Genomic DNA, 115,089 nt, shown 5'->3' with positions numbered 1-115,089 from the left:
CCCGCCGAGGGGCTTGATCCTCTCCGGGCGGGGTGGATTCGGGAGCGAGGGGACGTCGAGAAGTATGAGGGCAGGGAGCGCACCTTGCGTAGCGACGGCCGCGCGGCCGAGCGCCGCGGAGCCGCCTCCCTTGAGTGGAAAGGCCAGGTCCGCGAGCCGCTGCGCGCGAAGCCGGGTAAGCGCGTGACGCAGATGCACTACGCGCGCCGCGGCGAGATCACCCCCGAGATGGAGTTCGTGGCGCTGCGCGAGCACTGCGACCCGGAGTTCGTGCGCAGCGAGGTGGCGCGGGGCCGCGCGATCATCCCGAACAACATCAACCACCCCGAGTCGGAACCGATGATTATCGGGCGAAAGTTCCTGACCAAGATCAACGCGAACATCGGCAATTCGGCGGTGACCTCCTCGATTGAGGAGGAAGTGTCGAAGCTGCGCTGGGCCACGCGCTGGGGCGCGGACACGGTGATGGACCTGTCCACCGGCCAGGACATCACGACCACGCGCGAGTGGATCCTGCGCAACGCTCCGGTGCCCATCGGCACCGTGCCTATCTACCAGGCGCTCGAGAAGGTCGACGGCATCGCTGAGGAGCTCACCTGGGAAATTTTCCGAGACACGGTCATCGAGCAGTGCGAGCAGGGCGTGGACTACATGACCGTCCACGCCGGCGTTCTCCTCCCCTACGTGCCGCTGACCGCGGGCCGCGTGACGGGCATCGTCAGCCGCGGCGGGTCGATCATGGCCGCGTGGTGCCTTGCGCATCACAAGGAGAGCTTCCTGTACGAGAACTTCGACGAGCTCTGCGAGATCTTCGCCTCCTACGACGTTGCATTTTCGCTTGGCGACGGCCTCCGCCCCGGTTCCCTCGCCGATGCCAATGACACGGCGCAGTTCGCGGAGTTGAAGACGATCGGGAAGCTGACGCGCCAAGCGTGGGAGTACGACGTGCAAGTCATGGTCGAGGGCCCCGGCCACGTGCCGCTGAACATGGTCCAGGTGAACAACGAGCTTGAGCAGGACTGGGCGGGTGACGCGCCCTTCTACACGCTCGGTCCCTTGGTTACCGACATCGCGCCGGGTTACGACCACATCACCTCCGCCATCGGTGCCGCCCACATCGCGATGGGCGGCACCGCCATGCTCTGCTACGTCACCCCGAAGGAGCACCTGGGCCTGCCGAATCGCGACGACGTGAAGACCGGCGTGATCACCTACAAGATCGCCGCCCACGCCGCCGACGTGGCCAAGGGCCACCCCGGGGCCCGTGCCTGGGACGATGCGATGAGCAAGGCGCGCTTCGAGTTCCGGTGGAACGACCAGTTCGCCCTCTCCTTGGACCCGGACACCGCGCAGGCATACCACGACGAGACCCTACCCGCCGAGCCCGCCAAGACCGCCCACTTCTGCTCCATGTGCGGCCCGAAGTTCTGCTCCATGCGCATCAGCCAGGACATTCGCGACACGTTCCCGGAACAGTTGGGCATGCCCACTGTTCGCGACGCCCAGGCTGGCGAGGCCCTCATGGCCGCCGAGTTCCACGCGCGGGGTGGGGAGATTTACGTGCGGGAGTAGGGTGCGGGGCGTGCAGGTGACATCGTCGCCCCTAGACTCCGGCCGCATGGGAGTCACCCCCATGTTCGCATCGCTTTCCGACGCCACCGCCGCCCACCTCATCTGGTGCACCGGCTTCTGCCCCGTTCTGGTTCGACAAAGGGCGGTGGAGGGTGTCGTCCGACCCGAAAATGTTTCACGTGAAACATCGAGCTGGCGCGAGATCGCTATTCGCTACGGGAGAGGCTGCCCAATCGCGGCGTCAGGCACTTCCGCCATTGTGGTTGGGGCACTGCCAGCTGCCCAACGAGAACACCCACAACCGCCCCAGGAACAACCGTTGGCGGTGCGTATCGCGGCCATTGTGAGCGTGGCGTGTTTAGTGGCGGTGGTGCTTGGGCGGAAGCGAGATCGCCGCCCAGATTCGGCGCCTCAGTGAAGCTCCCCGATGCTTCACTGAACGGATCTGACCCTTCAGTGAACGAAAAATCGCCTCAGTGAAGCATTTGTAATGCAGCGTCAGCGCTCCTCCTCAGGAACCAGCTCCCGAAGAAGCCCGCGCACCCGCACATCAATGTCATCGCGAATCAGCCGCATCCGCTCCATGCCCTCGATGCCACGGAGGGACGGCTCGTCGGTGACCCAGCGCTCAAACGTGCCACGGGCATCGGAGGGCATAGTCAGCTGGGCGTTTGAACCAAGAATGACCACGCGGTCAACGCTTCGAAGCAGGTCTGGATCGACGGGCTTGGGATAGTCGCGGGTCATGTCGGCGCCTACCTCCGCCACAGCTGCGGCAGACTCCGCATTCATTCCAGAGCCCGGCCGAGTTCCCGCAGAATAAACGTCTAGCGAGCTACCGGCGTATTTAGTAGCCAGGGCCGCGGCCATGCGGGACTTTCCGCGATTACTTACGCAGACGAAGAGAACGGAGGGGGTGGCCATGGTTCAGCGCCTTTCGGGAAGAGTCGGGTCATTACGGAAGAGTCGGGGTCCGAGGGCCAGCATCGTGTAAACCAGCCCAACCAGCACAGGTATCTCAATCATCGGGCCGATAGTGCCGGCCAGCGCCTCACCCGAGGTCGCGCCAAACGTCCCGATGGCCACTGCAATGGCGAGTTCAAAGTTGTTACCGGCCGCCGTGAACGACACCGCGGCGGACTGGGCGTAGTTCATGCCCACCGCCTTCGATACCGCCAGGGACAGGGTAAACATGCCGACGAAGTAACACAGCAGGGGTGCTGCCATGCGAACGACAGCCCACGGCTGGGACGTGATCTGGTTTCCTTGCAGCGAAAACAGCAGCACCACCGTGTAAAGCAACCCGATCAGCGCCAAGGGCGAGATTCGGGGCAGGTAGACCGACTCGTACCAATCCCGACCGCGCAGCCTCTCCCCCACCACACGCGACAGCGCCCCGGCGACAAGCGGGATGCCCAAGAAAACCAGCACCGATGTCACAATCGCGCGGAGCGAGAAGCTAGCGGAAGCGGTAGGTAACCCCAGCCACGATGGGAGCACCTGCAGGTAAAACCACCCAAGCACCCCGAACATCAGAACTTGAAAAAGCGAGTTGATGGCCACGAGTACCGCGGTTGCTTCCCGGTCAGCGCAAGACATGTCCGTCCACACCAGCACCATGGCGATGCACCGCGCCAACCCAACGATGATGAGGCCTGTGCGCAGCTCGGGGGCGTCGGGAAGAAAAGCCCATGCCAATGCGAACATGACCGCCGGCCCGACTAGCCAGTTGAGCACGAGAGAAACGACCATCAGGCGTTTGTCTGCGACAATCTCGCGGGTTTTGTCGTAACGCACTTTGGCCAGCGGCGGGTACATCATGACCAGCAGGCCGAGCGCAATGGGCAGGGAGACGCTGCCCACTTTCATCGTGTCGAGGGCCGGGGCAAGGCCAGGTAGAGCGCGTCCGAGTAGGAGCCCCGCCACCATCGCGAGCAGGATCCACAGTGGCAGGAAGCGGACGAGGAATGACATGGCATCCTTTCATATCGATGTACGTCGATATAATAGGCGCATGCGCGCGCAATCGCTTCTCGACGCCCCCAGCTGCTGCTCCCTCAACACCGGCCCCCTGACCGACACCGACGCGGATCACTACGCCGCGCTGTTCAAGGTCCTCGCTCAACCCGTGCGCCTGCAGATCCTTTCCCACCTCGCGGCGGGCGGCTGCGGCCCCGTCACTGTCAACGAGCTGACCGATAAACTGGGCCTGAGCCAGCCCACGGTTTCCCACCACCTCAAAAAGCTCACCGAGGCCGGCCTGCTCACCCGCGAGCAACGCGGCCGCAGCGTCGTCCACACGGTACGGGTCGAGCCCTTCGCCGAGCTGCGAGGAATCCTGGAGATCGGCTAGATGCTTTACGACGCAACCGTCATCGGCGGCGGCCAGTCCGGCCTCGCCACGGCGTACTACCTGCGCAAATCCGGCGTGAACTACGTCGTCCTCGACGACCAGCCCGCGCCGGGCGGCGCCTGGCGCCACGCCTGGCCGTCCATGACTCTCTTCTCTACCTCCGGCTTCTCCAACCTCCCCGGCTGGCCCATGCCCTACCACGAGGGTTTCCCGCCCGCCCGGCACGTCGTGGAGTACCTCACGGCCTATGAGCAGCGCTACAACATCCCCGTCGAGCGCCCCGTGCACGTCGACTCCGTGATCCGCGACGACGGGGCCTTCCACGTGCGCGCCGGAGGCCGCACCTGGACCGCCCGAACCATCGTCGCAGCCACCGGCACGTGGTCCGCCCCCTTCGTCCCCTACTACCCCGGCACGTTCACGGGCCGGCAGTGGCACTCCGCTTACTACCCCGGCCCCGAGCCGTTTCGTGGGTCCACGGTCGCGGTCGTCGGCGGGGCCAACTCGGGCGCCCAGATCGCGGCGGAGCTCACCTCAGTTGCCGACGTCACCTGGTACACCCGCGGCGAACCCCGCTGGATGCCCGATGACGTCGACGGGCGCGTCCTCTTCCGCCGCAACCGTGACCGTGCGATCGCCGTCGCCCGCGGTGAGGCCGACCCGGGTACCGACTCCTCCCTCGGCGACATCGTCGCTCTCCCCACCGTGCGCGAGGCCCGAGACTCCGGTCGTCTGAAGGCCACCCCCATGTTCGCATCGCTTTCCAACGTCACCACCGCCCACCTCATCTGGTGCACCGGCTTTCGCCCCGCCCTGGGCCCTGTGCGTTCCGTGCTCCACGAGCCCGGGGTGTTTCTCGTCGGCTACGGAGACCGGGTGGGCCCCGGAGCTGCGACGATTACCGGTGTCGGGCCGTATGCGAAGCGGGCGGCGGAGGGGGTTGTTACCGCTACCCGTTGATCTGCCTGTCCAAGCACGCTGCTGGCGTCTACGTGCTCAACCCCCGGCATTGTCTCCCATGACTAGCCGGGAATTTCGAGAGGTCAGGGCGCCTAAAAAAATGAAGTATCGGCAAGTACGACAGGCCCCACTACAAAACGGTTTCGTGCAGTCATTCGATGAAGCCTGTGCACTGTCTGAATGCCACGGCATGATATGCAGTAGTTACTTCACTTGGAATAGGAAAAAGGTTCTTCATGGCGTCATCTACTTCGCTCTACCAGGCTGTTTGGCAGACGGCCGACACTTATCTACGCGGTGTCGTACCGCGCCAGGCATACGGCGACTACATCCTCCCATTCACCGTCTTGCGGAGACTGGAGTGCCTTCTTGAACCGACGAGGGCGGATGTCCTTCGCACGATCGGACACACCCAATTTCCCGAAGGAATGTGGAACGCTCTTATTCGCTCGGAACATGGCCTATCTTTCTACAACACGTCTGAGCTGTCCCTGGCAACCATTGGAGGCAGTGACGACCATGTTCGGCAGGGTATGCTCACGTACCTCGACGCTTTTTCCGCCAACGTGCGCGATGTTTGGGCCGCGTTCAAGTTCCCCGAATTGTTGATTAAGCTCGAGGAAAACAACGTTCTATGGGGCGTGGTAAAGCACTTCTCGGAGATCGATTTGTCCGACGCAGCGCTCGGGGAAAATGCCATGGCGGATCTCTTCGAGAACTTGATGTACCGCTCATTTTCCGAAAACGGCCAGGTTGCAGGTGAGTTCTACACTCCACGAGATGCCATCCGCCTCATGGTCGATGTTTTACTCTCCAGCGACGACGACGGTCTCTACGGTAAGGCCCCTGCCCGCACCGTCTATGACCCGGCCGCCGGCACCGGCGGCATGCTGCTCGTGGCCAAACGCGCCATGGAAGAACTCAACCCGAAAATCGAGGTCTCCGTCTACGGCCAGGAAATGATGGCCGAGTCCCTCGCCCTGGGCAAATCCGACCTCATCGTCTCCGGGGAATCCCCGGACGCCATCCGCGACGGCGACACCCTGGCCAACGACCGCTACGCCGGTGAGCAGTACGACTACGTGCTGTCCAACCCTCCCTACGGCACCGACTGGAAACGCTCCAAGGACGCCGTCGTTCGCGAATCCAAGGTCGAGGGTTCCCGATTCAGCCATGGGCTTCCCCCGGTTTCTGACGGGCAGATGCTGTTTCTCAGCCACGTCGTCCACAAGCTCAAGGACAAAAAACACGGCACTAACAAGGGTGGGCGAGCAGGCGTGGTCACCAACGGCTCACCGCTGTTTACCGGCGGGCCCCAGTCCGGCCCGGACCAGATCCGTAACTGGCTGATCAACGGCAACCTCATCGACGCGATCATCGCGCTTCCGACCGAGATGTTCTACAACACCGGCATCGCCACCTATGTGTGGATCCTGGACAAGAACAAGGAACCTAAGCGTGACGGAAAAATCCAGCTGGTCGACGCCACCGGCACCTGGTCCCCAATGCGCAAGAGCATGGGCAACAAACGCCGCGAATTCTCCGACGACGACCGCAAATTCATCCTGGATCTCTACAACGCCTTCGAGGAGGCCGACCCGGAGTACTCCAAGGTTGTCACCCCGGATGAGCTGGGTTTTACCGATGTGCCGATGTATCGGATTATGCGCTACTCCACCCTCATCACCGATGAGACCGTGGCCGCGGCCATGAGCCACAAGCAGGCTCTGACCGGCCATGAAGCCATCATCCGCTCCTGCGACGGTGTGGCCTGGAACGACCTTCCCGCACACCTGAAAAAGGCGGCGGCCTCCGCCGGGCTGAAGATGGGGTCCCCCCTGCTCGGCCACATCATGACCGCCGTAGCCGTCGAGGACAGCAACGCTCCGGAAGCCGTCGACCACAAAGGCAACAAAGTCATCGACAAAGCAACCCGGATCACCGAGCGCATCCCACTCACCGAAGACATCGACGAGCACATGGCACGGGAAGTCCTCCCCTTCGCGCCAGACCTCATGTGGGACATGGCCGAAGCCAAAGTCGGTTACGAAATTCCCATGACCCGGATGTTCTACAAGCCAGAGGAAATGCCGACGCTGGAAGAGCTCGACGCAGAAATCGAAACCGTCCTCGAATCCATCCGCGCACGCTCCCAGGAGGTTAAAGAGTGACCGTCCTCTGGCCACGCAAGCCATTCAAGTTAGTCATGCAGAAACGTTTTGCAGGGGAATGGGGGGGAGAAGAAGGGACATCTGAGCTGGATATTCCTTGCATCAGAGTGGCCGATTTCAACCGGTTGCAAAACGTCGTGACCGATAGAGTGCCCACCGTCCGGTCCGTTAATTTGAAGACCGCCCAGGCGAAACATCTGCAACCGCATGACATTTTGATCGAGAAATCCGGTGGAGGAGACAAAACTCCGGTGGGTACGCCGATCCTTTATCTCGGTTCAGAAAAGGCGATTTGTTCAAATTTTATTGAAGTCGTTCGCCTGCAGCCTGGCCATGATCCTAGATTTTGGACATACACCCTAATCTCAAGTTATGAGATGGGGAACACACGTCGGTTCATCAATCAGACGACTGGGATTCAAAATATTGACTCTCAGAGGTTCTACGATCAGGTTTTCCCTGTACCTCCTCTGAAAACCCAGCAGCGCATCGCTGATTACTTGGATCGGGAGACCGCCGAAATCGACGCCGTCGTAGCCGACCTGGACAGGTACGTGGAACTGTTGGAAAAGCGTCGTCTCGAAATGATTCGTTGCAAGACTCAGTTTGATGAGCGAGGAACTGAGTGGCGGAGATGCGCTACTCAGCTAGTTTTTCGATCTATTGGCAGCGGCACTACACCAAAGAAAGATTTGGGATACTACACGCCCAGTGGAAGCGAAAACGGGATTCCATGGATAACAACCTCAGAATTGAGGGAGGAAGTCGTGCATGAAACCAGAATGCAGGTATCCAGGAAAGCATTGGAGGAATTGGCGTCCCTCCAGATCCATCCGGCGGGGTCCGTAGCGATTGCAATGTACGGAGCCACGATCGGCCGATTAGGAATACTGGGTATCCCATCGACCACGAACCAGGCTTGCTGCGTGTTTTCAAGACCTGAAGGGATCGATCCTAAATTCTTTTTTTATTCACTTTGGGCAGATAGGGATATCCTCATTCGCCACTCCTCCGGAGGCGGACAACCAAACATCAGCCAAGGATTGATGCAAAGGTGGAAGACGCCGCTGCCGCCGCTTTCAACGCAGCACAAAATCGTGAAGACCCTCGACCGCGAGACTACCGAAATCGACTCTCTCATCGCCGATTCAACGAGTCTTCGTGATCTTCTTTTGAAGCGTCGCTCTGTTCTCATTTCTGAGGTCGTTACTGGCCGGAAGCAGGTGTAGTCATGGGTATTCAGTCCACGATGGAGAAGGCGTTCGAGGACACTATCGTCGGCCACCTCAGTAAATCCGGGTGGCTCCATGCCCCTGACACCACCAACCCCGGGTGGGATAAGGCGCGCGCGCTCTACGTCCCGGATGTGTTGCATTGGCTGGAGACCCAGTACCCGGAGGAGTTCGCCAAGGCCGTACCCGAGGGCTTGACCGGTGTGCAGCGCGAGGTCTACATCGCCAAGCTGCTCGACCGGTTGGCAGAGATGTTGAACAAGACCCCGATCCTCAACGCGCGGACGAAGAAAGTTCAGCACGGCCTGCTGGGCACTTTGCGAAGTGGCTTCTCCCACGCCCAGCGTGGCCAGATGAAGGCCACTTTTGCCAACATGGTGGCCTTCTACCCGGAAAACCTCCTCTACACCAGTGCTATTGCAGACGCGCAGAAGAACCGGTTGCGTGTGCTGCGGCAGGTGCCCTTCGACGTCACCGGCACTGACACGTTGGACCTGGTGCTCACCGTCAACGGTATTCCGGTGGCCACCCTGGAGCTCAAGACGGACAACACGCAGGCGGTGCGTGATGCCATCAAGCAGTACAAGGTGGATCGCAAACCGACCAAGAACAGGCCCCTTCTCAAGCCTGGTCGGGCACTGGTGCACTTCGCGGTTTCCAACCAGGAGGTCTACATGACCACCGCCCTGGATGGGCTGAAAACGTTCTTTCTGCCGTTCAACCAAGGCAACGACGGCCACGCCGGCAACCCGGTCAACCCGGACGGCTCCGACACCGCCTACCTGTGGCGGGAAGTATTCGAACCGGAGTTGTTCCTGCGTATTCTGCGGGACTACGCCCTGTGGGAGCCAGCCTCGAAGGGCAACTCAGGCCGGCTGGTGTTCCCCCGCTACCACCAGCTGCGGGCGACTGAGAAGGTCATCGGCGATATCGCCGCACGCGCCCGCACCACCGGCAGCGGCGCCGGCGGCCGGTATTTGATCCAGCACTCGGCCGGTTCAGGCAAAACCAAGACCATCGCGTGGCTGGCCCACCGGGCAGGCCGTTTCATTGACCCTGCCGGTAAGCCCGTGTTTGATTCGGTCATTGTGGTCACCGACCGTACCGTCCTCGACGACAACGTCAAAGAAGGCCTGGACCTGCTGCGAGCCTCCGAAGGCCTGGTGGTCAACGTTGACAACAAGCTGGGGTCGAAATCCAAGACCCTTGAAGCGGCGCTGTCCCAGGGCGGACACATCATCTCGTGCACCATCCAGACATTTCCCGCCCTGGCGAAAATGATGGAAATATCCCCCGCGCTGCAGGGGCGTAACTACTGCGTCATCATGGATGAGGCCCACTCCTCCCAGCATGGTGAGGCGGCGACCCGCCTGCGCGAGATCCTGGTCGATGTCGACACCCCGACACCCGGGGATGAAGACATCACGGCAGACGACGTGCTGCTGGCGATGGACAAGGCCGTGGCAAATGCCTCGAACTTGAGCTTTATCGCTCTTACTGCCACACCCAAGGCGAAAACTCTGGCGGCGTACGGTTCTGTGGACCCAGAGGATCCCAGCCGACGGGTGGCCTTCGACACTTACCAGATGGGCCAGGCCATCGAAGAAGGCTTCATCCTCGACGTGTTGGCCAACTACTCCACCTATGCCATGTTTGCCCGTATCCGTGACGAGCTGGGCCGGGAGGACACCGTCGACTTCGGTAAGGCTGTGACCGACATGGTGCGGTTTGTACGCATGCACCCCACCTCCATCGCCCAAAAGGTCGAGGTCACAGTCGAGCATTTCCGCCGCAACGTCATGCACCACCTGGGCGGCACCGCCAAAGCCATGGTGGTCACCGCCGACCGGATGTCGGCGGTGACCTGGTCGCTCAAGATGAACGAGTACATCGCCAAACGCGGATACAGCGACATGACGACCCTCGTGGCGTTCTCTGGTTCACTGATCTACGGAGAAGGCGACAATGCCATCGAGGTCACTGAGAGCTCAATGAACAGTGTGAGCGACACCGCCCTGCACTTCAGGGAGCACAACGAGGCCAAGGTACTTATCGTGGCGAATAAGTTCCAGACCGGTTTCGACGAGCCCCGCCTATGCGCGATGTATGTCGACCGCAAACTCTCCGGGGTACAAGCCGTCCAAACACTGTCGCGACTCAACCGGGTATTCCCCAACAAACCAAAGCCAATGGTCGTAGACTTCATCAACGAGCCCGTTGCCATCCTCAAGGCTTTCAAGCCCTACTACCAAGATGCCCACATCGAAGACGAAATCCCCGCGAATGCCTTGGCGGACCTAGGCGATGTGCTTGATGCGGCGGCGTTTTACACTCCGGAAGAACTGGACAACTTGGCCGATGCGTACATCGCTGGCGCGGACGCTGAAACGCTGCAGGGCTTGGTCTCTCCCATACGTGCGCGGTGGAACCAGCAAATGCGTGACGCTCGTCTGAGGAAAGACAAGGAAGCCTACAGCGAGGGAAAATCATTTAGGTCAAACTTGCTCAAATACGCCCATGCATGGGAGTTTCTGAGCCAGATCGTCGACTTTCAAGACGCTCTACTGCACAAACGGGCGATCGTTGCAGGCCTCTTATCCCAGAACCTCAACCTGGAGCGACAAGACGACGACGATGATTACACGGTAGGTATTGAACTAGTTGGTGTTGCTGTCGAACCCGTATCGGACCCCGCCGATCTCGAATTGGCTGCTCAGGAACTCAGCGGAGAGCTCGAACTACCTGGATTCGACGGCCGTCCGGTGGACGAGCATTCTCCGGTCCAAGAAGCCTTCGATGTCGCGGTGGACCAGGTCAACGCCCTTCTCGCAGCTCGGGGCATCGAGGGATCTACGGAAGCAGCCAGATCGGTGATTCGAGCGAGCTACGGGATTCTGGTTGAGGACGAAACCGTACAAGCGTTGGCCCTGGAAAATGACCCATCGCAAATCGCGGGCACCGAAACCTTCAAAAGTAAAGGCCTCGGTGCCATCATACAGGCGGCAAAGGAGTCGCAAGAGGTGTATCAGACCGTCACTTCAGACCCAGAGAATCTCGACAAATTCCTTGATGTGCTGTCGCACATGATCGTGGCGGCGAAAAATGCCGCCTAATGAATTTGGAGAGCTCTCGGCGAACGGGCGGGATCATGGAGACCCTTCAAACCCGGCCGATGGTGATCGGGCAAGTTTGGAGAGTTATCAACGAAGCAACGTTTTTGAGACACCGGAAAAACCATTTCTTGACACTCGTGGCGAATCGATTGAGGTCTCATTGGGGATGCCTTCTCTTGCTGCTGGGTTGGCCGATAGTTTGTACAGGACGACGATCCCAGAATTAACTCCAAACCCGCACTTGGTTCCTACTCTTTTTCTGCCAAATTTGCCGGTTGGCGAAGCAATTGCCGACATAACGAGCAGTCTTGGGTTCGAGTTGCGTGCAAACTTCATAGGCTCTTTCGATCTAGGACTGAAGGAGGCGGTTCGAGAGGCTTCAAAGGCTCAGCTTCCCTTGATTTCTCACTTCCAGGAACAGCTAGAGTTAATGGCTCGCGGGATCAACCGGGCGACCTTGCCTCCGAACCTTCGCGATCTGGTAGGAGAGGTGACAGCAGGGGAAGTGGATGAGTTCGTGCGGAAAGAGGCGATCCCGCTCTATTTGGTCCCACGTAGTAATACAGCACTCCGGCTTCTTCGTGCCCCTGGTCGCCCAGCGCGGAGGAAAATCCTTAATGACTGTTTCGACTCAATTATTGCTGATTGTGAGAGCGTCTTAGAAGAGTCGCAATCTGAAATTGTAGAAGAACAAACCTTTTTCGTACTCAAAGGCATCGAAGCCATGCGCGCAGGCTACGTCTTCCCGGCGCAGGCAATGTTCACCGTCATCCTCGACAGCCTTACTACGATACTTTTCCCGAGCCAGCACGACGCGAAACTCGTCAAAAATCATCCGAAAGATGCCAAGGCTCCGCGACAGTTTGATCAGATGACAATAATTGAGCCGCTAGTTTGGCTCCCGGTTTGGAATGCTCACGAGGAGTTTTGGCCGATCAAAGGAGACCCAGTACCGCACCAGTATTCACGCCACGCGAGTGTTCATGCGGTGACCCACCGCCAGTTCAATAAGCGTAACTGTGTCCAATCACTGATGCTGGTCACCAGTCTTGTGGGTTATGCGGATAATCGATGGTAATTACGCGCTCGACGAGTGTCATTGGACCAAAGAAAGGCCGTAAAACTCCTAATCCCGTGACCCGTAAGGAGGCGTTATGGCGGTACCGACGTGGGACCAATTTTTGGTCCCTTGCCTGAAGGTCCTTATGGACGGGAGCGTCCACCGCAGACGCGAGATTGTACTTTCGGCCGCCGATCTCATCGGGGTTCCTAGCGATGAGCGTAAGCTCACAGTCCAGTCCGGGGAGCCCAGATTCCTGAACCGTGGGAGCTGGGCAATAACGCACTTAAGTAAAGCCGGTGCAGTGTCGTCTCCTGGGCGGGGGCAATGGCAGATTACTGACGAGGGGTGCAGACTCCTCGAAAAGTACCCACTGGGCTTATCGGAACAAACTCTTCGCGCAGAATCTGGGGAGTCTTATGCCGATTTCACCACTTCCAGCCTGCCCTCGGTGCCCGAGGAACCAATTCAGGTAGACGAAGACAGCGTCCTTACCCCTCTTGAACAGGTAGAAGAGGGGCAACGTCGAAACGAAAAAATCGTGGCGGACGAGCTTCTACAGCGGCTGCATGAACACGAACCTACTTTCTTCGAGCAAGCGGTCTTGGATTTGTTAATGGCGATGGGTTACGGCGGTTCGTTCGGCAGAGCCACGCGCACCCAGCTGTCCAACGACGGCGGAATTGACGGGGTGATCGACCAGGACGCGCTCGGCTTATCGCGTATTTATGTTCAGGCCAAGCGCTACGAAATGAGCAAAACCATCGGCCGTCCGGATGTCCAGGGCTTTGTTGGCGCACTTCACGGTGCCCAGGCATCGCAAGGCGTCTTCCTGACAACAGGAGCGTTTAGCCAAGCCGCTATTAGCTACGCTCAGTCGGTTCCTACTCGTGTGGTGCTAATCGACGGCCGTCTCCTCGCCGACTTGATGATCCGATATGGCGTTGGCGTACAGGTCAAACGCAGCATTCAGATCGTGGAGATCGACGAGGACTATTTCGAGTGGATCGATAGCTGAAAAGTCACCCCCTAGATAAACAGGAACGCGCACAGCACCGATACGACGGTGGCGGCAAGCATCGGCACGATGGTCCGCCGGATGATCTCAACGGGGTTGGCATCCAGGGCACCTGCGACGATGAGGACCGCCGCGTTGACCGGTGAGGCTTGCCGCATCGTGTTGGATGTTGCCCAGATAGAGGTGAGCATCTGCGGGGCGTGGATGGAGGAGCTGGTTGCCAAGCCGGGGACCATCTCGGAGAACGCGAAGTACGGCGCCACTCCCGAACCGGTGAGCATAGCCATCAGGCCGGTGGCCACCACGAAGATCAGCACAATGATCGCGGCAGCGCCATGGGAATCGCCGGCGAGGTTGGTCAGCGCGTCGATGACACCCATCTGCGTAATGCCTTCAACCAGAATGGCCGCGGCCACGATGAGTGCGACCACTCCCCCGGCGCCTTCACCGAGGCCGCGGAAGAAGTGGTTGAGGTCGTCAATGGCGCTGTTGACGTTGCGGTGGCGGATGGACTCGATGACCATCGTCACCAAGAGGGAGACCACGGTGACGGGCAGGATGTCCGCCTCGAACGAGACCACGCCGAGGCGGTTCAGGAGTGCCGAGACAATGATCAAAACAAGAGGGAGCAGCGGCAGGACCGCGTAGTACCCGGGGAGGCCCTGGGCCCGGCGCATGGCATCTTCGACTCGGTCGTCGGAGGTTGCGGACTCGGGGGCGTCGATAAGCGATTGCTCTTGCTCGCGCCGAGCGTCTTTCTTATCGCACCGCCACTGCCACCACATGTGCACGAACGCGGTGACGATGAGCGCGGGGACCGTGGCTTTGGCGACGCTGCCGAAGGCGAACTCGGTGACGGACATGCCGGCGAGGTCGGCACCTTGGATGAGGCCGGCTTCCAGGGGCGTCGGCACGATTGTTGATGCCGTGACGATGATTGCGCCGACGGTCAGTGGTGTGAGACCTGCGGCGATGAGCGCGGGGAGCAGGGTTGCGACGAGGAGGAGGGAGAGTGCACTGGCCGAGGGGACGACGAGCGACAGGAGCGTGCCGACGAGGAAGCCGAGAGGGACGAGCCAGTAGGAACCGTGAAAGCGTTGGAGGGGGCGGGAGAGGGCGACGACGGTGCGTGCGTCGGCACCAATGTGGCGCATGTAGCCTACGAAGCCGAAGAGGACCATGATGGCCATGCCGGTGCCGGAGAAGCGGGACTTGAATAATTGCTCCACGACGAGAAGCTCGTCGTAGAAGGAGTTGTCGCTTGGTTCGATGTCGAGTGACGTGTGGTCGACGCGTCCGGTCGCCGCGGCGATCATAAGAAGAATGACGCCCACTGCGAAGATCGCCGATGCCGCGTGGACTCGTTTGTAGATGAAATAACCAACCGCGATGATCGCCAGCAAGGCGATGGCTATGTACAACATACATCCAGTTTATTTCCAGTTCAGAGCGGTGTGGCACGGTTTGGACGCTTGCCACTGCTTTGGTAGGACGCGTCCCGAGCTAGCCCAGAGAGCATGGATGAGGAGATGATCTCCCCGCCCTCTTCCCGTCGCCCAAGTACTATCACCAACGAAACGGTTCAAGAGTGAGGAGCACCCATGGGTTTCCAAACCCCGATGTACACCCTGGAGAAGTACCTGGAGCGGACAACGAGTGGCGCGATCCAGCTTCCGGATTTCCAGCGCGGTTACAAGTGGGATGAGGAACGCGTGCGTCAAATCCTGATCACTGTCCTGCGCGGTCATCCAATGGGTGTCGTCATGCTGCTGGAGACCGGCAATGACCAGGTGCGATTCAAACCGCGACCTGTGGAGGGAGCAGGGGTTCCTAACGGACTTGAGCCGAGCTTTCTGCTTCTCGACGGCCAGCAGCGCCTGACCTCGTTAACTCAAGCCTTCACTGGGGACGGGATCGTCCACACAAAAGACACGCGAGGCAAGCTTCTCGACCGCCGGTTCTTCATCGACATCAAGAGGGCTGTTGAGAATCCCGATGCCGTTGATGAAGCGGTGCTCTCTATTCCCGCGGACGGAGTCGTGCGCGAAAACTTCAACCGCGACATCAAGTTCGACGTGAGCACCGTTGAGCGTCAATATGAAAACAACTGCATTCCGGTGACTCTTCTTTACGACTCCAACAGGTGGATTAACTGGTTGATGAATTGCCCCGAACCAAAACTCGCGAGGGAATTCCACGAGAGGTTTGTCGTGCCTGCGAGCAACTACCAGATCCCCGCCATCGAGCTCGATAAGGAAACGGACAAGGCGGCTGTTGCGACGGTGTTCGAGAAGGTGAACATCGGCGGCCTTCCGCTGAACGTGTTTGAGCTACTGACCGCTGTCTTCGCAGGTGATGGCGACCACTATGCGAGAACTGGTCAGGACTTCCGGCTCAACGACGACTGGCTGGAGACGAAGCAGTTGTGGAAGGATTACCCGGTCCTTGAAGGGGTGGAGAACACCGACTTGCTTCAAGCCGTGACGATGCTAGCCAGCCTGAAGCGCCAGCAAGCTGGCGCCAGCGAAAGCCGGAAAGTTGCTGTCACCGCCAAGAGAGAAGATGTTCTAAAACTCACTCTCAACGACTATCTGGAGTGGAGGGACCCGCTCCGTGAGGCCTTTGTGTGGGCATCGTCTTTCCTCGCTGATCTGCACATCTTCACCGCGCGTGATATTCCGTACCCGAAGCAGCTGGTCCCGCTGGCTGCGATTCGTGTAGTTCTTGGTTCCGATACAGACCTCCACCCCGTCAGAGCAAAGATTGTTCGTTGGTACTGGTCTGGGGTGTTTGGTGAGCTGTACGGAAGCACCATCGAAACTCGGTTCACGCGGGACCTTGAAATGGTTCCGGAGTGGAGCCGGTCGGACGAGGCCCCAACACCACGTACGGTCCTAGACGCCAATTTTGTCGAATCTCGCTTGCACTCCCTACGTACTCGAAATTCGGCGGCGTACAAGGGGGCGATGGCGCTTCTCATGGCCAACGGCACTCGCGACTGGATGGAAGCGAAAGAGTTCGGTGCCTACCAGTACAAGGAGATGGATGTCGACATCCACCACATCTTCCCCAAGGCATGGTGTTTCCGGAACGGGATTGATGATGAGTACCGAGAGTCCATTGTCAACAAGACAATGCTCAGCGCGAAAACAAACCGCATCATTGGAGGAGTGGCGCCGTCACGCTACGTCGAAAAGATTGAGCAGCGGACCGAAATAGCTCCGGATACCCTCGACGAGGTGCTTACCCGCCACCTCGTAGATCCGGAATTTCTGCGCAAAGACGAATTTGATCGTTTTTTCGAGACACGCCGCGAGGAGCTATGCCAGCTCATCGAACGGGCCATCGGTAAGCCAGTGCCCCGCGATGTCTCCGCAGGGTTAAACGAGGAGGATTCCACGCACTTCGAGCCGGAGGAGCTTTGGGAGCCAAAGTAACTCAAACGCCGCCCCAACTTCCCAGCCAATTCTCCCTCTCCTCCCCTTCCCTAGACGTAATGTATCCGCCTAAGGATGTACGACGGAAAAGAGCCACGATGGCCGGGAAGTTCGAGGTTTACGCGGACAAGAGCGGCAAGTACCGCTTCCGCCTCAAGGCCGGCAACGGTGAGGTTGTTGCTACGGGCGAGGCGTACGAGAGCAAGTCGGCAGCTGTTAAGGGCACGCAGGCTGTGCAGCGTGCGGTTGAGGACGCGAAGCTTGTCGACCTGACGGAGAAGTCCGCAAGCTAGCGGTAGTCGTCGACGCCGAACTAGGTGGTGGCGCGGGAGCGGTTGGCCTCGGTAAGCGAGCTGTCGGGAACTGGTTCCGCGCCGTTGTCGCGCGCGGCGGTCTCGATGATGTTGCGTACCATCCAAACGTGGCGTGGGTCAGCAATATCGACGGCAATCGCCCGGGTGACCTCGTCTTCGTCGAGATCCAGGCGCGCCGCAATGTCGGCCGCCGTCAGGCCGGGGAGCTGCAGGTTCGTGGCCAGTTCGCGCCGGGTGGCGTCCAGCTGCGCGTTGTTGAGTGACATGGGTGCGAGGCTACCCCTGGTTCGGCCCGTTAATGACCTTGGCAACTAAACGGGCCCTCTAGTTTTCAAGCGGATTGAATTAACCCGGTAATGGAAAGAGGTGATGGAACCCGTGCTACATCAAGTTCTTACCGCTCCGAGCAGTCCCCAAATGGATCACCGTTTCGAGAACGAGATTGACCGCCAGATTAGAAAACGCAGTCTGTATGATTTTGCGAGTATGGGGTTCGAACGCCACTGGTATGTCCCGACGAGCGACGACGATCGTACTGTCGATATCACCCTGGAATCCGGCGGCGTGGTTACTTTAGTAGGACCGAACGGCGCTGGAAAGTCCTCGCTGATCTCGTGGATTATCAGTCAGACAATGGACGTCCCAGTTAGAAGACTGGCAGCACACCGCAGGATTTGGTTCAAGTCATCCGGTGTCGAACTCACAAGTTCGATGCGAAGCCAGTACGTCGAATTCATCTCCCGGCATGATCGAGACATAAATTCGCGGACGAACGGCGAATATGAAGAACAGAGGCTCAACGGAACCCTCTTTGATCTTTTGGGAAAAGAAGTTAATGCAAACGCGCAACTGGTTAGAAATTTCCGCGAGGGCGAATGCAGTGAATCCTTGGGTTCAACGCCGTTAGAGACGATTTCGAAAATCATGCAGAGCTGCGGTCTAAACCTTGGCTTCCAATTGAGTGACGGTATGGGCCTCGACGCTGTCCGTAATAATTCGAGATACCCCATCTCAAAAATGTCCGATGGCGAAAAATCCGCGTTACTGTTAGCAGCAGACGTGCTTTTGGCGCCACTAAATTCGATCCAATTGATTGATGAGCCAGAGCGTCACTTGCACCGCTCGATTTCACCGGGGTTAATCTCATCCTTGATCGAGGCTCGGCCCGATTGCGGTTTCGTGCTATCAACTCATGATGTCGAGCTCGTTGAGACAATCAATCCCGAAATCAACTCCGTTTATCTAGTAGACGGCATGCGTTGGTCGACCGACGGGGCCCCGCTGGGATGGCATATTGAGTCTCTAGCAACGAAAGAGCCAATTAACGAAAGATTGAAACGTGCCATTCTAGGTGGCCGAAGGCGCATCCTCTTCGTTGAGGGAGAACCATCGAGTCTCGACTGCGCTCTGCTCGGTACATTGTTTCCTGACTATCACATTTCTCCCTCGGGAAGCAGCGAAAACGTCCAAAAGGTAGTAACAGGCATACGAGAAACGGATGGTTTTCATTGGATCTCTGGTTGGGGAGTTGTAGACGGAGATAACCGCGATGTCGAGGAAAGTGAAAAACTTCGAGCAAAAGGAATCCTTGTTCTTCCCTGCAACGAAATCAAAAGTCTGCTGTACTTGCCCGATGTTATAGAGGCACTAGCAAAACAGCAGGGTGAAAACTTAGGGTCGGATGGGAACGCTATGTTCGAGGAGGCGAAGCGGAGTGCCTTGGCCACCTTAGATAGCGCCAAAGTTCAGGAGAACCTCGCGGCAACCAACGCAGTCAAAATACTGCGACGCCGTGTTCTCGGCTGTTTACCAAGCAAGGGAGAGCTCAAAGACAACGGAGAAAGCTTTTCGCTCAACTTGACTTCACCGTATCCGCAAGAATTGTCCAAATTGCGGGCCGCATTGAGTAGTCAGGATCTCGAAACTATCGTGAAAGAATTCTCGATCCGTGACACCGGATTACCCAAAGCAGTAGCCAACAGCTTGAGGTATAGGTCGAGCGAGGACTATGGCCGAGCCGTAGTCGCTACACTTAACCGGGATTCGGCGCTCGCTGCTCGCATAATTAGATTTCTCGGGTGGTCTAGCATGTCGGAAACACCAGAAAACGAACCGCAGATTTAAGTTTGAGTTCCGTTGCCGCAAACTCGTGTTTCCGCGTCGAAGGCTACTCCCCTACTCCTCCACCAAACTGGCAAAGAACGTCTCAGCGAACGTCGCCGGATCTGACAAGTCAATTTCGCACAGCTCCTGAATCTTTGCGATCCGGTTGCGCGCGGTGTGCCGGTGAATCCCCAGCGCGTCCGCGGTGTGTACGAGCTGGCCGCCATGGCGCAGGTAGACCGTCAAGGTGCGGGCGTAGTCGGTGCCGTCGCGGTCATCGAGATGCCTCAAACGGTCGAAGAGCTCGGCGTGTCGGGCGGACAGGGCTGTGACGACGGCGGGTTCGGTGAGCCAGGGCAGCGCGGTGGCGTCGGGAAGCGAATGCTCGCCCAGGGCTAGAAGGCCCGCGCGGGTGCGCAGGGCGCGTAGGTGGCTGAGCGTGAGGTCGGTGGCGGCGATGCGGCGGCCGACGGCGATGCGGACCTGGCGGGCGCTGGGGCCGAAGGAGGCGAGAAGGTCGGGAATCGGCTGGTCGCCGCGGACGAGGAGGAGGAAGCTCGCGGTGTCGAGGGGGGCGGTGTAGAGGAACTGGCCGGCGTGCTCGGCGGAGTCGTCAAGTGAGGCGCGGGCGCGGGTGAGCGCGCGGGCGTTGTCGGCGGCGACGATAACGGGCCTGGTCAGGCCGTCTGCATCGACGGGTGAGTCGAAGGCGGTGGGCAAAAGGTCGGTCTCGGTGCCCAGGCCCAGGCGGACGGAGAGGGCGAAGGAGTTGAGCTCGTTGCGGGCGGCGCGTAGTTCGAAGGGGCGGGCCAGGAGCATGTCGGCTAAGCCGGCAACGTGGCGGATCAGGGAGCGCGACGCGGGCGTGAGCTCGCGGGTGGAGCGGACTTCGATCTCGTGGTGGCGCTCGGAACCCGCGGTCATGCGGTAGGAGGTGCGGTGCGTGGTCGGACCTGTCTCGCCGCTGTCACCGACGCCCACGACGGTGCCCTGGGCGGTGCTGATGGTCACGCGGGCGTGCAGGGTTGCGGCGGCCTCGGTGAGGAGCGCGTCGAGGGAGCCGCGGGTTGCTGTTTTGGTGAGGCGTTCTTGAGCGTCGAAAAGCTGTTGCTGCTCAAGGTGAGCGAGGCGGCGTTGTTCCTGGTGGGCGGCGGTGACGATGGAGATGAAGGGGACGTGGCGGGGGACGTCGAAAAGACCGATGCCGCGGCGGGTGGCAGTGTCAATGACCGTGTGCGGCAGGGCGGGGAACGTCAGGCCAGTGCCGAAGCCGATGGCGACGGCGCCGGCGTCGGCGAGGTGGTCGATGTAGGGGCCGAGACTCGTCTCGCGGCCGTTGAAAGCGATGCCGACGGTGAGGACGAGGGAGTTGGGTTGGATGAACTCGGAGGCGTCCTCGAGCTCGCTGGTTTGGACGACGTCGAACTCGGCGGCGGTGGGTTCGACGACTTGGCGCAGAGCGAGGTCGCGGTTGTTGCGGAGCCACTCAAAGGTTAGTCCCATGTTCGCCCTTATGTATACGTGCATATGCGATTATCGCCCTATCGTACATGGCGCAGGCCACAGGGAAACGACAATACTAATCCGGAACACTCAAGTGAAGGAGCTAAACATGCAGGATCTGACCTACCACCTCCCCCAGGAGCGTCGCCTGAACGGTGCAAACTCGGTGAGCTCAGGAATTGAGCAGCGCCGCCAGGCCAACGTTGCGCGGGCCCTCTCCCCCAGCCTGCCGGGTTACGTCGTCGCGGCTGACGGCGGCGTGCTTGTCGACGCCGACAACAACTCCTACATCGACTTCGCCTCCGGCATCGCCGTGACCTCGGTGGGAGCGTCGAATGAGCGCGTGGCCCAGGCCGTGGCCGAGGCCGCTGCGAACTTCACCCACACCTGCTTCATGGTCTCCCCTTACGAGTCCTACGTGGCAGTCTGTGAAAAGCTCAACGAGCTCACCCCCGGCGACCACGAGAAGAAGTCGGCCCTGTTCAACTCGGGCGCCGAGGCCGTAGAGAACGCCGTTAAGGTGTCGCGCTCCTACACCGGGAAGATCGGTGTGGCGGTGCTCGACCGCGCCTACCACGGCCGCACCAACCTGACCATGGCCATGACCGCGAAGAACAAGCCGTACAAGACCAAGTTCGGCCCCTTCGCCTCCGATGTCTACCGCGTCTCCGGTTCCTACCCGCTGCACGACGGCCTGACCGGCGCAGAGGCCGCCGCCCGCTCCATCAAGGAGATGGAGCAGGAGATTGGCGTCGAGAACCTCGCGTGCGTGGTCATCGAGCCGATCCAGGGAGAGGGCGGTTTCGTCGTTCCCGCCGAGGGCTACCTGCCGGCGATCGCGCAGTGGTGCCGCGAGAACAACGTCGTCTTTGTTGCCGATGAAATCCAGGCCGGCTTCTGCCGCTCCGGCGAGTGGTTCTCCGTCGACCACGAGGGCGTGGTCCCCGATGTCGTGACCACCGCGAAGGGCATCGCTGGCGGCATGCCGCTGTCCGGTGTCACCGGCCGCGCCGAGATCATGGACGCCCCCATCCCGGGCGCGCTCGGTGGCACCTACGGCGGCAACCCCGTCGCCTGCGCCGCAGCTCTCGCCGCGATCGAGGAGATGGAGGCGCACAACCTGCCCGGCCGCGCCCGCGAGATCGAGGGCATCATCCGCACCCACCTCGAGCCGCTGGTCGAGCTCGACGGCGTGCGCGAGGTTCGTGGCCGCGGCGCGATGATCGCCATCGAGCTCGAATCGGGCGCTGCCACCGCCGAGATCGCCGCCGCCTGCAAGGCCCAGGGCGTCCTCATCCTCACCTGCGGCCTCGACGGCAACGTCATCCGCCTCCTGCCCGCCCTGACCATCCCCGAGCACCTCCTCGTCGAGGGCCTGGAGATCCTCACCTCCGAAATCCGCACCAAGGCCGCATAAATGATCCTTTCCGACATCCTCCCCGCAGACATCCCCACCGGCGAGGGCCCCTCGCTTTTCGACGTCCTCGATCCCGCCACCGAAGACATCATCGCCCGCGTGCAGGACACCACCGAGGCCGAGTGGGACGACGCGCTCGGCCGCGCCGTCGAGGCGCAGAAGGCCTGGTCCGCGTTCACACCCCGCCAGCGCGCCGAGGTGCTGCGCGCCGTCTTCGACGAGCTCATCCGCCGCACGGACGACTTCGCCCGCACCATGACCCTGGAAATGGGCAAGCCCCTCGCCGAGGCCCGTGGCGAACTCGCTTACGGCGCCGAGTACTTCCGGTGGTTCTCCGAGGAAGCCGTCCGCCTCCCGGGGCGCGTCTCCCCCGCCCCCGCCGGAAACGGCGACATCCTGGTCACCCGCGCCCCGGTCGGGCCGGTCCTGGCCATCACCCCGTGGAACTTCCCGCTGGCCATGGCCGCGCGCAAGATCGCCCCGGCGATGGCAGCTGGCTGCCCTGTGCTGGTCAAGCCCGCCGCGGAAACCCCGCTGACCATGCTGCTTACAGGCAAGGTCATCGCCGATATTGTCGAGCAGGCCGGCGGCCCGCGCGACCTCGTCCAGATCCTCCCCGCCACCGACGCCGCCGGCATGTCCTCCCACCTGATGGCGGACCCGCGGTTGCGCAAGGTCACCTTCACGGGTTCGACGGGCGTCGGCAAGCTCCTTGTGCGTCAAGCGGCCGACAACCTGCTGCGCACGTCGATGGAGCTTGGCGGCAACGCGCCCTTCGTGGTCAACGAGGACGCCGACCTTGACCTCGTGCTCACCTGCGCCATGCAGGCAAAGATGCGCAACGGCGGTGAGGCCTGCATTGCCGCGAACCGTTTCCTCGTCCACGAGGCAGTCGCCGAGGAGTTCACCCGTCGCCTCACCGAGCAGATGGCCGCGGTGCAGTTCGGCCACGGCCTCGAGGAGGGCATCACCCTCGGCCCCGTCATCACCGCCAAGCAGCGTGATCGCATCGCATCACTTGTCGACGACACCCGCGCCGCCGGTGCCACCGTCCACTGCGGCGGCGAGGTTCCGGAGCGCAAGGGGTACTTCTACCCCGCCACCGTGCTGTCCGACGTGCCCGCCGACTCCCGCATTCTGCGCGAGGAGATTTTTGGCCCCGTCGCCACCGTGACCACGTTCCGCACCCTTGACGAGGGCATTGCCCTAGCCAACGACACGGAATTCGGCCTCGCCGCCTACGGATTCAGCGAGAACGTGGGCGTGTGCCGGCGCTTCGCCACCGAGCTCCACGCCGGAATGGTGGGGATCAACCGGGGCGCTATCTCCGACGCCGCCGCGCCCTTCGGTGGCGTGAAGCAATCCGGCTTCGGCCGCGAAGGCGGGGTCGAGGGTATTGAGGAATACCTCGACGTGCGCTACGTGGCGTTGTAGTGGTTGTTGCGGCGTGGGGTTCTACCCCACGTCGAGGCGCGCGTGGTTTCGGCTCCTCGTAGGCGAGCTGAGGCGGCGTGATCGCAGGTGAGGACCGCATTTCAGCAGCGAAATGCTGTCCGCCATGGGGGGCAGGACCCCCGGCATATCCCGCTGCGGATCGCGACCCGTCGGAAACTAGCGGGAACGGTCCTCACGTTCGGCCAAGGCGACACCCTTTTGCTTCGGCGCAATGTGCGGCACGTGGGTCGGCTCCCACATGCGCAGGACCGTGTCCACAATGACCACGTTCGGCCCTGACTCTGGCCCAGCCGTCAGGCTGGCCCGGAGAGCGGATTCCAGCTCGTCGGTTGACACCCTCACGGCGGGAACGCCGAAGGCTTCGCTTAGAGCCCGGAAGTCCGGCCGAGACAACTCGGTGGCGGTCGCGCGGCCGAAGGCGTCGTTCATGTATTCGCGCAGGATTCCGTAACCGCCGTCGTCGACGATAAGCCACGTCACCGGGATATTGTGTTGCTTGGCGGAGGCAAGCTCCGCGATGGAATACATCGCCGATCCGTCTCCGGCCACCGCGAGGGTGCGCTCACCGGAGGCGACGGCTCCACCGAGCGCCGCCGGGAAACCGTAGCCGAGGCCACCGGCTCCCTGAGCTGAGGAGAACGCCCCAGCGCGAGCATCCCAGACGTTCCACGCCCAGTACGCGGCGATCGTCATATCCCAAAACGTGGCGGTTGTGTCCGGGACCGCCCGGCGCAGCGCATCCATGAAGGCACGCTCGTGGCCCAGCGGCTGGGCGTCGAGCCGTGCCTCGACGGCCTGCCTGATCTGCGCTGCTTTCTCCTCCGCGGTGACGTCCCCCCATCTTGAAGGGGAGGTCGACTGCGGTAACTCGCTCAGGATTGCCCGCACGCCCTCCGCGGCGTCGGCGCGAATACCCAGTGAGGCGTAGTTCGACTCCAACACAAGGGGCTCAGCATCAATCTGAATGATGTGGCCGGTCGGTGAGAAGGTGAAGTAGTTGGTGGTGACCTCCCCGAGTGCGGTTCCTACCGCGAGGAGGACGTCAGCCTCATTGAGTACCTCGGTGGTGTGCCAGTCTTCGATCCAATGGGCAAGAACCAAGGGATCGTCCGCAGGTACGGAGGACACTCCCCCAGGCGAACAGGCGACAAGTGCCCCAACGCGCTGGGCCAGTTCCATGATGAGCGGTCCGGCGCCGCTACGCACGGCGCCACCGCCGGAGAGAATAACTGGCCGCTCCGCCTTCTTCAGAAGTTCAGCCGCTTGCCGAATCCACGTGCCGTTTCCTTTCACCGGCGGGATGGAGCGCTCGATCCCGTCGACAAGCGGAATGCTCGTCTCGCCGAGCAGAACGTCCTCGGGGATCTCAACCCACACTGGACCTTGGGGCGCGGTCATCGCCGCCTCCCACGCGTCCTGAAGCATGGACGGAATTGAGGACGACGCGTGCGCGGTGAACTGAACCTTGGTCACATTTTCAACTGACCGCTTCTGCTCATCGAGCTGGTGCAGCAGGCCATTACGGCGTCCCCCAATCCCGCGGTCGGGCACCTGCGAGGACACGACGACGACGGGAACCCCCGACGCGTACGCTTCCTGCAACCCCGCCAGCGCGGTCAATGCTCCTGGGCCGGTGGAAAGGAAGAGCGCCGCCGGGCTTCCGGAGATGCGGGCGAACCCATCGGCGGCGAAAGCTGCGTTGTTCTCTACCCGCGAGGAGACGTATGTCAACCCGCTGCCGTTGAGCGCTTCGAACAATCCGAGGGCGTGTTGGCCCGGAATCCCGAAGACGTGGGTGATTCCCAGCGCCTCGAGGGTTTCGACGACAACATTTCCGCCGGTCCTGGAGTTAGCTCCCACCTCGACCCCCTACGCCCCGTGGTTCCCAGAACGGTTGTCGGCGATCAACGTGATGAGGTCATACGCAACGTGCGAGGCAGCGATCCCCGTCAGCTCCGCATGGTCGTACGACGGCGACACCTCGACGATATCCGCACCGACGACATTCAGGCCGCGCAGGCCGCGGATGATTTCCAACAGCTCACGGGACGTCATTCCCCCGGCTTCGGGCGTTCCTGTGCCCGGAGCATGTGCGGGGTCGAGCACATCGATGTCCACGGAAATGTAGAGGGGACGGTCCCCAACCCGATCGCGCAGAGACTTAACGACGCTCTCCACGCCCAGGCGGAAGATGTCGGCGGAAGTGACGATGCCGAAGCCCATCCTCTTGTCATCCTCTAGGTCGGAACGGCCGTACAGGGGACCGCGCGTGCCGACGTGGCAGATGGCGTCTCTATCGATGATGCCTTCCTCGCTCGCGCGCCGGAACGGCGTCCCGTGGGTGTAATCCGCACCAAAATAGGTATCCCAGGTGTCCAGGTGCGCGTCGAAGTGGAGCAGCGCGACCGGCTTTCCCGCCCGGGCGGAAGCAACCCTGAGCAGCGGCAGAGCAATGGTGTGGTCGCCCCCAATGGTGACCAGGGTCGCACCGTCATCGGTCAAAGTTGTTGCGTCGCTTTCGAGTGACGCGATTGCTTCCTCAATGTTGAACGGGTTCAGTGATACATCCCCGGCGTCGGCCACCTGAACCTGTGCGAACGGTGACGTGTCCGTAGCGGGGTTGTACGGGCGCAGCAGACGAGAAGACTGGCGCACATGAGAAGGCCCGAAGCGGGTGCCAGGCCGGTACGACACGCCTGAGTCGAAGGGTGCGCCGACAACTTTCACATCGGCGCGGCGCCCGTCGCGCTCGATTTCGTCGAGAGTCGGTAGCAGCGCGAACGTCGCGGGACCGCCGTAGCGTGGCACGAGGGCGGAGTTGACCGGGCCTGTATTTCCGTTTTCAACGATGCGGGGTTTGTCGAGCATGACGTGATCTCCTCTATTGTCCGGCGATGATCCATAGGACCACCGCCTCGTCGTCGGTGGGATTGAACCAGCTGTGCGGTTCGGTTCCCAGGAACGTTGCGGTATCTCCTGCAGCCAAATGAATTTCCTGGTCCGGAGTGATAAGGACGAACTCGCCTGCGAGTACATGCAGCGCTTCTACCACTGCGTCAACGGTGTACAAGTCGTCTTCGCCTTTGCCCCGGGGTGCCACCCGGGTGTGGATCAGCTGAAGCTTCGACTGCCCAGCAGGGGTGAGGAGTACCTCGCGGATTCCTTCACCCCCGAGGTTGACCGAGGGAGCGGAATCGAGAGACACAACTTGAGTTGGCATTGAGTCTAAGACGGAGCCCGCAGGGACCCCCAAGACTTGGCAGATGTTGAGCAAGGTCCCCACCGACGGGCTGGTCTGATCCCGTTCAATTCGAGACAGGAACCCCTTGGTCACCCCGGCGAAGCTGGCTACCTGATCAATTGTCAATCTTCGCTGTTCCCGCAGGGCACGCAACCGCTTGCCGATGGGTGGCGGCGCCTGAATTGGCTCGATTGGCAGTGATTTCACGGTGTCGATCCTACGGTTGACTCTGTCTGGCCCGGGTTGTCAATTCCCAGTAACAAACTTCGCTACGGAAAATTATCTGGCTGAGATGTTGTCTATACGGCAACTGCTGTTTATTGTTAGCAAACAAGAGAGTGGCGCGCAACAACCAAGGTACGGATTAGGGCGCGCATCACGTCCCTTCAATGCATAGAAAGAAGAAGTAGATGAACTGGTTAGACGCCGCTGTGGTCATCGCCTACTTGGTGGGCATGATCGCATTCGGATTCTGGGGAAGCAGGAGGGCCCAAGACTCCTCTGACTACCTCGTCGCGGGCCGACGACTCGGCCCGATGCTCTACACGGGCACGATGGTGGCCGTCGTGCTGGGCGGGGCTTCGGCGGTCGGTGGCGTCGGCCTCGGCTATAAGTACGGACTCTCCGGGTTCTGGCTGGTGGGCGCCATCGGTGTCGGAGTGTTAATCCTCTCCGCGGTCTTCGCTCCACGGCTCCAGCGGTTGAAGATCTACACGGTGGTTCAGATGCTCACGCTGCGCTACGGGTCGGAGTCGATCCAGGTTTCGTCGATAGTCATGCTCGCGTACACGCTGATGCTCACCGCGACATCCACGGGTGCGTACGCCTCGATCTTCGTTGTCCTCTTTGGAATCGACCGCTGGCTCGCCATTCTCATCGGTGGCTCGATCGTCATCATCTACTCGACGATGGGTGGAATGCTCTCCATCACCTACGCCGATTTCGTACAGTTCATCATCATGACTGTTGGCGTCTTCTTCCTCATGGTGCCGTTCGGTCTTTCGCACGCCGGCGGCTGGGGCGCCATGCACGACCGGCTCGGCGCTGAATTCTTCTCCCTGGACGGCATGGGATTCGAATCGATCATCACCTACTTCGTGATCTACACCCTGGGGCTGCTCATCGGGCAAGACGTCTGGCAGCGCATCTTTACAGCACGGACTCCGAAGGTCGCGCAGGTGGGAGGAATCGGGGCATCCGTGTACATCATCCTCTTCGGTATCGCTGGGGCGGTCGCGGGGATGACGGCTGCGGTTGTCCTCCCGGGCATCGAAGTTCGCGACGAGGTCTACGCCCGCATCGCCACCGAAATGCTCCCCGCGGGATTCGGCGGCATCGCGCTGGCTGCGGCGGTAGCCGCAATGATGTCGACGGCCTCCGGTGGTTTGATCGCCGCAGCAACCGTCGCCCGAACCGACGTGATGCCGCTGCTGCGCAAGGTCCTGTCCGGTGCGAAACCGCGGATACTCAACGCTGAGGAAGCCGCCGAACAGGCCCGCGACAATGCGGCGCGCGAAGAGGATGTCGAAAACGACATGAATCGTAACCGCATCTGGGTGCTGTGCCTCGGCATCGTGACGATGGTGCTCTCGCTCCTTGTCCCCGACGTCGTCGCCGCCCTGACCATCGCATACGACATCCTTGTGGGTGGCCTCCTCATCGCGATCATCGGCGGTTTGGTGTGGACCCGCGGAAACAGCGCAGGCGCAACGTGGTCGATGATCACCGGATCCCTCGTAACTCTGGCCGTGATGGCGTTCCTCGAAATCAACGCAGAGCAGCGTTTCGACGGTGTTTACGCGAACGAACCGATCTACGCGGGCCTGGCTGTCTCGGCGATTGTCTACATCGTCGTCTCTCTCATGACGAAACCCACCGCACCAGATGTCCTCGCCGCGTGGCAGGACCGGTCCGCCAACGGAGTCAGGGAAGACGAGGAAGTTGTAACACCCGCGTGATCCGCGTTTGGGTCACGCAAATTAGACGCGCTGGGGGGCGCGTGACGAAGTAGAGCAACGCGCGAAATAACCGGCCCGGAAATCTACTCCCGGGCGACAAAAAGTAGAGCAACGCGCAAAAACAGGCCTAAAACAAGCCTAGAAATACACGTTGCTCTACTTTCGGACAGAAACACGCCGCAAGCAACAGCGCGGAACTTACTTCGCCACGTAGTACAGCTGCTTATTCACGAACTCGTCCATGCCCAGGGGGCCGAGCTCGCGTCCGTAGCCGGAGCGCTTCACGCCGCCGAAGGGCAACTCGGCGCCTTCGCCGGCGGGGGTGTTCACATTGGCCATGCCGACCTGCAGCTGAGCAGCGAGTTTCTTGGCGCGGGCCTCGTCGGTGGAGAAGACGGCGCCGCCGAGCCCGTAATGAGAGTCGTTGGCCAGCTCGAGGGCTTCCTCGTCGCTGGAAACCTTGTATACCTCCGCGACGGGGCCGAAGAACTCCTGGTAGTAGGGCTCGCTGCCGCGGGGGATGTCGGTGATGACGGCGGGGGAGACGTAGGCGCCGGTGTCGGAAAGTTCACCGCCGGTGCGCAGGTTAGCACCGGCAGCGACGGCGTCGGAAAGCTGTGTGCGCAGGGTCTCTGCGGCGGAGCGCGAGGACAGGGGAGTGTAGGTGCCCTCGGTGTGCTTATCCCAGGTCGTGGGGGTCATGTTCTCGGCGAGTTTGACCAGTTCGGCGACGAAGTCGTCGTAAAGCGTGTCCATCACGATGAGGCGCTTGTTGGAGTTGCACGCCTGGCCTGTATTGGCCATGCGCACCTCCCAGGCCTGTTTCGCGGCGGCAGCGACATCGTCGGTGTCGAGGATGACGTAGGGGTCGGTGCCGCCGAGCTCGAGCACGCACTTCTTCAGGTTCTTCCCGGCCTGCGCGGCGACGATGGACCCGGCGCGCTCGGAACCGGTGAGGGAGACTCCCTGGACGCGGGGGTCGGAGATTATCTCGGCGATTTGGTCGTGGTTGGCAAAGACGTTCGTGTACACGCCCTCGGGAATCCCCGCTTCAAGCACCAGCTTTTCGACGGCCAAAGCACTGCGCGGGCAAATCTCCGCGTGCTTCAGGATGATCGTGTTGCCCAGCATGAGGTTCGGCCCGATGAAGCGCGCGACCTGGTAGTAGGGAAAGTTCCAGGGCATGATGCCCAGCAACGGGCCGATGGGCAGGCGCCGGACCACGGCGTCGCCGTCTGGGGTGGCGATGGGCTGGTCGGCCGCGAAGGTTTCGCCATTGTCCGCGTAGTACTGGATGATGTCGGCGGAGAACTCGACCTCCTCAACCATTTCCTGCAGGGGTTTGCCCATCTCGATGCAGGAGTGTTCGGCGAGCTCGTCCTTCTTGTCGCGGAAGAGTTGGGCGAGGCGGCGCAGCTTCTCACCGCGCTCGGCGAGGGTATGCGCAGACCAGGCGTCGTAAGCTGAGGTTGCTCCGGCGATCGCCTTGTCGATGTCCTCGTTGGAGGCGGTGGGGAAGGTCTCCACCACTTCGTCGCTGACAGGGTTTTGTACTCGGTACTCGAGGGACACGAATGAACTCCTTGTAATCGTTGTTTTCCCCGATGCTACGCATTTAGCTCAGCAACGGTGTCTGATGATCGGTGGATGACGTGTTGCGTGGCAGCGTCTCGCCGCGGAAGAACGCGGGGTGGGCAAAGCGGGTGAAGAGCATGGTCGCCACACCGATGCCGAGGATCCCCATACCTAGCACGAACACTGCGCCCACGCCGAGGATTGTCGAGCCGGAACCGTAGCTCGGGTCGAGGGAGTCGTAGGCCGTGATGCCGAACATGAGCAGCAGGAACCCTCCGCCAAGGGCGGGGAAGAGGAGACGGAACAAGATGTTCCGGGGGCTGGAGAGAAGGTCGCCGCGGAAGTACCAGATGCACGCCACGGCGGTAATCCCGTAGTAGAAGCAGATCATCAGGCCGAGGGCAGTGATGGTGTCCCACAGAGCGTTTTCGGAAAGCAGGCGAGTCACCGCGTAGAAAACACCCGCTGCCACGGCGGAGGCGATGGTCGCTGTGCTGGGGGTGAGGAAGCGCGGGGAGATCTTTGCAAAGGTTGGCGGCAGCGCGCGGTAGTGACCCATCGCCAGCAGGGTGCGCGCCGGGCTGACCATCGTCGACTGCAGGGAAGCGAATGAACTGGCCAGCACTGCCACATAGATAACAAAGGAGAGCGGGCCGAGCACGGGATACGACAGGGCAGCGAAGATGGATTCCTGGTTGTCCGGGTTACCCGCACCGAGCCCCGTGTCACCGGTGCCAGCCCAGACCACGATGGACACCGCGGTGAGGATGTAGAGGGCGATGATGATCAGCACGGTGATGGTGGCAGCACGTCCTGGCGTGCGCTCCGGGTCCTTCGTCTCCTCGTTCATGGTGAGGGTGACGTCCCATCCCCAGAACATGAAGATGGACAGGGAGATGCCGGCTGCGACCGTCGTGAAGTCGCCGATGTCAAGCGGGTTGAACCACGAGAAGGAGAAGGGCGTGAAGTCGAAGCCGTCCCCGCTGTAGGCACGGTAGAGAGCGGCGATGTCAAAAACGACGACGGCAAGGATCTGAAGGGCAACCAGCACGTACTGCAGGTTCTTCGTCGAATCCATGCCGCGATAGGAAATCCAGGCGGCGATGGCAAGGAAGACGATGGTGGTGGGGATGTTGATCCACAGGTTCGACGTCCAGTCCGCAATGCCAGGGCGCTGGAGGATTTGGGCGAGCAACAGGTAGAGGAAGTCCACGGCCACCGCGGCGAGGTTGGACAGGACAAGGATGGTGGCGGTGATCAGGCCCCAGCCTCCCATCCAGCCGACGTAGGGGCCGAACGCTTTGGTGGCCCAGGTGAAGCTTGTGCCGGAGTCAGGAACCGAGTTGTTGAGCTCCCGGTAGGCGAAGGCAACGAGCAGCATCGGGATGAAACCCAGAATGAGGATCGCCGGGACGTGCTGCCCGACGGCGGAAATTGTCGGCCCCAAACCCGAGGTCAAGGTGTACGTCGGGGCAATGCAACTGATGCCGATGACGACGGCGCCGATCAGGCCGACGCTGCCGGCGCGCAATCCTTTAGAAGCCGGGATGCCCTCCGAGGCGGCCGGGGGCGTGATGGTGTCGCTCATGAGAAGCTTCACCTCCTTGCGTGTGGTTTAGGAGTTATCCATGTATCCGTTAGGGATGACGATGGTCGGGACAGGGGTGTAGCGCAGGATCTGGGTCGCGGTAGTACCCAGGAAGAGCCGGCCCTCGGGCGCGATGCGGGATGAACCCACGTATGCGACGTCACCGGGGAGCCAGCTCAGGCCCGAGGTTGCAGTTTCGATGGAGGGCGCTTCGACGACCTCGGCGGTGGCCTGGTTGGCGTCGACAAGCGAGCGCGCCCTGTGTGCGAGCTCGGCGCTGGCCGTGCGTTCAATGCCCTCGAGCGCATCCGAACCCGCTGGCTGTTCGCCCGCGATATTGAGGGAGACGAAGCGGAGCGGGACGCCGAAGCGCGCGGCGCGGTCGAGCCCGACGGCGATGATGTCCGTCGCACCGGGGCGGGTGCCAAACAGGACCGTGATGCGCTGGATGGGGCCGGGGTAGTTGTACCCGCGCGGTGCGATCGCCAATGGGACCGGGCAGCTGTGCAGCAGGGTGTTGACCACGCTGCCCAGGGTGACGCGGCGGAAGAGCCCGCCGCCCTGCGACCCCACGACGACGATCTCGCTGCTGAGCCCGGTGGCCTGATCGATGATGATCTGCGGGATCGAGTCACCGACCGCGACGCGGGTGGTGACCTCGATGTCGCTGGGGACTTCAGCGCGGGCGTCGTCGAGCCAGCCCGCGATGTGCTGCTCCACGATCGTCTCGTAGCCGCGCACGCGCGGGTAGAGGCCCGGGGTGACCTCGTGGTTTGTCATCGCCATGACAATGTCGATGGCGGTGTCACGCTCTTTCGCCAGAGCGACGGCGAGGCGCAGCGCGTCGATGCCGCCGTCAGTGGCGATGTAGGCGACGAGGATTCGTCCGCCGGCCATGTCCTAGGCCTGCTTCCCGGACGCACGCTCCGCAATCTGCAGCGCGACCTTTTCACCCATGCGCACGGCGCCGTCGACGTGCTGGTAACCTTCGCCGGCGATGTCGGAGCAGGCGTAGTAGATCGCGCCGGTCGGCTGGTTCTGCAGGTGGCCCCAGCGGGACAGGCCGCCCAGGTCGTAGCTGGTGGCGTAGGCGCCGCGGGTCCACTCCTCGGCCGCCATGTCCGACAGGTAGAAGGCGATCGGCTCCTTGGTCTTCGGGCCCAGGTAGTCAGCCATGGCGTCGAGAATGGCCTCCTTGCGCGCCTCCGGTTCTAGAGCCCACATCTGCTCGGCGTAAACGTCGGAGACGAAGCCGACGAGGGTGCCGTACTGGTCCTCGCCCTCGGCGAAGTAATTGGTGTTGTCGTAGACCTCCTGCACGAGGCGGCCGCCGCCGAAGCCGGTGCCGGAGAGGCCCTCCTCGCGCCAGAACGGGGTCTCGTAGACGGCGTGCACCTTGATCACCAGGCCCATCGAGATGTGCTGGTGCGCGACGTGCTGCTCGCGCGGCAGCGGCGGGGTGTAACTGATCCGGCTGTACAGGTTCGGCGGCACCGCCAAGACGACGAAGCGCCCGTGCACCTCGAGGTCGTTGGTGTAGACGGTGACGTCCCCGGCCTCGCCGTTGTTGGGCACACCGTTGCGGACGTCGGCCTTGACATTGTTGAGAGCATCGCTTGTCGACGCGTCCGGTTCCGCCCAGTCAATCCTGCGGACGGGGTTGGAAAGAAACACGTCGTCACCCAGCTCCCGTGCCATGGCCAAAGAGACGGACTGCATGCCGCCGACGACGCGGCGGTCCAGGATGAAGTCTTCGTCCACGAGGTTGCTGAACGAGCCAGCGGACGAGGCCATGAGCAGGGCCTGCAGAGCGGAGAAGGTGTAGGACGGCTTGGTCAACATGCCGGACGCGACGTAGATGGAGACGTTGTCGATCGCCTCCGGGTCGTCCGACTGCTGCTCCAACCAGCCGCGGAAGGAGATGCGGTCGAGTTCCTTCGCGCGGGGGTGTTCCCACGGCTTGGCGGGGTCCATCTCGGCGGCCAGGGCGTCGAGCTGTTCGATCAGCTTGTCCATCTCGGCGATCGTCTTCTCCGTGGCGGGGAAGACGGTGCCCTCGTATTCGTGGCGCGTTCCGTCGGGGGAGACGTAGATGGACTTGCCCTCGCGGTAGCGCTGGAAGGTTTTCAGGCCGAGCTCGTCGACAAGCTGGGTGAGGCGGGTCTGGTCGGGGGAGATCCACTGGCCACCGAGTTCGATGAAGTGCTCGGTGCCCTTCTCGTCGGCGACCTTGCCGCTCCATGTGCGGCCGCCGACGCGGTCGCGTGCCTCGAGCACGGCGACCGAGAAGCCTTTCTTCTTCAGCGTTCGGGCGGCGGTAAGGCCGGCTGGTCCTGCGCCTACAATCACTACGTCGCGCTCGAGTCTTGCCACGGTGCGTCCTCCTCAGGAGTCATTTCGATATTAAAATGAACGCAATTCATTTTGCGTTGTGAGTCACATTACCCTCCCCGGTGTGGGATGAAAAGAGGTTAGCTGGGATGAACCGTCAACGATCCCGGGGTAGGCCGGTACGAGCTGTGCTCAACGGTCCGAAAATCGCTGCCGCGGCACTGCGCATTGCTACGGAAGAGGGTTATGAAAAGCTCACAATGGCCGCCGTCGCTAGGGCGCTCGACGTGGCACCTAGCGCCCTATACAACCACGTGGCAGGCAAAGAAGATCTGCTATTCCTCGTGGAGGATGCGGTTATGGCACAGGTTGACACCGAGGCGCTTCACGCATGTGCGGCGGGGAAAATCGGGGCGCGCAGAGCCGTCGAAAAGTGGGCGCATTCGTACCGCGAGGTGTGTGCCCTGCACACCCCGCTCATTCCTTATTTGGCCACGATGCCGATCTCGGGTGCACCAAAGACTGTCGAGATGTATGAGCTAGCCGTCCAGGTCATGGTCGTGGGCGGGGTCGGAGAGGCAAATGCGCTCAACGCTGTGGTCATGCTGGAGTCGTTCATTTATGGCTCCGCCTACGATGTTGCGGCCCCAGCCTCGATTTTCGACGTCCCCAACGCCACTGAAGCGCCAGGCCTGCGAAGGGCAATCGCAGCGCGTGCTGATAGCGGCGGCCTCTCCAACCCCTATGCCGACGCGCCTTTTGAACAGGGCCTTGCCAGCCTACTTAACGGGTTGGTGCTGTAGCTTTTGCCACGGAGGGCCTGGGCGCGTTCGCGGCGTGCCTCGACTGCCTCGATGAGCTTCCGGCCACCGGAGAGTTCCTGGGGGTCCATCTTGGGGTGTGTCGGTCACCTCGCATACGGCTCTCAACGAGCGAGGAGTGCATCCCGATCGGTCGCTCTTGCCGGGATGTCTCGGGGCCCTCCGAGCTGTCCGCGGGGGGCACTAAGATGGCCTGATACATCTGTACACAACGGCAAAGCAAGGTCCCATGTCTTCATCCCGCCAAAAGGGAAACGATTCACCGGCCCCCTACACACCAGAGCACCTCAGGCAGTCGCGCAAGGAGTTCCGCCTGGAAAACCTCACCGAGGCCGATGCGGATCAGATCCGCCTCAACCGCAGCGGCGACGCCCCCAACGGGACGTTTTTGTCTTGGGTGATCACGCTGTTTGGCACGGCGGTCGGAGCGGGCATCCTCTTCTTGCCCATCGATGCCGGCAGTTTTGGCTTCTGGCCGCTGGTCATCGCGACGGTATTCATTGGCCCGCTGGTGTTCTTCTCCCACCGCACCTACGCACGCATCGTCAGCGCCTCCCCCGAGAAGGGCCTCGACGTGCTCCAAGTGGTCACGGCTCTGACGGGCCGAAAGCGAGGCGTGTCCACGGCGGTGATCTATTGGCTGGCGATCTTCCCCACGGTGCTGATCTACGGCATCTCGATCACAAACACGATGGACAGCTTCATCGTCAACCAGCTCCACGGCCCACAGCTGCCCCGCGCGGTGCTAGCCACTTTGTGCATCGGGGCGCTCACCGGAGCCTTCGCGCTGGGCAAGAAGGCGACGCTGTGGTTCGCGAACATCCTCGTCTACCCGCTGATCGTGACCCTAGCGGCGGTCTCGCTCTACCTTGTGCCGAAGTGGGACCTCGCCGGTTTCCGGGCCTCCGAGCCGCAGACTCCGCTGTGGCAGTCGCTTCTGCTTATCCTGCCGGTGCTGGTGTTCTCCTTCAGCCACATGGCGGCCGTCTCGCAGTTTGCTCTCGACGTCCAGAAGGCGCGTCAAGGCGACGTCGCCGCCACGGAGAAGCAGGTGTCGAAGATCGAGCTGATAACGGCGACCCTGCTCGTCGTGTTCACGATGTTCTTCGTCTGGTCCTGCACCCTCACGCTCGGCGCCGACGGGCTCGAGGAGGCCCGAGCCCAGAATATTCCGGTGCTGAGCTACTTCGCCAACGTTACGAACACGCCATTCATGGCGATCATGACCCCGATCGTCGCGATCTGCGCCATCGCGTCCTCCTACTTCGGTCACATGCTCGGCGCGGAGGAGGGCACCGCCTACCTTATCCGCGTTCTCGTTCCCAAGACCGCGAAACGCCTCGGCGACCGCGTCCTCGACTACGCCGTATACCTCTTCGTCTTCGTCACCGGGGTCGTCGTGGCTGTGATCAACCCGTCCATTCTCGACCTCATCTCCGTGGTCGGCGGGCTGTTCATGACCTTCCTCACCTATCTCGTGCCTACGCTGCTATTCCGGAAAGCGACTGCTTTCAGGCACTACGCCAACCGGCCGGACACCCTTTTTGTCGGCGTGGCGGGCGTGGTCATCATGGCGGTCACTCTGTGGCAGATGACGTAGGCGGGATCTTATAGCGGGCCCGGAACCTTGCCGCGCGGGCTGGGTTGGGAGCAAGTAGGGAAATGTGGATGGCCACGCCGACGGCGATGGACATGAGCATGACAGTAAACCACAGCTCGCGGACAATGAGCATAGACAACGCCATCGACATCCACATCAACCCGATGATCCGCACCTTTCGGGTCCGATTGAGCTCGCCGGTGTAGTAGTCGGTGATGTACTTGCCGAAGACGGAGTGGTGCAGCAACCTGTGTTCCAGCCGGGGCGAGCTGCGGGTGAAGAAGAACAGCGCGGTCAAGAGGAACGGCGTGGCGGGGAGGAGGGGCAGAAAGGCACCGAGGGCACCGAAACCCGCTGCGAGAAGCCCGGCGGCGAGATAGAGGTAACGCATGGTGGGCTCAACGCTACACGTTCACGACAGTTTAGGTAAGGTTTGCCATATATCCCAAGTCCCTCTAGCTACCCCGCGCATGAGCACGCGCTAGGAGATCGACTCGACTAGCTGGGACTAGCTGGGACTAGCTGGGACTAGCTCAGACTAGCTGGCCTCGACGCCGTCGAGGCCAGCACCTGGGAGGCGTTCGCGGTGCGCTGGGAGCAGCCCACCCGTGGCTAGGCGCGCTCGCGGAAGGAGCGGGCGTAGCGGTCCGCAGCCCGGATCGCCTGCACGACATCGGTCGGGGTGTGCTCGCCCGGCATCTGCTTCAGCGTTTCATCAGCGGAGCAGGCAAGCTCGGCGATCTTGTACAGGTCATCGTCGGTGGCGTCGGCGAGGTGGATCTCCTCCAGTGTGGTAGGTAGGCCAACGGACTGAAGGAAGCCGAAGTATCGGTCCGCCTCCTCGCGCGTGGCGCCGGTGAGCATGAGCTGCACGCCGACGCCGAAAGCGACCTTCTCGCCGTGGGACATGTGGTGGATGTCGCCCTCGAGCGCGGTGAAGCCGTTGTGGATCGCGTGGACGGCGGCGAGCCCGCCGTTTTCGAAGCCCAACCCGGACAGCAGCGTGTTCGCCTCGCAGATGGCCTCGAGCGCAGGGGAGACGATGTGCTCCTCCGCGTCCTTCAGCGCCTGGTGGGCGTAGGCAAAGAGCGTCTCCTCGCACTTCTCGGCCAATGCCAGGCCGGCGAGGGTGGGCCGGGAGGAGTCGTCCATTCGGCGGCCGTTGGCGCGGTGCACGGCGCGGGCCTCCACGAGAGTTGCAAGGGCGTCGCCAAGCCCGGAGCGAAGCGTGCGCACGGGTGCGTTGGCGATGACGCGGGTATCCACCGCGACGAGGTCGGGGTTGCGGTCGTAGAAGAGGTAGGAGTCGAACACGCCCTCGTCGGTGTAGATCACCGAGACGCGGGCAGTCGGTGCGTCGGCGGAGACGGCGGTGGGGAAGATGGCGACGGGCAAGGAAAGCTTGTCGGCCACCGCTCGCGCGGTGTCGATGGTCTTACCCCCGCCGAGGCCGATGATGGTGTCGGTGTCACCGGCAGCGGCCTTTTCGGCAATACGGCCGATTTCGTTCATGGAGGCCTCCCCGCCGAAGACCTCGTGGGTGGCCTCCATGCCGTCGCCGCGTAGGCTGTCCTGGAGCTTCTGGCCCGCGATACCCCAAACCACCTCGTCAGCGATGATAAGTGGAGTTGAGCCGAGGGGCTTGAGGTAGTGTGCGGCACGGTCAATGAGATCGATGCCCTGCACGTAACGGGAGGGCCCAGTATACATCTTGTCTTGGGTGTAGGAGGCGGCCATCGTCTTTCCTTTCTCTCAGAGGATTTCTCAGATGCCACCATAGGCGCGCGAGACCTTACGTGAGAGTGGCACCGTTCACTATCCTGGCTGCATGTCCGATAATGCGCAGTCTTCACCATCCGTTCGCTCCTTCCGCAACAACCCACGCGATTTCTCGGCGGAGGCGATCGGGGGAACGGTCGCCGCCCACCCGGACGCCGAGTGGAACCCAGCGGGCTTCATTCACCTGTCATCCCCCGTCGTCACGGAAGATGGGGAGCCTGCCGTCGCTGTGGTCTCGGGCGGCGGTTCGGGCCACGAGCCCATGCACAGCGGCTTCATCGGGCGGGGCATGCTCGCTGCTGCCTGCCCTGGGTACCTGTTCACCTCGCCCAACGCGGTGCAGATCGCCGAGGCGACGAAGTGGGCCGACCAGGGCCGCGGGGTGCTCCACGTGGTGAAGAACTACACTGGCGACGTGATGAACTTCTCCGTCGCGCGGCGGATGAACCCGGACGTCGAGACGGCCACCGTGGTGGTCGGGGAGGACATCGCCACCGAGCGGGGCGACGAGGACGGGCCCGGCCGGCGCGGCACCGCGGCCACTATCCTCGTCGAAAAGGTTGCGGGGGCGGCGGCCCGTCGTGGCGACGGCCTGGAGCAGGTGCGTAAGAAGGCCCAGTGGGTCGCCGACAATTCGCGCAGCATGGCCGTGGCCCTGGCGCCGGGTTACCTTCCTACCTCGGGCCGGGACACCTTCGACCTAGACAGTGGCGAGATGGAGGTCGGCGTGGGCATCCACGGTGAACGGGGCGTGGCCCGCGAGAAGATCAAGCCAGCCCGCGACATCGTCGAGGCGATCCTGCCCGACATCGCCGAGGCGCTCGGGCTTGCCGAAGGCGACGAGGTCGTTTGCCTGACCAACGGCCTCGGCGGCACCACCCTGCTCGAGATTCACCTCGTTTTCGGGGAGGTGCTCACCTGGCTCGCCGAACGCGGAATCACGGTGCGCCGCAGCCTCAACGGCACCTTCGTCACCTCCGTCAACATGCATGGCGTGTCCGTGACGCTCGCACGCTGCAACGACGAAATCGCCGAACTTCTCGACGCCCCCACCGCCGCCCCGGCCTGGCCCGGCGCCATCGGCACTAAGGCCGAGTTCGCTCCCGCGAAGATGACCTTCGCCGACAAGCTGCCCGAGGCTGGGGAGAATAACGCCTGGCTGACGGGGTTCATCGAGCGCGCCCAGGCGGGGGTCGACGACCTCACCGAACTGGACCGCATCGCCGGCGACGGCGACTTCGGGGCCAACATTGACGCCGCCTTTGGGGACATCGAGCTTCCGCTGCGCGGCAGCGACGGCGACATCCTCGACGGCCTCGCCCACCGGTGCCTAGTCCGCTCGGGGGGTACCTCCGGTGCCGTGTTCGGTACGCTATTCACCGAGCTTGCCCACGCGGTGGAGGACCGCTTGACCGCGGAGACGCTTAAGGACGGCCTGAACAGTGCCTATGAGGCCATCCACGAGCTCGGTGGCGCCAAGTATGGCGACAAAACCGTGGTGGATGCCCTCTACCCAGCCGCCCGGGCGCTGGACAACGTCGCTCCCGACACCCCACTCGAGGATGTTATGGCCGTCGCTCGCGACGCCGCAGTCGAGGGGGTGAGGAACACCCGGGAGCTCTCGGCAAAGAAGGGACGCGCTTCCTACCTCGGCGAGTCCGCCAGGGACTTGCCGGACCCCGGCGCGATTGTCGTGACCTGGTTGCTCGGCGGTGAGGACAGGGTTGAGGACTTCCGCTAGGGACGTGCCCAAATCACCAGCCACTACACTGTGTACCCATGACTACCGCCAGCGAGGGACCGGCTTTCCGCTACACAGCGGGCCTAGCCAACGACATTGAGAAGAAGTGGCAAAGCTACTGGGTGGACAACGGGACGTTCAACGCTCCCAACCCGGTAGGCAGCCTCTCCACGGGCGCCCCCCTGCCCGAGGACAAGCTCAATGTCCAGGACATGTTCCCCTACCCTTCTGGCGCAGGCCTTCACGTCGGTCACCCGCTGGGGTACATCGCCACGGACGTGTTCGCGCGCTACAACCGCATGCTGGGTAAGAACGTCCTGCACACCCTGGGCTACGACGCGTTCGGCCTCCCCGCGGAGCAGTACGCGATCCAAACAGGCACGCACCCGCGCACGACGACCGAGGCCAACATCGCCAACATGACGCGCCAGCTCAATGCTCTGGGTCTGGGCCACGACCGGCGCCGCTCCGTGGCAACGACGGACCCGAAGTTCTACAAGTGGACACAGTGGATCTTCCTGCAGATCTACAATTCCTGGTTCGACGAGGATGAGCAGCGCGCCCGTCCGATCGAGGACCTCGTCCGCGACCTGATGACGGGCGCGCGAACAACGAAAGACGGACGTAACTTCCGGGACCTCAGCACCGCGGAAAAGCACGCAGCCTTGGACGAGTTCCGTCTCGTCTACCTCGCAGATTCCGTCGTGAACTGGTGCCCCGGCTTGGGCACCGTGCTTGCGAACGAGGAGGTCACCACGGACGGCCGTTCCGAGCGCGGCAACTACCCGGTCTTCCGCAAGCGCCTGCGCCAGTGGATGATGCGCATTACCGCCTACTCGGATCGCCTCCTCGATGACCTCGACCTTCTCGATTGGCCGGAGAAGGTCAAGTCCATGCAGCGCAACTGGATCGGCCGTTCCCGCGGCGCCCAGGTCGCCTTCACCTCCGAGGCCGGCCCCATCGAGGTCTTCACTACCCGCCCAGACACGCTTTTTGGAGCGCGCTACGTCGTCCTCGCGCCCGAGCACGAGCTTGTCGACGCCTTAACCGCCCCGGCCTATCCCGCCGACACCGACGAGCGCTGGACCTATGGCCGGTCCACCCCGGCTGAGGCCGTGGCTGCCTACCGCAGGTCGGTTTCCGCGAAGTCCGACGTGGAACGCCAGGAAAACAAGGACAAGACCGGTGTGTTCCTGGGCACGTACGCCACGAACCCCGTCAACGGGGATGAGGTGCCCATCTTCGTCGCCGACTACGTCCTCATGGGCTACGGCACGGGTGCGATCATGGCGGTGCCGGCCCACGACGAGCGCGACTACGAGTTCGCCACGGTCTTCGGTCTTCCTATCGTGCCGGTGCTCGACGGTGACGTCTCGGAAGCCGCGTTTACGGACGACGCGCCGCACATCAACTCCGCCAACACCGAAGGCTTGGACCTCAACGGCCTCTACTCGGCGGAGGCGATTGACCGGAGCATTGACTGGCTCGTCGAGAAGCACAAGGGCGAAGAGCGCATTCAGTACAAGTTGCGCGACTGGCTTTTTGCGCGGCAGCGCTACTGGGGCGAGCCCTTCCCCATCGTGTACGACGAGAACGGGCAGGCACACGGCCTGCCAGAGGACATGCTTCCCGTGGAGCTGCCCGAGGTGGCGGACTACAACCCGGTGTCCTTCGACCCCGAGGATGCAGACTCGCAGCCCTCTCCCCCGCTGGCCAAAGCCACGGATTGGGTCACCGTCACCCTGGACCTCGGGGACGGGGAGAAGACCTACACCCGCGACACCAACGTCATGCCGCAGTGGGCGGGTTCCTCCTGGTACCAGCTGCGCTACATCGACCCGGAGAACTCTGAGGAGTTCTGCAACATCGACAACGAGCGTTATTGGGCCGGCCCCCGTTCCGAGAACGACCCGGGCGGCGTCGACCTCTACGTCGGTGGCGTCGAGCACGCGGTGTTGCACCTGCTCTACTCCCGCTTCTGGCACAAAGTGCTCTACGACCTCGGCTTTGTCTCCTCGAAGGAGCCTTACCGGCGCCTCTACAACCAAGGCTACATTCAGGCCTACGCCTACACCGATGCGCGCGGCGTCTACGTGCCGGCCGCCGAGGTGGAGGAGAAGGACGGCCACTTCTTCCACAACGGGCAAGAGGTCAACCGCGAGTACGGCAAGATGGGCAAGTCCCTGAAAAACGCCGTCGCGCCCGACGACATCACCCGCGATTACGGGGCGGACACCCTGCGCGTATACGAGATGTCGATGGGCCCGCTGGACACCTCCCGTCCGTGGGCGACCAAGGACGTTGTCGGCTCCCACCGCTTCCTGCAGCGCCTCTGGCGTCTCGTGGTCAACGAGGAGACCGGTGAGCTGCGTGCCGAGGATCGCGCCTTGACGGACGAGGACGCCAAGCAGCTCCATCGCACCATTGCTGGCGTCCGCGAGGACTACGAGCACCTGCGTGACAACACCGTGGTGGCCAAGCTCATTGAGTACGTCAACTACTTAACTAAGACTTACTCAGGAGCCGTGCCCCGCGCTGCCGTCGAACCGCTCGTGCAGATGGTCTCCCCCCTCGCCCCCCACATCGCCGAGGAACTCTGGTCCAGGTTGGGCCACCAGGACACGGTCACGTTCGAGCCCTTCCCCACCTTCGAAGAGGCGCTTCTTATCGACGACACAGTCGAGGTGCCAGTCCAAATTAACGGGAAGGTCAAGGCACGCATTGATGTTGCCGTGGATGCGTCGAAAGAAGACACGGAAGCGGTAGCCCGCGCGGACGCCCGCATCGCCTCCCTGACCGAGGGGAGGAACGTGGTGAAGGTGGTCGTTGTGCCAGGGCGGATGGTCAATATCGTCGTTAAGTAAGTGCCGATCTGACCAGGGGTCAGTACCATCGCTGGGGTACGCCTTAAACGCCTATAAGGAGTTGTTGAGATGTCTACCCCCTACAACGGAGGTGCCGGATCCCCCAACGGGCGCGACTGGCATCCCGAGAACGAACCCACGATGCCGGCCCCCGGTGGGGCGGATGGTGCTTACGGCACTTATGGGGCTTACGGCGCGGGCTACGGGCAGCAGAGCTACGCCCCCGGTGCGTTCGATGTGAACGCTGCAGCCGCGGGCCGCGGCGCCCTGAGGCACCACGGCATCCAGCTTGTTGACGGCACCTACGGTGACGGTTTCACGCCACACCCGATCAACGACCCAGCGCACAACGGTTGGGCCCACGTGAAGGGCACCGGCAAGATGAACGCGATCGAGGCGTGGACCTTCGGTTTCCGCACCACCCTTTCGAACTGGAAGTTTTGGGTGCCGGCGGGCCTGATCATCATCGTTGTCGGCGCGCTTTCCGGAGTTGCCCCCGTCGCGTTGTCGTGGGTTGCTTCCCTGACAATGCTTCTGATTGCGCCCGTCGTGTACTCCGTGGCGCTGATGGGCACGCTGTCGCGTTCGCTTACCTTCAACGAGATCAAGGTCCCGGCGTACGGCAAGACCCTGGGAATGCTCCTGTTCCTAGGCATCATTATCACCCTGATCTTCAGCGCCGTGTCTTTCGTGGCGCTGATGGTCGGGGGCTCTCAATCCAGCGCGTTTGATGACCCCACGGTGTGGGCGTCCGATGAGGCGGCCCTGGAGGCGACCTTACCCGTCCTTTTGGGCGTCATCGCGGCAACCCTGCTGTTTGGTTTCCTGATCGGGCCGTTTTTCTCCTTCCAGGCGTTGTACGCCTCCGATAACGCTGGCTCGTTCGGAGACGCGTTGCGGGAGGGTTTCCGCGCGGGCGCCCGCAACTACCTACAGATCCTCGCGTTTTCGCTGCTCAGCTTCGTGGCGTTCCTCCTCGGAATGGTGCTCTTCGGGGTGGGCCTGCTCATCGTCATGCCCGCCTACCTCCTCGCCATAGCTTATGCCTACCGGCAGATCTCCGGCGGCCCCGTGCCCGTGACCACATAGCTTGTCGCCCTGGCACCGGCGAGCTCACCTCCGCACTTCCCCGAGCTCGCGGGGTGCGGCGAATGGGCTACACTTCAGCACCATGACGGGGCGCGACTGGTTTACACGCACGGTCTTCCCTGACGGGGACGAGCCAGATCCCCGTTTCACCCTGGCCAACGAGCGAACCTTCCTCGCTTGGACGCGCACGGCACTTGCGTTCCTCGCCGGGGGAATCGCGATGGAGGTGTTCGCGATTCCCGGGGTGCCGGCCGAGCTGCGCACGGTGGCGTCGGCAGTAGTGATTGTGCTGGCCATGGCCGTGTCCCTCGGCGCGGCGGTGCGTTGGGTGCGCCTTGAACGTGCGCTGCGTCACGGCGCGCCGCTTCCCGCCCCCGCCATCGTCCCCGTTATCTCCGTCGGCGGTTTCATCGCGGCGACCATCGTGCTCGTGGGCCTTTTCTAGATGTCTTCACCCCCGCCCATCCCCATCCCAGACACCGGCCTGCAGCCAGAACGGACCGCGCTAAGCTGGCAGCGCACTGCGTTGGCCATGATGGTGTGCTCCGTCACTTTGCTGCGGTGGGCTCGGGAGGCGCCCGGGTTCATCGCGGTGGGCGCTTTCATGCTGGCGTGCTTGGGCTTGGGGATCATGCTGACGGTCCGGCGCTCGTACCGGGCGCGAGCGCATGGTCTAAGCAGGGACCACACCCCACCAAACCTCGCCGGCGTGACGATCACTACTGCGATGCTGTGCCTCCTAGGTGGGATGGAGCTATTCCTCGTCCTCATTAATGCCTAGCATCCGCTCGACGAAAGCGGCCCCTCCCGGAGTGATGCACAAACCGCCGTCATCGACCTCGTCGAGCACCCCGATGGCCCTGAGCAGGGCGCGCGTCTTCTCGACGTCCCCAGGCAGCTCGTGCGGCCCGGAGGGGATGATGGCGTATTCGTCAGCAACCCACCTCACCACCACTCGCCACTCCCCGGCCCCTATGACGTGCTCGAACCCGGCGCGCAACTCCGCGTGCAGCCGCACGACCGCACGCTTATCGCTCAGCAGGGCCTCGCCCAGCGTGCCGACGCCCACCCACCCGCCAGCCTCCGTCAGCGCCCCCGATGCGGCGAGGACCCTACGCACCACCTGCAACTGAGGCAAGGACCGCTCGCGCGGGTGGGGGGCTGTCACGCCCAGGTTCATCTGGCGCGCCAGGTTGGCCACCATGCTGGGCGGCAGGTACCCACTGCTGGTCAGTTTCACGCGGTGGTCCGGCTGGTCCCATACCTCGCGTACGACGGCGGTGAGGGCGCGGTACACCTCGTCTTCTCCGTCTCCCACATAATCCTCTGTCCAGTTGAAAACGTCTGCTGCGCTGGTCGCGGTTTCAAACATGCCGGCTGCGTACGCTACGTCGGCCGCATTCAGCCCGTCCTGTTCGTTGAGCCTTTCTTCGAAAAACTCGGCCATCGCCGCGATAAGCGCCGGGTTGCGCTCCGGGTTCGGGTCGTTGTGAAGGATCTCCCGCAGATCGGGACGCGTTTCCAAGAACTCATCGAACTCCGCGGCGAACTGGGGTGCCCGCGGGTCGTCGTCGACGCGGCTCGTGGTGTCTAAGAAGAGGTCCTCGGCGACGAAGCTGACGCGTTCGCTGACCGTCACGGGATCTGCCTGGGTGAGGCGCTGCAGGAGGCGTTCCGGGGTCATCACGGGAAGGAAGCTCAGTAGCAGGGGCGCAACCTCCATGTCTGGGTCGAGACCCGCGGCGATGCGGCGGGCCTCGGAATGGAACCGGTGCATCAGCTCGGGCCCGTTGCAGGATTCGACGACATCGGGGCCGAGGACGTCGATAAGCATGGGCGTCGGGCCGTCAAGCCGCGACAGCCCGAGCACCTCGACGTGGATGTTCCAGTTCGCGCTGGGGTCGTAGACGTAGGTCATTGCTCCCATGCGTTCGACGGTGACGTCGTTTTCCGAGCCTTCCCCCGCCCCGGGGAAGCTGGTGTAGACAGCCCGCGGAGTCCCCCCTGCACCGCCCGCCGACGTGTACACGTGACTGGCGGCGCCAGAAAATCCGAAGGCAGCGTCGATGACGTGAGCGAGCTCGCGGAGGTTCATGGAATCGTCCACGTTGATCAGGCGGGCCATTGTGGGCTGGGATCCCTCAACCGTCATGAGCAGGGACACGATCATGACCACAAGGATACTGGCGGGCGCGATTCCTGCCTGGGAGCCGGATTGTGCCGGCGCGGCTGCTGGGGGTACACATGGTGCAGTGAACAAACTCTCTCCTGGATTGCTCGCCGTACTCGCGCTGCTTACCGCCGCCGGCCCGCTCGGCATCGACATGTACCTGCCGGGGCTTCCGGCGCTCCAGGAAGAGCTGTCTGCCACACCGGCGATGACGCAGCTGACGATCTCCGGGTTCATGGCCGGAATGGCCGTGGGCAATCTCCTCTTCGGCGCGATTTCTGACAGTACGGGCCGGCGCCGACCGATCCTCGTATCCTCCGCGTTTTTCCTCGTCGCGTCTGTCCTGTGCGCGCTCGCCCCCACCATCCAGGCCCTCATCGTGGCGCGGTTCATCCAGGGCCTCGCTGGCGGGGCATCGATGGTCGTTGCGCGCGCCACCATCCCCGACCTCGCTCGCGGCCGAGCCGCCGCCCGCGCGTTCTCGGCGCTCATGGCGATCACTGGCTTTGCGCCCGCCATCGCGCCCGCGCTCGGCAGTGTCATCCTGCCCGCCTTCGGATGGAGGGGAGTCTTTTGGACCCTTGCAGCCGTCAACGCCACTCAATTCGTCGTCGCATATTTTCTTATCGACGAAACCCTGCCCCTCACACACCGCTCCGACAACGCGTTGCGCGGCCTCTTCCCCCGCATCGCCCGCTGTCTTCGGCACCGTGAATTCGTCGGGTACCTCCTCGCGTCTGGGCTTGGGTTCGGGACGCTCTTTTCCTACATTTCCGCCTCTCCCCTGGTGTTGCAGACCCAGCTGGGTGCCTCGCCAACGACCTACGCCATGATCTTTGGGTCGATGGCGTTGCTCATTCCGCTTTCGAACGCTGCGAATATGCGGGCGATCGGCCGCTTTCACCCGCGCACCCTGTTGCGGGCGGCGCTCGTGACGGACATTGGAGTGGGCGTGGGGCTGCTCGTCGTCGCGAAGCTGGGGCCGACTTTGGAAGTGACGGTACCGATTCTCGCCGTGCTTTCGCTGATGGCGGGCTTCATCATGGCCAACGCGACGTCACTGGGCGTGGAGGCGGTGCGCGAGGTGGGGGCCGGTGCGGGCTCCGGCGCAATGGGGTTTTTCCAATTCGTCGTGGGAGGCGTAGTGCCGCCACTGGTTGCGCTGGGAGCGGACCACGCGCAGACGATGGCGATATCTGTGGTCACCTGCGCGGCTATCGCCTTGGTCGCAGTGAGCGCGTTGACCCCGCGCCCGGCCTAACGGGGCAACTCGTCGCCCGCGACCGGGTAGGAGCTTTGTGCCCCGTGGCGGGTGGCGGCGAAGGCACCGACCCGGGCCGCGAACGTGGCTGCCTCCACGAGCGAATCGCCCTCCGCTAGCCGGTGCGCGAGGGCCCCGACGAACGCGTCACCCGCACCGGTGGAGTCCACCGCCTCGACCGCGGGCGTAGGGATGGCGGTGAGACCGGAGCCATCGGCGACGACCGCGCCACGCGCGCCCCGCGTGAGCACTACCGAGGCGAACCCGCATGCGACCAGCTGACGGGCCATGTCTTCTTCGGACGCGGGGATATCACCCACCCCGAACTGGGCCAGAATGAGCCCGGCCTCGTGCTCGTTGGCAACGAGGGGGTCGGCGGTGAGCAGGTCGGGCCGGGGGACGTCGACAACAGGCGCGAGATTGACTATCACCCGGCCGGAGGCGAGTCGTACGGCCTGGCTGAACCCAGAGGCGGGGATTTCCCCTTGCAGCAAAACGATGTCGGCGCTGGTCACTGCCTCGCGGTGGGCCATGACGCGCTGCGCGTCCACCGCGGCATTCGCACCGGGGACCACGACGATCGTGTTCTCCCCGTCGTCCGAGACGGTAATAACGGCCAGGCCCGTGGTCCCCGGCACCGCGTCAACCGCGCCGAGATCAGCCCCCGAACTGCGCAAAAACTCCAGCGCCGGGGCGGCATAAGGGTCGGTCCCCACCGCTCCCACTAACCGCACTCGCGCGCCCATGTTGGCGGCAGCCACCGCCTGGTTCGCACCCTTCCCACCGGCTGTCACGGCCCCACCCTCGCCGAGGAGGGTCTCCCCGGGCAGCGGGTGGCGGGCGACGCGGACGACGAGGTCCGCGTTAATGGATCCGACAACGGTAATGCTCTTCACCCGACCAACGGTAGCAACCCCGCGGCGTTCAACGCGCCTAGATGATGCGCCGCTCGCGAGCCTTATCGACGGCCGCCGTCCGGTTGTCCACGCCCAGCTTTGTATAGATGTGGATCAGGTGCGTCTTCACTGTCGCCTCCGAGATGAACAACCGCGCGGCGATCTCTCGGTTCGACGCGCCGGTCTGCAGTGCCTGGAGGATCTCGATTTCGCGGGCGGACAGCGCCTCGTCCGGGCGCATGACGCGCTCGGCGAGCACGCCCGCGACCTGGGGAGAGAGGACGCGCTCGCGGCGGGAAGCGGATACGACGGCGTCGTGAAGCTCGCTCTCGGGCGCGTCTTTGAGCAGGTAGCCCATCGCCCCAGCCTCGACGGCGGCGACGACGTCGGCCTGCGTGTCGTAGGTGGTGAGGATGAGCACCGGCGGCCCGCCCGCGGCGACGAGGCGACGGGTGACCTCGATGCCGTCCGCGCCGGGCATCTGGATGTCGCTGACCACCACGTCCACGTCACCCGGCACCTCCGCGGTCCCGGAAGCACCCTCGGCGACGACCTCCATGTCACCGAAGGAGTCGAGCACGGCGCGCAGGCCGGCGCGGACGACGGGGTGGTCGTCGATGAGCATGACGTGGATCATCTAGCGCTCCTTCAGCGGGATCGTCGCGGCGAGCACGTTGCCCTCCACGGTGAGTTCGCCGCCGGCTTCCTCGACGCGCGCCCGCAGGCCTTTCAGGCCGAAGCCCTCGGGCCCGGTGATGCCGCGCCCGTTGTCGAAGACGTCGACGGTGACAACGTCGCCCAGCATATCCACGGTGACCACGGCTTCGGTGGCGTTCGCGTGCTGCACGACGTTGCTGAGGCCTTCGCGCACGACGCGCTCGCTTATCGACGCCCCCGGCTCCCCCACATCCGCCACGTTGACGCGCACGTGAAGCGGCGCCCCGAGGGCGCGCTGGCGTTCCTCCGCGGCGCGCGCCAGCCGCTCGATGCGCTGCGGCAGCGGTTCGCGCGGGCCCGCGTTGACGGCGACGAAGCGGCGCGCCTCCGCGAGGTTGTCCGCGGCGACCTGGCGGATGGTGTCCAGGGTGCGCCGCGCGGCGTCGTCCGTGATCTGCTTGTCCAGCGCGCGTCCGAGCAGCACGATCGAGCTCAGGCCCTGCGCCATCGTGTCGTGCACCTCGCGCGACAGGCGTGCGCGCTCCTGGTTCACGCCCGCCTCGTGTTCCGCGGCGGCGAGCTCCATCTGCGCGGCGTGGAGCTGGTGGGCGAGCTGTTTGTAGTGTTCGGCCTCGCCGCGCAGCGCCTTGTAGGACAGGACGATGAACACCGCCAGGATTGTGCCGATGCTCGGCCCGATCACCCCCGCGGGCCCGCTCATCGGGAAGGTGACCGAGACGGTGAACGCCAGGATCGCCAACGACAGCAGGAGGCCCGGGATGATGGGCAGCAGGTACACCGACAGGATGACCAGCGGGAACTCCAGCCACACGAAGGCCGGGGAGGCCAGCGCCAGCGCCACCCACAACACGCACACCACCCCCAGCCACGCCCAGGCGGCGGGCCTGGAGTACGGGCGGTTCTCGTTGTGCCACACCGTTCCCGCCAGGTACACCACCGAAAAGACACTGGCGATGACGAGCAGCCACGGAGTGCGCCAGGCCGAGGACAAGCCCACCACGAGTAGAACCGCGACGAGTACGTGCAGGCTCACGCGGAGGAAGACGAGGATGCGGCTGGTGTGGGTCATGGGTTTCCAACCTAGCCGGGTTGTGCCGCGAGGCGTGGGTGGCGCCTATCAAGATTCGCGATTTGTCAAGGATGAGAGCAAACTACTATCCCCTTAATGCGGTCATCCGCTTCAGTCGGGCTGGGTAAGTTTCAGTACGTGATGTCAAGCCCCGGGTTTTGTAGAGGGTTTTATTGTTGTTGTTTAGGCCGCTTGGGCTTTCGTGGTGGTGTATTCCTGATGGGCCTGGCGGGGTGGGCGGTATCCCAGTGCTGAGTGCAATCGGCGGTTGTTGTAACAGCCGACCCATGTTGAGGTTGCGATGAGAACATATCGTAGTGTCGGCCAGGTCCTACGGTCGATGAGTTCAGCTTTGAACACTGAGTTCAGTGCTTCCGCCATCGCGTTGTCGTAGGAGTCTCCCCGCGTGCCAACCGAAGCGACGACCTGCGACTCAGCCAGGGTCTGTCCGTAGACGACCGACCTGTACTGCACGCCCCTGTCTGAGTGATGGATCAGCCCGGAGATGTCTTCACCGGCGCGCAGCCGCGCTGACAGGGCCATGTCGAGTGCGTCTTTGGCCAGTGATGCGCGCATGTGGTTGGTGATCTGCCAGCCGACAATCTCGCGGGTGTATGCGTCGAGGACGAATGAGGCATACACCCATCCGACACGCGTGGGGATGTAGGTGATGTCCGCGACCCACAGTCGGTTCGGCGCATCGACGCAAAAGTTGCGTTTCACTAGATCGACTGGGCAGTTGTCGGGGTCAGCGCTGCGGGTGGAGGGCTTTTTCTTCCGTCGTCGGATGCCGTGGATGCCTTCGAGTGCCATGAGGCGCTCAACGGTGCATCGGGCGACGTGGCCGAAGTCGCCCTGGCGGTTGATCTCGGCCCATAGTTTGCGCGCACCGTAGCAGGAGTAGTTGTCGTCGTAGATGGCGCGCAAAGCTTTACGTAGTTGTCGGTCCCGGATACATCGGGATGATTCAGGCTGGGATGTGTAGGCGTAGTAGGTGCTCAGGGCGATTTTCACGTTGGTTGCCGCGAGGGCGCGAATAATCGGCTCGACCCCGAATTCTTCCCGGTTGTCGTCGATGAACCTGACAATTACTTGTATGGGCGCTCGCACTCCGCCGCGAAAAAAGCTGACGCTCTTTTCAAAATCTCGTTGGCGCGCTTCGCTTCAGTCAGTTTAGCTCGCAGTCTGCGGTTTTCTGCTGCCAGATCCACCGATTCTGCCGGGATTGTCGCGCCGGATTGTTTATGAGCGCGGACCCGGCCGCGCAGAGTTTCTTTACTCATTCCTAGCTCGCTGGCGATGCGGGTGATCGCACCGCGAGACGTGCGAGGGGCAGCTTGCGCGTGCAGCACCAATTCGATGGCGCGCTGCTTCAGCTCAGGGGTGTACTTCGAGGGCATGTGTAGGGTTCCTTTTCCAATTTCCTGCCCTCCATTAAACCCGGGGCTTACCACTTGCTGCTGCCGCTTCGGCGATGAGGGTTCGGAGATCATCGGGGACACGGAGGGTAATTGCCTGCATGAACCCAAGACTGCCCAAGCTGTATGACCGAATACAAATGTGCACACGGCGAATATGCGTATTCATTTTGCTGGGTCGCCTCACGTGCTGAAGGGGTGCACCCCACTCGCCGAATTCCCCTCGCTGTCCTGGCTCGCCCCCGATCGCCGGGAGGCGGAATCGGGGCTGCTTGATCTGGTTGCCGGGGTCGCCGAGGACATGGAGCGTTCCGGGAAAAATTCCCGTCTCACTCGGGGCGCACCTATTCCGGGCGATTCAATGTCCGAGTTTCCCCGCCGCTGCATCGTAGGCTGGTCATTGAGGCCAAAACTGAGGGAGTTTCCCTAATGCGCTGATCACCCAGAAGCTCGCTTCCGTTTAACACCCCAATCAACCGATCGGTTGATCCCAGGGTCAACCTCCCGCCCGATGTATCAAACCCCTGCTCAGGCCCACAATTGAGGCATGTTCGTAGGAATCAGGGAAATCAAGTCCGCCAAGGGGCGCTTCAGCCTCATTGTCGGCGTCGTCGGGCTCATCACGCTGCTCGTCGTCATGCTGACGGGCCTGACCGCCGGCCTTGGCAAGCAAAACACATCCGCACTCGAAGCACTCAACCCCGCCTCCGTGACCTTCCAAAACATGGACGAGCCGTCGTACACCACCTCGCGTATCGAGGCCACCGCCGGCGCCACCGCCCTCGGCACCGGGCAGACGCTCATGCAGAAGGCCGACGGCTCCGACGAGTCCGTCGCCGTCCTGGGCCTGCCCGAGGGCACCGTGCTACCCGACGGACAGACGCTCGGCAACGCCGCCATCGCCTCGCGCGGCCTCGGGCTCGCCGAAGGTGAGGAGGTGACGGTCGGTGGGGCGTCGATTAGCGTGGGCTCGCTTGCCGACGACCTCTACTACTCTCACTCCCCCGTCATCTGGGTCCCCACCGCGACGTGGCAGCAGGCGATGCACACCGACGCCGACGGCGCGGTGCTGCTCAACACCGATGATTCGGGCATGACACTGGCCCAGTCCTTCACCGCGTTGCCGGCCTACGGCTCCGAACAGGGCTCGCTGAAGATGATCCAGGGCTTCCTCTACGCCATCGCCGCGCTGGTCACCGTCGCCTTCCTCACCGTGTGGACCATCCAGAGGACCCGCGACCTGGCCATCCTCAAGGCTATCGGCGCCTCCAACTCCTACCTGCGCAGGGATGCCCTCGGCCAGGCCGGGCTGATCCTCGCCGTCGGTGTGATCGGCGGTGCGCTGGTCGCCCTCGGCCTCGGTCTTGCCGCGGCGAAGGTTGCCCCTTTCAGCCTGGGCGCGCTCTCCATCGTCGGACCGCCGCTGGCCCTCTGGGCCCTCGGCATGGCAGGCGCCTGGCTGGCCACCCGCTCCATCACCAAGATCGAACCGCAACTCGCACTCGGAGGTATCGCCTAAATGCTCACCATGAACAACGTCACCGTTACCTTCCAGGACGGTCACGAGCGCCTCACCGCGCTAGACAACATCTCTTTCCAGGCGGGTGCGGGCCACATCACCTTCGTGGTGGGCGAATCCGGCTCCGGCAAGTCGACCCTCCTCTCCGCGGCGGCCGGGCTACTCACCCCGGACTCCGGCGAGGTGCTCGTCGACGGCACCCCGGTCAGCGACAGGGTCCGCCTGAACAAGATCGGCATGATCTTCCAGCAGGCCAACCTCATCGGCTCGCTCAACGTGCGCGACCAGCTGCTAGTCACTGACCATATTCGCGGTATGAAACCCCGCCGTGAGCGCGCCGACGAGCTGCTCGAGACCGTCGGCCTTGGCGGGCTCGGCGACCGCAGGATGCAGCAGCTCTCCGGCGGCCAGCGTCAGCGTGTGGGTATCGCCCGCGCGCTCATGGGTGACCCTTCGCTCATTCTTGCCGACGAACCCACCGCCGCCCTCGACTCCGAGCGCAGTCACGAAATCGTGGCGCTGCTGCGCACCCTGGTCACCGAGCGCGGCATCGCAGCGGCGTTTGTGACCCACGACCGCGGGCTGATCTCTGGCACCGACGAGGTCGTCGAGGTGCGGGACGGTCGCGTCTCCGCGTTGGCGGCGGTGTAGCGGGGTTAAGCCCGGTCGCTATTCGACCCCAGCGCATCGGGTGCTGGGGTTTTCCGGCCACCGGTGGCTTGGCGTCGAATAGCGAGGCCCGGGGCCCCGACGGGCTACCGCAAAATCGGCCGCGACCACCACGTGAGAACGGCCGCCGCAGCCGCCGACAACGCCGCGGTGGCGGCGAGGGTCCCTGGTAGCAGTCCGGCATCGACAAACACAGCTCCCACTGCGGAGCCCGCGGCGATGCCCACCTGGAAAGTGACAACGTAAAGGGCGGAGGCGCGGTCGGGGGCATTGCGTCCCGCGAAGAGGAACAGCGTGGTCGCGGCCGTCGGCAGCGCACCAAGCCCGACGCCGAGGACGATGACGTATGCCCCGGTCAGGGCGACCGCCACCGTCCCCTCTGCACCGAGCGCGATGAGGCCCAGCGCAGCGGCGATAACGAGGAGCAGCGCGGGAACGACGTTGATCCTCAACAGGCGCGAGTCCGCGAAGCGCCCCGCCAGCGCGACCCCCGCGAAACCGAGGAGTCCGTACAGGGATAATCCGGGGGCGACGAGGGCGTGCCCTGAGGTGGTTTCAATTGTCAGCCCCAGGTAGGTATAGGCGCAGAACCCGGCGGTGACGGCCAGGGCCAAGAAGATGACCAGGGAAGGCAGCGGGGACCGGGCGTCGCTGTGTCTGGTGGCGCGCACCGCTTCGGACGCCGGAAGCGGAGGAAGCACCCACACGGCGACGGCGAGAGAGGCAACGACGAGTCCTCCGAGCATCCACGTCGCCACCCGCCATCCGGCGAACCCCCCGACGAACGTGCTGAGCGGGGAGCCAAGCACCAGCGCGACGGTGGACCCCAGCGACACCGCAGCGACGGCCTTGCCCGTGTGGCCGGGCGGAGAGATCCGGGCCGCCATGGGGTTGACCATCGACCAGAACACGCCGTGGGTCAGGGCGGCAGTGACGCGTCCAGCAGCAAGCCACCAGTAGTTGGGGGCGGTCGCCTGAAGGGCGACGCCGAGCAGGAGAAACAGCAGAGTAGCCAGGAATAACGGTTTGCGGTCGAGGTACTTCGTCCACTCCATAAGCGGGATGGTCACGGCCGCCACAATTCCCGCGTACACCGTCATGAGCAGACCAATGCGACCCTCGGTGACGCCGAGATCGGCGGCCATGGGGGAGATGAGGCCGACGGAAAACATCTCAAAGGTGACATACACGAAGGCCGCGAAGCTCATCGCGGCCAGAGCAACTACGGGGAACTTCTGGCGGGAATCAGGCACCGTGCCAATCTAGACCCCGCGTCAATTGGGCCGTGGCCGGGCGGACGTGGGCGGCAATCTCGCTTGCCGACGTCGGCGCCTCACCGTACTCCGTAGTTGCAGCCAGCTTCGCAGCTCGGGCGTGAACACAGACAGCCTGGACGAGGTCTTCGACCCCGAGAGCAGGGCCTTTGGCCGAGCGCCGTGCCATGAGTGCGCCGATGATTCCTGCTAAGACATCGCCGGAACCGGGAGTCGCCGCCCAGGAATTTCCCGCGTCGACAATGGAGCTCGGCCCGTCTTTGGGCGCACCCACTATCGACGCTCGCCCTTTGCGAACCACAAACACCCCAAGCATCTGGGCGAGCGAAAGCGTCTCGGAAAGACGATCCGCCTGCGCCACGCCACTCGCCTCACGTAGCCGGGTGAACTCCCCGTCGTGGGGAGTTAACACCGTGACGTGAGTTCGTGCTGCGAGGGCATTACGGAGATTTGAGCGTTGGGTAATGAGGGACAGCCCGTCGGCGTCGATAAGTAAAGGCTCCGCGCGCTGCACAAGCCATGCGAGCTCGTCCGCGGCGGCGTCATCGGTGCCGGCCCCGGGGCCGAAAACCCACGCCTGGACGCGGCCGGTGCGCGGCAAGGTGGCGGCGGCGACGACTTCCGGGTGCGCCCGGACAACCTCGAGGGCCTGGGGGCCGGTGTAGCGCACCATCGCGGGTGTGGCTGCGACCGCGCCCGCCGTGCAAAGAATGGCCGCGCCGGGGTAGGTCTCGCTACCTGCCCGGATCCCCACCACGCCACCGGAGTACTTGTCGTCCTGCGCGCCGGGTTCCAGGCTGGGCAGGGCCGCGAGTTCCTCACCGAGGTACGTGATGCTGTCGGGCCAGCTCAGGCGGGGCCCCGAGGCCCGGGCGACCTGAGCCGACTGTGCGCCAGATAACCTCGCGGATAGGGAATCCCCGCCAACGTGGATGTCGGCAAGCAGCTGGGTCCCGCATTCGGAGGACAGGGCGTGGGCGAGCCGCCACCCGCCGAACGTGATGGTCGCATCGGCGGTGATGTGAACGTCACCGCGCTCGCCCGTATCCGCATTGACCCCGCTTGGAACGTCAACCGCGAGTACGGGAAGCCCCCGCAGCGCGCGACACACGTCCTTGAGCTCCGCAGGCAGGCTACCGCGCCCACCGATGCCCACGATGCCGTCGACGGCGAGCTGGTAGCCTTCGACGCGGGCGGGTTGGGACTCCAGGACCACGCCACCCGCAGCGACGAACGAATCAAGTGCGGGGGAGTGAGCTGTGCCGAAGACGAGCCACGCCTCCACGCGGTGGCCAGCGCTGAGGAGCTCGGCTCCGGCGTAGAGCGCGTCGCCGCCGTTTCCGCCCGCGCCGACGAGCAGCAGGACCTCGGACTGCGCTCCTCCCAGCATGGACTGCGCGACCCGGAAGACTTCGTGGGCGGCGGCCTGCATCAGCTGGTCCGGAAATTCCTGAGCGTCCAGCAGCGGCTGCTCCGCGGCGCGGATTGCGTCGACCGTGTATGCGTACCCCTTCATGCGGCCCATGCTACGCACCTATTCGGGCTGGCAGACAGGACACCGAAAGAGGTTCCATCCCAAGCGGATCTGCCCCCACACGTCCCCGACGGGCTCGAAGCGAGCGAACCGATGAGGCGAAGGTGGATGTGAACGACGGCTGGCGTCGAAGCGCCCCTGCGGCGAGGTGACCTGCAGGGGAGCGGCCCGATAATGCTGGTTCAAATGGCGAGAGAGGCGGTGAATGGGGGCATGGCCTTCTGGCATGCCACTTACCGTCGAGCGCCTAGTGAGTGTCGATGGGCTCCGGGGTCACCACGATGCCGTCCGCGTCTGCGTAAAGGAAATGGCCAGGGTGAAATTCCACGCCGCCGATGGTGACGCGCGTGTTGAGGTCGCCCGCGCCATTCTTCGCGGACTTGCGGGGGTTCGTGCCCAGCGCCTTGCACCCGAAGGGCATCTCAGCGACAGCGGCGGAATCGCGGATTGCTCCGTTGATTACGACCCCGGCCCAACCGTTGTCCACACCCGCCTGGGCGATCATGTCGCCCATCAGCGCGGTGTGAACGCTGCCGTGGCCATCGACGACGAGGACGCGACCGTTGCCGGGGGAGTTCAGGGTCTTCTTCACCAGGCCGTTGTCCTGGAAGCACGTGATGGTGACGATCTCGCCACAGAAGGACGTCTTGCCACCGTAGTTAAAGAACTGGGTGTCGCAGCTGGACAGTTGCTCTTGGTCGCCGTAGAGATCGGCGATGTCGGCGGTGGCTATGCAGGAGGGCATGCAATTACTCCTCTCGGGTAATGAGGGGCTGGGTGGGTTGAGAAGACGAGAAGAGGGGAAACCCGCGGGCAGGCTTCCCCTCTCTCACGTGTCGTCCCGGCGGTGCTTAGAACTGGGACTCCTCGGTCGAGCCCTTCAGGGCCGCGGTGGAGGTGTTGGGGTCAACCGTCGTGGCGATGGTGTCGAAGTAACCGGCGCCGACCTCGCGCTGGTGCTTGACGGCGGTGAAGCCGCGCTCCTCGGCGGCCTGGAACTCGCGGTTCTGCAGGTCGACGAAGGCGGTCATACCCTCGCGTGCGTAACCGTGGGCCAGGTCGAACATGCCGTAGTTGAGGGAGTGGAAGCCAGCCAGGGTGATGAACTGGAAGGAGAAGCCCATCGCGCCGAGCTCCTTCTGGAACTTCGCAATCTCCTCCGGGGAGAGGTGCTTCGACCAGTTGAAGGACGGGGAGCAGTTGTAGGACAGCAGCTGGTCCGGGAACTCGGACTTGACGCCCTCGGCGAACTTCTTAGCCAGCTCGAGGTCCGGGGTGCCGGTCTCCATCCAGATCAAATCGGCGTACGGAGCGTAGGACTTCGCACGGGCGATGCACGGCTCGATGCCGTTCTTGACGTAGTAGTAACCCTCGGCGGACTTCTCACCGGTGAGGAACTGGCGGTCGCGCTCATCGACGTCGGAGGTGATGAGGGTTGCGGCCTCGGCATCGGTGCGGGCGATGACGACGGTCGGGGTGTTGGCAACGTCAGCGGCCAGACGGGCCGAGGTCAGCGTGCGGATGTGCTGCTGCGTCGGGACGAGGACCTTGCCACCCAGGTGACCGCACTTCTTCTCGGAGGCCAGCTGGTCCTCCCAGTGGGTGCCGGCGGCGCCGGCGGCGATCATGGCCTTTTGCAGCTCGTAGACGTTGAGGGCGCCACCGAAGCCGGCCTCACCGTCGGCGACGATCGGGACGACCCAGTTGTCGACGGAGGTGTCACCCTCGACGCGGGCGATTTCGTCGGCGCGCAGCAGGGCGTTGTTGATGCGTCGGACAACGTTCGGCACCGAGTTCGCGGGATAGAGGGACTGGTCCGGGTAGGTGTGGCCAGCGAGGTTGGCGTCGCCGGCAACCTGCCAGCCGGAGAGGTACACGGCCTTGAGGCCACCGCGCACCTGCTGAACAGCCTGGTTGCCGGTCAGCGCGCCGAGAGCGTGGATGTAGCTGCCGTCGCCCTTGGAGACGCCCTCCCAGAGGATCTCGGCGCCGCGCTTTGCCAGGGTGTGCTCCTCGACAACGGTGCCCTGCAGCTTCTCAACCTGCTCGGCGGTGTAGTCGCGGCGGATGCCCGCCCAGCGCGGGTTCTCGTCCCAGTCCTTTTGGATTTCTGCGGCGGTGCGAGCTTTGCCGGTGTTGGTGGTCATATGTGAACGTGCCCCTTTCGAAAAATTGCTGTGCCCGTGTGCACCCTTGCCCGAAGGTGTGAAGTGCGCCACGTTCACTTGGCGTTAGGCAACAGTATCCTTGCCACCTCTGAGTACGTCAACACCTCCCCAATTGTTAGTTTTCGCGCGGGGGGAGGCGGGTATTTTGCAAAGTTTGTTAATCCTCCTTCCGGCACTTACCGCTGGTGATGGGCGTGCTTGCAACACCAGCCCAGCTCACGGCCGACGCTGCGCTACGTGGAAGTGTCGAAGCGGGGGAGGGAAGGGGTAGGCGATTCGGGCAGGGGACAACGCCGTATCCGCGCAGGGCGGGGGTAGTGGGCGGGCGCGGTTGGTGAAATCGTTTACAGCGGTGACCAACGTCACTAACCTCGTGCAATAGAGCCCACCTAACAACTCCGGTCGCTTCCGGGGAGAAACCCATGAAAGGACGGCGTCTTTATGACTACACCCACGTTCGAGGACCACGCCGAGCGCGTCGAGGTGGCGGGTCTGCAGGTGGCCCGGCCCCTGTATGACTTCGTCACCGAGACCCTCTTGCCCGAGATCGGGGCGGACGCGGAGGACTTCTGGGAGGGGGCTGCGCGCTACTTCGCCGACCTCACACCGAAGAACCGGCAGCTCCTCGCCCGTCGCGACGAGCTCCAAGCCACACTCGACGAGTACTACCGTGCCAACCCGGGCCGCCCGGACCCAGAAGCGCACGCGCAGTTCCTGCGCGAGATCGGTTACCTGGTGGAGCAGCCCCGGGACGTGCAGATCCGCACTGAGAACGTCGACGATGAGTTCGCCGTGGTGGCAGGACCCCAGCTCGTCGTGCCCATCACGAACGCTCGCTTCGCCATCAACGCGGCGAACGCCCGCTACGGTTCGCTTTACGACGCCCTGTACGGGACCGACTCCATTTCGGAGGAGGGCGGCGCAGAGCCCGGCAAGGGGTACAACCCGGTTCGCGGAGACAAGGTCATCGCCTGGTCCCGTGTCTTCCTGGATAAGGCTGTCCCGCTTGCGGGGGTCAGCCACGCGGACGTCGAAAAGTATGCCGTGAGCGGCGGTGAGTTGAAGGCGACCGTGGGCGAGCAGGAATACACTCTCGAAGACCCCGAGGTGTACGTGGGGTACCAAGGCAGCGAAGACGCGCCTCAGGGCATCGTCCTGCGCCACAACGGGTTGCACATCATTATCCAGATCGACGCTGAGCACCCAGTGGGCACGACCGACAAAGCGCACGTCAAGGACGTTCTCCTGGAATCTGCGGTCACCGCGATTATGGACTTCGAAGATTCCTCCGCGGCGGTCGACGGTGCCGACAAAGCCGCTGCCTACGCCACGTGGTTCGGCCTGAACAGGGGTGACATCTCCGAGACCGTCTCAAAGGGGGAGAAGACCTTCGAGCGGACCCAGGCCGATGACCTGGAGTACACCTCGAAGAACGGCGGGACTGTTGCGCTACACGGCCGTGCAATGATGCTGTGCCGCAACGTTGGCCACTTAATGACCACCCCGGCAATCCTCGTCGACGGCGAGGAAGTCCCCGAGGGCCTGCTCGACGCTTTAATCACCGTCGCCTCGGCCATCCCGGGCCTGCGCGAGGACAACCCGCACCGCAACTCCCGCACCGGCTCGATGTACATCGTCAAACCCAAACAGCACGGGCCGGACGAGGTCGCTTTCACAAACGAAATCTTCGATCGCGTGGAGGACATCTTCGGGTTGCCCCGCCACACCGTCAAGGTTGGGGTGATGGACGAAGAGCGTCGTACCTCAGTCAACCTCGATGCATGCATCGCCGCCGCCGCAGACCGCCTGGTGTTCATTAACACTGGCTTCCTGGACCGCACCGGTGACGAAATCCACACTTCCATGCAGGCTGGTCCCTTCGTGCGCAAGGCCGATCTGCAGACCGCCCCGTGGAAGCAGGCCTACGAAAACAACAACGTCGACGCCGGCATCGAACACGGGCTGCCCGGTCGCGCTCAGATTGGCAAGGGCATGTGGGCGGAAACGGAACACATGGCCGCCATGCTGGAGAAGAAGATTGGCCAACCCCGCGAAGGCGCCAACACCGCGTGGGTCCCGTCCCCGACGGGTGCGACTTTGCACGCGACGCATTACCACCAGGTGGATGTCCCCGCGGTCCAGGAGGAGTTGCGCGCGGCCGGACGCCGCGAGAGCTTCACGGACTTGGTCACCGTCCCCGTCGCCGACGGTGACCGCTGGTCGGACGCGGAAAAGCAGGAAGAGGTGGACAACAACTGCCAGTCCATCTTGGGCTACGTGATCCGCTGGGTTGAGCAGGGCGTGGGGTGCTCCAAGGTGCCGGACATCCACAACGTCGACCTCATGGAGGACCGGGCCACCCTGCGCATTTCTTCCCAGCTCCTGGCAAACTGGATCACCCATGGCGTTGTTTCCAGCGAGCAGGTGTTGGACTCCCTCGAGCGCATGGCGAAGGTCGTCGATGAGCAGAACGCGGGGGATGACACCTACCTCCCCATGGCGCCGAACTACGACGCGTCGATCGGTTTCCAGGCGGCGAAGGACCTGATTCTTAAGGGCACGGAGTCCCCGTCCGGATACACCGAGCCGATCCTTCACGCGCGCCGGCGCGAATTTAAGGCGGCGCACGGCTTGTAAAAACACCATGTGAACTGCCCGGACGGCCATGGAGTAGGGCCGGCCTCACACGTGCGCGCTAGAATCTTGAAGTTGCCACGCGAAAGGAAAAGGCTGTGCCCTACACCATTGGATTCGACCGTGAGAAGTACATCGAGATGCAGTCGGAGCACATCAGCGCCCGACGCGACGAGATCGGTGGAAAGCTCTATCTAGAGATGGGGGGCAAGCTTTTCGACGATCACCATGCCTCCCGCGTTCTGCCAGGTTTCACCCCGGACAACAAGATCGCGATGCTCGAGCGAATCAAAGATGAAGTCGAGATCATGGTCTGCGTCAACGCAGGAGACATCCTCCGGCAGAAAGTCCGTGCCGACCTTGGCATCACCTACGAAGACGACGTGCTACGTCTTGTCGACGCCTTCCGCGATCTCGGCTTCCACGTCGAAAACGTGGTCGTCACTCAGGTTGAAGACGGAACGCCGCAGGTTGAAGCGTTCATTCAGCGCTTGAACCGGCTCGGCCTGAAAGTCTCGCGCCACCGCGTCATCCCGGGTTACCCCAACAACACCTCCCTGATCGTCTCTGACGAAGGGTTCGGCCGCAACGAGTACGCCGAGACGACGCGCGACCTCATCGTGATGACCGCGCCGGGGCCCGGTTCCGGCAAGCTCGCTACCTGCCTGAGCCAGATCTACCACGAGCACAAGCGTGGCATTAAGGCCGGCTATGCCAAGTTCGAGACCTTCCCCATCTGGAACCTGCCGCTGAGCCACCCCGTCAACTTGGCCTACGAAGCGGCCACTGCGGACCTCGACGACATCAACGTCATCGACCAGTACCACCTCGAGGCCTACGGCGAAAAGGTCTCCAGCTACAACCGCGACATTGAGGTCTTCCCCCTGTTGAAGTCCTTGCTCAAAGAGGTGACGGGGGAGGAACCCTACCAGTCACCGACCGACATGGGCGTCAACATGGCCGGCTACTGCATCTCCGACGACGCCGCCTGTCGCCACGCTGCGCGCCAGGAAATCATCCGCAGGTATTACAAGGAACTTGTCGACGAGCGCCGGTCCGACCGCGATTCCACCTTCTCCGACCGCATCTCCAACGTGATGCGGAAAGCGGAGTGCAGCGTGGAGGAGCGCGTCGTTGTGCGCCCGGCGCTCGAGGTCGCCGAGGCGACCGGCCAACCGGGCGCCGCGCTTGAGTTACCGGATGGTCGCATCGTGACGGGGAAGACGTCGGACCTGCTCGGACCCGCCGCGGCCGTGCTACTCAATGCTCTCAAGCTCTTGGCCGGTATTCCCGCTGATGTCCATCTCCTCTCACCCGAGTCGATCGAACCGATCCAGTCGCTGAAGACGAAGTACCTCGGTTCCCAGAACCCGCGCCTGCACACCGACGAAGTGCTCATCGCGTTGTCCGCTTCCGCGGCTACCAATCCCTCCGCGGCTCGCGCGCTGCAGGAACTTAACAGCCTGCGGGGATGCGACGCCCACACGACCACGATCCTCGGGTCGGTGGATGAGGGCATCTTCCGCAGTCTCGGCGTGCTCGTGACTTCGGAGGCCCGGTACTGGAAGAAGGCGCTCTACCACAAGAAGTAGTTTTAGCTTCCCTGACCAGGGAAAAGTGATCCCACGGCGGGGGCTCGTAGAATCAACGGGCATGACCGGAAAGATCCTCCTCTACTACAAGTTCCAGCCCATCGCAGATCCGGAGGCGGTGCGCCTCTGGCAGCGCGACCTCTGCGAGGGCCTGGGGCTGAACGGCAGGATCCTCGTCTCCCCGCACGGCATCAATGGCACCGTCGGCGGTGACATTGACGCCTGCAAGGCCTACGCCCGGAAGACGCGTGAGTATTTCCGCGGGATTGACTTCAAGTGGTCGGAAGGGGGCAAGGACGATTTCCCGAAGCTGAGCGTCAAGGCGCGCGAGGAGATCGTCTCCTTCGGCGCTCCGGGCGAGCTCGAGGTCGACGAGCACGGCGTCGTCGGTGGCGGTACCCGCCTCTCCCCAGAGCAGGTCAACGAGCTTGTCGACGCCAACCCCGACGTCGTCTTCTTCGACGGGCGCAACGCCAGGGAGGCCGAGATTGGCCGCTTTAAAAACGCCGTCGTACCCGACGTGGAGACCACCCACGACTTCATCGCGGAGCTGGACAGTGGCAAGTATGACTGGATGAAGGACAAGCCCGTCGTCTCCTACTGCACCGGTGGGATCCGCTGCGAGGTGCTGTCGAGCCTGATGAAGAACCGCGGTTTCAAAGAGGTCTACCAGTTGGACGGCGGCATTGTTCGCTACGGGGAGAAGTTCGGCAACTCCGGGCTGTGGGAGGGCTCGCTCTACGTCTTCGACGATCGGATGCACACGGAGTTTGGCCCAGCAGACGACCCGCACTACGTCCAGCTTGGCCACTGCGTTCACTGCGGGACCGCCACAAACCAGTTCTATAACTGCACGCGAGAGCCCGAGTGCCGGGAGCAATACCTCAGCTGCCCCGAGTGCAGAGAATCCAATCCTCTTTGCGAGCAGTGCTCACCGCGGGTGGCCTAGACGCTATCTGCCGCCAAGATCCCAATCGTCACAGTGAGCCACCACATGGTAAACGGGACGATAGGAAGCCAAAACACCCCCATCCACGGCATCCACCGCTCGTAGCGGTTGAGTTTGCGCACCATGATGACGGCGCACCCGAGAAGCATGACCACTGGCGGGACGGAGTTGATGAGCGCCCAAATTGTCCGCGCCCGCTGCGTGCAGAGCCAGGTGGCCGCGTCGGCGTCGCAAAGTGGGCCGCCCACCACTCGTGCCGCACCCGCCGTTACGAGCCCGACGAGGACAGTAATAAGGACGGTTGCAATCGCGTACACCACCGCCTGCTTGGTGGACCTCGAGTTCACCCGAGCAATTTCGGCCGGGTCAGGCTGATCCGCGAGCTCGTCGAAATCCACGGGCTCAGGGCGGGCGCGATTGGAGTAATCCGCCGCGGAATGCAGATCATTTTCCGGGTGGTCGTGCATGATCCCCAGCTTAACCCCTCCGTGGAGCGCGCCTACACTAGCGGACAGACGATCACGGGAGCCCGCGAGTGGCGGACAAGCTCCCGCACGCGGGGGTCGAAGACGCCACGACGGCGGGTTGGCTCCCTCCCGGCGGCGGTGAACACGAGATCGCCCCCGCACCAGGGGATGGAGTCGACGGCCTTGCGCCACCCTTTCCCGCTGGCCAGCCCGACCTCTACTTCGAAACCCTCCCCACCGGGTGTCCCCCCGGCTGCACTAACGGCTAAGTCCCGGGCGAGGTCGAGGCTGGCAAGGGAGCATTCGTACCAATCGTCGGCCGCGCGTTCATGCGCCGGGGCTTGTAGATTTGGTTTGAGGGCTGCGCGGGGGTTGATCGCTATGAGGCGTAGGGGCACGCCTATTCTGCCCGCCAGAGCTGCGGCGCGCGGCACCATCGGTGAGAAATGTGGTCTTCCGGACGAGGCAAAGACGCAGTTCAGACGGGTGATTCCCGCCGTGGATAACTCCACTCCCCGCGGCACGAACGCGAGCGGGGTGAGGGTCTCGGACAAAATGGTCTCTACCGCGACGGATGCAGCTAGGCGGGCAGGAAGATCCTTCGGGCTCGTTTCCCCAAGCTTGGTCGAACCGGTCCCTGGGCCGAGAATGATCATGTCCGCGCCGAGGCCGGTCACCGTATCAACGAGCCCAGCGGTAGCGCGCTGGGCTTCGACGAGATGGGTGAACGTGGTGTGTCGCTGATGTGGTGCGAGGAGGCCGTCGACAAGCTGGCTCACTTCGCTGGCTAACTCATCCCCCGCCGCCGAGAGCCACGTCGAACGTCTCTCGCCGGGTAGTCGTTTGGCCAACGTTGGTTTTGCAACAGCTGACACGCTGACGCTCACGGGGACGGACCGTCCGAGCCACGCCGCGAGCTTGAAAGGCTCCGCGTGCTTTCGATCCCACCCGATGTGGAGCCGGAGGGGGCGGCTTTCAGACAGCACCGCAATGGGAAGCGTGGAATTTAAGGTCATTCAGGGGAAGGGGATCGACTACACAAGTACCCCTCCATTATGACGCTTTACTGCCCCCGCTCCGAATGGCTGTTGTTCACGTAGAGCTCCGCGAGAAGGTTGATCGAATCGGTCAGGTGAGCTATTTTGGACAGCTCCTCCTCCGGCAGAGCGCTGATCATGTCGGCGAGGTAGTCAGTTCGTTCGTCCCCGACGCGCTTGAGCTCCGCGCGGCCCTTATCGGTTAGTTCGACGCTTACGCCGCGGCGGTCCGTTTCGTCGCGTACGCGCCGGACAAGGCCTCGCTTTTCCAACTGGTTAACGGTGTTCGACGCCGTCGGCATGCGAACGCCCTCGGCCTCCGCAATTTTGCTGATGCGGTGCGCCCCATCATCCTGGAGACGGGTCATGATGGATAACTGCGGGCCGGTGAGGTCGGACTGCTCCGCGATGCGGAAGTATGTCACGTACAAGCTGGTCATGGCAGGGCGAATACGGCGCGCGATTTCGTGCGGATTGGGCGCCTGCCGCGAGCTAGCGGAGTCGTTCGGTTCAGTCATGTTCTACCCTTACGTTTACCAAAGAGAAACTAAATGCTACCACCGGTAGCTGGGGATTCACTGGGGAGAAGCATTAGGATGGCTCGGGTGTTCGCCTACAGCCAAGAAGTCTCGCACGAGTGGCGCAGGCGCGCCACACTACGGGAATTTCGCGAAGGGCTCCTTCCTCTGGACGAGTTGTGTGATGCAGATTTCCTGCTCAAAGCGGCCGCGCGTTTCCACGGGGAGCCCTCGCCGCGCCCGTGCCCAATCTGCGGGAAAGAGCTACGCGTCGTGAAGTGGGTGTACGGGGACAGGCTGGGGCGACGCGCCGGCACCGCGCGGCAAGACGACGAAATCGAGCAGCTGGTGGCCGAGTTCGGGCCCATTTCAGTCCACTTCGTCGAGGTATGCCCTCACTGTTCGTGGAACCACCTCCTCAAAGAAGTCACAGCAACACCAGTAATGTGATTCCGCGACAGAAGAAGTAGGGTTGCTGCTAAGTAATCTCGGCAATATTCAGCGCTAACGCAGGGAAATCTCGTGACAAAAACAAAAAGCGGTGCACAGGACAACACGGGTGGAAAGGCACACAAGCCTGCGACTTCTCAGGGGTCTACTGCCCGCCGCTTTCGCGTCAGCCGAGACTCGCGCGCAGCGCAGTGGCTGCTCGCTGCGTTGCTTGGGGTTGCGCTCCTGATTCTCATACCGCTGGTGTGGTTCGGGTGGGAATACGCGCGCGCCGACGTGCCCCAGCCGGGAGACATTCAGGCGGCCCAGGTTTCCAGCATGTACTTCAATGACGGGACGACGGAATTGGCCCGGGTCGTGCCCGCGGAGGGAAACCGGGTGCAAATCCCGCTCAGCGAGGTTCCCGCTGACGTCCAAAGCGCCGTGCTCGCCGCCGAGGATCGCGATTTTTGGACGAACTCCGGTTTCTCCTTCACCGGGTTCGGCCGTGCAGTCGTGGGTCAGCTCACGGGTAACTCCTCGGCCGGCGGTGGGTCGACGATCACGCAGCAGTACGTTAAGAACGCGCTTGTCGGCAACGAGCACTCCTATCAGCGCAAAGCAAAGGAACTCGTCTACTCCATAAAGATGACCAACTCGTGGACGAAAGATGAAATTCTCAACGCCTACCTCAACACGGTGTACTTCGGCCGCAACGCGTACGGGGTCGAGGCTGCGGCTCACGCATACTTCGGCAAAGGCGCCAAAGACCTGACGGTGGAAGAAGGCGGTGTGCTTGCGGCGTCGATCCAGCTGCCCAGCCAGCTCGACCCGTGGACGAACCCGGATGGTGCCAGCGCGCGGTGGAATTACGTTATGGACGGGTTGGTGGACATGGGCGAGCTGACCGCCCAGGAGCGGCAGGGGTTGGTATACCCGCAGACGCGTGACCCCCAGACGTATTCCGCCTACACCGAGGCCACCGGACCGAACGGGCTGATCAAGAACCAGGTCATGACAGAGCTGCAGACCATCGGCATCACCGAGGACGACCTGACCAACCGCGGCCTGCAAATCACGACGACTATCGACGCCCGAACGCAGCAAAACGTCGAGGATTCTTCCAGGGAGCGGCTGGCCAGCTTGCAAGACGACGCGCGTTCTGCCGTGGTGGCCGTCGAACCTGGGTCGGGCGCGGTGCGTGCTTACTACGGGGGCGACGAGGCGAGCGGTTGGGATTATGCAAACGCGGGCCTGCAGACTGGCTCGACATTCAAGATTTTTGCTCTGGCCGCCGCGCTGCAGCAGGGCATCCCGCTTAGCGCCACGTTTGATTCTTCGCCAGTCACCCTCCCGGGAAATATCACCGTCACCAACTGGGACGGCGGTGGAAGCGGCAGGCTGACAATGACCGACGCCGTCCGGACCTCATCCAACACCGCGTTCATGCGTATTCAGGATGAATTGGACAATACGACCCAGGACACTGCTGACATGGCACACGCGCTCGGGATTGCCCGGTCGATCCCCGGGGTGCCCGAGACGCTCACTGAAAACGGCGGACAGCCCTACGAGGGAATTGTGCTGGGTCAGTACCAGTCTCGGGTGCTGGACATGGCCACTGCGATGGCGACGCTGACCAACCGTGGTGTATACAAGCCGACGCACTTCGTCGAACGGGTCGTTGACGCCAGTGGCGAGGTGCTGTACCAAAACGACCCGAGCTACCAAGAGCGCCGTGTGGCGCCGCAAGTGGCCGACAACGTCCTCCAGGCGATGCAAACCGTGGTGGGTTACTCTAACGCCACCCTCGCCGGCGGGCGTCCCGCCGCAGCCAAGACCGGAACGTCCCAGCTGGGTGACACGGGCAATAACAAGGACGCTTGGATGGTGGGATCAACCCCGCAGCTCGCCGTGGCCGTGTGGGTTGGCACCGCAGACAACACAAGTGCCATCTTCAACGAGTATGGCGCCAACATGTACGGCTCGAATACCCCTGCGCGCATCTGGAAAGACGTTCTCGATGAGACCCTTTCCGGGCAAGACTTTCTCGACTTCCCCACGGCCGTTCCGGTGTCCTGGGGTGTCGATCCCTACTCCGGAGGCGTTGGCCTAGGTGGGTCTTACAGCTCCGGTTACAGCTCCGGTTACAGCTCCGGTTACAGTTACGGGACGGGCACTGGGACGGGTACTGGAACAGGCACTGGGACGGGTACTGGAACAGGCACTGGGACGGGGGGAACTGGAACTGGCACGGGGTCGCGCACCGCGACGGGGAATGCGCAGGCATCGCAGCCTAGCGCAGCGACCCAGCCGGTTCCGGACGCCGCGACGCCCGAAGCGCCCGCGGCGCCCGCGGCCACGCCGCCCGGCGTCCAAGACGCGCTCGACGCCATCGGCGGCCTCCTCTCGCCGCAAGGGTAGGCCCGATGTCTACGTCTCGGGTTCAGCCCGCTTTGACAGAGCCAGTCGCTGCCGGGTGGGTCGAGTTCCTCGGCGGGCCGATGGGGCGGTTTTCCCGCCTCGGACGGGCGCGCTTCTGGACTCCGCTGCGCACGATTCTTGCTGTGGCATGGACGTTCCTCGCCTTTGGTGTGCTGTTTAAGTCGAACTGCGCGCAGGGAAAGCCCGACGGTAACGGGGTTCTGCAGCTGGATTGGTCCGGGAACCGCCAGTACACGTCGTTTTGCTACAACGACATCGTGCCGCTCTACAGCGGACGCGGACTCGACCACGCCGGATTCGTGTACGACTACTCCTGGGTTGAAAACGGGGTGACCCGCTACATGGAGTACCCCGTGTTGGCGGGAATGTTCCAAAACGTCGTCGCCGCCCTGGCGCGGCAAACGTACGGGGTGGCGCGCGACGTGCTCCCCGAGGTGGGGTGGTACTTCTACCTCACAGCCTTCATCATGGCGGTGATCTGGGTCGCGACAGTGCGCATGGTTGCGGAACTGGCTGGCAACCGGATCTGGGACACACTCCTCGTCGCTGGGAGCCCCCTTGTGCTTATGCACGCCTTCACCAACTGGGACATTCCCTCCGTTTTCTTTCTCGTCGCGGCGCTTCTCGCGGCTCGGAACCGACGCTTTGTTCTCGCCGGGGCCCTCATCGGGTTAGGGACGGCCTTCAAGCTATGGCCGTTATTCGCGCTCGGTGCGTACCTCACCCTGGCCATCCGGCGGAGGCAATGGCGCCCCTTCCTGCTCATGGCGGCGTCCGCGGCAGTGGCGTGGGCGGCGGTCAACCTTCCTGTGTGGCTGCGCAATCCCGCGGCGTGGGGCGAGTTTAACCGTCTCAACACCACGCGCTCGTGGGAGTGGACCACCATTTATGCCGTTTTCAGTCGGATGACGGGGTGGGCCGGTTTCGACGGGCAGGGGACCCCGGAAATTCTCAACTTTGTCACACTTGTTTTGTTCGCAGCTGGCTGCTTATTCACCCTGGTGCTGGGGGTTAAAGCTCCGCGTACCCCGCGCGTGGCCGAGTTGTTGTTCCTCATCGTCGCGTTCTTCCTCCTCTTTAATAAGGTGTGGAGCCCGCAGTACTCACTGTGGCTGGTGGTCCCCGCGGTGTTGGCTCTGCCACGCTGGCGGTTGCTGCTTTCGTGGATGACGGTAGACATGATGGTCTGGCCCATCCTGATGTGGCACCTTCTGGGCACGAACAACAAGGGCTTGCCCGGGGAGGCTGTGAACGTCATCGTGCTGGCTCGCGACGGGCTCATCGTAGCGATGATGGTTCTCGTGGTGCTGCAGATCCTGGGCAGGCGCCGAGACAAAGTACGAGAGGCGCATTCCGGGCAAGACCCCCTAGTGGGGCAGTGGCGATGACGGCCGCAACGCTCGTTGGGATTGGGTCGATCGTCGTGGGCTTTGTGCTCATCGGGGCGGCATTTCTCGCGGTGGCGCGGAAAGGGAACTACCTCGCGGGCGCGGCCTTTGGTATCGGCGCGTTTGTCTTCATCACGGTGATTCCGGTGTTCCTCGCTGTCTTCGTCGCGGCGCCGCACCCCACCGGTTCGTAGCAACCGTGACGGGGGCTGGCGTCGACAAGCATTTGGCCCCACCACCTGCGTGTTGTAGGCTTGCGGGGTTGCTTGACGCAACGACCCTCCTGCCACCGCAACCCGCGGTGGCCGAAACGTATACCCAAGACCATAGGAGGTGATGAGGTCCGTGCGTCACTATGAAGTAATGATCATCCTCGACCCGCAGCAGGATGAACGCACCGTTGCCCCGTCCCTGGACAAGTTCCTGGAGATCGTCCGCAAGGACAACGGCACCGTTGAGAAGGTTGACGTGTGGGGCAAGCGCCGTCTTGCCTACCCGATCAACAAAAAGGAAGAGGGCATCTACGCCGTCGTCGATCTCGACTGCACGTCCGAGACCGTCAACGAGCTCGACCGCGTTCTCAACCTCAACGACACCATCCTGCGCACCAAGGTTCTGCGCACCGATAAGTAAGAGCGGATAGGCTCGGTTCCACCGGTTCCACAGTTACCGAGGACCAGCGAGCTTAAGCAGGAAGGCGAAAAAACATGGCCCAGGGCGATACCCCGATCACCGTTGTCGGCAACCTTGTTGCGGATCCGGAGCTGCGCTTCACCCCAAGTGGGGCAGCGGTTGCCAACTTCCGCGTGGCGTCGACCCCCCGCACGTTCAACCGTGAGACGAACCAGTGGGAAGACGGCGAGGCTCTGTTTCTTACGTGCAACGTTTGGCGTCAGGCGGCCGAGAACGTCGCGGAGTCCCTGTCCAAGGGAGCTCGCGTCATTGTTCAGGGTCGGTTGAAGCAGCGTTCCTTCCAAACTCGCGAAGGTGAAAACCGCACGGTTTTCGAGGTCGATGTCGATGAGATCGGCCCCTCGCTGAAGTATGCCACGGCTTCCGTGAGCCGCACGCCGCGTGAGGGCGGCCAGGGTGGATACGGAAACCAGGGCGGAAACCGAGGCGCCAACTCTGGCCAAGGCCAGGGCGGAAACCCGGGTGGAAACCAGGGCGGTTTCGGTGGGCGATCCCAGTCCCAGCAGGGCGGGCAGCCTCAGAACGACCCGTGGAATTCTGCGCCTCCCGCCGGTGGCTTCGGTGGCATGGATGACGAGCCCCCGTTCTAAACGATTCACCAAGACAGCACAATTCAACTCAAGGAAGGTAAGGATTCATGAAACTGATCCTCACCGCTGCCGTTGATAACCTTGGCGAGCCCGGCGACATTGTCGAGGTCAAGGACGGCTACGGACGCAACCTTCTCCTCCCGCGTGGGCTGGCAATCCCCGCCACCCGTGGTGCAGAGAAGCAGATTAACGACATCAAGCGGGCGCAGGCCGAGCGCCAGGTCCGCGACCTGGAGCACGCTAAGGCGCTGCGTGATCAGCTCGACCAGCTGACCGGCGTCAAAGTCAAGGTTCGCGTCGCGAACAACGGCAAGCTCTTCGGCTCTGTCAAGGCCGCCGACATCGTCGACGCAGTCAAGGCTGCGGGCGGCCCCTCCCTGGACAAGCGTCGTGTCAACGTGCCCAAGGGCCTTGTCACGAAGACCGGGGGATACCAGGTCAAGGTCGGCCTCCACGACTCCGTGGATGGCAAGGTGAACTTCGAGGTCGTGGGCGCCTAAAGCCCCGCGGCAATCTAGCTAGCTAGATTCAACGACAACAGCTTTAGCGTGGGTCCTGCTTGTGAGGAGCAGGGCCCACGCTTCTTTATGCCCGCTTTACGACGTCTCAAGGAACCCGCCGGTATCCCGCGCGGTACATTGTGGGGCAGCGATTTTCAGTGAGGGGAGGAAGCGATGGCCGGCGATAATGTCGCGAGCTTTGACGATTACGGGGTGTACCCTCCGCCCCCGGAACCCCCGGAGGGCGGAGAGACCTACAGCGCCGGGGGGTCGACCCGGCAGGGCGGCGGCAACCGCGGGCGCGGCTCCGTCCCGACTGAATACCGCCAGCCGCCCCACGACGAGCGCGCGGAGCGCGGGGTGCTCGGCGCGATGTTGCTTAGCCCCGACACCGTCATCGAGGTCATCGAGACCCTCCACCCCGAGGATTTTTACTTCCCGTCCCATCAGCTGATCTACCGCGCGGTGCTCGATCTCTTCGCTACGGGAAGTGACGTGGATGTCCTCATCGTCGCGGCCAAGCTGGACCGGCAAAACGAACTGGAGCGCGTCGGCGGGGCACCGTACCTTCACACCCTCATCTCTGAAGTGCCCACCGCTGCCAACGCGAAGTACTACGCCGAGATCGTCGAGGAGAAGTCTCTCCTGCGCCAGCTGGTTAGCGCTGGGACCCGGGTGGTTCAGCTCGGTTACGACGGCGAGGAAGGCATGGAGATCGAGCAGCTCGTCGACCGCGCGCAGCAGGAAGTGTTCGCGATCGCCCGCAACCAGTCGGGAGAGGATTACAAGGTCCTCTCGGACCTGCTTAAACCAACTATCGACGAGCTGACCACCATTGAGCAGGGCGGAGGACTAGAGCAGGGAGTCCCCACCGGTTTTATCGACTTGGATCGGCTGACCAATGGTCTGCACTCGGGCCAGATGATCATCGTTGCTGCGCGACCAGGCGTGGGTAAGTCAACGCTTGCGCTCGACTTCATTCGCTCGTGTTCGATCACGCACCGAAAGACGTCGGTAATCTTCTCCCTCGAGATGAGCGCCTCTGAGATCATCATGCGCTTGTTGTCAGCAGAGACGGAAATCAAGTTATCCGCGATGCGCTCCGGTCAGATGATCGAGAGTGACTGGGAGAAACTGACCACCCGCTTGACGGAGATTCAGGACGCCCCGCTGTTCATCGATGACTCCCCCAACCTCACCATGATGGAGATCCGTTCGAAAGCCCGCCGCCTCAAACAGGCGCACGGCTTAGACTTGGTGGTTCTTGACTACCTGCAGCTCATGAGCTCCGGGCGACGAGTCGAATCCCGCCAGCAGGAAGTGTCTGAGTTCTCCCGCCAGCTCAAATTGCTGGCCAAGGAGCTCGAGGTGCCCGTCGTGGCCATCTCGCAGCTCAACCGCGGGCCCGAGTCTCGAACGGACAAGAAACCACAGCTCGCGGACCTGCGCGAGTCGGGCTCGCTGGAGCAGGACGCCGATATGGTGTTCTTGCTCTACCGACCCGACTCGCAAGACCGCGACGACGAGCGCGCCGGCGAGGCTGACATCATCGTCGCGAAACACCGCGGCGGCCCGATTGACACGATCCAAGTCGCGCACCAGTTGCACTACTCGCGTTTCGTGAACATGGCGCACGGCTAGGGGCTTCTAGCTTAGCGACGCCCCCCGCTTCTCCGGCAGTGCAAAAGCCGCGGCGCATGCGATCGCGAAAGCCGCTCCAAACACCGCAAATACCGCGGTGGTGCCCCCGAAGGCGAGCAGCGGCGGGACGATGAGGGGGGCGATTATGGACCCGATGCGACCAAAGGCGGCCCCGGCACCCGTACCGGTCGCGCGAACTTCGGTGGGGTAGAGCTCGGGGCCGATGGCGTAGAGAGCGCCCCAAGCACCGAGGTTGAAGAACGACAGGAAGCAGCCGGCCGCGATTATCTGCCAGGGCGAGTCGGCAGCGCCGTAGGCGACGGCCGATATCGCGGACCCAGCGAGGAAAACAGCTAGGGTACTCCGCCGCCCCCACACTTCGATAAGCCAGGCGGCCGCCGCGTAGCCCGGAAGCTGGGCGAGCGTGATAACCAGGGTGAATGTAAACGACGTCACCAGACTGAACCCTTGCGCGACGAGGAGCGAAGGGATCCAGATGAAGGCTCCGTAGTAGGCCAGAGAGACGCAGATCCACACGACCCAGAACGCCGCGGTGCGGCGCCTCAACGTCCGACCCCAGATTCCTCCCACGGGTCTCTCTTCGGCGTCGGCGACCGGTTCTGGCGCCCTGGTGCGGGTGCCTCCGGGGACAATCTCCGCGGCCCTCTCGAAGTCTCGGACGATCGCTTCCGCTTCCTCCTCTCTGCCTGCGCGCTCGAGGAAGCGAACCGATTCTGGCAGGCTGCGTCGAACGTACATGGCGTAAAGAGCGGGGACGGCGCCGATGACAAGCCCCCACCGCCAACCCTGCGCACCGCTGGAGACGACGAAGGTCCCGATAAGCGCGGCGAAAATCCATCCAACAGCCCAGAAGGCTTCCAGCAGGACGACCATCCGACCCCGCACCAACCGCGGGGAGAACTCACTGACCAGGGTCGATGCGACGGGCAGCTCACCTCCCAACCCGAGCCCGACGATGAATCGGAAGAGCAGAAGTACGGCCACGGATTCCGACAACGCCGACGCGCCGGTGGCAAGCCCGTAAACCAGCAGGGTCAGCGTGAACACCTGCTTGCGGCCCATTTTGTCCGCCAGTAGGCCACCCAGGGCTGCGCCCACCGTCATTCCGATGAAACCCACGGAGGCGATCCACGACGACGTCGCCGTGTCTAGATCCCAGTGAACCGCGAGGGCGGCGATGACAAACGAGATGAGACCGATGTCCATTGCGTCGAGCGCCCACCCGATCCCCGAGCCGACCAGAAGTCGGCGGTGGCGGGCGGTGACGGGGAGGGAGTCGAGGCGGGCAGAACGCGACAACGTTCCGGGTGGAAAACGGGTGGCTTGCTGGGACTGGGGCATGGAGGAATCGTATCGGTTAGGTGCCTCGCTCGGGCCCAAACCGCCCGAGGAGAGCTAGCTGAGCGTGTAACCAGCCTCATTGACAGCTTTGGATACTTCTTCCGCCGAGAACCCCTCGCCAGTGACCTCCACTTCACCTGTTTTGTGGTTGGCGGTCACCGCGGTCACTCCGTCGATTGCGGAAATTTCTTCTTGAACACTCGCCTCACAGTGCTCACAGGTCATTCCTTCAACGCGAAAACGGCGTGTCGCCATGGTGGCCTCGCTTTCTTCAGTGTGGTCGGCGCGGTGCATTCCCGCAGGTCTGCCTTCACGCTAGCACCGTCGGCCGGAGTTTGAGCTGGCGCAATGGGGGCCTGGAATGAGAGCCATATTGTTAGTGTTGAATACGAGCGGAACGACATACGACAGTACGACAGCAGTATTACGCAGCGCCCACCACGGGCCAAGAGAGGAAAGCAACGTGAGCACCATCAATGTGACCGAGGAGTCTTTCGAGTCGACCGTTACGGCCGATGGAATCGTCTTCGTAGATGCTTGGGCCGAATGGTGCGGCCCCTGCAAGGCGTTTGCACCAACCTACGAGAAGGCCTCGGAAACACACGCAGACGTGACTTTCGCAAAGCTGGATACAGAGGCTAACCAGCAACTCGCTGCTGCTCTCGAGATCCAGGCCATCCCGACGCTCATGGCCTTCCGCGACGGAATCATGGTTTACCGCAATGCCGGGGCCCTTCCCCCAGCGGCGTTTGATGACCTTGTCAACCAGGTCAAGGCGCTGGATATGGACGACGTTCGCCGCCAGGTGGAGGAGCAAAACCGCCAGCTCGACGCTGAGAACTAATCCACGTCGACGTCAAGCCGCCACCGGCTGCTGGGATGAGGCGCTCACCGCGAGGTGAGCGCCTTTTTTGGCTAAGCTCGGAATGGTTCACGCCGGATGAAAGGATATTCCCTCATGGCCAATCCCCTCTCCAAGGGCTGGAAGTACCTGATGCAGTCGTTCGATTCCAAGATCGACGAGAATGCGGACCCCAAGGTGCAGGTCCAGCAGGCAATCGCGGAGGCGAAGAAGAGACACCAGGAGATTTCTCAACACGCGGCCAACATCATCGGCAACCGCAACCAGCTGCAGATGAAGCTCGACCGTCTCGTCGGCTCCCAGCAGGATTTGCAGAACAAGGCGCGTACGGCGCTTCAGGCCGCGGACAATGCCTCGGCGGCGGGGGAAACGGAGAAGGCCCAGCAGCACAACAACACCGCTGAGGTCATCGCAAGCCAGCTCGTCTCCGTTGAGCAGGAGCTCGAGCAGACGAAGACAGCTTATGCCGCTGCGGAGCAGGCCGCCGACGAAGCTCAGCGCCAGCAAAAGCAGTCGGAAGCCAAGCTGCAGGAGCAGCTCAACGAGGTGTCCAAGCTGGAGAGCCAAATTGACCAGGCCAAGATGCAGGAGCAGACAGCCAAGTCGATGGACTCCGTGAATCAGTACAACGCCGATGATTCCGTGCCTACGCTCGAAGGCGTGCGTGAAAAGATCGAACGTCGCTACGCCAACGCCCTCGGCGCCCAGGAACTAGCGCAAGATTCCATGACGGGGCGGATCGCAGAAATCGAAGCCACGGGCACCGATGTCGCCGCGTCTAACCGTCTGGCGGAAATTCGGGCCAGCATGCAAAGCGGTGCCGGCAGAGAACTCGAGGCCGGGGACGCGGAAGCGAACCCGACGGAGGGCGCGGCGGAAGAGGCTCACCCTCGCGACCCGCAGGCCCCGGATGCTCAAACAGGAACCCAGAAGGGCGAGTAGCGAACTCGCCCGAGCCGGCTAGTTGGAGTGCCGGAGGTTGATCAGCACTCCGCGGATCCCGGAGTGGAAGCCGTCCCGCAAATTCACACGCTGAGTCTCGCTCAGCGTGTACTCGTGGAGAGTCTCGCAGGCGAACTGCAGCAGCGGCCTGTCAATCTCTGGCGGCAAGCCGCCCCCAGAGAGGAGGTGGGCGTTATCCCGCTCTTCGGAGGTCGCCGCATTTTCGTACCACCATGTCGCGTATTGTTGCCCCACATCGTAAGGGGTTTGGAACCCCGCTGAAGTCCACACTTCCTCGGGGAGGGGCACGTACCGGGAGCGAAGCTTGCGGCGGGGCGCCATCATCGACGGCTTGGGCGAGGGTTTTGGGCCCGGCTTTGGAACCCCCGGCCCCTCCTGGGGACGCGTCGCGGGGCTGATCGATTGCTGGTTGACTTCCGCTTCAACTTCGGTGGGCTCATCGTCTTCGTAGGGGACCAGGGAATCGTCCGCCTCCGGAGTCGAGACGGTGGTCTCGGGTTCGGGGGTGTCCTCCTGGGTCTCCCCTTCGATAGTCTTCTCGGGTTGAAGCGGGTTGCCGTAAGGAACGGGGGCGGGCCCTTCGTCCTCCTCGGGGTCGAAGGCGTCGTTAAGCGGCCGCTCCCTGATGGTCGGAGGGAGCGGGCCCTCGAGCACCTCCAGGCGCATCGAGTCGGCAAAGTCCGCCTTGGGGTCGAGGATGGTGGTGGTGTCGCATGCGTGGCGCAGTGCCGCAGACATCGAATTCCACCCAAATCCATACAGGTGCACGCGGGCGCCCAGTCGTGTCGCCTCTTCGACCCCGGGAATCATGTCGGCGTCGCCCGTGACTAGCACAAAATCGCTGAACTGCCCACGGGTGGCGTTGACTACCAAGTCGGCTACCAGGCGCGTGTCAACACCTTTTTGAGTCCGCCGGTCACCCCACTCGATGAGCTGCCCAGTTCGCAGCTGCACACCATCGCAGCCGAGGAGGGCGCGCTGGTACTTGTGCGGGCCGGACTCGGGAATGCCGTCGTACCAGTGTTGTCGGTGAATTGGCTGATGGAGTTGCTGGGTGATCATGGTGCCCAGGGTCGACACCACCTCAGGTAAGTCAATTTCTAGTTGGGCCCTCGCCCCGATCTCCCACGAGTTGTAGAAGCTCGCGAGCAGGTAGGAGGTGTCGACGAAGACAAGAGTGCGTTCAAGCATGGCTCCTAGGTTCCGTATCTGTTGATTCTAAATTTCGTTTGCATCTCCAGTGTGCCCGACAACCCCTCGCACGTCACGGACTGGGGTATCAGCGGCGCCTCGCCCAGCCCGCGGGGCAGCTCGCTTATCGACGGCCAAGCGCGCACTACAACAACATCGCAGAAAAGAGCGATGACCTGGTGATTTGTGTGTGTGGTGGGGGGTGTGTAACTTTGTGTGAGTCAGCGAGACTGACAGCGCCGCGCTTGGTTGTGTGACTGGGTGTGTCGGCGGTGTGGGAAAGTGTTCGCTGGTTTTTGTAGCGTGGCTGTGCCCCTGGCTCTGTGTGGGTTGGTGGTGGGGTGTGCGTGTGGTGTTTGAGAACTCGATAGTGTGCCAATGTACTTTTGTTTGTGGGTTGGTTGTGTGCTGTGTGTGTCTTGCTGTGCTGCTGCTTGGTTGTGGTGGTGTGGTGGGGTGTGTGCCGGCGTGCATGTGCTGCTGCTGCTTGGTTGTGGTGGTGGTGTGTGTGGTTGGTGGCATGGTGCGTGATTGATTCGCGTGGTGTGTTTTTTGTGGCTGGCCTTTTGTGCTGCACTGCTGTGTTTTGTGGTGTGGTGTGGGGGTTGGTTGTTTTTTTGTGCGTGGCTGTGTGCGCTCTGCTTTGGTGTGGGGTGTGTGTGGTTGCGTGTTTTGGTTGGGTTTGGGCTTTTCACGGCCTGTTTCTGCTGAAACGTTTTTGTGGAGAGTTTGATCCTGGCTCAGGATGAACGCTGGCGGCGTGCTTAACACATGCAAGTCGAACGGAAAGGCCCTGGCTTGCTGGGGTGCTCGAGTGGCGAACGGGTGAGTAACACGTGGGTGATCTGCCCTGTACTTCGGGATAAGCTTGGGAAACTGGGTCTAATACCGGATAGGAATCGCATGTTGGTGTGTGGTTGGAAAGCTTTTGCGGTATGGGATGAGCTTGCGGCCTATCAGCTTGTTGGTGGGGTAATGGCCTACCAAGGCGTCGACGGGTAGCCGGCCTGAGAGGGTGTACGGCCACATTGGGACTGAGATACGGCCCAGACTCCTACGGGAGGCAGCAGTGGGGAATATTGCACAATGGGCGCAAGCCTGATGCAGCGACGCCGCGTGGGGGATGACGGCCTTCGGGTTGTAAACTCCTTTCGCCAGGGACGAAGCTTTTGTGACGGTACCTGGATAAGAAGCACCGGCTAACTACGTGCCAGCAGCCGCGGTAATACGTAGGGTGCGAGCGTTGTCCGGAATTACTGGGCGTAAAGAGCTCGTAGGTGGTTTGTCGCGTCGTTTGTGTAAGTCCATGGCTTAACTGTGGGGTTGCAGGCGATACGGGCATAACTTGAGTGCTGTAGGGGTAACTGGAATTCCTGGTGTAGCGGTGAAATGCGCAGATATCAGGAGGAACACCGATGGCGAAGGCAGGTTACTGGGCAGTTACTGACGCTGAGGAGCGAAAGCATGGGTAGCGAACAGGATTAGATACCCTGGTAGTCCATGCCGTAAACGGTGGGCGCTAGGTGTGAGTCCCTTCCACGGGGTTTGTGCCGTAGCTAACGCATTAAGCGCCCCGCCTGGGGAGTACGGCCGCAAGGCTAAAACTCAAAGGAATTGACGGGGGCCCGCACAAGCGGCGGAGCATGTGGATTAATTCGATGCAACGCGAAGAACCTTACCTGGGCTTGACATGAACAGGATCGCCGCAGAGATGTGGTTTCCCTTGTGGTCTGTTTGCAGGTGGTGCATGGTTGTCGTCAGCTCGTGTCGTGAGATGTTGGGTTAAGTCCCGCAACGAGCGCAACCCTTGTCTTATGTTGCCAGCAATTCGGTTGGGGACTCATGAGAGACTGCCGGGGTTAACTCGGAGGAAGGTGGGGATGACGTCAAATCATCATGCCCCTTATGTCCAGGGCTTCACACATGCTACAATGGTCGGTACAGCGCGTGTGCGAGCTTGTGAGAGTGAGCTAATCGCTGAAAGCCGGTCGTAGTTCGGATTGGGGTCTGCAACTCGACCCCATGAAGTCGGAGTCGCTAGTAATCGCAGATCAGCAATGCTGCGGTGAATACGTTCCCGGGCCTTGTACACACCGCCCGTCACGTCATGAAAGTTGGTAACACCCGAAGCCGGTGGCCTAAACCCTGTGTGGGTGGGGAGCTGTCGAAGGTGGGATCGGCGATTGGGACGAAGTCGTAACAAGGTAGCCGTACCGGAAGGTGCGGCTGGATCACCTCCTTTCTAAGGAGTTTTTTGTGTGCCCCCTGCGCGCGTGGTCGTGTGGTGGGGGTGGTGGTTGATGTGTCCGTGTGTGGCACTGCCATCTTTTTTTTAAATCTGGCCGGGTGGTCGCGCACCCCCTGTTGTGTGGATGATGCTGGTGTGTTGTTCGTGTGATGGTGGGCGTATGTGGTCATGACCGTGTGTCCTGCAAACGGGTGGTTGGCATGCTGTTGGGTGTCTGGGGCACTTCGCGTGTGTGCGCATGACTGTTGTGGTTGTGTGTGTGCGTGGTGTTCGTGGGCGTGCCTGTCATGATTGTGCACGGTGTGTGTGGTTGTGGGGGGTGTGTGTGGTGTGTGAGAACTGTATAGTGGACGCGAGTATCTTTCTTTTTTGTGTGTTGTGTGCCTGATTGTGTGTGTTGGGTGTGTTGTGAAGGGCGTACGGTGGATGCCTTGGCATGCTGAGCCGATGAAGGACGTGGGAGGCTGCGTTATGCCTTGGGGAGTTGCCAACCGAGCGTTGATCCGAGGATGTCCGAATGGGGAAACCTGGCACCAGTTGTGTGGTGTGACCTGCAGGTGAATTCATAGCCTGTGTGGGGGTGTACGCGGGGAAGTGAAACATCTCAGTACCCGTAGGAAGAGAAAACAAGTGTGATTCCGTTAGTAGTGGCGAGCGAACGCGGATGAGGCTAAACCATGTGCGTGTGAGACCTGGCAGGGGTTGCGTGTGTGGGGTTGTGGGATGATGCGTGTGTTCGGGCTGCCACCTGGGCCATTGTGGTGTGCGCGTGAGCGGAAGCATCTGGGATGGTGCGCCGTAGTGGGTGATGAGTCCCGTACGTGGTTGCGTGTGTGCTGTGGTGTGCGTGTTGTCCCGAGTAGCAGTGGGCTCGTGGAATCTGCTGTGAATCTGCCGGGACCACCCGGTAAGCCTAAATACTCAGTGTGACCGATAGTGGATAGTACCGTGAGGGAATGGTGAAAAGTACCCCGGGAGGGGAGTGAAAGAGTTCCTGAAACCGTGCGCTTACAATCCGTCAGAGCACCGCTGGTGTGTGATGGCGTGCCTTTTGAAGAATGAGCCTGCGAGTCAGCGGCATGTCGCGAGGTTAACCCGGTTGTGGGGGAGTCGTAGCGAAAGCGAATCCGAAGAGGGTGTGTAGTGGCATGTCCTGGACCCGAAGCGGGGTGATCTACCCATGGCCAGTGTGAAGCAATTGTAAGAGGTTGTGGAGGCGCGAACCCACTTAGGTTGAAAACTGAGGGGATGAGCTGTGGGTAGGGGTGAAAGGCCAATCAAACTCCGTGATAGCTGGTTCTCCCCGAAATGCATTTAGGTGCAGCGTTATGTGAGCTTGCCGGAGGTAGAGCTACTGGTTGGTTGAGCGGGACTATCATCTTAGCAATGTCAGCCAAACTCCGAATGCCGGTTAAGTGGTGCATGGCAGTGAGACTGTGGGGGATAAGCTTCATAGTCGAGAGGGAAACAGCCCAGATCGCCGGTTAAGGCCCCTAAGGGTGTACTAAGTGGAAAAGGATGTGGGATCGCGATGACAGCCAGGAGGTTGGCTTAGAAGCAGCCACCCTTGAAAGAGTGCGTAATAGCTCACTGGTCGAGTGGTTCCGCGCCGACAATGTAGTGGGGCTCAAGTACACCGCCGAAACCGCGGCAATGATATCCCTGTGGGGTGTTGTTGGGTAGGGGAGCGTCGCGTGTGGGGTGAAGCAGGACCGTGAGGGGTTGTGGACTGCACGCGAGTGAGAATGCAGGCATGAGTAACGAGTGGTAAGTGAGAATCTTACCCGCCGGATGACTAAGGGTTCCTGGGTCAAGTTCGTCTTCCCAGGGTGAGTCGGGTCCTAAGGCGAGGCCGACAGGCGTAGTCGATGGTCAACGGGTTGATATTCCCGTACCCGTATGCACGCGCCCAAGACGTAACGGGTGATACTAACTTCCCGCATGCTCATTATTGTGCTGCCGTCCCCTTCGGGGGGTGGTGGTGTGGTGGGTGTGTGGTGGAGGGCCTGAACCTTAGTAGGTCAGTGATGGGGTGACGCAGGAAGGTAGCCACGCCGCGGAATGGATTGCGCGGTGTAAGCGTGTGGCACGGTGGGGTGTGAAATGCAGCCCGCTTTTGTGTGAGGCGTGATGCGTAGCCCCCTAGGGGGTGATGGTGGTGATCCTATGCTGTCGAGAAAAGCCTCTAGCGATGTGTGCGTACGGCCCGTACCCGAAACCGACACAGGTAGTCAGGTAGAGAATACTAAGGCGGTCGGGTGAACTGTGGTTAAGGAACTCGGCAAATTACCCCCGTAACTTCGGGAGAAGGGGGACCCTACGAGGTGATCACACTGTTCGTGTGTGAGCGTGGTGGGGTCGCAGAGAAGAGAGGGGAGCGACTGTTTACCAAAAACACAGGTCCGTGCGAAGACGTGATGTTGATGTATACGGACTGACGCCTGCCCGGTGCTGGAAGGTTACGAGGACCTGTTAGACCCCCCCTGTGGGGGTCGAAGCGGAGAATTTAAGCCCCAGTAAACGGCGGTGGTAACTATAACCATCCTAAGGTAGCGAAATTCCTTGTCGGGTAAGTTCCGACCTGCACGAATGGCGTAACGACTCCCCTGCTGTCTCAACCACAGGCCCGGTGAAATTGCAGTACGAGTAAAGATGCTCGTTTCGCGCGGCAGGACGAAAAGACCCCGGGACCTTCACTACAGCTTGGTATTGGTGTTCGGTGCGGTTTGTGTAGGATAGGTGGGAGACTATGACACCATCACGCTAGTGGTGGCCGAGTCGTTGGTGAAATACCACTCTGACCGTAGTGGATACCTTAACCTTGGCCCATGATCTGGGTTGGGGACAGTGCCTGGTGGGTAGTTTAACTGGGGCGGTTGCCTCCCAAAGAGTAACGGAGGCGCCCAAAGGTTCCCTCAGCCTGGTTGGCAATCAGGTGTTAAGAGTGTAAGTGCACAAGGGAGCTTGACTGTGAGACGGACATGTCGAGCAGGGACGAAAGTCGGGACTAGTGATCCGGCACCTACGAGTGGAAGTGGTGTCGCTCAACGGATAAAAGGTACCCCGGGGATAACAGGCTGATCTTCCCCAAGAGTCCATATCGACGGGATGGTTTGGCACCTCGATGTCGGCTCGTCGCATCCTGGGGCTGGAGTAGGTCCCAAGGGTTGGGCTGTTCGCCCATTAAAGCGGCACGCGAGCTGGGTTCAGAACGTCGTGAGACAGTTCGGTCTCTATCCGCCGCGCGCGTTGAAACTTGAAAAAAGCTGTCCCTAGTACGAGAGGACCGGGACGGACGTACCTCTAGTGTGCCAGTTGTTCCGCCAGGAGCACCGCTGGTTGGCTACGTACGGAAGGGATAACCGCTGAAAGCATCTAAGCGGGAAGCCTGTTTTAAGATGAGGTTTCATTCGAGGTTCCCCACAGACGATGGGGTTGATAGGCCAGAGTTGGACACACAGTAATGTGCACCAAGACGACTGGTACTAATACACCAAAACCACCCGCACACGAAACACACACCACAAAGGTGTCATACCCGCGTCCACTATGCAGTATCTGACACACCACACCCCCCGGCCACGGGGCGCCCAACAACAAAAAAATGTGTCGGTGGTCAATAGCGGCGGGGACACGCCCGGACCCATTCCGAACCCGGAAGCTAAGCCCGCCCGCGCTGATGGTACTGCCCCCGGGAGGGGGTGGGAGAGTAAGTTACCGCCGACCAACAACTCAACAACACAAAAAGGGGCGCCCCCACCAAGGCGCCCCTTTTTTACCATCCGACGCAGCGGAACACTCGAGAGGTGCCGCTAAGCGGGTCCTGGAAACTTAGCTCGACCGACGCCAACAGAAGGGGCCTGCCGAAGTCTTCGGCGGGCCTCGTGACAACCGGGTAGAGGGGGTCCCCGACTATCCCGGCTGCGTTGAGCGCCATGTGGGCCCGGAGCTGGTGGGTACGGCCGGTGAGGGGCTGGAGAAGGTAACGCGCCAGCGGGGTACCTGCATCATTGCCGCCGGGGACAGTGTTCGCATCTATTGGGCTGATTGAGAGCACGTCGGTCGCGCTGTTCGGTGGTTGCCCGGAATCGATCCTCGTGCGTAGCTCCCCTGGGACTTTGTCTAAATGGTGTTCCCAACGCGTAGGAGCGGGGATGCTCACCTCCGGGCCGATCGCTTCGTACAGTTTTTTCACCCGTCGCTGCGCGAAAAGTTCCTGATACGCGCCTCGAACTTCGCGGCGTTTGGTCAGAAGGAGCAAACCCGAGGTGAGACGGTCGAGCCGGTGCGCCGGCGTGAGCTCCTCGTTACTGGTGGCGCGGCGAAGGCGGACGGTGACGGACTCGGTGATGTGGGAGGCGCGGGGCATCGTCGCCAAGAAAGGCGGCTTCCGCACTACCATAAGATTCTCGTCCTCGAAGATGGTATCTATCTCGAAGGGGACGCGGCGCTCGGGTGCGGGGATACGGTAAAAGAAGATGTCCGTGCCTGGGGCTACGAGATCCTCTGGCCGGAGTGTGGTCCCGTCACGCAGAACGACCTCTCCCGCCGAAAACCGAGCGCGGAGCGCGTCTTCGTCATCCTCGGGGTGGCGGTGCCTTTGCTCGCGGATCACCTTTTCTAGAAAGTGAAAAGCGCTGATTGGCACGGGTCCCGGTAGGCGAACTCGGCTCGCGCCCAATCCGTCTCGGGGCGGAAGTGGACCGGATTGCGATTGCCTGCGTCTAGCCATTGTGTACTAAGTTTATCCGCATGGATTTCAACGTTATTCTCGACTCTTTGAACAACTTTTCCTCTACCAACCAGGGGAAAGTGCTGTCCGCCATTTTGAATGCGATCTTCTCGCTGCTCTACCCGGCGAACGCGCCGGCTGCCCACCCCATCGAGATCCCGAGGTAGACCCCGTACCCCCGTTCCGGGCATGGGCCCCTTGCTGCGCGGTAGAATTCGGGGTGTACGAGATGGTCCGGTACGGTTGCCGCGTCAATCGTGTGGGCGCGCGCTGGCCGGCCGCTGAGACGGAAAGGGGCCGATCATGGCTCAGCCAGATGGTGTCAACAGAGCTGATCAAATTATCGTCGCGGTCGACGGGAGTCCCGCATCCGAGAATGCGGTGAGGTGGGCTGCGAATACAGCCCTGAAGAGGGGAACCCAACTCCGTTTAGCAGCGAGCTACACAATGCCCCAGTTCCTCTACGCGGAGGGGATGGTTCCCCCGAAAGAGCTCTTCGACGACCTTGAGCGTGAGACCGTTGAAAAGATTGACCGCGCCCGCGATATTGCTCTGGAGGTGGCCCCGGACATCGAGATCGGGCATGTCATCGCGGAAGGATCGCCGATCGACATGCTCCTTGAGCTGTCGAAAGGGGCTGCCATGATCGTGATGGGTTCCCGCGGGCTCGGCGGATTGTCGGGGATGGTCCTCGGCTCCGTGTCCGGCGCTGTGGTCTCCCACGCGTCGTGCCCCGTCGTTGTGATCCGCGAGGACAGCAACGTCACCGATGAGAACAAGTACGGTCCTGTTGTCGTCGGGGTCGACGGGTCGGAGGTGTCCCGACGCGCCACAGAGGTCGCGTTCGAGGAGGCAGACGCCCGCGGTGCTGAACTGGTCGCGGTCCACACGTGGGTTGACACCCAGGTGCAGGGGCCGGGTGCCGGCTTCGCCGTGTCTGACGACTACTGGGAAGCCGTGCAGCGCGAGAAAAGCGACAAGCTCGACACGTACCTGTCCACACTGAAGACTCGGTACCCCAACGTGCCCCTGCGCAAAATCATTGCGCGGGACCGCCCGGTTCGTGCTTTGACTGAGGCGGCGGAGGGCGCCCAACTTCTGGTTACGGGATCACACGGGCGCGGTGGGTTCAAGGGAATGCTCCTCGGGTCAACGTCGCGTGCGCTTCTCCAGTCGGCGCCGTGCCCCATGATGGTTGTCCGACCGCAGGACTAAAACCCCCGGTTGTTGTTTACTTGTTACCTAATTACGCGCCTCCACAGTGGTAATCGGGTGCGACCTCGGGAATAATCGGCAGCAAGTTCGCCCACTATTTCGAAGGGATTATATAAATGACTCCTACACTCGGGTTTATCGGATGGATCGTTATCGGCGGCCTGGCTGGCTGGATCGCCTCCATGGTGATGAGCCGTGACGCTTCCATGGGAATCTTCGCCAACATCGCGGCGGGTATCGTTGGCGGTTTGCTCGGCGGGTTCCTGCTCAGCCTGTTCGGTGTTGATGTCGCCGGCGGTGGAATGATCTTCAGCTTCCTTACCTGCTTGCTTGGTGCTGTCATCCTGCTGTGGATCATCAACGCGGTGGCGGGGCGTAGGCGCTAGACACCCCGCACGAATCAACCCCGGCCATGAGGCCGGGGTTTTTGCATGCCTGCCCCAAGGTGGTGCGTACGTACCGGTTTGTCTATATTTGATTCGAGACGCAGGATAAAGCACGGAGGTAGGTGACCGGTGGCCCAAGCCAGTACGAGCAGGAAGAAGCCGAGTGCAGGCCGACGGAACCGTCCAAGCCCTCGGCAGCGGCTTCTCGACGCGGCCACGAAGCTGTTTACGGAAGAAGGGATCCGAGTTATTGGGATCGACCGCATCCTCCGCGAGGCCGACGTGGCAAAAGCCTCGCTCTACTCCTTGCTAGGTTCCAAGGACAACCTTGTGATCGCCTACCTCGAACGGCTCAGCGAGGAGTATCAGCAGCGCTGGGAGCAACGCACGGGCTCGCTCAGCAGTGTCGACGAGAAGATCCTCGCCTTTTTCGATATGGCGATTGATGAAGAACCCGACAAGGATTTCCGCGGATCGCCCTTCTTTAACGCGGCGAACGAATACCCGCGGCCCGAAACGGACTCGGAGGAACGGATTGTCGCGACGTGCCGCGCCCACAGGGCGTGGATGAGAAACACCATGGCACGGCTCCTGACCGAGAAAAACGGGTACAGATCCGACGACCAGGCCGATCAGCTGCTGATTTTCCTCGAAGGGGGCCTGGCCGGCGCCCGTTTCGTCCAAGACGTCAGCCCGCTGGTCACGGCGCGCTCGCTTGCGGACGGCATGTTAGGCGCGCCGCCCGCCGACTACTCCATCTGATCCTTTTCTTCGGCCCTCTTCTCCCGCGCCTGCTTCAGGCCCTCGCGACGCGCGACGGCGCGCTGGCGCGCAAGCTCACGTTTCTCCGCCCTCGCATCGATCTTGGCCTGTTTCGCTTCGCGCTTCTCCTCGAGCAACTCCCGGCGCACCCGAAAGAATGAGGTGGGGTGGATGAGGACGGAGGCGCGCCGCCGGCGCCGGCTGCGCTTCACCTCCCTGGCCGCGCGCCCCTGCTCGATGGCTTTGGTGCGTGAGGTGGCGATGTGGGCGACGGTGGCGTCGTCAAGCGGAAACGCCCTGACCACGAGCCACCACAGAAGGATTGTCTGGCCCAGGGTCCAGAGGTTGCCGGTGAACCAGTAGAGAAGGAGCGCGACCGGCACCACGCCCGTGAAACCGGCGATGAGGATGGTCAGCGGGACGAAGGGGACGAAGAGCCAAAATAGCTTGTACATGCGGCGGCTCAGGCCGTTGTCCCATTCCAGCGTGGAGCGGCTGCGTAACTGGGAGAGCACCGTGTTGAGGGTGGTGAAGAAGGTGGCCGCGACGATGAGGGGCAGCGCGACGTCCTCGAGCGCGGGGCGGGTTGTGCCTAGCTGGGCCAGCTGATCGACGGGCATTGCTAGGTAGGCAGTGAGGGGGACCCCGAAAAACGTTGCTGATTGGAAGGACTGCGTCTCGTGGGCCGTGAGCAGGCCGAGCGAGTGGCCCTGGGCTCGATCGGGGACCGCCATCCACAACAACAGGCGGTAAAGGCCCAAGAAGAAGGGCACCTGAAGCAGCCCGGGCACGCAGCCGGCGAAGGGATTGTACGAGTGCTCCTTGTGGACCTTGCGCCGCTCCTCCTGGTGGGCGAGCACGCCTTCAGGGGTTGTGTCGGTGGCATAGCGTTCTTCGATGGCGGCGAGCTTGGGCCGCATGACAACGAGGACGCGCCCGGACTTGTACACAACCCATATCAGAGGGGTAATCAACGCACGAATGGTGACAACGAGAAGGATTACCGAGGCCACCCACGCGTGAGAGCTGTCCACATGCATCGTCGAGGCCAGCAGCCAGTGCCAGAACTTCATCACTGCTGAGACCGGGTAGACAAAAGCTTGTATCACGGTCAAACCACCTGAACCGTCGCACTCTTCATTGCGTTAATGTTAGGCCATGCCTTCCGCCGTCCCCACCCGTGCCACAGCGAGCCAGGTGGTCGGCGAGGCACTCCTGACCGTCGGGGCGGTACTCCTTCTCTTTGCTTTTTACGAGGCGTTTTGGACCAACCTTCATTCGCAACGTCTCCAATCGGGAGCCCATGAGCAGCTCGAGGGCCAGTGGGTCAACCCGAGGGGCACGTCCGAGCCTCAGCTTGGCGACGCCTTCGCGTTGCTCCGCATCCCCGCCTTCGGAGCCGATTACGCGTTCGCGGTGGTAGAAGGGGTAGACGAGGCCTCGTTGCTCGTCGGTCCGGGTCACTATCCCGGCACGCAACTGCCAGGCCAGCCGGGTAACTTTGCCGTCGCCGGGCACCGCGTGGGCAAGGGGGCGCCGTTTAACGACCTCGGCCAGTTATCGGCGTGTGATGCGGTCGTCGTCGAGACCCAAACGCAGTGGGTCACCTACCGGGTCCTCCCCACCTCGACGGAGGCGGCCCAGCGAGCCGCGGAGGCGGCGCCGTGTTTGTCCGGGGCACTCGCGGAGCGCGTGGTGGGCGGTGACTACGCAGGCGTGGCGGGAAAAGTCATCACCACGCCGCGCGACACCAGCGTGATCGCCCCGCTCCCGGGGCGGGAGGGGGATAGCGTCGCGGGTCTTGCTGGCGTGCTCACCTTGACCACGTGTCACCCCCAGTTTTCGAACGCGGAGCGCATGATCATTCACGCGATCCAAACCGAAGTAGTCGAAAAATCCGACGGCGTGGTGCGGCCCCGAGCGCTGCAGGAGGAGAGTTAAGGAATGTACGCAGCATTGTGGCGCATGCTTCCCGGCGGCCCAATCACCAAAGCCCTCATCGCGGCCGTGCTGGTGGTTCTGGTCTTCCTGCTGCTCATGGAGGTCGTATTCCCCTGGGTTTCCTCGCACATGCCCTATAACGACGTGGCGGTTTAGGCGTCGAGGGCGCGGGCGACCGCTTCGGCCATGGCGCGCTGGCCGGCCGGGGTGGGGTGTGCCGGGTAGGAGCCGGTGGCTTTGCCCTCTGCGTCCACCCATCGCTCGCTGACCTCAGCGCACGTGGTGTGTCGCTCCACGCCGTCGGGGAGGACGTACAGGGCCCCGTTGGCCTCCGCGGTCTGTTTGACGATGTTGTTGATCACCGCGGTTAGCCACACGACCCATTCGACGGCGTCCGCCGACAAGCGGTCGGTGGCAGCGCACGATTGTTCAACGGAAACGAGGGGCGTGTACCCAGTGGCGACGATTGTCGCTCGAGGCGCGGCATCGTGGATTCGCGCGTACACCTCGTTAATTCGCCCCGGCAGTTCAGCGAGGGACACGGCGGTGGGGGCTGCGAATTCCTTTACGCAATCACGCTGTGCACCCCCGATCGCGTCTTGCACGCAGTGCGCGATCCCCGCGAAGTCCATGTCGTTGCCGCCAATGGAGAGGGTGATGAGGTCCGTGCGACGGTTGACGTAATCCAGTTGCGGGTGGAGGGGAGTGCTCAGCTCGTGGGAATCACGGGGCCCGGGGATGTTGGCGGTGGTCGAGCCTTGGCAGGTGGCGTCGACAAGCGTGATGGCGTGGTCGAAAAGCCCGGCCAGCTCGTGCGGGTAGTTGTCAGCGGAGCGCGCGCAAAAACTCGGGTCCGCGGCTTGTCCTACGGCTGACCCCATCGACGCGTAGGAGTCACCGAGGGCCACGTAGCGCTTGATCGACGACGGATCTTTCGTGGGCTCAGGTGTGGCCATGGCCGTCGCGGTTTCCACGTTCGGGTCCGTTGCGACGACGACTGGAGGCACGACAGAGGTGACCGTCCCGACGTCCTGGACGGGCTCCGCGTAGCACGCGGTCAGCGTGCACGTTGCCGTCGCTGCGACAACGGATAACAACTTTCGCATGGGGTCTCCTGGTCTTTCCCGCGGACAACGAACGAGAACAACCTTAAAACGACACGGGCGCCGTGTCCTGTCTAGAGGTTCAGGCTGGTGATCACCTGCTTCGTCACATTTTCGGCTTTGATGGACTCGGCTTGGTCTGTCCACACCGCCACCGCGAAGGGCCCTTTCGACACGGCGTAGACCGCCCCCGCCGCCCCGGGCACCCGTCCGGCGCCTGCCCGGCCGCCCTCCCAGCCGGAGGGAAGCGAGGCGGCGTCAGAATACCCAACCGGCGCCGCCCAGTCGACCACCGCGCGGGCGGTTTCGGTGGAGGCAGTGTGGCGCACGACGACGGTGAGCTGGGGCGCCTCCGCACCCGCCCAGAACAGGCAGGCTGGGGTATCGAATCGCGTATCGACACCCACACCGGAGACCCGCTGGCCGTTGGTTTCGGCAACCCACTGCGAATCGAGGTACGGGCACTCCACGCCCGCGCTCGGTTCGGCCACGGGCGCGGCGTCCGGCGGCAGTCCCGCGTCGTAAACCCGCTCATCGCCTTCGAAAGGTACAGGCGACGTGGGGGCGTCAGCCGCCTGCGGCGCGCACCCAGAGAGGGCGGCACCAGCAAAGACAGGCGCGACGATCGCAGCCAGGGCGGTAGGTATCGTAATGCGCATGAGTTCTAGGGTATCGGTGGCGGGCGACGGTCCCGACGCCATTCCAGACAACAAAGCGCTCGATACGGCGATTACCGTTCTTAGCGCCTCTCTCCTGGTGATTTCCCTGGTTGCTCTCGCCGGCATGGCGCTCAACTACGCGCTGCTGCACCTGCTCCTGGTGTCGTCGTTTGCGTTCTTGCTGTTCTACGGAATGGTGGAGATGCATCGCTGGGGTCGAGCCGGCCTATCGTTATGGCTCGTGGCGCTCTCCGTTGTGTGGGTAGCCGACATGCTCCTCACGACGGTCGCCGTGTACTGGGTGTTCATCCTTTTCTTCATCTACCTCCGCGCGTTTAATAACTGGGTTGGGTTGGTATGGGTCAGTGTGGGGTTGGGGGCCGCGGTAGGAATGCAAATTCCCGGCGGCCTCACCGTTGGGGGAATAATCGGCCCCGTACTGTCCGCACTCGTTGTCGTTGCGTCCAATTACGCGTTTACCACCATTGCAAGGGTGAGCAAAGAGAGGGAGCAACTTATCGGCGAGCTGCTCGACACCCGCAAGCAGCTCGCCGAAACGGAACGGGCGGCGGGAGTCGCGCAGGAGCGCGAACGACTCGCCCACGAAATTCATGACACGGTGGCCCAAGGCCTGTCTAGCATTCAGATGCTGCTTCACGCGGCGGAGCGCGACCTGGAATCCCTGGCCAAGGACGTGGGGCTGACGCAGTCGCAGGTCAGCGGCCCGCGTCGTCGAATGGAAGCGGCGCGCCGGGCGGCGTCGTCAAACTTGGCGGAAACCCGGGCGATGATTGCGGCGTTGACTCCGGCGGTGCTGACGGAGACGTCGTTAAGCGAGGCTCTCGAGAGGATCGCTGCGGATTTCAGCGCGGCGGGCAACATGCCCATCGAGGTGGAAAGCGACGGCGCCCCGCGGAAACTGCCGATGCGCTGTGAGGCGGGGCTGCTGCGCATTGCGCAGGGAGCGGTATCGAACGCCGTTCAACATTCGCGTGCAACGCGCGTGCGGGTGACGCTGACCTATAACCCGGAGGAGGTGCGGCTAGATGTCGTCGACAACGGGTGCGGCTTCGATGTCGAGGGGGTGCGGGAAAAACCAAACGGATTGGGGCACCTCGGCCTCGACGCGATGCGCACGCGCGCTGAAGAGCTGGGGGGAGAACTCGTCGTCGAGTCGGAGCAGGGCGGGCCGACCGCCCTTTCCGTCGCGGTGCCGGGTACCATCAACCGAAAGATGGAGGAGGACGAATGATCCGCGTTTTGCTCGCCGACGACCACGAGATAGTCCGTTTGGGGCTGCGTGCCGTACTGGAGGAAGCTGAGGACATCATCGTCGTCGGCGAAGTGGCGACCGCTGAAGGCGCCATTTCCACAGCCTGCGCGGGCGGCATCGACGTTGTGCTGATGGATCTACGCTTCCGAGCGGGTGCCGACGGTGCCCGCGTGACCACGGGAGCGGAGGCAACGGCGGTAATTCGCAGCTCCATGGAGCACCCACCGAAGGTGCTCGTGGTGACGAACTACGACACCGATGCGGATATCCTCGGCGCGATCGAGGCCGGCGCGGTGGGGTACCTCCTGAAAGACGCACCGCCGGAGGAGCTTCTCGCGGCGGTCCGCTCGGCGTCGAAAGGCGACCCGGCTCTCTCCCCTGTGGTGCGGGACAGGCTGCGCACCCGAGACGCGACCCCTCGCTCAGCGCTTACCCCGCGCGAGCTTGAGGTGCTACAGCTTGTCGCGGGCGGCGCGTCGAACCGGGAGATCGGGCAGGGCCTCATGCTGTCGGAGGCGACAGTGAAGTCCCACCTCGTTCACATTTACGACAAGCTAGGGGTCCGCTCCCGCACGTCAGCCGTTGCGTCAGCGCGGGAGCAGGGCGTGCTCTAACCCGCTGGGGGTCTACTCGGAACCGGCGGCGACCTTCTCCGCGATCTCCGCGGTAATGTCCTTGAGCTCTTTCTCGATCGAACCATGAGCCAGGCGCTGCTGCTCCGGGTTCATCTTCTCGGCGTTCGCCACCGCGCTGCTCAGCTCGTCGAGGCGGACGCGCAGATCCTTGGTAAAGCCCGAGCCCAGCGCGTCGTTGTGTGACGTGTTGTTTCGGATCGCGTCGATGCGGGCCTGCAGCTCGGCGCCGCGCCCCGAATAACGCGCCAGGTCCTGGGTGCTCAGCCCTAGGTTCTGGGCGCGGCCCTCAATGCGGCGCTGCTGGTAGGACGTCAGGGCCTTGTATGCCAGGGGGACAAGCACGGGCACCGCAATGCGGGCCGCGCCCACCCAGTTCTGGGCCTTCTTCTTCGTCAGGCCGGCTTGTTCCACCCGCTTAAGGTGGGCTTTCGCCAGCTGCTTCTCGTGCTTGCGCTTCCGCTTCAGACCCTTCTTCTCTTCCTGAAGCAAACGCCTTTCGGCTTTGTCCAGCAGCTCGGCGGTGCGACGGTCCGTCTTGGCCTGTTCCTTTGCCGCCTGCCGCGCTTTGGCCTGGGCTGCCTTTATCTCGGCTTTGGTTTTGGCGCGGGCCGCGCGGATCATCTTGAAGATGCCCATGAGTGGTTGTCTCCTACGTCTTTATAGGTGCTTTTCTCGTTTAACCTTACCCGGACGCAGGCGTTAGGCTTGGGGATGTCGTGAGCAATCCGCGTTCTGCACCCTTTTTTGTCCGCGCGTCCGACCTCGTCGGATGCCGCTTTCGGCTGCGCCAGCGCGTCACCCATCCGGGCGTTGAGCCGTCGCCGGGTGCGCAGTCGCGGGCGGAGCAGGTCGAGGCAGCTCGCACCGCCGTGTTCTCGCGGTTGCCCGTCAAGCGCGCCCTCGGTGACGGTTCCGCAAGACGTTTTGTCCGCGTCGACGTGCCCGGGCCGCATCCGTTCAGCTCGGACTCCGGTACCAGCGAGGAATCTACCGAGGAATCTACCGAGGAAGATACCGAGGAAGCCACGCGCGCGGCCATGGCCGAGGGTGCGAATCTCATCACCGGCGCACGGCTTACTGGGCGGGTCGCCGGGGTAGATGTCGAAGCGGAAATCGACGTGCTTGTGCGGGCGGACGATGGGCGCTACATGCCCGTTTTCGTGTCGAACCATCGAGTCGCGCGGGCAGTCCCAGGAGAACCGTCAGGCGACGTGGTGACGTTCATCCCAACGTCCAGGCTCGGCTTGGGCCGCCCGCTGGAGGTCGCGGCGCGGCCACGCCATCACACGGTTGACGGTTACCGTCTAGCGCTAGCTCACCTCGTGCTAGGTGAGCGTTCCGCCGGTGTGGGCGGGGTTATCGGACAAGACCGGACCCGAGCGTACCTCGCGACCCCGGAGAGGTTCATCGCCCCGCTTCTCGACGCCCTCGAGGCGCCGACTCCCCTCGAACCGCGCCGCCTGAAACAGTGCGCCAGCTGCCGCTTCTGGGAACTTTGTGAGCCACGGCTGCACCAGCTCGACGACATCTCCCTGGTCTTCCCAGGGGGAAACGCGGACCGGCTGCGGGAGGCCGGAATTACAACCGTGAACGGCGCCATTGCCGCGAACCTCGGAGAGAAGTCGCGCATTGCCCAGGCGTGGCGCGACGGTGTGCCGGTGTTGAAGCGTTCCACGCCCACGGGCGTCCGCCGCGCAGACGTGGAGGTCGACGTGGACATGGAGGCGTACCTCGATCAGGGTGCGTACCTCTGGGGGACGTTCGATGGCGAGGCCTATCGGCCGTTTGTGACGTGGGAAGAAGTCGGCGGTGAGGCCGAGGCGGAGAACTTCCGGCAATTCTGGACGTGGCTGATGGCCACGCGGGATGACGCGCACGCGGCGGGGCGGTCCTTTGCTGCCTACTGCTACGCAGCGGGCGGGGAAAACCACTGGCTGCTCGAGTCCGCGCGCCGCTTCGGCGGAGTCGCACCGGAGGAAGTGCGGGAGTTCATCGCGTCAGACGAGTGGGTTGACGTCTTTTCCGGCGTGCGCCGGCACCTCGTGGGCACCGACGGGCTGGGGTTGAAGGTCGTGGGGCCCGTGGCCGGTTTTAGGTGGGCCGACGAGGACGTTGATGGCCAGCAGTCGGTGGCGCTGCGGCGCGCGGCCCGGCTTGGGTCCACTGAAGCCCGAACCACCCTTTTGCGCTACAACGAGGGCGATTGCCGGGCGACCCGAGCGGTGCGCGAGTTCCTCAGCGCCGGAGCGCCGGGCGTGCCCGTCGTATAGACGCGTCACATTCTTTTTTCCACCGCCGCGAGGGCGGCCGCGACCGCGACGAGAACGCCGAGGATCGCACAGAGCGTGAGGACGAATCCCCACCACGGGAACGCTTCGAACGCGCGCCCGGTGGCCACCCCAAGGACGGACGCGCCGACATAGTAGAACAGGACGTAGAGGGAGGATGCCTCCGCGCGATCCCGGCTGGCAATGAGCCCTACCCATCCAGAGGCAACGGAGTGGAGCGCGAAGAAGCTTGCCGTGAAACCGAGGAGCCCGAGGAGTGCGATGGGAAGGGAGGAGCTGATGGCCACGGCCGCCCCGCCGAGCATAAGCACGGCCGAGCCCAACACCACCCGGCCCCGACCGAAGTGAGCGACGAGGGCCCCGGCGCGTGCCGACGACCACGTCCCAGACAAGTACATGAGGAAGATCAAGCCGGTCAAGGCAGGGGAGAGCCCGAACGTATCGACAGCCCGGAAGCCGAAGAAGTTGTACATGGACACAAAGGTGCCCATGGCGATAAAGGCGGTGGTGTAGAGGCCGAGAAGGCGCGGGCTGCGCAGGTGACGGCCCATGGCCCGCAGCTCGATGCTCGGGCGGAGCGAGTCCTTGGGTACGAAGTTGCGTTGACGGGGTAGGAGAAGGGCAAAGGCTAACGCCAGGGCGAGGGCGGTTGCGCTGGAGGCGAACAGGGCCCACCGCCAGGTAGCCACCTCCATGACGGCCGCTGGAATGAGCCTGCCGGTGAGCCCCCCGATTGTGTTCCCCGCGATGTAGAGGCCCATCGCGGAGGCGAGATCCCGCTCGTCTAACTCCTCGGCCAGCCAGGTCATGGCGACAGCCGGGGTCCCCGCGATCATCGCGCCTTGAACAGCCCGCAGCGCCGCGAACTGGGTCGCCGATTGGGCAAGAGGAAGGCAAAGCCCCAGCACGGTCGCCGCCAAAGCGGAGATGATGAGGATACGACCGCGGCCGTACTTCTCGGAAAGAATGGAGAAAGGAACGACGCACAGGGCCAAAGCCCCCGTGGCGGCTGACACGGTCCACGCCACGGTGGAGGGGGAAACCTGGAAGGCATCGGAGAGGGCGGGCAGGAGGGCCTGGGTGGAGTACAACGAGTTGAAAATCGCCAGGCCAACCACCAACATCGCGGCCGACGCTCTACGGTATTCAGGTGTTCCCTTCCTGATACCCACCGGGTTACAACCTCCTCAACGGTTACACAATTTTCCTAACCGGAGCCCTTGGCAGTATACGAGGCAGGGAGCGTCGAAAAGTTTTGCCCCCTGCCCCTTGCGCATTTAGGACAGCCTTACCTATAGTTAGAACGGGTTCTCCGCACGGAACTCGTCGTGAATCAGATGGCGCCGGCGCCCACCATGTGTCTCTTTCTCCTCTCGTGGTGGGTGCCGGCGTGTTTCTACCTAACCGGCAACGAGCTAAGCCCCGCCGGAGCGGGGCTTAGACCTGTGGTGCGACTTAGCGAGCAGCCGCGGCGAGACGTTCGTTGACGTCCTCCCAGTTAACGACGTTCCAGAACGCCTTGGCGTAGTCCGCCTTCACGTTCTTGTACTGCAGGTAGTACGCGTGCTCCCACATATCCAGCATGAGCAGCGGAGTGAAGTCAACGGAGACGTTACCCTGCTGGTCGGTGAGCTGCTGGATGATAAGGCGATCCGCAATGTGGTCGTACCCAAGCACGGCCCAGCCGGAGCCCTGGAGCGACGTTGCGACACCGGAGAAGTGAGCCTTGAACTTCTCAAAGGAGCCGAAGTCTCGGTCGATAGCCGCCGCGATCTCCCCGGTCGGAGCGCCGCCGCCGTTGGGGCTCAGGTTCTTCCAGAAGATCGAGTGGTTCGTGTGGCCACCCAGGTTGAACGCCAGGTTCTTGGACAGCGCGCGCAGCCGGTCGGGGTTGGCCTCCCCCTCGCGCTCGGCCTCGAGAGCCTCGAGCGCGGCGTTAGCACCGGCAACGTAGGTGGCGTGGTGCTTGGAGTGGTGCAACTCCATAATCTCGGCGGAGATATGCGGCTCCAGTGCGTCGTAGGCGTAGGGCAGCTCGGGCAACTCGTAGACGGCCATGATGAATCAAGTCCTTTCGAAGCGTTTAGTGTTTGCCCGGCCCATCATAGGCGGATAGGCGACATGTTCAAGGAATTACATTTCCGCCCGAAAATGTGCCGGAAATGGGAATGTCGACACGCGCTCAGGCGTTGAGAGAACCATGGGATTTCTCTTCGGCCGCACACCTGAGCTCGTCAGCCACGACCGCACACTGCCCGGACGGGCCGAGCCTGTCCTGGCGCACCCGCGCCCGCACGCCGTGCTGGGGACCCCGCTTACGGGGCCTTGGCGGGAGGGCCAGCGGCGTCTGCTCGTCGGCTTAGGCTGCTTCTGGGGAGTTGAGAAGATGTACTGGCAGATGGACGGGGTCGAATCCACCTCCGTCGGGTACGGCGGGGGAGAGACAAAAAACCCGACCTACCGGGAAGTATGCACCGGGATGACGAACCACGTCGAGCTCGTCGAGGTCGTCTACGACCCCGCCTCGATCACACTGAAGGACCTCGTCCGCGCCGGGTTGGAGGCACATGACCCGACGCAGGGCTTCCGGCAGGGCAACGACGTGGGCACTCAATACCGTTCCGCGTTCTACACCGATACTCAGCAGGAGGCTGACCAGATCCGGGGCTGGCTCGCCGAGTATGAAAAGCAACTAGCCGCGGCTGGTCTGGGCCCCATTACGACGGAAGTGCGCACCGGGGTGGACTACTACCTCGCGGAGGACGAACACCAGCAGTACCTGCACAAAGTGCCGGGAGGCTACTGCCCGCATCACTCCACCGGGATCGCCTGCGGCATCTAGCGGGTGCCACAAAAGCGCCTAGTAGTGGATGTTTTTCTTCCGTCCGCCCGCTGGGTGGCGGAGTTTTGTCGCATCGCGGTGGATCCACAGGCTGATCCGGTGCAGCGTCGCCTCGTCTACATCACTGCCCATCACCGCCGCCCAGTACTCCACCGTTTCGTCGTGGTAGTTGTGCCCGTGCGGGGAGCGGTAGCTTTGCGACGACAACTGGTCAATACCGACCTGCCAGAATGTGATGAAGGGGGCCCACCGCATCGTCTCGGGGACGTCGAGGTGCTGGGCCGCGGGGGCCGGAACGCCGCGGGAGCCCGCCTCCCTTAGCCAATCGGGTGCGCGCCACGCGAGATCCCAGTCCCACCACACCACCGGGTCGGAGGCGTGCTGGGCAAAGACAGCACGGGGGGTGTCCCATTCGCGCGCGTAGGGCTTGCCTTCGAAGTCGTGCTTGAGGTGATCGGGGTGGGAACAGAAGCGGATGTGACGGCCGCCGTTGATAAGCGGAAGGCGCTGCGGGCTGCCCTCGTCGCGGCCGCGGGTGAGTTCGGAATGGATCGCGGCGAAGCCGGGGACTCCGGTGAACACGCCTCCCGTAACGCCGTCGAGGAACCCGTCGACGTTATCGAAGGCGTCAGACACCCCGTACGCGCCGAGCGATTCCCCTCCCACGTAGAGGTGCGGGCGGGACTCCGCGGGCATCTCGCTCAGCCTTCCGGTGATGGCGCTAAGCAGCGCGCGGGCCGTGCGCACGGAGGATTCCCGGTCGGCGAGGTATGAATACGCCGAGGGCAGGTAGGAGTACTGCATCGCCACGATGGCGGTGTCGCCGCGGCCGATGAACTCAAAGCCCGAGGTGTGAAAGTCGTTGATCCACCCCGTTCCCGCGGCAGACATGACCGCGATATGGCGGCGGGACCACGCGCCGGTGCGGTCGAGCTCGGCGAGCGCCAGTTCCACCATCTTGTCGAGACTGTCCTTGCCGTTGAGCCCAATAAAGACCCGGATTGGTTCGCGGATCGGTGCTGTTCCGCCACGTGCACCAAGCAGTAGCTCGATGTCGCGCTTGCGCGGTCCACCCGCGACCACGGCTCGGCCCTGGCGGCCCAGCGTGTGCCAACGCTCGTAAGAGAAAGGCGAACCCGAGCGTTCCGGCTCACGCGGGCGGGGAGCTCCCCGGAGGAACTGGCGGTCCAGCTCCTCGGCGTTGCGGTAGACGCGGGACAGGGCGTTGCGCACGACGACGCGGTCGGTGACCAACGCGAAGACGGCGCCCGCCCCGGTTACCGCGAGAGGCCACGAGGTGACGGGAGGCAGCTTCTTGCCGAGGAACACATTCAGGACGTCGACAAGCGCCTGCAAGGCCTCGCCGACGACTAACAAGCCACCGTAGCCGAGGGTACCGAGGGTGACTCCGGTGAATGAGCTGGTGAGGCGTAACTTCTCGTCGCTTTCCACCATGTCGATCTGACGGATGTGTCGACGTCGCGCCAGTACGAAGGTGGTCAGGGTCACCCCGCTCATGGCCAGGTGAAACGCTGCGTTAGCGGTGTGGCGGGGGGACGAGGCGTCGGGGACCCCGGCAAGCACTCCCACTTGACGCAGAGCCCCGCCGATTCCGGCGCCCAACGCGTGGCCCACCCCTTGGCAAATTGCGACGTTGGACGCGATCATCCACCACTTGTGGGGAAGGAGCGAAGGGGAGATCGCACCCCACGTGGCTACCTCGGCACCGAGAACCCCAGCGCCGAAGTTGCGTGGCAAGCGACGCAGGCCTCCCATGCGGATGACCGGCGAAAGGTCCGCCAGCACCTCGACCGCCATGAGCGGCACGCTGAGCAGACCGTGCCGGCTAAATGGGTACCGTCCGCGTGCTTTTTTTACCGCCCGCCCGGCTTTGACTGCCGCCTTCAACGGGTTCGACAGGTGCGGCCCCGAGGGCCTTTTCCAACGCTGCACCGTGGCAATTACAGGCATGCCGGCTATTGTTCCAAAACCACATCTGCACTGCACGGAAGCGGCGACTTTTTTTCGTAGCGGTCGCGCGAAGTGCGAGGTGGTTGTAGGTTAAGCACACGTGACGACACTGCTGGGCAGCAACAGCGAGAAACCGAACACAGCCACTCCCTTCAACCCCAAGATCGTCGCTCACCGTGGGGCCTCGGGCCTCTACCCGGAGCTGACGTTCCAGGCATTCGACGCGGCGCTTCGAATGGATATCCACGGCATTGAGTGCGATGTTCGATTAACGCGGGACGGGCGTCTCGTCGTCTTCCACGACGCGCTGGTCAACCGCACCACGAACGGGCGCGGGCGCGTAGCCGCCATGGATTTCACGGATCTGCGGGCGCTCAACGTGGGCACGAAAGAAAACCCGCAGCGCATCATGCTTCTCGACGAACTCCTCGAACTGATGCAGGACTACCCCGAGAAGCATATTTACATCGAGACCAAACACCCCACGGTGTACGGCCCAGAGGTCGACGAGCAGACGCTGCGTCGCCTGACGTACGCGGGTATGCGCGACTCGGAGCGGGTGCACCTCATCTCTTTTTCTCACCGGGCGATGCGTTACTTCACGGAGTTCGCGCCCGAAATCGAGACGTTCTACCTCTTCCGATTGCGGGAGAAGAAGTGGAACAAGAAGAACTGCATGCTCTCGCGCCCGTATGGTGTCGGACCCGCGATCAGCCACCTCCAAGCACGCCGCGAGTTGCTCGGTTTCAAGGGGTTAAAGACGTACACGTGGACGGTGAATCTGCCGAAAGACATGCTCTGGTGCCGCGACCACGGCGTCGACGTCTTCGCCACCGATCTGCCCCACCTCGCCGTTGAAGTCCTCGCCAGCCGGCAACGGCCGCAGGTAGAGCTCCGGTAGCATTTCGGCCTATGGCCGAGAAAAACCGCACCAAGAACCAGGATTCAGCCCCGGTGCCCGAGGGCATGAGCCGCCGCCAAGCGAAGCTCGCCGCCCGCGCGGCGGAGCGCGAGGCGTTGAACAAGGATCCCCGCCCCTTCGGGGGCCTCGCGGCTGAGGCTGACCTGGTCGCCCTGCGCGAGTTCGTCCCATCCGCCGCGGCGACGCTCGACGTTCACGGCACCCCCGTCACTATCTGCACCGTCTTGCCCGGGGCCGGCGCGGGCGTGATTCGCTCCGAAGAGGAGGGAGGGGAGCGATTCGTCGCCCTGCAGGTCGCGTCCCACTCGCACAATCCGGGGCGGGATCTTGCTTACGCGCTGAACTGGGCGCTCACCGCCCAGCCGGGGGACACGTTGCAGTCCACGACAGCTGACGGAACGCAGCCGGAGCTTTCCTCTCTCATCGATACGGCCGCCTCCCTGTCCATCACCTCCTACCGTGATTTCTTTTGGTGGTTCCCCCCTGGCTCGGATGTCCCGGCGGATGTCCAGCAAGCCCTCGCCCGTGCGAACGCCGCTGTCGTCCCTTCCACCCAGGTGGCACCCGACCTCCCGGGGTCGATCTGGTGGGTCAACCCGGGCGGAGGCAAAGCGCACATCCGGTGGGTACGCTCCGAAGACAGTGAACCCCGCCTGCTCGCGGCACTCGCCCGCATCGCGGCACGGGGTGACCTACACCTGGGGGAAGGGACGAAATTCGCCGGGGCGTTTCGTGTCCACGGGGTAACCGTCCCGGTCTGGGACCTAGACCCGTCTATCGAGCCGGACGCATACGCTGCCGCACTCGAAGCCCTGAACGGTGCAATCGAAGCAGGGTACGCGGACGACTCCGCTTTGAGCCCCGCGGAGCGCCGGCAGTTGGACAACATCAAATCGCGCCAGGTGACTATCTAGTCCCGATATTCGCGTTTTATTCGCCGGGGTGAGGCCGGGTGGTCACCAAAAGTTCATTCGAGATCCTTAAGTTGTTCCCTCGTGGCTTCAGCGACTTCAGAGGTTCCAGCGGCTCCGGCGGCGCCCGACCGCACTGCGATTCCCGCGGTGCATTCGCGCCCGCAGCCGTCGACAAGTAAGACGGCTTGGTTTGTGTACCCGCCACGATTGCAACCGCTTCTGGTGGTATCTCGGGAGATATAACCGCAGCTACGTGTCACGGGGCAGGACGCGCACTGACCACTGCCGCAAGCTGTTAGGTGGACGTCGTGACCACTAAGTCTCAGAACTCTAAAGAGGGGGTCAGCTGGATCCTTTCTGTGATTCTCGCAGCAAATCTGTCTGTGGGCCTTGCACTATTTAGCGGTGATCACGTGCCTAACTGGGCTTACGGAGCTAAGTTCCTCGCGATTCTTTTCGCAGTGAGAGCACTCAATCAGCTTGCCTACGACCGCGGTGACACGAAGAAGATCAGTTGTTTGCCCTAGCTTCGGCGGTCTTCATCATTCTCTTTGTGGTCGCCTTCGCGTTGGCCTTAGCCGTACACCTTCTCGCCGGCGACCCACGTCTGCCACGTGATCGGCATGCCGGGGCGGTAAGCCAGGTTGATGGCGTTGGCGGCGTCGAGCACGTGCAGGTCGGCGGCCGCGCCGGGCACGAGGGTGCCCTTGGCGGGCCGGCCCTGCGGGTCTTTACCGGCGCCGACGTTGTGGCGTCGCAGAGCCGTGGCTCCGCCGGTGGTGGCGGCGGCGATGGCCTCGTCGAGGGTGAGGCGCTGCTGCAGCACCGCGGTGGTGACGCAGAAGTTCATCGAGCTGGTGAACGAGGTGCCGGGGTTGAGGTTGGAGGCGATGGCGACGGTGGCGCCGGCGTCGATAAGCTCGCGGCCTGGCGCGAGTGACTCGCGGGTTGAGAGGTCGCAGGCGGGCAGGAGAGTGGCCACGGTATCGGACTTGGCAAGCAGCTCGATGTCGGTGTCGGAGAGGTAGTTGACGTGGTCGACGCTCGCCGCACCCATCTCTACGGCTAGGCGCACGCCGGGGCCCTCCCCAAGCTGGTTCCCGTGCACGCGCACGCCAAGGCCGGCGTTCGTGCCAGCCTCGAGCACGCGGCGGGACTGCTCCTCGTTGAACGCGCCGCGCTCGCAGAAGACGTCGATCCACTGCACGTGTTCTTTCACGGCGTCGAGCATCGGGCCGACGACCTCGTTGACGTACTCCTCAGCGTCCGCGCCCGGAGGAACGAGATGCGCACCGAGGAAAGTCACCTCATCGACGTGCTCCGATGCCACCCGAGCGGCTTCGGCTTCGGACTCGACGTTGAGGCCGTAGCCGGTCTTCGTTTCGAAGGTGGTGGTTCCGCCGGCGCGGCCCGCGGCGACGCGTTCGGCCACGAGCTGGTGCAAGCGCTGCGTCCCCGCCGAGCGCGTGGCCTCCATGGTCACGGCAATGCCGCCGGCGGCGTAGGACTGACCCGCCATGCGCGCCTCGAACTCCTCCGCGCGGTTGCCGTCAAACACCATATGGGTGTGGGAATCAACCCACCCGGGCAACACGGCGCGACCACCGAGGTCGACGGTCTCATCGGCGGTAGGGGCGTCGGATGCCCAACCGACCCACTCGATGACGCCGTTGCTTATCAGGAGGGCAGCATTTTTGATCGTGCCGAGTTCAGAGACGGTCCGTAGTTCCGAGATGCCAGTGAGAAGAGTGCTCATGGTTGCCTTTCTACGTGGTGAGCAGATGGGAAACGCCCAACCGTGGGGGACGGTTGGGCGCCGATAAGCGAGGTGCTAGTCGCGTGCCCTGAACTCCATGGGGACCCGGACACCGCGCTCCCGGGCTACCTCGTACGCGCGGGTGTAGCCAGCATCGACGTGGCGAATGATGCCCATGCCCGGGTCATTAGTCAGCACAGCCTTGAGCTTCGCTTCTGCGAGCTCGGTACCGTCAGCCACGGTGACCTGGCCGGTGTGGATGGAGCGGCCCATGCCCACGCCGCCGCCGTGGTGGATGGACACCCAGGTCGCCCCTCCGGACACAGCGGTCATAGCGTTGAGCAGGGGCCAGTCGGCCACGGCATCGGTGCCGTCGAGCATGGACTCAGTCTCTCGGTAGGGCGAAGCGACGGAACCGGAGTCGAGGTGGTCGCGGCCGATCACGATTGGGGCCTTGACCTTCCCTTCTTTAACGAGGTTGTTAAAGATCACGCCTGCCTTGGCGCGCTCGCCGTAGCCGAGCCAGCAGATGCGCGCCGGCAGGCCCTCGAACTCGACGTATTCCTCGGCGGCATCGAGCCAGTCGTGCAGGTGCTGGTTATCCGGGAAAGCCTCCTTGATGGCCTGGTCGGTGACCTTGATGTCCTCCGGGTCACCGGACAGGGCGACCCAGCGGAAGGGGCCGAGTCCTTCGCAGAACAGGGGACGAATGTAGGCGGGAACGAAGCCGGGGAACTCGAAGGCGCGGGTGTAACCGGCCTTGCGCGCCTCGTCGCGGATCGAGTTGCCGTAGTCGAAGACCTCGGCGCCCTCGTCCTGGAACTCGACCATGGCTTGAACTTGTGCGGCCATGGACTCCCGCGCCTTCTTGGTGAAGGTGATCGGATCTGCGGCAGCCTCCGTGTGCCACTCCTCAACCGTAATCTCGGTGGGCAGGTAGCTCAAGGGGTCGTGGGCGGAGGTCTGGTCGGTGACAATGTCTACGGCTAACTCACCGGCGCGGTGGCGACGCAGCATTTCGGGGAAGACCTCGGCTGCGTTGCCCACGAGTCCGACCGAAAGCGGCTTCTTTTGCTCCTTGGCCTCGGTGACTAGGCGGATAGCCTCGTCGAGGTCGGCGGTCACCTCGTCGAGGTAGCGCTTCGCCTGGCGCCGCTTCAGACGTGACTCGTCGACATCGACGATCAGGCAGGCGCCACCGTTAAGGGTAACGGACAGCGGCTGGGCCCCGCCCATGCCGCCGCAGCCGCCGGTCAGGGTCAAGGTGCCTGCGAGGGTGCCGCCGAAGCGCTTCTTCGCCACGGCGTAGAAGGTCTCAAACGTGCCCTGCAGGATGCCCTGGGTGGCGATGTAGATCCAGGACCCGGCCGTCATCTGGCCGTACATCATGAGGCCCTCGTCCTCCAGCTTGCGGAAATGCTCCCAGTTGGCCCAGTCGCCGACGAGGTTGGAGTTGGCGATGAGAACGCGCGGTGCCCACTCGTTGGTTGTCCACACACCGACGGGCTTGCCGGACTGCACCAGCAGGGTCTCGTCGGCTTCGAGGTCCTTAAGCGTGTCGATGATCGCGTCGAAGGCCTCCCAGCTGCGGGCGGCGCGGCCGGTGCCGCCGTAGACCACGAGCTCGTCGGGGTGCTCGGCGACCTCGGGGTCGAGGTTGTTCTGCAGCATGCGCAGGGGTGCTTCTGTCTGCCAGGATTTGGCGCTCAGCTCGGTGCCGCGGGGCGCGCGGACCACGCGGGCACCCTCGGCCCAGTTCTTCTCGGTCATGGTTGGGTCTCTTTCCTTGTGCTCCTTGTAGTTGCACTCCCGCGCTTTGGGCCGGTGTCCCGGGGCTGTCCCCTCCGCGGCGGGATGTTCACGGCTGATGGTAACGGCCGCCACATTCGGCCCGGGACAAAAAAGAAGCCGAGCGTCTCGCATTCGAGACACCCGGCTAAAGGTGGCGCTTAACGCAGGTTTCCAACACGCTTTTCGACGGCTGAAACATACGCCCCGTCCTTCACCAGCGCCACGGAGTGCTCGATCTCCGGGGAGAGGAAGCGGTCCGTGCCCGGGCCCTCGACCACGCCGCGCAGGACGTCGATAACCGCCTGCGTGCCGGGTGCCGCGGCGAGTTCCCGCATGTCGATCGCGCGCGCCGCGGTGAGGATCTCGATGGCCAGCACGCGCTGCAGCCCGTCGACGCTGCGGCGCAGCTTGCGCGCCGCCGACCAGCCGAGCGAGACGTGGTCCTCCTGCATCGCCGAGGACGGGATCGAGTCCGCGGATGCCGGGTTGGCGTTGCGCTTCAGCTCGCTGACGATGCCCGCCTGCGTGTACTGCGCGATCATGTGTCCGGAGTCCACGCCGGGGTCGTCGGCAAGGAAGGCGTTGAGCCCGCGGTTGCGCGCGGTGTCGAGGAAGCGGTCGGTGCGACGCTCGCTCATCGACGCCACATCAGCCGTCACGATGGCGAGGAAGTCCAGCGCATAGGCCACGGGCGCGCCGTGGAAGTTGCCGTTGGAGGCCACCCGGCCGTCCGGGGCGACCACCGGGTTGTCCACCGCGGACGCGAGCTCGCGGTTCGCCACGAGCTCGGCGTGCGCAAGCGTGTCGCGGAAACCGCCGGAGACCTGTGGGGCGCAGCGCACCGAGTAGGCGTCCTGCACCTGCTTCTCCTTGAACTCCTCGGCGGCCGCCGCGAGAATTTCCGAACCCTCGGCGATGGCGCGCACGTTCGCCGCGGCGTCCGCCTGGCCCGGGTGGGGGCGCAGCTGCTGCAGGTCGTCGGCGAAGACGGTGAGCGTGCCGGTCAGGCCCTCGACCGTCATGGCGGTGGCGATGTCCGCCACCTTCGCGGCCTCGCGCAGGTCCGTAATCGCCAGGCAGAGCTGGCCGAGCATCCCGTCGGTGCCGTTGATCAGCGCCAGGCCCTCCTTCTCCTTGAGGGCGAGCGGCTCGATGCCGGCGGCGGCCAGCGCGTCGGCCGAGGGGATGATCTCGCCGCCGTTCACGCGGACCTCGCCCTCGCCGAGCAGGGCCAGGGCGCAGTGCGCCAGCGGAGCGAGGTCGCCCGAGCAGCCCAGCGAGCCGTACTCGCGCACGACCGGGGTGATGCGGGCGTTGAGCACGTCGGCGTAGGTCTTGGCGACCACCGGGCGCACGCCGGTGCGGCCGGTGCACAGGGTGGACAGGCGCAGCAGCATGAGCGCGCGGACGACCTCCTCCTCGACCTCCGGGCCGGAACCGGCCGCGTGGGAGCGGACCAGGGAAAGCTGCAGCTGGGCGCGCATTTCCTCGGGGATGTGGCGGCGGGCGAGGGCGCCGAAGCCAGTGGAGATGCCGTAGACGGGGGTCGGGTCGTTTGCCAGCTCCTCGACGCGCTGCCGGGTCGCGGCGACCTCCTCGAGCGCGGCCGGGTCGATCTCGACGGTTGCGCCGTGGCGGGCGACGGCGACGACCTCCTCGATGCTGAGCGCGCCGATGCCGACGGTGATGGTGGAGGGGTAGGTGGTGGTCATGGCTGTCCTTTCTGCGGGATGCATGGTGATCGGAGCCCTGCGAGGGCTCGGGTGATTACAACGCGCGACAGCCAGACGCGACGGGGGTAAGTGTAGCGGGTGAGTGGGGCGGGGCGCTACGGGGGTGGTGGGCACTTTCAACATGGCGTCTTGGCGGTGCGTAGGGACTTACTTGAGTGCGAGGCATTCGGAGGGATGGCCGGCATACCAGCTACGTCGACTAGAAGCTCTCCTGGGCTCTGGCACCACATAAGGCGCCACCCTTCCTGGTACTGTATGTGGTACTATCTGCCGCATGGGCAGTGGCATCGACGACATTGTGGCGAAAATGAGGAAAGCCCCTGCCAGCGTCAGGTTCTCCGAGCTGGAAAAAGTGTGCGACCACTATTTTGAGAGCCGTAGCTCAAAGAAGACATCTCACAAGACCTACAAGACACCCTGGCCCGGAAACCCCCGCGTTAACATTCAGAATGCCAACGGTAAGGCGAAGCCTTACCAGGTGAATCAGGTGCTGCAGGCAATCGACAAGTTGGCCAGCAACAATATGGAAAAGGAGGAGTAGGACACATGGACATTAACAAGTACACCTACCAGGTCTCCTGGTCCGAGGAGGACCAAGATTACGTTGCCACCGTGGCCGAATTTCCCTCGTTGTCTTGGCTGGCTCCCGATCGCCAGGAGGCGGAGGCGGGACTGCTTGAACTGGTCGCCGAGGTCGTCGAAGACATGGAGAGCTCAGGGGAGGAGATTCCCGAACCCCTCGGCGCGAGGTCCTATTCCGGGAGGTTTAATGTCCGGACCTCCCCGTCGCTGCACCGCAGGCTGGTTATTGCCGCTAAGACTGAGGGGGTTTCCCTCAATACGCTGATTAACCAGAAGCTCGCATCCGTCTAGGCCAGGTCTTGGTGAGCACTGTCTGGAACTGGTACGGGGACGCGGGTAATCTCCTCCTGCATCTAGCCACCCTTTAACGGTTCGCGGTGGGCCTACGCCGCCTCTGGCGGCAAAAGCTCCGAAGAACCGAACCCTGGTGTAAATATCTCGTGCCAGCGGTGTTCGGACAGCGGTGTCCGGCTACACTGAAACTTGCGTGGCTCGGCAGAAACACCTCACTTCCCTAGCAAAATTCCGGTTTCAGCGTGTCCACCACATGGGGGTCGGCTCCCTCGAAAAATTTTTGCAAGAGTTTAGGACAAACCAAGGAGTTTGGCGGACAAGCGGAGTCGAATAGCGCGCCTCAACGACCTACGCCCCACCAAAAAACCTCCCCGCTACCCGCCGCGCCGCCGTCGAAAGCCGCTCAATAACCTCCGCGCGCTGCCCCTCGTCCCTAGACCCCGCCGCAAACGTCGCCGCGAGTGCCGCGGCCGGGCGGTCCAAATGGTCAAGCACCGCCACCGCCACGGACTCCTGGCCGCGCGAGACCTCTTCGCGCTCGTCGTCCCATCCGCGCTCGCGTGCGAGATTGAGGCGGGATGTGATTACGCGGTAGGCGCGCTGCTCGCCAGAGGCGGAAAACACGGCCTTGACCTCCGCCTCGGGCAGGTGCGCCACCATGATCCTGCCCGAAGCGGTGGACAGGGCGGGCAGGCGTACGCCGACCTCGGTGACCAAGGAGACGGCCTTGGGGGCGCGGGCCTCGTGCAGGTAGACGATCTCTGAGCCCGCCATGCGCGACAGGTGGGTGGACCCGCCGACAAAAGCCGCGACTGCTTCCAAGTCCTTTGCAGCCAGGCGCACCAGCGGCTGCTGGGTGGTGTAGGCCGCGGACATCCGGTAGGCGGCAAGGCCAAGGCCGTAAGTGCCGGGGTTGGATAGGTGCACTACGAAACCGGAGGCCTCCAGCTCGCGCAGCAGGTGGTAGGTGGAGGAGCGGGGGAGTTCCAATTCACGTTGGATGCGGGCGGCGGACAAGGGGGCGTCGCTAAGTGAAAGCAGCGTGAGGATGCGCAGCGCGTTGCGGGCGGCGGGGACCTGGATCATGAAAAAAGTCTGGCATGCGAGACAGGGGAAAGAAAGGCGAATCACAGCGGGGAGAAAACGTGACCTACACTTCCCAGCCATGACGACGATTCACCCCGGTGGCGCTCCGGCCCACACCGAGGGACGCGGACTAACCAGCCGCCACCTCCACTTCATCGCGCTCGGCTCCGCCATTGGCACCGGGCTGTTCTACGGTTCCGCCGGCGCTATCCAGGCTGCCGGCCCGTCCGTGCTTCTCGTCTACCTCCTCGGTGGCGCCGTGATCTACTTCGTGCTCCGCGCCCTCGGCGAGATGGCCGTGCGCCACCCCGTTGCAGGCTCCTTTGCGGAGTACACACGCGCCCACTTGGGGGGTGCGTCCGGTTACCTTACCGGGTGGATGTTCGCCTTCGAGATGGTCATCGTGGCCCTCGCCGACCTCACAGCAATCGGCATCTACATGGGCTTTTGGTTCCCTGATGTGTCGCGCTGGGTGTGGATTGTCGTGGCGCTGTTGATTGTCGGGGCGGCGAATGTGGCGTCGACTAGAGCGTTTGGCGAGCTCGAGTTCTGGTTCACCCTGGTGAAAGTAGGCGCCGTCGTCGCGATGATCATTGCGGGGGCGGCAGTCTTGCTCTTCGGGCTCTCCTCGGCTGAGACAACCGGCCCTCAAAACCTGGTGAATAACGGGTTCTTCCCCCACGGTTTTGGTGGGATGGTCTCGTCGTTTATTCTCGTGCTCTTCGCGTTCGGCGGAACTGAAATCATCGGCGTAGCGGGCACGGAAGCCGAGGACCCGTCCCGGGCGATCCCGAAGGCGATCAACACTGTGCCTGCGCGCATCCTCATCTTCTACGTGCTGGCGATCCTAGTCATCCTCATGATCAACCCGTGGGACACCATCACCGGTGAGGAGTCGCCCTTCGTGCAAATTTTCTCCGCCCTCGGTGTCAACTGGGCCGCCGCGCTGCTCAACGTCGTGGTCATCACCGCTGCCTTGTCGGCGATCAACGCTGATCTCTTCGGAGCGGGACGCGTGCTCAACGGCCTAGCTAAACAGCGCCTCGCGCCCGCGGTGATGGCGAAAACGATGCGCGGCGTGCCCGTGATGACAACGGTCATCCTGCTCGGTGTGATGATCATCGGCGTGGTGCTCAACGCCGTCATCCCGGAAGGCGTGTTCGAGTTGATCGCCTCCCTGGCCACCTTCGCCACGATCTTCGTGTGGCTGATGATCCTTCTGGCGCACATCGCTTCCCGCCGCCGCATGACGGCGGAGGAGGTGGCGCGCCTAGACTACCGAGTCCCCTTCTGGCCCTACGGTCAGTACGCGGCGGTTATCTTCATCCTCTTCACTTTCGGCGTCATGGCATGGCAGCCCGATTTCCGCCCGGCGCTCGCCGTTGGCGTCATCTTCAGCATCGCGTGCGTGGGCCTTTACTTTGCGACGGGCCGCGCCAAGGTTGAGGGCGTCAACCACCCCGTTCCGGGCGGGTACGCCCCCGACGCGGTGTAAACGGTGGGTAATCTGACCGGCATGAGCCTCTACACTCCCGCCTCTGCCTGGACCGGACGCGACGACGGGCCTGGGCCCGAGCACGCCCGCTGGCACAGCGTGATCAACCCCGCGTCGCCACACACCCGCGATGCCGTGGCGTTGCTTGGCTTTTCCTCCGACGAAGGCGTGCGTCGAAATGGCGGGCGACAGGGAGCGGCCGACGGTCCCGAGGCCTTGCGCGCCGCGCTGGCGAGCCTCGCGGTCCACCACGACTACCCGCTCGTAGACGCCGGCACGGTGACCACACAGGGCGAAGACCTAGAGGGCGGGCAGAAGGAGCTGTCGAGCCGCGTTCGTGGTCTCGCCGAAGCTGGCAACCTCACCGTCGTTCTTGGCGGCGGGCACGAGACGTCGTTCGCCTCTCACCGCGGCGCCTTTGAAGCACTGGGGCCGATGAGCATCATCAACTTCGACGCCCACTTCGACCTGCGCCAGGCGGATCGGCCCACCTCGGGAACGCCCTTCCGGCAGATCGCCGACCTCGTGGGGGAGGACTTCTCCTACTCGGTCTTCGGAATCTCGGAGCCGAACAATACAAAGGCACTTTTCGACGCCGCCGCGTCCCTGGGAGTCACCACTGTCCTCGACACGGATGTGGCGGAACTGAGCGTGGGTGACGCCGCGCGACGGGCCGCCGCGGCCGTCGAAGGCGACACGCCTATCCACCTGAGCATCGACCTCGACGTCCTTCCTGCGTCAATCGCGCCGGGCGTGTCCGCGCCCGCGGGGTTCGGTGTGTCACTGGAGAAGCTCCGGGCCATGGTATGCGCCGTTGCGGCTACCAGGCGTGTCGCGGTTCTCGATGTGGTAGAACTCAACCCCGCCTACGATATAGATGCCCGTACCGCGCGGGCGGCCGCGCGGCTCATCCACGAGATCGTGAATGAGCACGTCGCGGCCGTGCGGAGAGGCTAGCTTAACGCGGTTCGAAGGTGAGGCAGTCGGCGGTGTCCGCGCCGCTGCCAACCAACACGGACGTTGCGTTACACGCCAGGCTGTCGTTGTGCGTGCAGTCGGTGCGCTGGCACGCGCCCACCTGCGCCGAGGCGACCGGCAGGCCGCCCTTGCGGGTGAGGGGGATGAACGTGGCGCACGAGGACGTGTTGTCGATGGTCACGGCGAAAGCGTGGCAACCGCTCTGGTTGAACGAGCAGGCATCGACGCTGCAGGTGCGGACGGGGGGCATCTGGGTGGTGGACATGGCGGTGATCCTTTCGAGGAAGTCCCAATCTGGGACGGCGGCGGGCTCCTACATGGGTCAGCGTAAAGCACCTCTGTCCACCTGTCACCCAAGGTTTGCCTTAGATAATCGCAGGTCAGGGTCTATTTTTAAAACCTTTTCGTTGCTAAATTCCCGGGGGCGCATACTCGGGGCGTCGAAAAAGTGCGCTGCCCGAGTGCCTGCGCAGAGACAGTTTGGGGCGGTAACGTACCGGCTACGAGGGGCGGCGTGGGCCGTAACTCGCGGTCTTTGCCCATCCCCAAGGAGGAGATATGGATAGCGTCTTATCCACGCTCAATGACCTCATCTGGTCCAACTGGCTTGTGTACCTCTGTCTGGGTGCCGGCGCGTATTTCACGCTGGCGACCGTGTTCCTCCAGATCCGGTGCATTCCGGACATGATCCGGCAGATCACCCAGGGTGAGAAATCGGAATCCGGCATCTCGTCATTCCAATCGCTGATGGTGTCTTTGGCAGGACGCGTTGGCGTCGGCAACATCGCCGGCGTGGCAACGGCGATCGCGTTCGGCGGCCCGGGCGCGGTGTTTTGGATGTGGGCGGTGGCCCTGCTTGGCTCTGCGACCTCCTTCATCGAGTGCACCCTGGCCCAGATCTACAAAGAAAAGGACCGGGACACCGGCGAGTACCGTGGCGGGCCCGCGTATTACATCGAGAAGGCCTACCGCCACACCAAGGCGCGCCCCTTTGCGTTGGTGTACGCGATTGCTTTCGCGCTGAGCATGCTGCTGGCCACCTCGTACTTCCTGCCGGGTATTCAGGCCAACGGCGTGGCTGCGGCGGTGGAGAACGCCTGGAGTGTGCCCACGTGGGTCTCCGCCCTGCTCATGGCCGTGTTGCTGGGTGTGATCATCATCGGTGGAGTGAAGCGTATTGCGACGTTCGCCTCCCTCGTCGTTCCGGTCATGGCGGTGGTCTACATCGTTGTGTCGATCCTCGTTCTGTTCGCTCACGCGTCACAAATCCCCGAGGTATTCGGGCTGATCTTCCGCTCCGCGTTCGACCACGAAGCGGCATTCTCCGGCATGCTGGGCGCGGCCATCCAATGGGGTGTGAAGCGTGGTATTTACTCCAACGAGGCGGGGCAGGGTACTGGCCCGCAGTCGGCGGCCGCTGCCGAGGTGTCCCACCCCGCCAAACAGGGCTTCGTCCAGGCGTTCGCGGTGTACGTCGACACCCTCTTCGTGTGTTCCGCGACCGCGTTCATCATCATCTCGACCGATATGTACAAGGTCTTCGAGGGGCAGTCTGAGGACGGCGCGGTTCGCTACGCCGGTTCGCTTCCCGACGGCGTTGCCGTCGGCCCCGGTTTCGTTCAGCAGGGCCTGGACACGTTCGCGTCTGGCATCGGCCCGTCGTTCGTCGCGTTGGCGATCATGTTCTTCGCGTTCACCACGGTGCTGGCGTACTACTACCTGGCCGAAGTTAACTTCGCCTACCTCAACCGCTGGGTCCACAACGAAACCGCCCGCCGGGTCATCATCTGGCTGCTGCGCCTCGTGATCGTTATCTCCGTGTACGTCGGTGCCACGAGCACGCCGGGTGATGCCTGGGCGCTCGGCGACATCGGCGTGGGCACAACCGCGTGGCTCAACATCCTGGCCATCCTTGTGCTGCAAGGCCCGGCGCTGAAGTGCCTGTGGGACTACCGGCGCCAGAAGAAGGCCGGGCTCGAGCCGAACTTTGACCCCGAAGCCCTGGGCATCAAGAACGCGGACTTCTGGGAGGAACGAAAGGCAGCCATGCTTGCCGACGGCACCTGGCCCGCCAGCGGTACCCCTCCAGGTTCAACCCGCGCGACTGTTTAACGCAGCGAGGCGAACAGGTCCTCAGCGGCAGCGTCATCCCAGAGGATGACGCTGCCGACGTCGGAGTCCTCGAAGCCACCGACGGGGACAGTGACGGTACTGACCCCGCCTCGCATGGCTAGGGCGATGCGCGCCAGGTTCCAGATGTGGTCGCCGCTACCCACGGTGAACAGGCTGGGGATCACCCACGCGAGGCGGAGCGTGCGGAAGGGGTTGAGCAGGACGGACGGGGACGTGACCTTGTCCACGATCGCGGCGAGGAACTCCCGCTGGCGCTGCACACGGTCGATGTCCCCCTGGGCGGTGGCGCGGGTACGCACGTACCCCAGACCCGTCGGCCCGTCCATTTTTTGGCACCCCGGCTGGAGGTTGATGTTGGCTAACGGGTCGTCGATGGCCTCGCGCACACACATCTCCACTCCGCCGATTGCGTCGACGACGCCGGATAGGCCTCCCATGCCGATCTCCGCGTAACGGTCCACCCGCAGGCCCGTCGCGTGCTCTACGGTTTCACTGAGCAACTGCGGGCCGCCGTAGGAAAACGCCGCGTTGATCTTGTCCATCCCGTAACCGGGGATAGACACGTACGAGTCGCGGGGAATGGACATTAGCGTCGCCGACCCCGTCAGCGGAAGGTGCAGCAGCATGATTGTGTCGGTGCGGGTACTGCCGATGTCCCCGCCCGTGCCTAAACGCGCTGCCTCGGCGTCGCTAAGTCCTTGCCGGGAATCTGAACCTACGAGGAGCCAGTTCGTCCCCGCGGTGTTAGCGATGTGCTGGTCGGGCAGGGCGTCAACGCGGGCCAGGCGTGCGTCGGTGATCAACGTCAACGCCAACAGCAGCGCCACAATGAGACCGAAGATGCCACTGCACCCGAGCCCAGGGCGCAAGCGCGGCACACGGGTCGAGCTCACCCTCGGTTTTTCCCTCCGGCGCGACCGAGAGATGCGCATGGGGACGGGTTCCACTCTGGCCTGCTGGGGTTGCACATGCTGCCGGGGCTGATTCTGGCGCGGGGCGATCTGCGGAACGCTGCGAGGCCTGTACTCCCCCGCCGCGCGCTGTGGCTGCCGTGGCTGCTGTGGTCGCACCGGTGGCGTCCCGGGACGCCGCAGGCGGACCGGGCGTCCGTACCTGTCGACGATGGGAGTGCCGTCCT

At 63.1% G+C, this 115,089-nt stretch carries 98 protein-coding genes, 3 rRNA genes, 2 pseudogenes and 1 other annotated feature (2 of these 104 running past the window's edge); of the genes and pseudogenes, 59 read left to right on the top strand and 44 right to left on the bottom strand.

Translation table 11 applies throughout. The features are described 5' to 3' along the window. Nucleotides 1-1,572: the 3' portion of a phosphomethylpyrimidine synthase ThiC gene (gene thiC, locus CAPI_RS09410; RefSeq protein ID WP_018017183.1), read on the top strand. Its footprint begins 159 nt before the window's first position; the window shows 1,572 of its 1,731 coding nt (coding positions 160-1,731); its start codon lies off the left edge, out of view; the stop codon is at nt 1,570-1,572. A 498-nt stretch (nt 1,573-2,070) separates the two neighbouring features. On the opposite strand, the gene CAPI_RS09405 is transcribed toward thiC, so the two are convergent. Together CAPI_RS09405 and arsB are read right to left on the bottom strand one after the other, a co-directional pair. Next, entirely contained in the window at nt 2,071-2,496 is a 426-nt protein-coding gene (locus CAPI_RS09405; RefSeq protein WP_026157073.1) for an arsenate-mycothiol transferase ArsC, read from the bottom strand. 3 nt (nt 2,497-2,499) lie between these two features. After that, a complete protein-coding gene (arsB, locus tag CAPI_RS09400; protein WP_018017181.1) occupies nt 2,500-3,546 on the bottom strand; it encodes an ACR3 family arsenite efflux transporter in 1,047 nt (348 codons plus the stop codon). Nucleotides 3,547-3,586: 40 nt separating this feature from the next. Between arsB and CAPI_RS09395 the strand changes: the two genes are divergently transcribed. The 8 genes and pseudogenes from CAPI_RS09395 (at nt 3,587) to CAPI_RS09360 (ending at nt 13,479) form a co-directional block, all read left to right on the top strand. Beyond that, on the top strand, nt 3,587-3,925 hold the full coding sequence (locus CAPI_RS09395; protein ID WP_018017180.1) for an ArsR/SmtB family transcription factor: 339 nt from the start codon (nt 3,587-3,589) through the stop codon (nt 3,923-3,925). Continuing rightward, entirely contained in the window at nt 3,926-4,885 is a 960-nt protein-coding gene (locus CAPI_RS09390) for an FAD-dependent oxidoreductase (RefSeq protein WP_018017179.1), read from the top strand. Between the two features lie 236 nt (nt 4,886-5,121). Continuing rightward, nucleotides 5,122-7,056 (top strand): type I restriction-modification system subunit M, encoded by a 1,935-nt coding sequence (locus CAPI_RS09385; protein ID WP_018017178.1) that lies wholly within the window; start codon nt 5,122-5,124, stop codon nt 7,054-7,056. Continuing rightward, nucleotides 7,053-8,285, top strand: a complete 1,233-nt coding sequence (locus tag CAPI_RS09380) for a restriction endonuclease subunit S (protein WP_083893906.1) — start codon at nt 7,053-7,055, stop codon at nt 8,283-8,285. The genes CAPI_RS09385 and CAPI_RS09380 overlap by 4 nt, the downstream gene beginning before the upstream one ends. A gap of 20 nt (nt 8,286-8,305) precedes the next feature. After that, nucleotides 8,306-11,401 carry a type I restriction endonuclease subunit R gene (locus tag CAPI_RS09375; RefSeq protein ID WP_040356702.1) on the top strand — a complete coding sequence of 1,032 codons (3,096 nt, stop codon included), beginning with the start codon at nt 8,306-8,308 and terminating at the stop codon, nt 11,399-11,401. Continuing rightward, entirely contained in the window at nt 11,391-12,479 is a 1,089-nt protein-coding gene (locus tag CAPI_RS09370) for a hypothetical protein (protein ID WP_156806804.1), read from the top strand. The genes CAPI_RS09375 and CAPI_RS09370 overlap by 11 nt, the downstream gene beginning before the upstream one ends. A gap of 76 nt (nt 12,480-12,555) precedes the next feature. After that, nucleotides 12,556-12,765 (top strand): annotated as a pseudogene (locus CAPI_RS09365) (winged helix-turn-helix domain-containing protein); the annotation flags it as partial. A 147-nt stretch (nt 12,766-12,912) separates the two neighbouring features. Continuing rightward, on the top strand, nt 12,913-13,479 hold the full coding sequence (locus CAPI_RS09360) for a restriction endonuclease (protein WP_245531637.1): 567 nt from the start codon (nt 12,913-12,915) through the stop codon (nt 13,477-13,479). A gap of 11 nt (nt 13,480-13,490) precedes the next feature. Here the strand turns inward: CAPI_RS09360 and dcuC are convergent, their stop codons facing one another. Continuing rightward, nucleotides 13,491-14,903, bottom strand: a complete 1,413-nt coding sequence (dcuC, locus tag CAPI_RS09355) for a C4-dicarboxylate transporter DcuC (RefSeq protein ID WP_018017173.1) — start codon at nt 14,901-14,903, stop codon at nt 13,491-13,493. 177 nt (nt 14,904-15,080) lie between these two features. On the opposite strand from dcuC, the gene CAPI_RS09350 reads away from it, so the two are divergent. Then, a complete protein-coding gene (locus tag CAPI_RS09350; protein WP_018017172.1) occupies nt 15,081-16,916 on the top strand; it encodes a GmrSD restriction endonuclease domain-containing protein in 1,836 nt (611 codons plus the stop codon). Between the two features lie 98 nt (nt 16,917-17,014). After that, complete coding sequence (locus CAPI_RS09345; protein WP_018017171.1) at nt 17,015-17,209, top strand: YegP family protein; 195 nt, start codon at nt 17,015-17,017, stop codon at nt 17,207-17,209. Nucleotides 17,210-17,229: 20 nt separating this feature from the next. On the opposite strand, the gene CAPI_RS09340 is transcribed toward CAPI_RS09345, so the two are convergent. Continuing rightward, nucleotides 17,230-17,496, bottom strand: a complete 267-nt coding sequence (locus CAPI_RS09340) for a DUF2316 family protein (RefSeq protein WP_018017170.1) — start codon at nt 17,494-17,496, stop codon at nt 17,230-17,232. Nucleotides 17,497-17,647: 151 nt separating this feature from the next. Here CAPI_RS09340 and CAPI_RS09335 point away from each other — a divergent pair, with 151 nt between their 5' ends. Further along, the gene (locus CAPI_RS09335) at nt 17,648-19,354 is read left to right on the top strand and encodes an AAA family ATPase (protein WP_169331506.1); all 1,707 of its coding nucleotides are present in this window, start codon (nt 17,648-17,650) and stop codon (nt 19,352-19,354) included. Nucleotides 19,355-19,405: 51 nt separating this feature from the next. Here CAPI_RS09335 and CAPI_RS09330 read toward each other — a convergent pair whose 3' ends face one another. Next, nucleotides 19,406-20,836 carry a PucR family transcriptional regulator gene (locus CAPI_RS09330; protein ID WP_018017169.1) on the bottom strand — a complete coding sequence of 477 codons (1,431 nt, stop codon included), beginning with the start codon at nt 20,834-20,836 and terminating at the stop codon, nt 19,406-19,408. A gap of 109 nt (nt 20,837-20,945) precedes the next feature. Here CAPI_RS09330 and gabT point away from each other — a divergent pair, with 109 nt between their 5' ends. Continuing rightward, nucleotides 20,946-22,253, top strand: a complete 1,308-nt coding sequence (gene gabT / locus CAPI_RS09325) for a 4-aminobutyrate--2-oxoglutarate transaminase (RefSeq protein WP_018017168.1) — start codon at nt 20,946-20,948, stop codon at nt 22,251-22,253. Beyond that, nucleotides 22,254-23,687, top strand: coding sequence for an NAD-dependent succinate-semialdehyde dehydrogenase (locus CAPI_RS09320; protein WP_018017167.1), 1,434 nt, complete (start codon nt 22,254-22,256; stop codon nt 23,685-23,687). Between the two features lie 177 nt (nt 23,688-23,864). On the opposite strand, the gene CAPI_RS09315 is transcribed toward CAPI_RS09320, so the two are convergent. From CAPI_RS09315 to CAPI_RS09305, 3 genes are read right to left on the bottom strand one after another with little or no spacing between them, the layout of a single operon-like run. Then, the gene (locus CAPI_RS09315; RefSeq protein WP_018017166.1) at nt 23,865-25,568 is read right to left on the bottom strand and encodes a thiamine pyrophosphate-binding protein; all 1,704 of its coding nucleotides are present in this window, start codon (nt 25,566-25,568) and stop codon (nt 23,865-23,867) included. A gap of 9 nt (nt 25,569-25,577) precedes the next feature. Further along, on the bottom strand, nt 25,578-26,576 hold the full coding sequence (gene speB, locus CAPI_RS09310) for an agmatinase (RefSeq protein ID WP_018017165.1): 999 nt from the start codon (nt 26,574-26,576) through the stop codon (nt 25,578-25,580). Between the two features lie 13 nt (nt 26,577-26,589). Beyond that, nucleotides 26,590-27,156, bottom strand: coding sequence for a helix-turn-helix domain-containing protein (locus CAPI_RS09305; protein ID WP_026157071.1), 567 nt, complete (start codon nt 27,154-27,156; stop codon nt 26,590-26,592). A gap of 203 nt (nt 27,157-27,359) precedes the next feature. Between CAPI_RS09305 and CAPI_RS09300 the strand changes: the two genes are divergently transcribed. Beyond that, the gene (locus CAPI_RS09300) at nt 27,360-28,907 is read left to right on the top strand and encodes a sodium:solute symporter family protein (protein ID WP_018017163.1); all 1,548 of its coding nucleotides are present in this window, start codon (nt 27,360-27,362) and stop codon (nt 28,905-28,907) included. A gap of 198 nt (nt 28,908-29,105) precedes the next feature. Here the strand turns inward: CAPI_RS09300 and CAPI_RS09295 are convergent, their stop codons facing one another. Genes CAPI_RS09295 through CAPI_RS09280 form a run of 4 tightly spaced genes read right to left on the bottom strand, consistent with a single transcriptional unit; the run spans nt 29,106 to nt 34,443 of the window. Next, complete coding sequence (locus CAPI_RS09295; protein WP_018017162.1) at nt 29,106-30,479, bottom strand: NAD-dependent succinate-semialdehyde dehydrogenase; 1,374 nt, start codon at nt 30,477-30,479, stop codon at nt 29,106-29,108. 43 nt (nt 30,480-30,522) lie between these two features. Beyond that, the gene (locus CAPI_RS09290) at nt 30,523-32,070 is read right to left on the bottom strand and encodes an APC family permease (RefSeq protein WP_018017161.1); all 1,548 of its coding nucleotides are present in this window, start codon (nt 32,068-32,070) and stop codon (nt 30,523-30,525) included. Nucleotides 32,071-32,097: 27 nt separating this feature from the next. Beyond that, nucleotides 32,098-32,967: a universal stress protein gene (locus CAPI_RS09285; protein ID WP_018017160.1), complete on the bottom strand. Its 870-nt coding sequence runs from the start codon at nt 32,965-32,967 to the stop codon at nt 32,098-32,100. 3 nt (nt 32,968-32,970) lie between these two features. Next, nucleotides 32,971-34,443 (bottom strand): flavin monoamine oxidase family protein, encoded by a 1,473-nt coding sequence (locus CAPI_RS09280; RefSeq protein ID WP_018017159.1) that lies wholly within the window; start codon nt 34,441-34,443, stop codon nt 32,971-32,973. A gap of 107 nt (nt 34,444-34,550) precedes the next feature. Between CAPI_RS09280 and CAPI_RS09275 the strand changes: the two genes are divergently transcribed. Both CAPI_RS09275 and CAPI_RS09270 read left to right on the top strand, forming a co-directional pair. Further along, nucleotides 34,551-35,204: a TetR/AcrR family transcriptional regulator gene (locus CAPI_RS09275; RefSeq protein ID WP_026157070.1), complete on the top strand. Its 654-nt coding sequence runs from the start codon at nt 34,551-34,553 to the stop codon at nt 35,202-35,204. Nucleotides 35,205-35,451: 247 nt separating this feature from the next. Next, nucleotides 35,452-36,822 carry an aromatic amino acid transport family protein gene (locus CAPI_RS09270; RefSeq protein WP_018017157.1) on the top strand — a complete coding sequence of 457 codons (1,371 nt, stop codon included), beginning with the start codon at nt 35,452-35,454 and terminating at the stop codon, nt 36,820-36,822. Here the strand turns inward: CAPI_RS09270 and CAPI_RS09265 are convergent. Both CAPI_RS09265 and CAPI_RS09260 read right to left on the bottom strand, forming a co-directional pair. Then, nucleotides 36,800-37,213 carry a YbaN family protein gene (locus tag CAPI_RS09265; protein ID WP_018017156.1) on the bottom strand — a complete coding sequence of 138 codons (414 nt, stop codon included), beginning with the start codon at nt 37,211-37,213 and terminating at the stop codon, nt 36,800-36,802. The two genes, CAPI_RS09270 and CAPI_RS09265, sit on opposite strands and share 23 nt — an antisense overlap. A gap of 221 nt (nt 37,214-37,434) precedes the next feature. Beyond that, nucleotides 37,435-38,559 (bottom strand): glycerol dehydrogenase, encoded by a 1,125-nt coding sequence (locus tag CAPI_RS09260; protein WP_018017155.1) that lies wholly within the window; start codon nt 38,557-38,559, stop codon nt 37,435-37,437. A 91-nt stretch (nt 38,560-38,650) separates the two neighbouring features. Between CAPI_RS09260 and CAPI_RS09255 the strand changes: the two genes are divergently transcribed. The 5 genes from CAPI_RS09255 to CAPI_RS09235 all read left to right on the top strand — a co-directional run bounded on the left by CAPI_RS09255 (nt 38,651) and on the right by CAPI_RS09235 (nt 45,076). Continuing rightward, the gene (locus tag CAPI_RS09255) at nt 38,651-40,342 is read left to right on the top strand and encodes a dihydroxyacetone kinase family protein (protein ID WP_018017154.1); all 1,692 of its coding nucleotides are present in this window, start codon (nt 38,651-38,653) and stop codon (nt 40,340-40,342) included. A gap of 38 nt (nt 40,343-40,380) precedes the next feature. Beyond that, complete coding sequence (gene leuS / locus CAPI_RS09250; RefSeq protein ID WP_018017153.1) at nt 40,381-43,206, top strand: leucine--tRNA ligase; 2,826 nt, start codon at nt 40,381-40,383, stop codon at nt 43,204-43,206. Nucleotides 43,207-43,275: 69 nt separating this feature from the next. Continuing rightward, nucleotides 43,276-44,295 (top strand): hypothetical protein, encoded by a 1,020-nt coding sequence (locus CAPI_RS09245; protein WP_018017152.1) that lies wholly within the window; start codon nt 43,276-43,278, stop codon nt 44,293-44,295. 82 nt (nt 44,296-44,377) lie between these two features. Next, entirely contained in the window at nt 44,378-44,740 is a 363-nt protein-coding gene (locus tag CAPI_RS09240) for a YidH family protein (protein ID WP_018017151.1), read from the top strand. Continuing rightward, nucleotides 44,741-45,076, top strand: coding sequence for a DUF202 domain-containing protein (locus tag CAPI_RS09235; protein WP_040356661.1), 336 nt, complete (start codon nt 44,741-44,743; stop codon nt 45,074-45,076). On the opposite strand, the gene CAPI_RS09230 is transcribed toward CAPI_RS09235, so the two are convergent. Continuing rightward, entirely contained in the window at nt 45,050-46,465 is a 1,416-nt protein-coding gene (locus CAPI_RS09230) for an IS1096 element passenger TnpR family protein (RefSeq protein ID WP_040356693.1), read from the bottom strand. The two genes, CAPI_RS09235 and CAPI_RS09230, sit on opposite strands and share 27 nt — an antisense overlap. 82 nt (nt 46,466-46,547) lie before the next feature. Between CAPI_RS09230 and CAPI_RS09225 the strand changes: the two genes are divergently transcribed. Further along, the gene (locus CAPI_RS09225) at nt 46,548-47,726 is read left to right on the top strand and encodes a multidrug effflux MFS transporter (RefSeq protein ID WP_018017148.1); all 1,179 of its coding nucleotides are present in this window, start codon (nt 46,548-46,550) and stop codon (nt 47,724-47,726) included. On the opposite strand, the gene CAPI_RS09220 is transcribed toward CAPI_RS09225, so the two are convergent. The 5 genes from CAPI_RS09220 to CAPI_RS09200 form a co-directional block, all read right to left on the bottom strand. Continuing rightward, nucleotides 47,723-48,622 (bottom strand): ribokinase, encoded by a 900-nt coding sequence (locus CAPI_RS09220; RefSeq protein WP_018017147.1) that lies wholly within the window; start codon nt 48,620-48,622, stop codon nt 47,723-47,725. The two genes, CAPI_RS09225 and CAPI_RS09220, sit on opposite strands and share 4 nt — an antisense overlap. Before the next feature lie 37 nt (nt 48,623-48,659). Beyond that, entirely contained in the window at nt 48,660-49,259 is a 600-nt protein-coding gene (locus CAPI_RS09215) for a response regulator (protein ID WP_018017146.1), read from the bottom strand. Beyond that, a complete protein-coding gene (locus CAPI_RS09210; RefSeq protein WP_018017145.1) occupies nt 49,260-50,369 on the bottom strand; it encodes a sensor histidine kinase in 1,110 nt (369 codons plus the stop codon). It lies immediately after the preceding gene. A gap of 183 nt (nt 50,370-50,552) precedes the next feature. Further along, on the bottom strand, nt 50,553-51,479 hold the full coding sequence (locus tag CAPI_RS09205) for an IS3 family transposase (RefSeq protein WP_018017144.1): 927 nt from the start codon (nt 51,477-51,479) through the stop codon (nt 50,553-50,555). Continuing rightward, nucleotides 51,369-51,497, bottom strand: a sequence feature (AL1L pseudoknot). Its footprint overlaps the gene before it by 111 nt. Continuing rightward, complete coding sequence (locus CAPI_RS09200) at nt 51,458-51,769, bottom strand: transposase (protein WP_018017143.1); 312 nt, start codon at nt 51,767-51,769, stop codon at nt 51,458-51,460. (Overlaps the previous feature by 40 nt.) The genes CAPI_RS09205 and CAPI_RS09200 overlap by 22 nt, the downstream gene beginning before the upstream one ends. Before the next feature lie 226 nt (nt 51,770-51,995). Between CAPI_RS09200 and CAPI_RS09655 the strand changes: the two are divergent. The 3 genes and pseudogenes from CAPI_RS09655 to CAPI_RS09185 all read left to right on the top strand — a co-directional run. Further along, a pseudogene (locus CAPI_RS09655) lies at nt 51,996-52,251 on the top strand (toxin-antitoxin system HicB family antitoxin); the annotation flags it as partial. An 83-nt stretch (nt 52,252-52,334) separates the two neighbouring features. After that, on the top strand, nt 52,335-53,306 hold the full coding sequence (locus CAPI_RS09190; RefSeq protein WP_018017142.1) for an ABC transporter permease: 972 nt from the start codon (nt 52,335-52,337) through the stop codon (nt 53,304-53,306). Further along, complete coding sequence (locus tag CAPI_RS09185) at nt 53,307-53,957, top strand: ABC transporter ATP-binding protein (RefSeq protein WP_018017141.1); 651 nt, start codon at nt 53,307-53,309, stop codon at nt 53,955-53,957. Nucleotides 53,958-54,061: 104 nt separating this feature from the next. Here CAPI_RS09185 and CAPI_RS09180 read toward each other — a convergent pair whose 3' ends face one another. From CAPI_RS09180 to aceA, 4 genes are all read right to left on the bottom strand, one after another. After that, nucleotides 54,062-55,183, bottom strand: a complete 1,122-nt coding sequence (locus CAPI_RS09180; RefSeq protein WP_051059712.1) for an MFS transporter — start codon at nt 55,181-55,183, stop codon at nt 54,062-54,064. Between the two features lie 37 nt (nt 55,184-55,220). Beyond that, a complete protein-coding gene (locus CAPI_RS09175; protein ID WP_040356689.1) occupies nt 55,221-56,765 on the bottom strand; it encodes a bifunctional ADP-dependent NAD(P)H-hydrate dehydratase/NAD(P)H-hydrate epimerase in 1,545 nt (514 codons plus the stop codon). Between the two features lie 265 nt (nt 56,766-57,030). Next, a complete protein-coding gene (rraA, locus tag CAPI_RS09165; protein ID WP_018017138.1) occupies nt 57,031-57,528 on the bottom strand; it encodes a ribonuclease E activity regulator RraA in 498 nt (165 codons plus the stop codon). A 106-nt stretch (nt 57,529-57,634) separates the two neighbouring features. Then, complete coding sequence (gene aceA, locus CAPI_RS09160; protein ID WP_018017137.1) at nt 57,635-58,930, bottom strand: isocitrate lyase; 1,296 nt, start codon at nt 58,928-58,930, stop codon at nt 57,635-57,637. Between the two features lie 462 nt (nt 58,931-59,392). Between aceA and glcB the strand changes: the two genes are divergently transcribed. The 3 genes from glcB (at nt 59,393) to trhO (ending at nt 64,126) form a co-directional block, all read left to right on the top strand. Next, on the top strand, nt 59,393-61,588 hold the full coding sequence (gene glcB, locus CAPI_RS09155; protein WP_018017136.1) for a malate synthase G: 2,196 nt from the start codon (nt 59,393-59,395) through the stop codon (nt 61,586-61,588). A gap of 137 nt (nt 61,589-61,725) precedes the next feature. Continuing rightward, nucleotides 61,726-63,177, top strand: coding sequence for a DUF1846 domain-containing protein (locus CAPI_RS09150; protein ID WP_425393253.1), 1,452 nt, complete (start codon nt 61,726-61,728; stop codon nt 63,175-63,177). 61 nt (nt 63,178-63,238) lie between these two features. Next, nucleotides 63,239-64,126, top strand: a complete 888-nt coding sequence (trhO, locus tag CAPI_RS09145; RefSeq protein ID WP_018017134.1) for an oxygen-dependent tRNA uridine(34) hydroxylase TrhO — start codon at nt 63,239-63,241, stop codon at nt 64,124-64,126. Here the strand turns inward: trhO and CAPI_RS09140 are convergent. The 3 genes from CAPI_RS09140 to CAPI_RS09130 are packed head-to-tail and all read right to left on the bottom strand — an operon-like array spanning nt 64,123 to nt 66,148. Beyond that, nucleotides 64,123-64,593, bottom strand: coding sequence for a hypothetical protein (locus CAPI_RS09140; RefSeq protein WP_018017133.1), 471 nt, complete (start codon nt 64,591-64,593; stop codon nt 64,123-64,125). The two genes, trhO and CAPI_RS09140, sit on opposite strands and share 4 nt — an antisense overlap. Before the next feature lie 32 nt (nt 64,594-64,625). Next, nucleotides 64,626-65,609, bottom strand: a complete 984-nt coding sequence (locus CAPI_RS09135; RefSeq protein WP_018017132.1) for a universal stress protein — start codon at nt 65,607-65,609, stop codon at nt 64,626-64,628. A 47-nt stretch (nt 65,610-65,656) separates the two neighbouring features. Further along, nucleotides 65,657-66,148 carry a MarR family winged helix-turn-helix transcriptional regulator gene (locus CAPI_RS09130; protein WP_018017131.1) on the bottom strand — a complete coding sequence of 164 codons (492 nt, stop codon included), beginning with the start codon at nt 66,146-66,148 and terminating at the stop codon, nt 65,657-65,659. A gap of 78 nt (nt 66,149-66,226) precedes the next feature. Here CAPI_RS09130 and CAPI_RS09125 point away from each other — a divergent pair, with 78 nt between their 5' ends. From CAPI_RS09125 to dnaB, 8 genes are all read left to right on the top strand, one after another. Next, complete coding sequence (locus CAPI_RS09125) at nt 66,227-66,598, top strand: DUF5318 family protein (protein ID WP_018017130.1); 372 nt, start codon at nt 66,227-66,229, stop codon at nt 66,596-66,598. A 72-nt stretch (nt 66,599-66,670) separates the two neighbouring features. Further along, complete coding sequence (locus CAPI_RS09120) at nt 66,671-69,001, top strand: transglycosylase domain-containing protein (RefSeq protein WP_018017129.1); 2,331 nt, start codon at nt 66,671-66,673, stop codon at nt 68,999-69,001. A 5-nt stretch (nt 69,002-69,006) separates the two neighbouring features. Then, complete coding sequence (locus CAPI_RS09115) at nt 69,007-70,410, top strand: glycosyltransferase family 87 protein (protein WP_018017128.1); 1,404 nt, start codon at nt 69,007-69,009, stop codon at nt 70,408-70,410. Continuing rightward, the gene (locus CAPI_RS09110) at nt 70,407-70,604 is read left to right on the top strand and encodes a hypothetical protein (RefSeq protein WP_040356659.1); all 198 of its coding nucleotides are present in this window, start codon (nt 70,407-70,409) and stop codon (nt 70,602-70,604) included. Before CAPI_RS09115 ends, CAPI_RS09110 begins: the two co-directional genes overlap by 4 nt. Nucleotides 70,605-70,746: 142 nt before the next feature. Beyond that, nucleotides 70,747-71,043: a 30S ribosomal protein S6 gene (rpsF, locus tag CAPI_RS09105; protein ID WP_040356658.1), complete on the top strand. Its 297-nt coding sequence runs from the start codon at nt 70,747-70,749 to the stop codon at nt 71,041-71,043. 74 nt (nt 71,044-71,117) lie between these two features. Next, nucleotides 71,118-71,693 carry a single-stranded DNA-binding protein gene (locus tag CAPI_RS09100; protein ID WP_018017125.1) on the top strand — a complete coding sequence of 192 codons (576 nt, stop codon included), beginning with the start codon at nt 71,118-71,120 and terminating at the stop codon, nt 71,691-71,693. Between the two features lie 47 nt (nt 71,694-71,740). Next, nucleotides 71,741-72,193 (top strand): 50S ribosomal protein L9, encoded by a 453-nt coding sequence (gene rplI, locus CAPI_RS09095; RefSeq protein ID WP_018017124.1) that lies wholly within the window; start codon nt 71,741-71,743, stop codon nt 72,191-72,193. Between the two features lie 174 nt (nt 72,194-72,367). After that, nucleotides 72,368-73,834, top strand: a complete 1,467-nt coding sequence (gene dnaB, locus CAPI_RS09090) for a replicative DNA helicase (RefSeq protein WP_018017123.1) — start codon at nt 72,368-72,370, stop codon at nt 73,832-73,834. A gap of 6 nt (nt 73,835-73,840) precedes the next feature. Here the strand turns inward: dnaB and CAPI_RS09085 are convergent, their stop codons facing one another. Then, nucleotides 73,841-75,196, bottom strand: a complete 1,356-nt coding sequence (locus CAPI_RS09085; protein ID WP_018017122.1) for an MFS transporter — start codon at nt 75,194-75,196, stop codon at nt 73,841-73,843. 54 nt (nt 75,197-75,250) lie between these two features. Next, nucleotides 75,251-75,490 carry a heavy-metal-associated domain-containing protein gene (locus CAPI_RS09080; RefSeq protein ID WP_018017121.1) on the bottom strand — a complete coding sequence of 80 codons (240 nt, stop codon included), beginning with the start codon at nt 75,488-75,490 and terminating at the stop codon, nt 75,251-75,253. Nucleotides 75,491-75,659: 169 nt separating this feature from the next. On the opposite strand from CAPI_RS09080, the gene trxA reads away from it, so the two are divergent. Both trxA and CAPI_RS09070 read left to right on the top strand, forming a co-directional pair. Then, the gene (gene trxA, locus CAPI_RS09075; RefSeq protein WP_018017120.1) at nt 75,660-76,040 is read left to right on the top strand and encodes a thioredoxin; all 381 of its coding nucleotides are present in this window, start codon (nt 75,660-75,662) and stop codon (nt 76,038-76,040) included. Between the two features lie 114 nt (nt 76,041-76,154). Beyond that, nucleotides 76,155-77,000, top strand: coding sequence for a PspA/IM30 family protein (locus CAPI_RS09070; RefSeq protein WP_018017119.1), 846 nt, complete (start codon nt 76,155-76,157; stop codon nt 76,998-77,000). 18 nt (nt 77,001-77,018) lie between these two features. Here the strand turns inward: CAPI_RS09070 and CAPI_RS09065 are convergent, their stop codons facing one another. Continuing rightward, entirely contained in the window at nt 77,019-78,212 is a 1,194-nt protein-coding gene (locus CAPI_RS09065) for an NYN domain-containing protein (protein WP_018017118.1), read from the bottom strand. 717 nt (nt 78,213-78,929) lie between these two features. Here CAPI_RS09065 and CAPI_RS09060 point away from each other — a divergent pair. The 3 genes from CAPI_RS09060 (at nt 78,930) to rrf (ending at nt 84,186) form a co-directional block, all read left to right on the top strand. Continuing rightward, nucleotides 78,930-80,454 (top strand): 16S ribosomal RNA (locus CAPI_RS09060). A gap of 405 nt (nt 80,455-80,859) precedes the next feature. Beyond that, nucleotides 80,860-83,967: ribosomal RNA gene (locus CAPI_RS09055) — 23S ribosomal RNA — on the top strand. A 101-nt stretch (nt 83,968-84,068) separates the two neighbouring features. Next, nucleotides 84,069-84,186, top strand: a 5S ribosomal RNA gene (rrf, locus tag CAPI_RS09050). Together the 16S, 23S and 5S rRNA genes form the textbook arrangement of a ribosomal RNA operon. A 49-nt stretch (nt 84,187-84,235) precedes the next feature. Here the strand turns inward: rrf and CAPI_RS09045 are convergent. Next, a complete protein-coding gene (locus CAPI_RS09045) occupies nt 84,236-85,108 on the bottom strand; it encodes a pseudouridine synthase (protein WP_018018329.1) in 873 nt (290 codons plus the stop codon). Between the two features lie 104 nt (nt 85,109-85,212). Here CAPI_RS09045 and CAPI_RS09040 point away from each other — a divergent pair, with 104 nt between their 5' ends. The 4 genes from CAPI_RS09040 (at nt 85,213) to CAPI_RS09025 (ending at nt 87,555) form a co-directional block, all read left to right on the top strand. Next, on the top strand, nt 85,213-85,359 hold the full coding sequence (locus CAPI_RS09040; RefSeq protein ID WP_018018328.1) for a hypothetical protein: 147 nt from the start codon (nt 85,213-85,215) through the stop codon (nt 85,357-85,359). A gap of 136 nt (nt 85,360-85,495) precedes the next feature. Next, complete coding sequence (locus CAPI_RS09035; protein ID WP_040356989.1) at nt 85,496-86,407, top strand: universal stress protein; 912 nt, start codon at nt 85,496-85,498, stop codon at nt 86,405-86,407. A gap of 116 nt (nt 86,408-86,523) precedes the next feature. Then, the gene (locus CAPI_RS09030) at nt 86,524-86,793 is read left to right on the top strand and encodes a GlsB/YeaQ/YmgE family stress response membrane protein (protein ID WP_018018326.1); all 270 of its coding nucleotides are present in this window, start codon (nt 86,524-86,526) and stop codon (nt 86,791-86,793) included. A 129-nt stretch (nt 86,794-86,922) separates the two neighbouring features. Next, complete coding sequence (locus CAPI_RS09025; RefSeq protein ID WP_018018325.1) at nt 86,923-87,555, top strand: TetR/AcrR family transcriptional regulator; 633 nt, start codon at nt 86,923-86,925, stop codon at nt 87,553-87,555. Here CAPI_RS09025 and yidC read toward each other — a convergent pair. Then, nucleotides 87,543-88,664 carry a membrane protein insertase YidC gene (gene yidC / locus CAPI_RS09020; protein WP_018018324.1) on the bottom strand — a complete coding sequence of 374 codons (1,122 nt, stop codon included), beginning with the start codon at nt 88,662-88,664 and terminating at the stop codon, nt 87,543-87,545. The two genes, CAPI_RS09025 and yidC, sit on opposite strands and share 13 nt — an antisense overlap. A 49-nt stretch (nt 88,665-88,713) precedes the next feature. Here yidC and CAPI_RS09015 point away from each other — a divergent pair, with 49 nt between their 5' ends. Together CAPI_RS09015 and CAPI_RS09010 are read left to right on the top strand one after the other, a co-directional pair. Next, nucleotides 88,714-89,496, top strand: a complete 783-nt coding sequence (locus CAPI_RS09015) for a class E sortase (RefSeq protein WP_018018323.1) — start codon at nt 88,714-88,716, stop codon at nt 89,494-89,496. A 3-nt stretch (nt 89,497-89,499) separates the two neighbouring features. After that, complete coding sequence (locus CAPI_RS09010; RefSeq protein WP_018018322.1) at nt 89,500-89,652, top strand: hypothetical protein; 153 nt, start codon at nt 89,500-89,502, stop codon at nt 89,650-89,652. On the opposite strand, the gene CAPI_RS09005 is transcribed toward CAPI_RS09010, so the two are convergent. After that, on the bottom strand, nt 89,649-90,602 hold the full coding sequence (locus CAPI_RS09005; RefSeq protein ID WP_018018321.1) for an SGNH/GDSL hydrolase family protein: 954 nt from the start codon (nt 90,600-90,602) through the stop codon (nt 89,649-89,651). The two genes, CAPI_RS09010 and CAPI_RS09005, sit on opposite strands and share 4 nt — an antisense overlap. Nucleotides 90,603-90,673: 71 nt before the next feature. Further along, nucleotides 90,674-91,258: a DUF2020 domain-containing protein gene (locus tag CAPI_RS09000; RefSeq protein ID WP_018018320.1), complete on the bottom strand. Its 585-nt coding sequence runs from the start codon at nt 91,256-91,258 to the stop codon at nt 90,674-90,676. On the opposite strand from CAPI_RS09000, the gene CAPI_RS08995 reads away from it, so the two are divergent. Both CAPI_RS08995 and CAPI_RS08990 read left to right on the top strand, forming a co-directional pair. Continuing rightward, nucleotides 91,257-92,510 carry a sensor histidine kinase gene (locus tag CAPI_RS08995; RefSeq protein ID WP_026157234.1) on the top strand — a complete coding sequence of 418 codons (1,254 nt, stop codon included), beginning with the start codon at nt 91,257-91,259 and terminating at the stop codon, nt 92,508-92,510. The genes CAPI_RS09000 and CAPI_RS08995 overlap by 2 nt on opposite strands. Continuing rightward, nucleotides 92,507-93,145, top strand: coding sequence for a response regulator transcription factor (locus CAPI_RS08990; RefSeq protein WP_018018318.1), 639 nt, complete (start codon nt 92,507-92,509; stop codon nt 93,143-93,145). The genes CAPI_RS08995 and CAPI_RS08990 overlap by 4 nt, the downstream gene beginning before the upstream one ends. A 12-nt stretch (nt 93,146-93,157) precedes the next feature. On the opposite strand, the gene CAPI_RS08985 is transcribed toward CAPI_RS08990, so the two are convergent. Further along, nucleotides 93,158-93,802: a DUF6474 family protein gene (locus tag CAPI_RS08985; protein WP_018018317.1), complete on the bottom strand. Its 645-nt coding sequence runs from the start codon at nt 93,800-93,802 to the stop codon at nt 93,158-93,160. An 80-nt stretch (nt 93,803-93,882) separates the two neighbouring features. Here CAPI_RS08985 and CAPI_RS08980 point away from each other — a divergent pair, with 80 nt between their 5' ends. Beyond that, nucleotides 93,883-95,436, top strand: coding sequence for a TM0106 family RecB-like putative nuclease (locus CAPI_RS08980; protein ID WP_018018316.1), 1,554 nt, complete (start codon nt 93,883-93,885; stop codon nt 95,434-95,436). 5 nt (nt 95,437-95,441) lie between these two features. Here CAPI_RS08980 and CAPI_RS08975 read toward each other — a convergent pair whose 3' ends face one another. Beyond that, complete coding sequence (locus tag CAPI_RS08975) at nt 95,442-96,578, bottom strand: MFS transporter (RefSeq protein WP_018018315.1); 1,137 nt, start codon at nt 96,576-96,578, stop codon at nt 95,442-95,444. A 331-nt stretch (nt 96,579-96,909) separates the two neighbouring features. Next, nucleotides 96,910-97,512, bottom strand: a complete 603-nt coding sequence (locus CAPI_RS08970; RefSeq protein WP_018018314.1) for a superoxide dismutase — start codon at nt 97,510-97,512, stop codon at nt 96,910-96,912. A gap of 142 nt (nt 97,513-97,654) precedes the next feature. Between CAPI_RS08970 and msrA the strand changes: the two genes are divergently transcribed. Next, nucleotides 97,655-98,296: a peptide-methionine (S)-S-oxide reductase MsrA gene (gene msrA, locus CAPI_RS08965; protein WP_018018313.1), complete on the top strand. Its 642-nt coding sequence runs from the start codon at nt 97,655-97,657 to the stop codon at nt 98,294-98,296. 18 nt (nt 98,297-98,314) lie between these two features. Here msrA and CAPI_RS08960 read toward each other — a convergent pair whose 3' ends face one another. Beyond that, a complete protein-coding gene (locus CAPI_RS08960) occupies nt 98,315-100,267 on the bottom strand; it encodes an alpha/beta-hydrolase family protein (RefSeq protein WP_051059752.1) in 1,953 nt (650 codons plus the stop codon). 100 nt (nt 100,268-100,367) lie between these two features. Here CAPI_RS08960 and CAPI_RS08955 point away from each other — a divergent pair, with 100 nt between their 5' ends. Both CAPI_RS08955 and CAPI_RS08950 read left to right on the top strand, forming a co-directional pair. Next, complete coding sequence (locus tag CAPI_RS08955) at nt 100,368-101,168, top strand: glycerophosphodiester phosphodiesterase family protein (RefSeq protein ID WP_018018311.1); 801 nt, start codon at nt 100,368-100,370, stop codon at nt 101,166-101,168. 11 nt (nt 101,169-101,179) lie between these two features. Next, nucleotides 101,180-102,103: a DUF5926 family protein gene (locus tag CAPI_RS08950; protein WP_018018310.1), complete on the top strand. Its 924-nt coding sequence runs from the start codon at nt 101,180-101,182 to the stop codon at nt 102,101-102,103. A gap of 574 nt (nt 102,104-102,677) precedes the next feature. Here CAPI_RS08950 and hutI read toward each other — a convergent pair. The 3 genes from hutI to hutH form a co-directional block, all read right to left on the bottom strand. Next, entirely contained in the window at nt 102,678-103,859 is a 1,182-nt protein-coding gene (hutI, locus tag CAPI_RS08945; protein ID WP_018018309.1) for an imidazolonepropionase, read from the bottom strand. Nucleotides 103,860-103,934: 75 nt separating this feature from the next. Continuing rightward, the gene (gene hutU, locus CAPI_RS08940) at nt 103,935-105,629 is read right to left on the bottom strand and encodes a urocanate hydratase (RefSeq protein WP_018018308.1); all 1,695 of its coding nucleotides are present in this window, start codon (nt 105,627-105,629) and stop codon (nt 103,935-103,937) included. 179 nt (nt 105,630-105,808) lie between these two features. Beyond that, complete coding sequence (hutH, locus tag CAPI_RS08935; protein ID WP_018018307.1) at nt 105,809-107,362, bottom strand: histidine ammonia-lyase; 1,554 nt, start codon at nt 107,360-107,362, stop codon at nt 105,809-105,811. Nucleotides 107,363-107,657: 295 nt separating this feature from the next. Here hutH and CAPI_RS08930 point away from each other — a divergent pair, with 295 nt between their 5' ends. Both CAPI_RS08930 and CAPI_RS08925 read left to right on the top strand, forming a co-directional pair. Then, nucleotides 107,658-107,924 carry a hypothetical protein gene (locus CAPI_RS08930; protein WP_018018306.1) on the top strand — a complete coding sequence of 89 codons (267 nt, stop codon included), beginning with the start codon at nt 107,658-107,660 and terminating at the stop codon, nt 107,922-107,924. A 5-nt stretch (nt 107,925-107,929) separates the two neighbouring features. Next, entirely contained in the window at nt 107,930-108,256 is a 327-nt protein-coding gene (locus CAPI_RS08925) for a type II toxin-antitoxin system HicB family antitoxin (RefSeq protein WP_018018305.1), read from the top strand. A gap of 351 nt (nt 108,257-108,607) precedes the next feature. Here the strand turns inward: CAPI_RS08925 and CAPI_RS08920 are convergent, their stop codons facing one another. Next, nucleotides 108,608-109,345: an IclR family transcriptional regulator gene (locus CAPI_RS08920; RefSeq protein WP_026157232.1), complete on the bottom strand. Its 738-nt coding sequence runs from the start codon at nt 109,343-109,345 to the stop codon at nt 108,608-108,610. Between the two features lie 79 nt (nt 109,346-109,424). Between CAPI_RS08920 and CAPI_RS08915 the strand changes: the two genes are divergently transcribed. Both CAPI_RS08915 and hutG read left to right on the top strand, forming a co-directional pair. Next, on the top strand, nt 109,425-110,840 hold the full coding sequence (locus tag CAPI_RS08915; RefSeq protein ID WP_018018303.1) for an amino acid permease: 1,416 nt from the start codon (nt 109,425-109,427) through the stop codon (nt 110,838-110,840). 21 nt (nt 110,841-110,861) lie between these two features. After that, complete coding sequence (gene hutG / locus CAPI_RS08910) at nt 110,862-111,797, top strand: formimidoylglutamase (protein ID WP_018018302.1); 936 nt, start codon at nt 110,862-110,864, stop codon at nt 111,795-111,797. A 1-nt stretch (nt 111,798) separates the two neighbouring features. Here hutG and CAPI_RS08905 read toward each other — a convergent pair whose 3' ends face one another. Further along, nucleotides 111,799-112,083 carry a DUF1540 domain-containing protein gene (locus CAPI_RS08905; RefSeq protein WP_018018301.1) on the bottom strand — a complete coding sequence of 95 codons (285 nt, stop codon included), beginning with the start codon at nt 112,081-112,083 and terminating at the stop codon, nt 111,799-111,801. Nucleotides 112,084-112,376: 293 nt separating this feature from the next. Between CAPI_RS08905 and CAPI_RS08900 the strand changes: the two genes are divergently transcribed. Continuing rightward, nucleotides 112,377-113,930: an alanine/glycine:cation symporter family protein gene (locus tag CAPI_RS08900; RefSeq protein WP_018018300.1), complete on the top strand. Its 1,554-nt coding sequence runs from the start codon at nt 112,377-112,379 to the stop codon at nt 113,928-113,930. On the opposite strand, the gene CAPI_RS08895 is transcribed toward CAPI_RS08900, so the two are convergent. Continuing rightward, nucleotides 113,927-115,089 carry the 3' portion of an LCP family protein gene (locus CAPI_RS08895; protein ID WP_026157231.1) on the bottom strand. 61 nt of this gene lie beyond the right edge of the window, so 1,163 of the gene's 1,224 nt are visible here — the last part of the coding sequence; its start codon lies beyond the right edge, outside the window; its stop codon occupies nt 113,927-113,929. The two genes, CAPI_RS08900 and CAPI_RS08895, sit on opposite strands and share 4 nt — an antisense overlap.

It is taken from the genome of Corynebacterium capitovis DSM 44611, assembly GCF_030440535.1.
Taxonomy (GTDB): domain Bacteria; phylum Actinomycetota; class Actinomycetes; order Mycobacteriales; family Mycobacteriaceae; genus Corynebacterium; species Corynebacterium capitovis.
Note: the sequence above shows the minus strand (reverse complement) of the source record. Positions and strands in the feature narration are given on the sequence as shown.

Excerpts from the sequence above, each read along its gene's own strand:
- CAPI_RS09405 (WP_026157073.1), bottom strand. The coding sequence starts at position 2,496 with ATGGCCACCCCCTCCGTTCTCTTCGTCTGCGTAAGTAATCGCGGAAAG.
- arsB (WP_018017181.1), bottom strand. The coding sequence starts at position 3,546 with ATGTCATTCCTCGTCCGCTTCCTGCCACTGTGGATCCTGCTCGCGATG.
- CAPI_RS09395 (WP_018017180.1), top strand. The coding sequence starts at position 3,587 with ATGCGCGCGCAATCGCTTCTCGACGCCCCCAGCTGCTGCTCCCTCAAC.
- CAPI_RS09390 (WP_018017179.1), top strand. The coding sequence starts at position 3,926 with ATGCTTTACGACGCAACCGTCATCGGCGGCGGCCAGTCCGGCCTCGCC.
- CAPI_RS09385 (WP_018017178.1), top strand. The coding sequence starts at position 5,122 with ATGGCGTCATCTACTTCGCTCTACCAGGCTGTTTGGCAGACGGCCGAC.
- CAPI_RS09375 (WP_040356702.1), top strand. The coding sequence starts at position 8,306 with ATGGAGAAGGCGTTCGAGGACACTATCGTCGGCCACCTCAGTAAATCC.
- CAPI_RS09370 (WP_156806804.1), top strand. The coding sequence starts at position 11,391 with ATGCCGCCTAATGAATTTGGAGAGCTCTCGGCGAACGGGCGGGATCAT.
- dcuC (WP_018017173.1), bottom strand. The coding sequence starts at position 14,903 with ATGTTGTACATAGCCATCGCCTTGCTGGCGATCATCGCGGTTGGTTAT.
- CAPI_RS09350 (WP_018017172.1), top strand. The coding sequence starts at position 15,081 with ATGGGTTTCCAAACCCCGATGTACACCCTGGAGAAGTACCTGGAGCGG.
- CAPI_RS09345 (WP_018017171.1), top strand. The coding sequence starts at position 17,015 with ATGGCCGGGAAGTTCGAGGTTTACGCGGACAAGAGCGGCAAGTACCGC.
- CAPI_RS09340 (WP_018017170.1), bottom strand. The coding sequence starts at position 17,496 with ATGTCACTCAACAACGCGCAGCTGGACGCCACCCGGCGCGAACTGGCC.
- CAPI_RS09335 (WP_169331506.1), top strand. The coding sequence starts at position 17,648 with ATGGATCACCGTTTCGAGAACGAGATTGACCGCCAGATTAGAAAACGC.
- CAPI_RS09330 (WP_018017169.1), bottom strand. The coding sequence starts at position 20,836 with ATGGGACTAACCTTTGAGTGGCTCCGCAACAACCGCGACCTCGCTCTG.
- gabT (WP_018017168.1), top strand. The coding sequence starts at position 20,946 with ATGCAGGATCTGACCTACCACCTCCCCCAGGAGCGTCGCCTGAACGGT.
- CAPI_RS09320 (WP_018017167.1), top strand. The coding sequence starts at position 22,254 with ATGATCCTTTCCGACATCCTCCCCGCAGACATCCCCACCGGCGAGGGC.
- speB (WP_018017165.1), bottom strand. The coding sequence starts at position 26,576 with ATGCTCGACAAACCCCGCATCGTTGAAAACGGAAATACAGGCCCGGTC.
- CAPI_RS09300 (WP_018017163.1), top strand. The coding sequence starts at position 27,360 with ATGAACTGGTTAGACGCCGCTGTGGTCATCGCCTACTTGGTGGGCATG.
- CAPI_RS09290 (WP_018017161.1), bottom strand. The coding sequence starts at position 32,070 with ATGAGCGACACCATCACGCCCCCGGCCGCCTCGGAGGGCATCCCGGCT.
- CAPI_RS09285 (WP_018017160.1), bottom strand. The coding sequence starts at position 32,967 with ATGGCCGGCGGACGAATCCTCGTCGCCTACATCGCCACTGACGGCGGC.
- CAPI_RS09275 (WP_026157070.1), top strand. The coding sequence starts at position 34,551 with ATGAACCGTCAACGATCCCGGGGTAGGCCGGTACGAGCTGTGCTCAAC.
- CAPI_RS09270 (WP_018017157.1), top strand. The coding sequence starts at position 35,452 with ATGTCTTCATCCCGCCAAAAGGGAAACGATTCACCGGCCCCCTACACA.
- CAPI_RS09265 (WP_018017156.1), bottom strand. The coding sequence starts at position 37,213 with ATGCGTTACCTCTATCTCGCCGCCGGGCTTCTCGCAGCGGGTTTCGGT.
- CAPI_RS09260 (WP_018017155.1), bottom strand. The coding sequence starts at position 38,559 with ATGGCCGCCTCCTACACCCAAGACAAGATGTATACTGGGCCCTCCCGT.
- CAPI_RS09255 (WP_018017154.1), top strand. The coding sequence starts at position 38,651 with ATGTCCGATAATGCGCAGTCTTCACCATCCGTTCGCTCCTTCCGCAAC.
- leuS (WP_018017153.1), top strand. The coding sequence starts at position 40,381 with ATGACTACCGCCAGCGAGGGACCGGCTTTCCGCTACACAGCGGGCCTA.
- CAPI_RS09245 (WP_018017152.1), top strand. The coding sequence starts at position 43,276 with ATGTCTACCCCCTACAACGGAGGTGCCGGATCCCCCAACGGGCGCGAC.
- CAPI_RS09240 (WP_018017151.1), top strand. The coding sequence starts at position 44,378 with ATGACGGGGCGCGACTGGTTTACACGCACGGTCTTCCCTGACGGGGAC.
- CAPI_RS09235 (WP_040356661.1), top strand. The coding sequence starts at position 44,741 with ATGTCTTCACCCCCGCCCATCCCCATCCCAGACACCGGCCTGCAGCCA.
- CAPI_RS09230 (WP_040356693.1), bottom strand. The coding sequence starts at position 46,465 with ATGATCGTGTCCCTGCTCATGACGGTTGAGGGATCCCAGCCCACAATG.
- CAPI_RS09215 (WP_018017146.1), bottom strand. The coding sequence starts at position 49,259 with ATGATCCACGTCATGCTCATCGACGACCACCCCGTCGTCCGCGCCGGC.
- CAPI_RS09210 (WP_018017145.1), bottom strand. The coding sequence starts at position 50,369 with ATGACCCACACCAGCCGCATCCTCGTCTTCCTCCGCGTGAGCCTGCAC.
- CAPI_RS09200 (WP_018017143.1), bottom strand. The coding sequence starts at position 51,769 with ATGCCCTCGAAGTACACCCCTGAGCTGAAGCAGCGCGCCATCGAATTG.
- CAPI_RS09190 (WP_018017142.1), top strand. The coding sequence starts at position 52,335 with ATGTTCGTAGGAATCAGGGAAATCAAGTCCGCCAAGGGGCGCTTCAGC.
- CAPI_RS09185 (WP_018017141.1), top strand. The coding sequence starts at position 53,307 with ATGCTCACCATGAACAACGTCACCGTTACCTTCCAGGACGGTCACGAG.
- CAPI_RS09180 (WP_051059712.1), bottom strand. The coding sequence starts at position 55,183 with ATGAGCTTCGCGGCCTTCGTGTATGTCACCTTTGAGATGTTTTCCGTC.
- CAPI_RS09175 (WP_040356689.1), bottom strand. The coding sequence starts at position 56,765 with ATGAAGGGGTACGCATACACGGTCGACGCAATCCGCGCCGCGGAGCAG.
- rraA (WP_018017138.1), bottom strand. The coding sequence starts at position 57,528 with ATGCCCTCCTGCATAGCCACCGCCGACATCGCCGATCTCTACGGCGAC.
- aceA (WP_018017137.1), bottom strand. The coding sequence starts at position 58,930 with ATGACCACCAACACCGGCAAAGCTCGCACCGCCGCAGAAATCCAAAAG.
- glcB (WP_018017136.1), top strand. The coding sequence starts at position 59,393 with ATGACTACACCCACGTTCGAGGACCACGCCGAGCGCGTCGAGGTGGCG.
- CAPI_RS09150 (WP_425393253.1), top strand. The coding sequence starts at position 61,726 with ATGCAGTCGGAGCACATCAGCGCCCGACGCGACGAGATCGGTGGAAAG.
- trhO (WP_018017134.1), top strand. The coding sequence starts at position 63,239 with ATGACCGGAAAGATCCTCCTCTACTACAAGTTCCAGCCCATCGCAGAT.
- CAPI_RS09140 (WP_018017133.1), bottom strand. The coding sequence starts at position 64,593 with ATGCACGACCACCCGGAAAATGATCTGCATTCCGCGGCGGATTACTCC.
- CAPI_RS09135 (WP_018017132.1), bottom strand. The coding sequence starts at position 65,609 with ATGACCTTAAATTCCACGCTTCCCATTGCGGTGCTGTCTGAAAGCCGC.
- CAPI_RS09130 (WP_018017131.1), bottom strand. The coding sequence starts at position 66,148 with ATGACTGAACCGAACGACTCCGCTAGCTCGCGGCAGGCGCCCAATCCG.
- CAPI_RS09125 (WP_018017130.1), top strand. The coding sequence starts at position 66,227 with ATGGCTCGGGTGTTCGCCTACAGCCAAGAAGTCTCGCACGAGTGGCGC.
- CAPI_RS09115 (WP_018017128.1), top strand. The coding sequence starts at position 69,007 with ATGTCTACGTCTCGGGTTCAGCCCGCTTTGACAGAGCCAGTCGCTGCC.
- CAPI_RS09110 (WP_040356659.1), top strand. The coding sequence starts at position 70,407 with ATGACGGCCGCAACGCTCGTTGGGATTGGGTCGATCGTCGTGGGCTTT.
- rpsF (WP_040356658.1), top strand. The coding sequence starts at position 70,747 with ATGAGGTCCGTGCGTCACTATGAAGTAATGATCATCCTCGACCCGCAG.
- CAPI_RS09100 (WP_018017125.1), top strand. The coding sequence starts at position 71,118 with ATGGCCCAGGGCGATACCCCGATCACCGTTGTCGGCAACCTTGTTGCG.
- rplI (WP_018017124.1), top strand. The coding sequence starts at position 71,741 with ATGAAACTGATCCTCACCGCTGCCGTTGATAACCTTGGCGAGCCCGGC.
- dnaB (WP_018017123.1), top strand. The coding sequence starts at position 72,368 with ATGGCCGGCGATAATGTCGCGAGCTTTGACGATTACGGGGTGTACCCT.
- CAPI_RS09085 (WP_018017122.1), bottom strand. The coding sequence starts at position 75,196 with ATGCCCCAGTCCCAGCAAGCCACCCGTTTTCCACCCGGAACGTTGTCG.
- CAPI_RS09080 (WP_018017121.1), bottom strand. The coding sequence starts at position 75,490 with ATGCACCGCGCCGACCACACTGAAGAAAGCGAGGCCACCATGGCGACA.
- CAPI_RS09070 (WP_018017119.1), top strand. The coding sequence starts at position 76,155 with ATGGCCAATCCCCTCTCCAAGGGCTGGAAGTACCTGATGCAGTCGTTC.
- CAPI_RS09065 (WP_018017118.1), bottom strand. The coding sequence starts at position 78,212 with ATGCTTGAACGCACTCTTGTCTTCGTCGACACCTCCTACCTGCTCGCG.
- CAPI_RS09040 (WP_018018328.1), top strand. The coding sequence starts at position 85,213 with ATGGATTTCAACGTTATTCTCGACTCTTTGAACAACTTTTCCTCTACC.
- CAPI_RS09035 (WP_040356989.1), top strand. The coding sequence starts at position 85,496 with ATGGCTCAGCCAGATGGTGTCAACAGAGCTGATCAAATTATCGTCGCG.
- CAPI_RS09030 (WP_018018326.1), top strand. The coding sequence starts at position 86,524 with ATGACTCCTACACTCGGGTTTATCGGATGGATCGTTATCGGCGGCCTG.
- CAPI_RS09015 (WP_018018323.1), top strand. The coding sequence starts at position 88,714 with ATGCCTTCCGCCGTCCCCACCCGTGCCACAGCGAGCCAGGTGGTCGGC.
- CAPI_RS09010 (WP_018018322.1), top strand. The coding sequence starts at position 89,500 with ATGTACGCAGCATTGTGGCGCATGCTTCCCGGCGGCCCAATCACCAAA.
- CAPI_RS09005 (WP_018018321.1), bottom strand. The coding sequence starts at position 90,602 with ATGCGAAAGTTGTTATCCGTTGTCGCAGCGACGGCAACGTGCACGCTG.
- CAPI_RS08995 (WP_026157234.1), top strand. The coding sequence starts at position 91,257 with ATGAGTTCTAGGGTATCGGTGGCGGGCGACGGTCCCGACGCCATTCCA.
- CAPI_RS09000 (WP_018018320.1), bottom strand. The coding sequence starts at position 91,258 with ATGCGCATTACGATACCTACCGCCCTGGCTGCGATCGTCGCGCCTGTC.
- CAPI_RS08990 (WP_018018318.1), top strand. The coding sequence starts at position 92,507 with ATGATCCGCGTTTTGCTCGCCGACGACCACGAGATAGTCCGTTTGGGG.
- CAPI_RS08985 (WP_018018317.1), bottom strand. The coding sequence starts at position 93,802 with ATGGGCATCTTCAAGATGATCCGCGCGGCCCGCGCCAAAACCAAAGCC.
- CAPI_RS08975 (WP_018018315.1), bottom strand. The coding sequence starts at position 96,578 with ATGTTGGTGGTTGGCCTGGCGATTTTCAACTCGTTGTACTCCACCCAG.
- CAPI_RS08970 (WP_018018314.1), bottom strand. The coding sequence starts at position 97,512 with ATGGCCGTCTACGAGTTGCCCGAGCTGCCCTACGCCTACGACGCACTG.
- msrA (WP_018018313.1), top strand. The coding sequence starts at position 97,655 with ATGGGATTTCTCTTCGGCCGCACACCTGAGCTCGTCAGCCACGACCGC.
- CAPI_RS08960 (WP_051059752.1), bottom strand. The coding sequence starts at position 100,267 with ATGCCTGTAATTGCCACGGTGCAGCGTTGGAAAAGGCCCTCGGGGCCG.
- CAPI_RS08950 (WP_018018310.1), top strand. The coding sequence starts at position 101,180 with ATGGCCGAGAAAAACCGCACCAAGAACCAGGATTCAGCCCCGGTGCCC.
- hutI (WP_018018309.1), bottom strand. The coding sequence starts at position 103,859 with ATGAGCACTCTTCTCACTGGCATCTCGGAACTACGGACCGTCTCTGAA.
- hutU (WP_018018308.1), bottom strand. The coding sequence starts at position 105,629 with ATGACCGAGAAGAACTGGGCCGAGGGTGCCCGCGTGGTCCGCGCGCCC.
- hutH (WP_018018307.1), bottom strand. The coding sequence starts at position 107,362 with ATGACCACCACCTACCCCTCCACCATCACCGTCGGCATCGGCGCGCTC.
- CAPI_RS08930 (WP_018018306.1), top strand. The coding sequence starts at position 107,658 with ATGGGCAGTGGCATCGACGACATTGTGGCGAAAATGAGGAAAGCCCCT.
- CAPI_RS08925 (WP_018018305.1), top strand. The coding sequence starts at position 107,930 with ATGGACATTAACAAGTACACCTACCAGGTCTCCTGGTCCGAGGAGGAC.
- CAPI_RS08920 (WP_026157232.1), bottom strand. The coding sequence starts at position 109,345 with ATGATCCAGGTCCCCGCCGCCCGCAACGCGCTGCGCATCCTCACGCTG.
- CAPI_RS08915 (WP_018018303.1), top strand. The coding sequence starts at position 109,425 with ATGACGACGATTCACCCCGGTGGCGCTCCGGCCCACACCGAGGGACGC.
- hutG (WP_018018302.1), top strand. The coding sequence starts at position 110,862 with ATGAGCCTCTACACTCCCGCCTCTGCCTGGACCGGACGCGACGACGGG.
- CAPI_RS08905 (WP_018018301.1), bottom strand. The coding sequence starts at position 112,083 with ATGTCCACCACCCAGATGCCCCCCGTCCGCACCTGCAGCGTCGATGCC.
- CAPI_RS08900 (WP_018018300.1), top strand. The coding sequence starts at position 112,377 with ATGGATAGCGTCTTATCCACGCTCAATGACCTCATCTGGTCCAACTGG.